This window comes from Paenarthrobacter sp. NPDC090522 (genome assembly GCF_044769225.1).
Lineage (GTDB): Bacteria > Actinomycetota > Actinomycetes > Actinomycetales > Micrococcaceae > Arthrobacter.
In genome coordinates this window covers 152,206-267,548 of sequence record NZ_JBIVXL010000003.1, presented here as the reverse complement: position 1 = coordinate 267,548, position 115,343 = coordinate 152,206, and the positions used below count along the sequence as shown (strand labels likewise).

Below are 115,343 nucleotides of genomic sequence, written 5' to 3'. Positions count from 1 at the left end.
TCTTGAGCGGCAGGGTCCAGATCATGGTCAGGGTGATGACGGCCATGGAAGCGAACGCGGTCATGCTCATCCGTGCCCCGCCCATGCGGTCGGCCATGCGGCCACCATACGGCCGGGCCAGGGAGCCGACCAACGGGCCCAGGAACGCGAGGGACAGTGCTACGGGACCCAGGTGGATGGAGGAGAACTCGGGGAAGTAGTCCTTGATCAGCTTGGGGAACACGCCGGCGAAGCCGATGAACGAGCCGAACGTACCAATGTAGAGGAAGGCCATGATCCACAGGTGCGGTTCCTTCAGCGCGGCCACCGAACCGGCAACATCCCCCTTGGCGCTGGTGAGGTTGTTCATGTACTTCCAGGCGCCGAAGGCCGCGATGAGGATGAGCGGGATCCAGATGAGGCCGGCCATGGGCAGGTTGACGGTTCCGGCAGCAAGCAACGTCACGGCGACGGGAACCACCAACTGCGCGACGGCGGCACCCAGGTTTCCGCCGGCAGCGTTCAGGCCCAGCGCCCAGCCCTTTTCGCGGGCGGGGTAGAAGAAGGTGATGTTTGCCATGGAGCTTGCGAAGTTGCCGCCGCCGAACCCTGCCAGGGCTGCGACGAGGAGCATCACTCCGAAGGGAGTTTCCGGGTTGGAGACGCAGATCGCCAGGCCGGAGGAGGGGATGAGCAGGAGCAGCGCCGAGACGATGGTCCAGTTCCGTCCGCCGAACTTGGGAACCATGAAGGTGTAGGGAATGCGGAGCGTGGCGCCCACCAGGCTGGGGATCGAGATGAGCCAGAAGATCTGGTTGGTGTCGAACGTGAAGCCGGCCGCCGGAAGCTGCACGACCACGATCGACCACAGCTGCCAGACGACGAATCCGAGGAACTCGGCGAAGATGGACCAGTACAGGTTGCGCTTGGCGATGGACCGGCCTTCGGCTTCCCACTGGCCCTTGTTCTCGGCGTCCCAGTTGGCGATCCAGCGGCCGGGGCGGTGTTCAAGGGTGGGGGCGGCGGTGGCAGTGGACTGGGCGGGAGCCAGTTCGTCTGCGGTGCGGTCAACAGTCACGGGAGTGCCTCCTTGGTGGGGGACGTTGTCCTTCAAAATTAGGTTTAGTGCATTTCGCGGACCGTCGCGGTTTGTAAACGTGCTGTGACATTTCCCTATCTGCGGCATCACGGACGCGTGAGACGATGGTGAGGTTGTGGTGCAGACCACAATGTGGGATTCTCCTGTTGGTCCACATGATGGACTTGGTTGTCCAGTCAATGGACTGTGGGAACTATTATTGAACTCTCGAATAATCCATCGCCGCCAAGGCTTTCGTGGCATCAGGCGGCGTGAACGAAAGCTGCTAACTACATGTCTTCCACTGCACCCTCCAGGGAAGGTGAGTCCACCAAGCCAGTGAACTCGCGGGGCCGGGTGATCTTCGCCAGCCTGATCGGTACCACGATCGAGTTCTACGACTTCTACGCCTACGCGACGGCGTCGGTCCTCGTCTTCCCGAAGCTCTTCTTCCCCGATGCCACCGACATCAACGCGCTGCTCAGTGCCTTTGCGATCTTCGGTGTAGCCTTCTTCGCACGCCCCATCGGCGCCGTGGTCTTCGGCCACTTCGGTGACAAGATCGGCCGCAAGGGAACCCTCGTGGCGTCCCTGCTGACCATGGGTATCGCCACGTTCCTCATTGGCCTGCTCCCCGAGGCCTCGCTGCCGGGCTGGGCCATCATGGCACCGGTCCTGCTGGTGGTTCTCCGCTTCTTCCAAGGCCTGGCGCTGGGCGGCGAGTGGAGCGGCGCGGCGCTCCTTGCCACCGAGAACGCGCCGGAGGGCAAGCGTGCCATTTACGGCACCTTCCCGCAATTGGGCGCCCCCATCGGCTTCATCATTGCCAACGTGATCTTCATCTGGATGAACGTTGCCCTGACCCCGGAGCAGTTCCTGGCCTGGGGCTGGCGCGTGCCGTTCCTCCTGAGTGCCGTCCTGGTGATCGTGGGACTCTACGTCCGCCTCAAGCTCGTCGAGAGCGCATCCTTCACCAAGGTGATCCAGCAGGACAAGATCCAGAAGCTGCCCTTGGGCGCCACCTTCAAAAACCACTGGCGCCCCGTGGTTGCCGGAACGTTCATCATGCTGGCCACCTACGTGCTGTTCTACATCATGACCACGTTCACCTTGTCCTACGGCACCAAGCCCACGCTGGCAGGTGCGCAGGCGGCTGCTGAGAAGGCCGGCAAACCCATGACGGCCGAGCAGATTGCAGCGTTCGTTCCCGGTCTGGGCATCTCCCGGTCCGACTTCCTGTGGATGCTGATCATTGGCGTCGTGTTCTTCGGAATCTTCACCGTGGTCTCCGGACCGCTCGCCGAAAAGTGGGGCCGCCGGAAGTTCCTGCTGGGCGTGACGGCCGGCATCTTCGTTTTCGGAGCGCTCTGGTTCACTATGTTCGGTCCCAGCCAGGCCGCCGCGATGGTCGGCCTGATCGTTGGCTTCACGCTCATGGGCCTTACCTTTGGTCCCATGGCGGCCATCCTGCCCGAACTGTTCCCGGCGAATGTCCGCTACACGGGCTCCGCCGTTGCGTACAACCTGTCGTCCATGATCGGTGCAGCCCCTGCCTCGTTCGTCGCGATCGCCCTGTGGTCCGCCGCCAACGGAAGCACTTGGCTGGTAGGCGTGTACATGGCGGTTGCCGCCGTGATCACCTTCATCGCGCTCTGGCTCACGCGCGAAACCAAGGACACGGACTACGAGAACAACGTCGCCTGACGCTTAAACGAGTACGACGTCGGCCCCGCACCAAACGGTGCGGGGCCGACGTCATTATGGGGTACGTGCCGTTAGTCCTCGATAGTCGCGATGACGGCGCCGGCGGCAACGGTCTCGCCTGCGGAGGCCGTCAGGCCGCGGACCGTACCGGACTTGTGGGCCGTGAGGGGTTGCTCCATCTTCATGGCTTCGAGCACCACGATCAGGTCGCCTTCGGCAACAACGTCGCCGTCGGCTGCTGCGATTTTGACGATGGTGCCCTGCATCGGCGAGGTCAGTGCGTTGCCTCCGGCAGCGGCTGCGGTAGCACCGGCGGAGCGGGAGCGCTTCTTCGACTTGCCTGACTTGGCGCCTGCACTGTTGGACGCAGCGGCAACACCGGCACCCAGGCCGGACGGCAGGACCACCTCAAGGCGCTTGCCGCCAACCTCGACGACGACGCGCTGGCGCTCACCGGCGTCGGAGGCGTCTGCTCCGGCGCCCGTGGGTGCCCAAGCGGGAATGTTGTTGACGAACTCGGTCTCGATCCAGCGGGTGTGGACCTTGAACGGGCCCTCTGCCGGTGCGAAGTCGGGGTCGGTGACCACGGCGAGGTCGAAGGGAATGACGGTGGGAATGCCTTCCACCACCATCTCCTCGAGGGCCCGACGGGAGCGCTGGAGGGCCTGCTCGCGGCTGGAGCCGGTGACGATGAGCTTGGACAGCATCGAGTCGAAGTTGCCGCTGATGATGTCGCCCTGCTCAACGCCGGAATCAACGCGGATGCCCGGGCCCGTGGGGTTCTTCAGCGTGCTGATGGTGCCCGGAGCCGGCATGAAGTTCCGGCCCGGGTCCTCGCCGGTGATGCGGAACTCGAAGGAGTGGCCCCGGACTTCGGGGTCGTCGTAGCCGAGGGCCTCGCCGCGGGCAATGCGGAACTGCTCGCGGACAAGGTCGATTCCGGTGACTTCCTCGGACACGCAGTGCTCCACCTGGAGACGGGTGTTGACCTCAAGGAAGGAAATGGTTCCGTCCTGGCCCACCAGGAATTCGCAGGTTCCGGCGCCCAGGTAGTTGGCTTCCTTAAGGATGGCTTTGGAGGACTCGTACAGACGCTTGATCTGCTCTTCGCTCAGGTAGGGGGCCGGAGCCTCTTCCACGAGCTTCTGGTTGCGGCGCTGCAGGGAGCAGTCGCGGGTGGAGACGACAACCACGTTGCCGTGGGCGTCGGCCAGGCACTGGGTTTCCACGTGGCGCGGGGAGTCAAGGAAGCGCTCGATGAAGCATTCGCCGCGTCCGAAGGCCGCAACGGCCTCACGGACGGCGGATTCGTAGAGTTCCGGGATCTCTTCCATGGTGCGGGCAACCTTGATGCCACGGCCACCGCCGCCGAAGGCAGCCTTGATGGCAACCGGGAGGCCGAATTCCTCGGCGAACTTCAGGATCTCGTCCGCGTCCTGGACGGGGTCGGCCGTGCCGGGAACCAGCGGGGCGCCAACCTTCTCGGCGATGTGGCGGGCCTGGACCTTGTCGCCCAGAGCGGAAATCGCCGCGGGGGAGGGGCCGATCCAGTTGATGCCGGCCTCGATCACTTTGGCGGCGAACTCGGCGTTCTCGGCCAGGAACCCGTAGCCGGGGTGGATGCCGTCAGCGCCGGACTGCTTGGCGACGTCGATGATCTTGTCCATCACCAGGTACGACTCCGCGGCCGTGTTGCCACCCAGTGCGTAGGCCTCGTCGGCGAGGCGGACGTGCAGGGCGTCGCGGTCCGGGTCTGCGTAGACGGCTACGGAGGCAATGCCTTCGTCCCGGGCGGCTCGGATGATGCGGACCGCGATTTCGCCGCGGTTGGCAATCAAGACCTTGGTAAGAGGGCTGGAAATGGGCTGCGCCGGGTTAGCTGACAAGTTGTTGACTCCTTCTGTCCTTCAGGGAGCCTAGCGCGATTGTGAGGGTTCCGCCCATATTGATGGGGGATTCCGTGTGTGAAGCGCTGTTCCTTTGTAGGGTTGCTACAAACTGGTCCCTTACGCCTGTGGTGCCCACAGTTCGGTGATGCCAACGTTCGCGTGGACCAGCAGATCGCGCAGGGTTGAGATGGAAAGACCGACGACGGCGTGCGGGTCACCGTCCACCTTGCGGATGAAGGCGCCGCCCAAGCCGTCGATGGTGAATGAGCCCGCGCAGTGGAGCGGTTCTCCGGTGGCTATGTAGGCGTCGATGTCGTCTTCGGACATCCGGGCGAAGTGCACTTCTGCGCTGGAGACGGCACCCAGTGTGGCGCCCGTGCCTTCGGCGGTCTCGTCGTCGTCCACGTCTGCTTGCGTGTCGCGGCAGTCCACCAACCAGTGGCCCGTGTGCAGCACGCCCTTCGAGCCGCTCATGCGGAGCATCCGTTCCTTCGCGACCTCGGCCGTGTACGGCTTGCCGTGCGACTCGCCGTCGAACTCGAATACGGAATCGCAGCCGATGACCAACGCTCCCTCAGACTCGGGAAGCGACGCGACAGCCTCGGCCTTGGCACGGGCCAGAAGGAGCGCTGTGTCGTGTGCGTCGGTCACTCCGTAGCGGGCCTGGACGGCGTCCTCGTCGACGTCCGAGACCAGGACGTCGTGCCGGATGCCCGCCTCCGTGAGGAGCTTGGTACGAGCAGGGGACTGGGAGGCGAGGATCAATCGAGTCACGCCTCCCAGCCTAATACGGACCCTCTCTCACCAAATCGCCCTTTTCGGTGGTCCCTCTCTCACCGATTCCCCCTTTTCGGGGATCCCTCTCTCACGTCGGCAGCCTAGGCTGGGCGAATGCTGCTTCTCGTAGATTTGGACAACACCTTGGTCGACAGGGCGTGAGCGTTCGATCAGTGGGCCAAAGAGTTTGTCCAACGCCTCGGACGTCCACGCCGCGACGCGGATTGGCTCATAGGGCAGACCGGGATGGATATGAGTCGAGGCTTTCCCTCGCAGGGCAGATGAAGATCAAGTTTGGGCTCAACCACGACATTGCGGCCTTTGTGCAGATTTTGCTCTTTGAGCATGTTGATCTCATGTCCATGGACGCCCGGAACCTACAAGCGCTCGAGGCTGCCCGGGAGGCAGGTTGGCGGGTCGGCATCGTAACGAACGGAGCCACTGCACAGCAAAGCCGGAAAATCGATCTTCTCGGGCTGGAAGAATACGCCGATGCAATCGTCATTTCTGAGGAGGTCGGTGTCAGCAAGCCAGAGCGGGAGATATTCCAGATAGCCGCCCAACGCCTGGATACCGACCTTGACGACGGCTGGATGGTCGGGGATCACCCCATAGCGGACATCTTGGGTGGCAGAAACGCAGGTTTGCGGACGGGTTGGGTTTCGCGTGGCACTCCCTGGTCCCGTGATGACGCCATCCCGACGGTTACCGGCCTAACCGCAGCTGACGTTATTGCTGAGGTCATGCGCCGAGCGTCGCGGTGAGAGAGGGTCCGCGGGCAGGGGCGGTTTGGTGAGAGAGCGTCCGGTGGGGAGGGGCGGTTTGGTGAGAGAGGGTCCGCGGGGAGGGGCGGTTTGGTGAGAGAGGGTCCGGTGGGGAGGGTGCATGAGGCGACGAACGCCCCCTTGCCGGCGCCCGTGGGGCAACCGGTGAGAGAGCGTTCGTCGGAAGGGGCGGTTTGGTGATAGAGGGTCAGTGGACGAGTTCGCCGGAACTTGCCGAGCTGCGGTCGGAGCGCTGTAACTTGGCGCCTTCCACATCCACGTCCGGCAGGATCCGCTGGAGCCACTTGGGCAGCCACCAGGCCTTCTCGCCGAGAAGGTACATGATGGCCGGCACGATCGTCATGCGGACAACGAACGCATCGATCAGTACGCCGAACGCCATCGCGAAGCCGAGCGGCCGGACCATGGTCAGGTGGCTGAAGATGAAGCCGGAGAACACGCTGACCATGATGATCGCGGCTGCGGTCACAACGGCGGCGGCGTGGCTGAAGCCGGTGCGGACTGCGTGCTTGGCGGATTCGCCGTGCATGAAGGACTCACGCATCCCCGAGGTAATGAACACCTGATAGTCCATCGCGAGCCCGAACAATACGCCGATCAGGATGATGGGCAGGAAGCTCAGGACAGCACCAGGGTTGGCGACGTCGAACACGCTTCCCAGCCAGCCCCACTGGTACACGGCCACCACGGCGCCGAAGGCGGCGGCGAGCGAGAGCAGGAACCCGCCTGTCGCCAGCAGCGGAACAACGATCGAGCGGAACACCAGGAGCAGCAGGATCAAGGACAGCCCGACGACGATCGCCAGGTAAGGCGGCAGGGCGGCGCCGAGTTTGGCCGAGACATCGATGTTGCCCGCGGTTTGCCCGGTCAAACCGATGGTCACACCGGTTTGATCGCGGATTTCCGTGCCCTTGTCGCGGAGTTCGGACACCACGTTTACTGTGCTGGCACTGGCCGGGCCTTCCTTCGGAATGACCTGGAACAGGGACGTGCGGCGGTCGTCGCTCAAGGCCACAGGAACCGCGGCGGTGACGTTTTCGACGCTGCGCAGCTTGTCGGCGACGTCGTACTGCTTGCCCTTGGCATCGTTTTCGCTGAGCCCGTCCGGGAATTCGGCCACCACGATGATGGGTCCGGTCATGCCTTCGCCAAAGCTGTTGCGCGTGAGGTCATAGGCCTTGAAGGCCTGCGAATCCACCGGTTCCGAGCCGCCGTCGGGCAGTGCCAAACGCAACTGGGAGGCCGGCAGCGCAAGCGCGCCCAGCAGCACGATGCTGGCAACCAGTGAAACCCATGGATGGCGGGTCACGAGGCCGCCCCAGCCGCGGTTGCTGCGCTTCTCTTCGAGGGCGCGATCGGCCGCCTCGTGGCCGGGTTCGGCGTTGTGTCGCGCGGCCTTGGCCCAGGCTCGCTTGGAAATCAGGCGACGGCCAATGAGCGAAAGGATTGCAGGCGTCAGGGTCAAAGCGACGACGACGGCGACGGCAACTGTCGCTGCGGCAGCAACACCCATGACGGCCAGGAACGGAAGTCCGGGAACAACGAGTGCGGCCAGCGCAATGATGACCGTCAGGCCTGCGAACAGTACGGCGTTGCCCGAGGTGCCTGTAGCGAGGGCCGCGGATTCTTCGCCATCCATGCCGGCGAGGAGTTGGCTGCGGTGCCGGTTGACGATGAAGAGGGAGTAGTCGATGCCCACAGCGAGGCCCAGCATGAGGGCCAGCATCGGCGAGATGGAACTCATGTCGATCACACCGGTCAGCGCAAACGTGCCCCCGACGCCTACTGCTACGCCGATCAACGCCATGATCAGGGGGAGGCCCGCGGCGATGAGCGTACCGAGCATGATGATCAGGACGGCGGCTGCTACGGCGACGCCGACGATTTCCGCGATGCCGAAGATCTGCGAGACGTCCTCGGTGATCTCCTTGCTGGCGTAGGCCGTGACGCCTGCGGACGAGACACCATGGACGATGTCCTGGACTTCCTTGCGGACGGCGGGATCCACTGCGTTGATGGAGGTCTTGAACTGGACCTGCGCGATCGCTGCCTTGTTGTCACTGGAGACGAACCGGAGGCCCTCGGACGCAGCGGCCTCCCGCTTGCCCAGCGCCAGCGTTTCGGCCCCGTCGGCAGCTTCCTTGGTCCCGGCGTCGAGCTTTTCCTTGCCTGCGGCCAGTTCGGCGCGCGAGGCACCAAGCTGAGCGTCGATCTGCGCGGGTGAAAGGCCCGAGGCGGCGAGTTGCTGCTCGGCAGCCGCAAGCTGTGCTTCCGTGGCTGTGATCTGGGCCCGGGAGGCGTCCAGTTGGGCCTGCCCGGCAGCTGCCTTCGCTTCGCCGTCAGCGATCCGGCTGGCGGCGGAGTCCAGCTGCTCCTGGGTGGTGAAGGGGTTCACCGTCCCCTGGACATCGGGCAGGGCCTTGAGCTTGTCCAAGGCAGCCGCGACGGCGTCTTTCTTGGCCTGGTCGAAGCCGGAGTCACCGGCGTCGAAGACCACGCTGGCTGAACCGCCGGACGACGCCGGAAGCGCTTCCTTCAGTTTGTCGGCCATCCGCTGGGTCTCGGTGCCCGGGATGGTGAAGTTGTTGGACATGGTGCCGTGGAAAGCAGCGGCCGATCCGCCCACGGCCACCAGAACGGCCAGCCACAGGGAGATGACCAGCCAGCGGCGGCGATACGAAAACTTGCCTAGACGGTAAAGGAGCGATGCCATGTCAGGACCGATCTGTGGAGGTTGGAACGGATGCTGTTTGAAGTGACGCTAACGACGACGGCGCGAAGCCGGCTCCGAGGAGCCCCATCGCATCGATGAGGTGCTGGCGGAGGATCGCCAGGGATGTGGGGGACAGGTCCGGTCCGCATTCGGCGAACCAGACGGTCATGGCGGCTTTGCCGCAGGAAATGACGGCTCCGGCCAAGGCATAGAGGTACAGCTCGCTGACATCCGGACCCAACCTGGAGCGGGCAGCATCGATGATTTGTCCGGTGCAGTGCTCCCACGCCTCGAGTTCGGAACGGGCCAGCGAGCGGTTGTCCTGGGTCAGGCTGAACAGTTCCGCCATGGGGGCGACGGACATGGGATCGGCCAGGGCCATGAGGGCTGCCTGGGCTGATTCGAGGATGGTTTCGTCGCTGGGCCGCAGCCTGAACTGCTCCAAGGCCCGGTCCATGAAGCCGTCGGCAACCGAAGACAGGGCTGCCTCGAGGCTTGGGAAGTAGTTGAAAAAAGTCCGACGGGAAACGCCGGCGCTCGCGGCGATGTCCTCGACGGTGAAGTTTCCAGGACCGTTGCTTCGCAACAGGTCGAGGGCGGCTGCCGCAATGGAGGCACGGGTAGCGGCCTTGTTGAGTTCGCGGCGCGAGGGAGCACTTGGCTCCGTGGTGGCCGACGGGTTGGTTGGGGTCACATACTTACACTAAGTGCAACTTTGCACTCTGCGCAATTTGATTCAAGGTTTGCGCAAATTGGCACGTCGCCGGGGCGCCCGCGACAGGTCTCGGAGACGCCTCGAAGCAGGGCGCGAATAATGTCAGACCCCTCTGGAAGAGTTGAGGCATGGACGGAAAAGAGGTGCTGCTAGCGGAGGTGGGGGACGTGCGGTCGCTTGCCTCGGGTAGTGGGCAGGAGACCTTCCGGGAGGCCCTCAATCGAGACGCTGTGACCCTGGCCGCGCTCCCGTCAGCGTCCGTCCGGAGCGCTGCAGGTCCGTCCGCTGCCGTCCGGAACGGCGCTGATCCTGCGACCGTTGCCACTCAGTTGATTGACCAACTGCGCATCCTGGAGGACATGAAGTCCGCGATTTCCGGCCTCCAAGCCAAAATCGCCGTAGCGTTCGATCACGCACAGCGCCAGGTCCAAGCTGAGCGGGGCGTTCCGGCATCGGAACGCGGCAAGGGGGTTGCTGCCCAGATTGCGTTGGCGCGGCGTGAATCGCCGAACCGCGGCTCACGGCTCTTGGGGCTCGCCAAAGCGCTGGTGACCGAGATGCCCCACACGATGGCCGCTTTGGATGCCGGCCAGCTCAACGAATGGCGCGCAACGCTGTTGGTCAAGGAAACTGCATGCTTGTCAGCCGAGGATCGCTGCGCTGTGGATGAAGAACTCGCCGCGGACATGGGAACCTTCGAAGGCGTCGGGGATCGTTCGATCATCGCTGCTGCCAAGGCTGCCGCATATCGGCGGGATCCTCGTTCAGTGACGCAACGAGCGGCGCGTGCGGCTTCGGAGCGGCATGTGGGCCTTCGGCCGGCGCCGGACACCATGGCTATCCTCACCGCTCTCCTTCCTGTCGCCCAAGGGGTAGCCGCCTACAAAGCCCTGACGGAGGCTGCTGACTCGGCTCGTTCGACGGGTGATGAACGTTCCCGCGGCCAAGTCATGGCGGACACCCTCGTCGAGAGACTCACGGGTACGCCGGGCGGCATTTCCAAGGTGGAAGTGCAGCTGGTCATGACGGACCGCACGCTGTTCCAAGGAGACAGTGAGCCCGCAAGGCTTGAAGGGTACGGAATAGTCCCGGGTGGTTGGGCAAGGGAGCTCGTGGGCAGGGCTGAGCAGGCGCGAGCGGAGGCCGGTGCGCCGGTGAGGCAGCCTGGGCAGGTGCCACCCGGGGAGTGTGGGCTGCCGCTGGTGGAGGCCGGCGCGCCGGTGAGGCATCCTGGGCAGGTGCCACCCGGGGAGTGTGGGCCGCCGCGGCCTTCTGAGGGGACGCATGAGTCGTTCGAGCGATGCAGACCACCGTCGGATCCGGCATTCGAGGTGTATCTACGCCGCCTCTTCACCGCCCCGGCCAACGGGGAACTCGTGGCCATGGATTCCAGGGCAAGGCTCTTTCCTGGCGGCATGAGGAGGTTCATCAAGGCGAGGGACGCTCTGTGTCGAACGCCTTACTGCGATGCGCCCATTCGGCACATCGACCACATCGTTCCGTGGCATGCCGGAGGCCCAACCACCCTGCGCAACGGCGCAGGGCTCTGCGAGCAGTGCAACCACACGAAGGAAAACCCCGGTTGGACAGCGAAGCCACCGACCGGTGGGCAGAGTGCGCACGACCCGGGCCTGCACACCCTGGAAGTGACCACGCCAACGGGCCACACCTACAGATCGAAGGCTCCGCCGCTGCCGGGGCATGGTCCTGCATTGAACCCGGCTGCCCGTCTGCCGGGTGGGCCGTAGCGCGAGGGCATCAGGCTTACGCAAGCCCCGTCCCTGCTCGCCAAAGCGCCGCGAATGAGAGGTGCCACGAGCATGGACGGGACCTGGTTTGCCGAGGTGGGGCTAGTACTGCGACTGACCCGGGAACTGCTGACCCGGCTGCTGCGCGCCCGGCTGCGACTGGCCGGGGAACTGCTGACCCGGCTGCTGCGCGCCCGGTTGCGTCGGGGGCGCCGGCTGGGAGGGGGCGGACTGCCCCGTGCCCTGCTGGGGCTGCTTGGTCAGGTAAATCGACTGGCCGGTAGCGCCGGGCTCACCTTCACCGAGGGGGAGGACATAGACGGCCGTTCCGTAGGCGCAGACTTCCGTCCAGTTGGTGCCCATTTCCGAGGTGTCGAAGCGCATAGCCACAATCGCGTTGGCACCACGCTGCTGTGCCTCGTTGACCATGCGCGCCATGACTTCCTGGCGGCTTTCATACAGGGCCCTGGTCATTTCGGGGAGCTCGCCTCCGCCCAGGGAACGGAAACCGGCGAGCATTTGCGATCCGATGTCGCGTGAACGGACGGTAAGGCCCATGACTTCGCCGAAGACGGCGTCAATGCGGTGGCCGGGAATCTCATTGGAAGTAACGATCAGCATGAACCTGAGCCTACTCAGTGTCCGGCCTTAAATGGCGCAATCCCTTGGGGAGAAGTCCCCAAGGGATTGCGCAAGGCTACCGGAACGAGGTTCCTAGCCCTTGGCGTCCGCCAGTTCGCGTTCGTCAGCCGCAGCGGCAGCGGTCTCGGCTGCGTACTCGTCGGAGAAGGCGGCACCGTTGCGCGGTGCGTTGTACAGCGACTCGTCCAGGATGCCCTGGCGCTTGGCCACGATCGCGGGGACCAGGGCCTGTCCGGCCACGTTGACGGCGGTGCGGCCCATGTCCAGGATGGGGTCGATCGCCAAGAGAAGGCCGACGCCGGCCAACGGCAGTCCCAGCGTGGAGAGCGTCAGCGTCAGCATGACGACGGCGCCGGTGGTGCCTGCCGTTGCTGCCGAACCGAGGACCGAAACCAGCACGATCAGCAGGTACTGACTGAAGTCCAGGTTGATGCCGAAGAACTGGGCCACGAAGATCGCAGCGACGGCAGGGTAGATCGCCGCGCAGCCGTCCATCTTGGTGGTGGCGCCCAGCGGCACGGCGAAGGATGCGTAACCGGAGGGAACGCCGAGGTTGCGCTCAGTGACGCGCTGCGTGAGCGGCAGCGTGCCGATGGAGGAGCGGGAAACGAAGGCGAGCTGCACGGCGGGCCAGACGCCGGAGAAGTACTGCTTGATGGAGAGTCCGTGCGTGCGGACCAGGATCGGGTACAGCACGAAGAGCACCAAGGCCAGCCCGATGTAGATGGCCACGGTGAACTTGCCGAGGGAGCCAATGGTGTCCCAGCCATAGATGGCCACGGCATTGCCGATCAGGCCGATGGTGCCGAGCGGAGCCACGCGGATGATCCACCACAGAACCTTCTGGATCACGGCCAGGGCGGAGGCGTTGAACGTCAGGAACGCTTCGGCCTGCTTGCCCACCTTGAGGGCGGCAACGCCAACGGCGATCGCCACCACCAGGATCTGGAGGACGTTGAAGTTCACAGAGGTGCTCACCGTGGTGGCTGTGTTGGCAGCTTCGGTGACCGTGGAGTTCGCGCCCAGGCCAAGGAAGTTCTTGGGGAACAGCCCGATCAGGAAGGCCCACCAGTCGCCGGTCTTGCCTGCGTATTCCGCCTTCTGCGTGATCCCGGTGGCCGCACCGGGCTGCAGGAGGACGCCCAGGCCGATACCGATCAGCACCGAGACGAGCGAGGTGATGGCGAACCAAAGCAGCGTGTTCCAGGCGAGGCGCGCAGCGTTGGACACTTGGCGCAGGTTCGCGATGGAACTCACTACGGCGGTGAAGATCAGGGGAACGACGGCGGTCTGCAGCAACGAGACGTAGCTGGAGCCGATCGTCGCGAGGGTAGCGCCGAGACCGTTGGGGGCGGTCTTGGTGCTGCCGGTGTACTTGGCAACCAGGCCAAGAACCAACCCGACGATGAGGGCGGCGATGATCTGGACGCCGAAGGAACTGGCCCATTTGGGGAGCCGGGAACCGGTCTTGCCGGTCGCGGGGGTGATGGTGTTTGAGGTGCTCACCGGAACACGGTAGGTGCTTCGCGAATAACATAGCGAACGGACGTTTAGAAATGTTACGTGCGTAAAAGTTATTCCGTGTTCGTTTGTGACGTTGCTCTCCGGCAGTCGGAAATATCAGCGCACCCATTGTCGCCGAGCGCACCCGTAACCACTGGTGCGCTCGGCGGGAGCGGGTGCGGACCCGGCGCCTGAGTGGTGCGCTCGGCGGGAGCAGGTGCGAACCCGGCGACTTATGCTCCCCGGCCGAAAGAGCGCTAGCCCAGCAACGCCCTTCGCAGCACGTCCAGGCCTACCGAACCAATGTTGAGTGCTTTGCTGTGGAAAGACTTGAGGTCGAAGCCGTCGCGGGTTTCGAGCTCGGCCCGGATCTGTTCCCACAACCGCTGGCCCACCTTGTAGGACGGCGCCTGTCCGGGCCAGCCGAGGTAACGGGTGAATTCGAACTGCAGTTGGCCCTCGCTGATGTCCAGGTTGGCCTTGAGGAAGTCGAAGCCCTTCTCCGGGGTCCAGGTGCCCGTGCCCCAACGTTCGGGGACGGGGAGCTCCAGGTGCACACCAATATCGAAGACCACGCGGGCCGCACGCATGCGCTGCCCGTCGAGCATTCCCATGTGGTCGCCGGGATCCTTGAGGTAGCCGAGTTCCAGCATGAGCTGTTCTGCGTAGAGCGCCCAGCCTTCACCGTGCCCTGAGACCCAGCAGACGTTGCGGCGCCAGTTGTTGAGCAATTCCCGCCGGTAGGTTGCCGTGGCCACCTGGAGGTGGTGGCCGGGAACGCCCTCGTGGAACACCGTGGTGGTCTCGGACCAGGTGGTGAAGGTGTCCTCACCGGCAGGAACGGACCACCACATGCGGCCCGGCCGGGAGAAGTCGTCGGAGGGCCCGGTGTAGTAGATGCCGCCCTCATCCGTCGGCGCGATCATGCATTCGAGCGTCCTCATGACGTCCGGGATCTCGAAGTGGACGTCGGCGAGCTCGGACACGGCCCGGTCGGAGAGCTCCTGCATCCAGGCTTTCAGGGCGTCGGTACCCTTGATCTGCCGCGCGGGATCGTTGTTGAGGATGCTCTTGGCTTCCTCGATTGAAGCGCCTGGCTTGATCTGGTCGGCCACCTTTTCCTGCTCGGCGATCAGGCGCTCAAGCTCCTGGACGCCCCAGGCGTAGGTTTCCTCAAGATCAACCGTCGCACCAAGGAAGGACCGTGAGGCCAGGGCGTACCGTTCCCGGCCCACAGCTTCCTTTTCAGGGGCGAGGGGGAGGAGTTCGTCCCGCAGGTAGGCCCCCAGGGCACCGTACGCTTCACGCGCTGCGGCAGTGCCGGCGTCGAGCTTTGCCTGGACGTCTGCCGGCAGCGGCGTACCGCCAGCCGAGGCATCGGCGGCGAGTTTGGCGAAGAAACCATCCGGGGCGGCATACCGGCCGGTCTGTTCGATGACGATGCGGACCTGGCGTGCCGCGGAGACCTTCCCGGAGGCTGCGCCGGCGCGCAAGGACGAGATGTAGCCATCAACTGCACCAGGAACGTTGGCTGCCCGGCCTGCGATGTGTCCCCACTGCTCCACCGTATCCGTGGGCATGAGGTCGAAGATGGCGCGGATGTCCTGGGCGGGCGACGCGATGTTGTTCAAGTCTGCGGCGTCCCACCCCGACTCGTGGATTTCCAGTTCCAGGCCGAGGCGTTCGCGCATGGCGTCGAGCGTGACGGCGTCCACGTCATCGCCCGGTTCAAGGCCGGCCAGGGCATCCAAGGCCAACTTTGCGGCCTCCGCGTGGGCTTCCGCCCCGGCGGGAGAGTAGTCCTGGTATTCCGTCTCGTGGCCAGGAAGCCCCAAGGTGGTGGCGAAGCTGGGATTGAGTTCGATCAGCTTTTCTGTGTACGCGTCAGCTACGGCATCGATGGCGGACTTGGCTCGTACGGGCGTGTTTGCAGTAGTCACCCGAAGAGCCTAACCGCCACCTTCGCCATGTGAAAGGGTTATTGAAAGCTTCAGCCGCGGCTTCGCCGCCACGCGCCGGGCCCCGGGGTGGGGTCCAGGCGCAACTGTTGGCGGCGCACCCAGTGGCGGACGTTCGGCTTGGCGGCCGGTTCCGGTGTCTGGGGTACTCCAACGGAAGCGACGACGGCGGCAAGGGCCGCAAGTTCTTCGGGCGTGGGATCTCCCTTGACCACGGAGAACATGGGGAGCACCGGCTCGTTGGCCGGTACCGGGTTCTGGGCCGCGCTCACAGGGGAATGTTCCCGTGCTTCTTGGTGGGCAGGCTGGCGCGCTTGTCCCGCAGGGCGCGCAGGCCCCGGATGATCTGCACGCGGGTATCGGACGGCGCGATCACGGCGTCAACGTAACCAAGCTCGGCGGCCTGGTAGGGGTTGAGCAGTTCTTCCTCGTAACCCTGGATGATCTCCGCGCGGCGGGCTTCCACGTCGCCGCCGGCCTCGGCAACCGCGGCGAGGTCGCGGCGGTAGAGGATGTTCACGGCGCCCTGGGCACCCATGACGCCGATCTGGGCGGTGGGCCAGGCGAGGTTGAGGTCCGCGCCGAGCTTCTTGGAGCCCATCACGATGTATGCGCCGCCGTAGGCCTTCCGGGTGATGACCGTGAGCTTGGGGACAGTGGCCTCTGCGTAGGCGTAAAGGAGTTTGGCGCCGCGGCGGATGATGCCCTGGAATTCCTGGTCCTTGCCCGGCAGGAAGCCCGGAACGTCCACCAGGGTGATGATGGGGATGTTGAAGGCGTCGCAGTGCCGGACAAAGCGGGCTGCCTTCTCGGACGCCGAGATGTCCAGCGTGCCGGCAAATTGCATGGGCTGGTTGGCCACGATGCCTACCGTGTGCCCTTCAACGCGGCCGTAGCCGATGATCACGTTGGGGGCGTAAAGGGCCTGCATTTCCAGGAAGTGTGCGTCATCGACGATCTGCTCGATGACCTTGCGCATGTCGTACGGCTGGTTGGCGGAATCGGGGATCAGGCCGTCCAAGGCGAGATCGTCCTCGTCGATGTCCAGTTCCTGGTCGTGTTCCACAACCGGGGCCTCAGACAGGTTGTTCGAGGGCAGGAAGTCCAGGAGTTCGCGGACAAACTCGATGGCGTCGGCTTCGTCGGACGCGAGGTACGTGGACGTACCCGTGGTGGCGTTGTGCTGGCGTGCGCCACCCAGGGTTTCCATGTCCACGTCTTCGCCGGTGACGGTCTTGATCACGTCCGGGCCGGTGATGAACATGTGGGAGGTCTTGTCCACCATCACCACGTAGTCGGTGAGGGCGGGGGAGTACGCGGCGCCACCGGCGCACGGACCCATGATGAGGGAGATCTGCGGGACGACGCCGGAGGCGTGGACGTTGTTGCGGAAGATGTCCGCGAACATGGCCAGGGAAGCAACGCCTTCCTGGATGCGGGCGCCGCCGCCGTCGTTGATGCCCACTACGGGGCAGCCGTTGCGGAGGGCGAATTCCTGCACCTTGACGATCTTCTCGCCGTTGACCTGGCTGAGGGAGCCGCCGTAGACGTTGAAGTCCTGGCTGTAGATGGCGATGAGGCGGCCGTCCACGGTGCCGTAGCCGGAGACCACGCCGTCGCCGAGGGGCTTCTTCTTCTCCATGCCGAAGGCCGTGGAGCGGTGGACGGCGAGGGCGTCGAACTCAACAAACGAGCCGGGATCAACCAGGAGGTCGATGCGTTCGCGTGCGGTGTTCTTGCCGCGTGCGTGCTGCTTCTCGATCGCTTCCGGGCCGGAAGGCTGCTCGGCACGTGCCTGGCGGTCGCGGAAGTCGGCGATCTTTCCCGCTGTCGTTGTCAGATCGTGGCTCATCAAGTGTCTCCGGCTCTGTAGCTGATATTCCTTGGCGCGGTCCATGTCCGGGAAAGCAACTGGTTAAGTAGCTTCCGTACAAAGAACAGGCCCTGTTGGCCAGTCTAGTGACGCCTTTGCCGCGAACCGCTGTAGAAACCCTACAATTTTCGGCGCCCTTGCCCGATGGGGCTCGCCGTGGCGGATGCGGAGGAGTGCCTTCATCTGCCAACCCGGACCACCCTAAGTTACCCGTGAGTAACATAACTGGGCTAGAGTGTCCCCATGACTCAGAGCAACGTTGCTTCGTCCCCTTACACCGCCCAGGGATCGCTCAAGGGCCGCACCATCATCATGTCCGGCGGGAGCCGCGGCATCGGCCTGGCCATCGCCACACGCGCTGCCCGCGATGGTGCCAACATCGTCCTTCTGGCCAAGACCGGCGAACCGCACCCCAAGCTTGAAGGGACCGTCTTCACCGCGGCCGAACAACTGGTCGCCGCAGGCGGCCAGGCCCTGCCCCTGGTGGGGGATGTCCGCAAGGACGAGGACGTCGCTGCGGCCGTGACTGCCGCCGTCGAGCGATTTGGCGGGATCGACGTCGTGATCAACAACGCCTCAGCGATTGACCTGTCCCGCACCGATGCCGTGGACATGAAGCGGTACGACCTCATGCAGGACATCAACGTCCGAGGAACCTTCCTGCTGTCCAAAATGGCGCTGCCTGCGCTGCGTGAATCGGAGCATGGCCACATCCTGACGCTGTCCCCGCCCCTGAACCTCGACCCCAAGTGGGCGGGCATGCACCTGGCGTACACCATGGCCAAGTACGGGATGAGCCTCACCACCCTGGGGCTCGCCGAGGAGTTGAAGGACGACGGCGTGCAGGTCAACTCCCTCTGGCCGTGCACCTTGATCGATACTGCCGCCATCCGGAACATGCCCGGTGGGCAGCAAATGGTGCAGGCCGCCCGGGGGCCGGAAATCATGGCGGACGCCGCCCACGCGATCCTGGCCGGGGCGGGCAACTACGGGACCGGCAACTTCCATACGGACGAAGAAGTCCTGCGTGCGGCTGGTGTGCGCGACTTCTCTCCGTACAGCCTCGGGGCGCCGGAAGACCGGCTGGTTCCGGACATCTTCCTCTAAGCGGATTCACACCTCCGGGGAGCGGTCCGGCGCCCGGTAACTGGATAGGATTCAGCTATGGACGCCGAACAGCCTGAAAGCCGCGAACCGAACGAGCCCCAGCTCCGCGCCGCCTTGGACCGCGAGGCGCTGTTGTCGCCCGATTTCCTTGCAGCGAGTGGCATTTCCCAGCTCAACATCGTGGAATCCACCGGATCAACCAACGCCGACCTGGTGCGCGCCGTGACGGTTGAGCCGAAGAAGTGGGCAGACCTGGCCGTGCTGACGGCCGAGCACCAGACAGCAGCGCGCGGGCGGCTCGACCGGCATTGGGAATCGCCCGAGCGCTCGGCGGTGTCGGTGTCCATGGTGCTCCGTCCGGTGACGGCCGAGGGCATGCCCGTTCCCACGCAGAGCTATTCCTGGCTGTCCCTGCTTGCCGCCGTTGCCTTGCGCGAAGCGCTCCAGCAGACCGCGGGAGTCACTGCGGAGATCAAGTGGCCCAACGACGTCCTGGTCAACGGAAGGAAAATCGCGGGCATCCTGGCGCAAATGACCCCTCTGGGCGACGGCTCGGTCCCGGCCGTGATCCTCGGCGTGGGACTCAACGTCACGCTGTCCGAGGACGAACTGCCCGTCCCCACGGCAACGTCGCTCGCCTTGGAAGGAACCACGACGACGGACCGCACCGCGCTGCTGAAGAGTTACCTTTCGAGTTTCGCCCGTCTCTACCGGAGCTTCTGCAACGCCGAAGGCGACCCCGCGGCCGGACTCGCCGGCGGACCCTCGCTGCACAAGCGGGTCGAATCGGCCATGGTCACGCTGGGCCGCGAAGTCCGGGCGCACCTGCCCGGCGACCATGAGCTGGTGGGCCACGCATCGCGCCTCGACGAGCACGGATCCCTGCTGGTGGTGGACCACGGAGGCCGTGAGCACGTGGTGACGGCCGGAGACGTGGTGCACCTGCGTGCCACAGAAAGCGGTTATGCGTAAGGAACTGCTTCCGGGGGAGCAGGTGCTGACCATCACGCGGCAGCAGCCGCGCGCCCTTTTCTTTCCGGTGCTGGTGCTCATCCTTCTTCCCGCCGTGGCCGGGTATGCGACTGCGTGGATTGCCAAGGGAAATCCGCAGCGCCTGGCACCCTTCATCACCAGCGCATGGACGCCGTGGCTGATGGGTGTTTGCTTGGGTCTCGCTGCCTTCGCGATCCTGGCCTACAGCGTCAAGCGTTTCCTGCGGTGGCGGTCCCTGCGCTACATCCTGACAAGCCGCCGCATCATTGCCAAGCACGGGATGCTGCGGCGAGGGGACTGGCAGGTTCCGTTGATGTCCGTCCGCAATGTAGGCATCCAGCAGAGCCTCCTCCAGCGGACCTTGCACTCGGGGAATATATCCTTGGATACCGGGCACTCCGGAATGACGATCCTCGCGGACGTTCCCGAAGTGGGGAAATTCCGTGGCTTCATCATCGATGCCTTGGAGGATCTGCCGAGGGACGGAGTCCTCGAAGGAGAAGTGCTGCCGGATTTTGAGGAATTGCCGTGGGAAGTGAGAGAAGGTGGAAGAGATGAGCGTTGAGGATCAGCAGTCCGGCGAGGACCTGGACCAGGAGTTCGACGCCGTACCCGAACCTTCAGTGGATGAAGACACGGAACCAGTACCCAGCCAGGCTGTGCCCACCGGGCCGCCGACCGGCGTGATGTCCGCGGAACGGCTCGCCATTAAGTCGCTGGAGGCCCGCCTGCTGGGCGGCGAACGCAAGCTCCGCCGTCGTGAAGTTGCTGCCGGTGCCGGTGTCTCCGTGCTGTCCGCCCGGAAACTGTGGCGCGCTTTGGGTTTCCCCAACTGGGGTGATGAGGACGTGGCCTTCACGGAACGGGACCAGGCCGCGTTGACGACCATCCTTGACCTGGTCCGCGCAGGTCTCCTGACTGAGGAAGCGGCCATCTCCGTGACCAGGTCCATCGGCCAAATGACGGACCGCATGGTGGTGTGGCAGGTCGAAGCCCTGGTGGAGGACATGGTCCAGGAGCAAGGGATCCCGGATGCCGTTGCCCGCAAGCAATTGGTGAACCAACTCCCCGCCTTGGTGGATTCCCTGGAGGAGATCCTGGTCTACTCCTACCGCCGTCAACTCAACGCCGGCGTGCAACGGCTGGCCGTCCGCGCCGAAGCGGGTCTCCAGGCCAGCGAGGAAGGCCGTGAAGGTGACGAAGACGATGCTCCGCTGCCCCTGGCCCGCGCCGTAGGCTTTGCCGACCTGGTGTCCTACACCAGTTTGTCGCGCCGCATGAACGAGAAGACGCTGGCGCAAATGGTGCAGCGCTTCGAAAACAAATGCGCCGAAATCATCTCGGTCGGTGGCGGACGCTTGGTCAAGACCGTGGGCGACGAAGTCCTGTATATCGCTGAAACGCCTGCTGCCGGTGCCGAGATTTCCCTGGCGCTGGCTCATGCGTTCACGGAGGACGAGATTCTTCCGCAGGCCCGCGTTTCCATGGTTTGGGGCCGCATCCTGTCCCGCCTCGGTGACATCTATGGACCCACGGTGAACCTGGCGGCGCGTTTGACCAGCTTGGCCCAGCCGGGAACGGTGCTGGTTGATGCCATGACGGCGGCTGCCTTGGGGCAGGACGAGCGCTTTGTGCTGGTCCCGCAGGCTTCGGAAAATGTGCGCGGCTTCGGTGAAATCCACCCCGTGATGCTGGCCCGCGGCCAAGGCAGGGGCCTGGTCCTCGACTAGTCCCCGGCCGGGCTGTCGATCGGCCGTGAACGGGCAGTTGTACCCATCACATCTTCGCTAATCGATGGATTAAACCGGTAGGCTGGGTGACTGTTCGCGTCAAGCCAGCCGCGCGAAGGGTGACGGCTGCCAATTTCACGGGGGATTGTTGATGGCACCGTCCATGAGGCCTGGCCGCCGGGCGCCCGGAAACAGCGCGGCAAAGCAGCGCCGCAACAGGGTCATCGGGGCAGCGTCGCTGGTGGTGGCCGTTGCTGTCGTTGTCACCGGCGCCATTCTCTACCCGGGGTTCAAAACCACCGAAGTGGACCTGAACGACGGCGGCGTGTGGGTGGTCAGCAAGGCCAACAACGCTGCCGGCCGCCTGAACTACCCGTCCAAGTCTCTGGACGGAGCGGTGGTCCCGGCCAGCGACGATTTCGACATCCTGCAGCAAGCGGGCGATATTTTCATCGACGACTCGCGCGGGGCAACCATCAACCCCGTCAGTGCCGCGAACATGCGGCTCGGCGGCGACCAGAAACTTCCGGGCTCCGCGAAGGTGAGCTTCGGCAGCAAAGTCCTGGCTGTCACGGACCCTTCCAAGGGCAAGGTGTGGGCGGTCTCTCCGACATCCGTCAGCGGATTCAGCGACGAATCCAAGCCGCTGATCGAACAATCCGCGGGAATCACCTCCATAGTTGGGGCTGACGACGCCATCCACACCCTGGACCCCAAAACCGGCAAGCTCACCACCACCACAGTGGATGGAGAAGGCAACGCGGTGGACTCCCGGGTCCGGACCGACGACGCCCTCAAAGCTGCCGGTGAGGTCCAGCTGACAGCCGTGGGGGACAAGGCAGTGGTGCTGAACCTGGCCAACGGAAACCTGGTCCTTCCGGGTGGCTCCACTGTTCACCTGGACGATGCCAAGGACGCCAAACTCCAGCAAGCCGGACCCGACGCGGACGCCGTGGCCATCGCTACCAAGAGTGCGTTGCTCCTGCAGCCCCTGGACGGTGGGACGGCCAAGACCGTCAAGCCCGATGGCCAGGGCATTCCTGCGGCGCCCGTCCGCATGGGCAGCTGCACCTACGCCGCCTGGTCCGGAGCCAACAAGTACCTTCGCGAGTGCGCCAACCAGGCTGACAGCCACCGCGCCGATGTACCCAAGGCGAGTGCATCGCCGTCGTACGTTTTCCGCGTGAACCGGGACCTGGTGGTCCTCAACGACGTCAACTCCGGCAACGTCTGGATGGTCAACCAGAACATGCAGCTGGTGAACAACTGGCTGGACGTGATTCCGCCCCAGCAGACCTCAGACGATGCAGACAAGGATTCCGCCGATGAGGTCCAGCAGACAGTACTTCCGGACCGCAGCAAGCCCAACACGCCTCCCGTGGCCAAACCGGACGCTTATGGCGTGCGCGCCGGAAAGACCACGTTGCTTCCCGTCCTGGACAACGACGCCGATTCCGACGGCGATGTCCTGACGGTCAGTGCCGGAGAACCGCTCAAGTCCGGCGCGTTGTCCGCGGTCTACGGTGGAACCGGCTTCCAGATCGCGGTCCCGGCCGGAACCACCGGTTCGGAATCGTTCAAGTACACGGTGGACGACGGCCGTGGCGGGACGGCGTCCGCGGAGGTGGACCTGCGGATTGTGCCGCCGGAAGAAAACAACGCTCCGCAGCCCAAACCCAACCGCAACACCACACTGGTGGTCCAATCGGGCAAGATCGCCAACCAGTACATCCTGACGGACTGGATGGATCCCGACGGCGATGACCTCTTTGCGGTCTCGGCCTCCAGCAGCGATCCCGCGGACCAGGTCCGGATCAGGCCCGATGGCTTGCTCACGTTCCAGGACTCCGGCGCGGGTCCGGGCCGGAAGACGATCAACGTGACCGTCTCGGATGGCTCACTGACCACCGAAGGCCAGATCAGCGTGGACGTCCGCGCTGCCGGGGCACTGCCGCCCATCGCGAACGCGGACCACGTGGTGGCCGTGGCCGGCCAGGACACCGTCATTGCGCCCCTGAAGAACGACACCGATCCGCAGGGCGGCACATTGCGGCTGGCCCAGGCACAGCCCGACGGCCAGTCCACTGCAGTGGTGGGACCGGACCAGCAGACCTTCACGTTCAATTCCACCGCAGTGGGCGCACACTACGTCACGTATATGGTCACCAACGGACCGGCGAGCGCCCAGCAACTGGTTCGCGTGGACGTGGTCTCCGGAAACAGCGACGGCGCGCCGGTAGCCGTTCGCGATATCGCCTTGCTGCCCAGCGGCGGGAGCACGGTTGTGGACGTCCTGGGCAATGACTCGGATCCTGCCGGCGGAGTGCTGGTAGTGCAGTCGGTTACGGCGGCCGATGGCCTTCCGGTCAGCGTGGCGGTCCTGGACCATTCGGTGGTGAAGATTACTGACATCCGGGCCGAGGGCCAGTTGTCGCTGAAGTACACGATTTCCAACGGGAAGTCCTCGGCCACCGGGGACATTTCCGTCCAAGTGGTCCCCGCACCCACCAAGCTGCAGGCTCCGCAGGCCAAGCCGGACGAAGTCACTGTCCGTGCCGGGGATGTGGTGACCATTCCCGTGCTGGAGAACGATACCGATCCCAACGGGGGCGATCTCACCCTGGACCCCGTCCTGGCGCAGCAGCCGGACGAAGCGGATGGGCGCATGTTCGTGGCAGGCAAAACGCTCCGGTTCATCGCCGGCGAAGAGGCCAAGACGGTCTATGCGATCTACAAAGTAAGCAATGCGTCCGGGCAGACGGATTCCCAGCAGGTGACCATCCGGATCCGCGCGCGCGACGATGCTGCGAACACCCGTCCTGAACCGAAGAACCTGACGGCGCGGGTGGTTGCCGGGATGACCGTGCGGGTTCCCGTTCCGCTGGACGGCATCGATGCCGACGGCGACTCGGTGCAGCTGATCGGGATCGACAAGGCACCCTCCCTTGGCACAGCCATCCTCCGGGACGGGTACCTCGAATACACGGCCGGTGGAAAGTCCGCCGGAACAGACACCTTCAGTTACCGGGTCCGGGACAGGATCGGGGCCGAGAACACCGGCACCGTGATCGTAGGAATCGCCCCCGCGGAAGCGGACAACCAGAAGCCGATCGCCGTGGACGACGTCATCGACGTCCGTCCCGGACGGCGCGTCGCCGTCGATGTGCTCAAGAACGACTCAGACCCCGACGGCGATCCCATCGCCTTGGTGCCCACGTTCGAGGCCAAGCCTGAGCTCCAGGTAGAGGCTGCCGCCGGCAAGGCTGTCCTGACGGCGCCTGGCGTGGCCGGGGTGGAAAGTGTCAGCTACCGGATCCAGGATGACAAGAAAGCCGAAGCCAGCGCCGTGATCCGTGTGCAGACCAGTGCCACTGCACCCCTGCACGCCCCCATTGCCGTGGACGACCACGTGACGCTCGCGGAAACGCTCGGCAAGAGCGCCGTGGATGTGCCGGTGCTGAAGAACGATTCCGATCCCGATGGCGTGGCCGAGGACCTGAAGATTTCCCTTCCGGACGGCAACCCGAACGCGCGGGTGGGAACGTCCGGCAACGTGGTGGTTACGTTGGCTCCCGTGGACCAGTTGATTCCCTATACCGTCACGGACATCGACGGACAGTCCGCGACTGCCGTCATGTGGATTCCCGGCCAGGGGCTGCAGTACCCGACGCTGGCCAAGACGGACGTGGTGGAGGTGACCGCCGGCAAGGAAGTGACGTTGTCCCTGGCGGACTACGTCAAGGTCCGGGAAGGTCGAAGCCCCCGGATCACCGTTGCGGACGCCATCAAAGTCCAAGGCGGCGACCCCCTGAATGTCATTGCCGGAAACGGCACGGCGCTCCGTTACGCAGCGCAGGCAGACTACGTGGGGCCAGGCTCCATAACCTTCGAAGTGACCGATGGTTCAGGGCCTGACGACTCCGAGGGCCTGAAATCGACACTGACCATCATCACCAAGGTGCTTCCTGACCCGAACGCCAACCATCCGCCAACATTCAGCGGAGCCTCCATGGACGCGCCCAAGGGCGATACCACCGAACTGGAACTGGGCAACCTTGCCAAAGACGTGGATGAGCAGGACCAGGGCAAGCTCAAGTTCGAGTTCGACGGCCAGCAGCCGGGCGGTTTCGACGCACGCATTGACGGCACTGTCCTGAAAGTCACTCCGGGTGGCTCCCTGAACCCGGGCGCCCGCGGCGTCCTTCCACTGCGCGTCACCGACGGGCGGTCCGAGCCCGTCAAGGCAGCCGTCACTGTCACGGTTGTGTCCTCCAACCGCCCCAAGCCGGTGGCCAATGACGACACCGTGGACAAGGCCGATGCCGGCAAGCCGCAAACGGTCAACGTGCTGGGCAACGACTTCAACCCGTTCAGCGAACCGCTCACGATCGTTTCGGCCGTGACCGAGACGGGTTCAACCGCCGGGCAACCGTCCATATCCGGAGACTCGATTTCCGTGACCCCGGCTCCCGGGTCCAAGGGCGTGCTGGTGGTCAGGTACACCATCAAGGACAAGACGGACGATCCTGGCCGGCAGGCCGTTGGCCGGGTCCGGATCACCGTCCGGGACAAACCTGACGCGCCATCGGCACCGACGGCAACCGACGTCCGGAGCCGCACTGCCGTGCTCAAGTGGGCGCCGCCGTCGGACAATGGCGCGCCGATTACCAAGTACACCGTCAAGTCGGCGGGCTTCCAGCAGGAATGCCCCACCACCACGTGTACGCTGACCGGGCTGACCAACAACGTCAAGTACGTCTTCACCGTGACCGCCACCAACGACGTAGGGGAGTCCCCAGCCTCGGTGGCATCGAACGAGATCAGGCCCGATGAGAAGCCTTCGCCGCCAGCGCCGCCCACGGTCAAAGCAGGCGACAAGGACCTGGCCATCACCTGGACCCCCGCCAAGACCGAGGGCTCGCCCGTGAAGCACTACAACCTGGAAATCTCGCCGCCCCCTGCCAACGGCATTGCGGTGATGAACGACGTGACCGGGCTCAGCTACACCTGGCCCGGCCTCACGAACGGCGTGAAGTACAAGGTGCGGGCCCAGGCAGTCAACGACCTCGGTCCCTCGGACTGGAGCCTGTACTCCGCCGAAGACCACCCGGCGGGCCTCCCCGGTGCCCCCGCGGCGCCGACTACCGCCGTCGTGTCTTCCGTTGGCTCCCAAAACCAGCTCCGGGCCAGTTGGACCGAGCCGGATATCAACGGCGACCCGATCAAGAACTACTACGTCACCATGAGCGGTGGCGGTGGGAGCCCGCAAACCCAGACGGTGGCTGGCAGCGTCCGCACCGCGACGTTTACCGCCAACAACTCCGAAACCGGGTACACGTTCACGGTCCAGGCCGAGAACAAGGCCGGGAAGGGCGGGGTCAGTGCCGCGTCCGCCCCGCGACGGGCCACCGGCAAGCTGGGAACCGTAGGCAACGTCAGCGCAACCCCGGCGAACACGGGGGGAGCGGGCGGACAAGTGACCATCAACTTCACTGTGCTCAACCAGGCCCAGCGCAACGGCTCGAGCGCCAGCGAGGTCAGCTACACTTACCGTGCCAGCACCGGACAATCCGGACCCATCCAGCCGGGACAGACCGTGGGTGGCTTCGCCAATGGACAGGCCAGCAACATCACAGTGACGGCGCAGTCCTCGGTGGCGCCGAGTTCGGATGCGAGTGCGCCGGCATCAGCCACTCCGTACGGGGCGCCGGGAACGCCGTCCGCGTCGGGTACGAACGGTGCCATGAATGATCCATCGGTAACCCTCAATTGGTCTTCGCCGTCCTCAGCAAGCAACGATGTCCGGACCACCAAGATCCGCATCAACGGCGGAGGATGGGAAACCGTGGCGGCCTCGGGCAGCAGGACCATCAACACCGGCGGCTATGAACAGACCCGGACCATTGATGTGCAAACGTTCAACTCCCTGGGCCAAGGTGGACCGGTGGCCAGCGCCAGCGCCAAGTCCGGCAAGAAGGGTGAATGGACCACCACCATGAACCCGGGTGCTGTGCAACGCTCGTGCAGCTACACCCTGGGTGGATCGAACTACGATCCGAACAAGTACACCTGTGACGGCAAGGGCGGCAACCAGCCTCCGTGGATGTACACCTCGGACCAAGGGCAAATCGTCGTCCGTTGTTACATCGACCAGACGGACGGCTGGGTAGGGATGCAGCGCTGGTGGCGGATCGAATCCGGTTCCTACCGCAACGTTGGACGCTACATCATTGCAGGTCACACGTACCTGGGCGATCCAGCAGGCCTCGGAGCACCCCGATGCTGACGCTGACCCCATGGTTGCAGAGCCAAGCCCCGCCGTTACGCCGGGTACTTGTACCCATCGCGCCGCCTGCTGCGAAGACAGTATGCTGTCAAAGCCAATGGAGAGCCCGGTATCGGGTTCCCATGGATGGCCGTGTGGCGTGTGGGATATTCTTAGGCACTGAAAATTCCGCCGCTGTATGGGGGTACTGCGGAATGTCTGGCTGCCGGCGCCTGCCGGTTGGCCTGGAAGCTGCTTCGCGCAACTTGAACACAAAGGGAATTTTGGGGCTGTGACTTCTTTCTTCGGCAAGGACTGGCTGAAAAAGCGTCGAAACAAGAAACTCGTCTCTGCCACAGCCGTGACCGCGGCCGGGGCAGTGCTTGTGGCGTTCGCCGTACTGTACCCGGGCTTCAAGACCACCGAGGTGGACCTGAACGACGGCGGCGTGTGGGTGGTGAGCAAGACCAAGAATGCGGTGGGCCGGTTGAACTACCCCAGCCGCGTCCTCGATGGTGCCGTGACGCCTGCGAGCACCACATTCGACGTCCTGCAGCATGACGGCAATGTCTTTGTGGACGACGAGTCCGGTTCCACCATCAACCAGGTGTCCGCAGCGAACCTGAAGCTCAGCGGCGACAAGCAGCTCCCGTCGTCGTCGCGGGTCAGCTATGGTTCCACCGTCCTCTCGGTGACCGACCCCGCCAAGGGCAAGGTGTGGGCGCTTTCGCCCTCCACCGTCAACGGCTTTGACGAAGAAGGCACCGAGCCGGTCCTCACCGGCTCCCAGGGCATGGTCTCGGCAGTAGGCCAGGACAACCGGATCTACACCGCGGATCCGGGCAAGGGCGAAATCACGGTGACCACCGTTGATGCCAACGGTGAGCGGACCACCTCGGACGTCACCAGAGTGGACGAACTGAAGGGCGCGGGGGACCTGCAACTCACGGTGGTGGGTGACAAACCGGTAGTCCTCGATGCAGGGTCCGGAAACCTCTTCCTGCCCGGCGGGCGGAAACTCAACCTGCAGGACGCCCGCGAAGCCAAGCTCCAGCAGAGCGGCGGGGACAGCGGCTTCGTGGCTATCTCCACGCGGAAGGCGCTGCTGAAGCAACCGCTGGACGGCTCGACGGCGGATACGGTCGCCGCCGGGGGCGAAGGCGTTCCGGCGGCTCCCGTGCAGGTGAACAAGTGCGTCCACGCTGCGTGGGCCGGTGCCAACAAGTACGTCCGTGACTGTGAAAACGACGCTGACGACAAGAAGAACGATGTCCCCAAGGCAAGTGCTTCGCCAAGTTACGTTTTCCGGGTCAACCGTGACCTGGTGGTCCTGAACGACGTCAACTCCGGCAGCGTGTGGCTGGTCAACCAGAACATGCAGTTGGTCAACAACTGGGACGACGTTGTCCCGCCGAAGAACCAGTCCAACGACCAGGACGAAGAATCCGCGGATAACAACACCATCAACGTCCTGCCGGACCGCACCAAGCCCAACAGGCCGCCGGAAACCAAGCCGGACGAGTTCGGCGTGCGTCCCGGCCGGACGTCCATCCTGAGCATCCTGGACAACGACTCGGACCCCGACGGCGACGTTCTCACCGCGGCAGTCGGCGCCAACGGTCCCAAGGCAGGCGCGCTGGAGAGCATCTACGGCGGCTCGGCCTTCCAGATCAAGGTTCCCGCGGAAGCGAAGCCGGGCACGGAGACCTTCGATTACAACGCCTCCGATGGCCGTGGGCTCTCCGCAGGCGGCAAGGTCACCTTGCGTGTGGTTGGACCGGAGGAAAACAAGCCGCCGTTCTTCAAGCGTGCCGAGCCCACCACCATGCTGGTGGAGCAGGGCAAATCGGTCAGCCAGAACATCCTCACCGACTGGATGGACCCCGACGGCGACGACCTGGTGCTGCTCGATGCCAAGGCAGACAATGACCAGGACCAGGTCAAGGTCCGCCGCGACGGCCTGCTCACCTACCAGGACGCAGGCGCCGCGCCGGGCAAGAAGAACGTGACGATTACCGTGTGGGACGGCAGGGCTACCACCACCGGCCGCGTGGTGGTCAACGTGCAGCCACCGGGCGCACTCGCTCCCGTGGTCAATGCCGACCACGTCACTGCAGTGGTGGGCCAGGACCTGGTGATATCGCCACTCAAGAACGACGTGGATCCCAACGGCGGTGCCTTGCGCGTGGCCCACGTGGAGGCGGCAGGCCAGGCCGAGCTGGGCGCCATCACCGATGGCGGCACCTTTACGTTCAAGAGCAACACTCCCGGTCCGGTGTACCTGACGTACATCGCCAGCAATGGCCCGCAAAGCAGCCAGGGCCTGATCCGCGTGGACGTGGAGTCCGGGAAGGATTCCGGCGCGCCGGTGGCGGTTCACGACGTCGCCTTGCTCCCGGTGGGCGGCAGTGTACTCGTGGATCCGCTCGCCAATGACTCCGATCCATCCGGTGGCGTCCTTGTGCTGCAGTCAGTGACGGTCCCGGACGGGTCCACAGCCTCGGTCAGCGTGATCGACCACAGCGTCCTGCGCGTCACGGACGTGCTGGGTTCCAAGGATCCGTTCGTCTTCAGCTACACCATGTCCAACGGCCGTTCCTCGGCCACCGGAACAGTGGGCGTCGTTCCGGTGCCGGCTCCCGCCGTCGTCGAAGCTCCCCAGCCGAAACCCGACGAAGTCAACGTGCGCGTCAACGACGTGGTCACCATTCCCGTGCTGGACAACGACACGCATCCGCAGGGCGAAGAGCTCAAGGTTGATCCGGTCCTGGCCCAGAACATCGTGGAGGAGGACGGCAAGGCGTTCGTGTCCGAGAACACGTTGCGCTTCATCGCAGGACCCACGCCCAAGACCGTGCGCGCCATCTACAACGCGGTTGACCCGCAAGGCCAGAAGAGCGCGGCGGCCGTGACCATCCACATCCTTCCGCTGGAAGGGGCGCAGAACTCGCGCCCGCAACCGCAGAACCTGACGGCCCGCGTGGTGGCCGGAGGAACGGTGCGGATTCCGGTACCGCTGGACGGCATCGATCCCGACGGCGACTCGGTGCAGCTCACCGGCATCGACAGCACCCCCACCATGGGAACCGCGACGGCGGGAAGCAACTTCATCGATTTCGTCGCCGCCGGTGACGGCGCGGGCACCGACTCGTTCCGTTACAAGGTGGTGGACCGCCAGGGCGCGGTCAACACAGGCACAGTGACCGTCGGTGTTGCGCCCCGGGGCGAAAACAACCAAAAGCCCGCCCCCGTGGATGATGAAGTGAAGGTCCGCCCGGGACGCCAGATCGCCGTTGACGCGACAGCCAACGACACCGATCCCGACGGCGACCCCATCCGGATCCTCACGGACAGCATCGAGGCTGACAAGTCCCTCGACGCCCACGTGAGCAAGACCAGTGGCCGCATCCTGGTCACCGCTCCGGCGGTGGAAGGAACAGTGAATGTCCGCTATTCCGTGGCCGATGACCGCGACGCGGTGGGGCAGGCGAGCATCAGGGTGATCGTGAAGAACGACATTCCGCTGCAGGCGCCGATTGCCCGTGACGACCGCGTCACGTCCGCCCAAACCCTGGGCAAGACGGCCGTGGACGTGCCCGTGCTCAAGAACGACGAGGACCCGGACGGCGTGGGGGAGAACCTCAAAGTCAGCACCGACATTCCCACCGCACGGCCAGGCTCCGAGGGCAACGTGATTGTCGAGCTCACTGAGCAGCCGCAGCTTGTGCCGTACACCGTTGAGGACGTCGACGGCCAGAAGTCCACGGCGATCATCTGGGTCCCCGGCGTTGGACAGCAGGTTCCCACGCTCGCCAAGGACGAGGTCATTGAACTCGTCTCCGGCCAGTCCGTCACGGTAAACCTCGCCGAGTGGGTCAAGGTCCGTGACGGGAAGTCGCCCCGGCTCACCCAGGCCGACCGCATCAAGCTGATCGGCGGGGACGGAAGCGATCCCATCGCCAACAACGGAACGGCCATCAAGTACACGGCTGGTGCCGAGTACGTTGGCCCCGGTTCCATCAGCTTCGAGGTCACCGACGGCAGCGGACCCGACGACCCCAACGGTTTGAAGGCCACGCTGAGTATCCGCACCAAGGTGCTGCCCGATCCGAACAAGAACAACCCGCCGGAACTCCTGGGCAGTGACGTCGAGGTGCCCAAGGGCGATTCGGCGAGCCTGGACCTGGGAAAGCTCACGTCCGATCCGGACACCGATGACGTGCAGAACATGGGCTACGAGCTGGTCGGTTCGGTGCCGGGAGGCTTCCGGGCCAGTGTGGACGGCAAGACCCTCAAGGTCTCCGCCGACGACTCCGTCCAGATCGGTCAAAGCGGCACGGTACAGGTCAAGGCCAAGGACCGCCGGGGACTGGAGGCGATCGCCAACTACAAGTTGACCCTCACGGCGTCCAACCGTCCCAAGCCGGTGGCCAACGACGACGTGGAACCGGACGCCCAGTCCGGAAAGCCCGTCACTGTCAACGTTCTGGCCAACGACTCCAACCCGTTCCCGGACACGGCCTTGAAGATCGTCTCCGCCGTTGTGGAAACCGGCCAAGGCACGGCCGAGCCCGGGGGCGACAGCGTCACCGTGACGCCGGCCGGCGGTTTCACCGGGACCATGGTGGTGGCGTACACCATTTCGGACAAGACCGGCGAGTTGTCGCGCTATGCCACGGCCCGTGTCCGCCTGACGGTGAAGGACAAGCCGGCAGCGCCCACCACCCCGCAGGCCCAAAGCGTGGGCGACCAGACAGCGCTGTTGACGTGGACTGCGCCCGCAGACAGGGGCTCACCCATCACCAAGTACACCGTGTACGGCGAGGGTGGCTTCAAGCAGGACTGCCCCGCGAACACTTGTACGCTGACGGGCCTGACCAACAACGTGAAGTACCACTTCGCGGTGACGGCAACCAACGCCATCAACGAGTCCGAAAGGTCGCCGGTCTCGGCCGAGGTCCGGCCGGACGTCAAGCCGGACACCCCGGTGGCGCCGTCGCTGAAGTTTGGCGACAAGCAACTGTCCGTGGCCTGGGTTCCGCCCGCCAGCAAGGGCTCCCCGGTCAAGTCCTACGACCTGGAGATTTCACCGGCACCCGCCGGACAGAACGCGCAGATCCAAAACCTCACCGGTTCCAGTTATGTCTGGAAGGGACTGACCAACGGCGTGGCCTACAAGGTCCGTGTACTGGCGAGGAATGACGCCAAGGAGCCTTCCGAGTGGAGCCCGTACTCTGCTGCCGAGACTCCTGCCGGAATTCCGGCGACGCCGTCCGCGCCCTCAGTCTCGGGGGCTGGATCGGTGGGCACCCAAAGCCAGTTGCGGGTCAGCTGGGCGGCACCGAACAACAACGGTGACGCGGTGTCCGCCTACACCTTGACCACCTACCGCGGCGGCGCCGTCGTCGGTTCCCAATCGGTGGCAGCGACGTCGCAGAACGTGACCGTTGCCAACTCCGAGGCGGACTACACCTTCACCGTCTCGGCAACCAACAAGGCAGGCGTCAGTGGAGTCAGCCAGCAGTCCGCTGCCATCCGCGCCGCGGGCAAGCCGGGGACCGTGGGCAGCGGCTCGGTAGTTGCCACCGGTACAAGCGGGCAGTTGCGCGTGACCTTCACGCCGCTGACGGCTGCCGAACGCAACGGTTCGCAGGACAACGAGATCACCTACCGCTGGCAGACGGCTTCGGGTTCCGGCCCGATCGGCCGCGGCGGTGGGGACATCGGTGGCCAGCCCAACGGCACCAACGTGGTGGTCAACATCATCGCGACGTCGGTCAAGAACAACCAGTCCGGCGACGCCAAGGCAATCGGTACCGGCAACCCGTACGGACCACCGAATGCACCGAACGTCAACGGCGGCAAGTCGGCCAAGGGCGACGGCCAGGTCCACTGGACCTGGAACAATCCGGCCACCAACGGCCGCCCGCTGGACCACTACGAGGTCAGCCTGGACGGCGGCGGCTGGACGGGTGTGGGCAAAGCCAACCGGTTCGATGCCGGAGGCGGAGGCTGGGACAAGCAGCACACCCTGCGGGTGCGTGCCGTGACGGTCGTTGCCGGTCCCGTAGGGAGTGCCAACGCCACCAGCGGCGACGATCCCACGCCACCGCCACCGCCGTCGTCGGAAATCCTGGTGCACAACAACACCTGCCCCGGAAAGCCGGGCCAAGCGGACACCTATAACCCGAGCGGACCGTCGTGCGGCGTTGGTTGGGTGTCCCGGTCAGAGGGCCGGCTGAACATCAACTGCACCAAGGACATCTACAACAACGGCACCCCCTGGTACCGCGTGACCGAAGGCAGCCACCCGGGCTGGTTCGTGAAGTCCACCACCGTGGACCTCTACGGCGCCCGGCCGGGCGGATGCTGATGCGCCCGGCACACCAACAACTTCATCCGAACACCCACACAATGAACAGGATCAACCGATGACCATGACAAACGAGCAGGCCGCGTGGTTTGCAGAGACGTTCGAAAAGCTCGTTGCCAACGTGGGCCAGGCCGTCCTGGGCAAGGAACACGTCATCCGGCTGACCTTCACGGCGATGCTGGCAGAAGGCCACGTGCTCTTCGAGGATGCCCCGGGAACCGGTAAGACCTCCTTGGCCCGTGCTTTGGCGGCAACGGTCCAGGGCTCGCACAACCGCATCCAGTTCACCCCCGACCTGCTGCCCTCGGACGTCACGGGTGTGACCATCTACGACCAGAAGACCCAGAAGTTCGAGTTCCACAAGGGCCCGGTCTTCAGCAACATCGTCCTGGCCGATGAAATCAACCGTGCTTCGCCGAAGACCCAGTCTGCGCTGCTCGAGGTCATGGAAGAGTCCCGCGTCACCGTGGACGGCACCACGTACGACGCCGGGCGGCCGTTCATGGTCCTGGCGACCCAGAACCCGATCGAGCAGGCAGGCACGTACCGCCTGCCGGAAGCACAGCTGGACCGCTTCCTGATCAAGACCTCCATTGGCTACCCGGACCATGCCTCCACCGTGCGGTTGCTGGGCGGCTCCAACCTCAAGGACCGTTCGCGGGACCTCTCGGCCATCATCACCACCCAGGCCGTTGCGGACATGGCCGACCTCGCGGCCACCACGCACGTGGACACCGCAGTGCTGGAGTACATTTCCCGGCTCTGCGAGGAAACCCGCAACGCTTCGGAGACCCGCCTGGGTGTTTCTGTCCGTGGCGCACTGGCCATGGTCCGCGCGGCAAAGGTCTGGGCTGCCGGCCAGGGACGGAACTTCGTCCTGCCGGACGATATCAAGGAACTGGCCCCCGTGGTGTGGACCCATCGACTGGTGATGGATCCGGAGGCGGAGTTCTCCGGTGCCACCCCCGAGGTGGTCCTCACGCGCGTCCTTGCGGACGTCGCCGCCCCGCAGCAACGCGCCAGCGCCTAAGCCTGCGCCAGTCACGGCTCACGCACGAACCACCCGCACCCCGGCACGAACAAAGGTCCACACATGTCCTCCAGCACACCCCTGAACAGGGCTGCTGATTCGCTCAAGCGCGCAACATCGGCGCTTGGCAGCAAGATTCGCTCCCTGGGCGGCTCCGGCAAGGGTACCGGCTCCGGTGCCGGCTCCGGCAACGGGTCCGGCGCCCGGCCGGGCGGCTCACGGCCAGGGAAGCCCGGCAAACTCCATCCCGCAGCCGTGTGGGCCGAAGCCGCAGGGACGCTGGGGGAGGTGCTGGCCCCCGCGTGGGCCACCGTGCGCCGGCTCTGGCTGCGCTTCGTGTGGCCCGTCCTGTCCGTGGTGAGCGTGCTCGGTTGGGTGGTGCTGGCCACGGCCATCGGCTTGTGGATTGCAGGGCAGTCCTGGGGCTGGCAGGAAGCCAAGTCCGCCTCCATGGTGGCATTCCTGTTGTTCGTGTTCGCCATCGTGTTCATTGTTGGCCGCTCGGCCTACGGCGTGGTGCTGGACCTTGCACGCACCCGCGTGGCCGTGGGTGACGATGCCGTGGGCAGCATTGCCGTGTCCAACGTGTCCACGCGCCCGCTGCTGCCGGCCACGCTGGAACTTCCCGTGGGTTCCAACACGGCCATCTTCCACTTGCCGCGCATGAAGCCCGCCCAAGTACACGAGGACTTGTTCACTATTCCCACCGCCCGCCGCGCCGTGATTGTTGTTGGCCCGGTGCGCTCCGTGCGGGCCGATCCACTGCACCTCCTCCGCCGCCGCGTGTTGTGGACCGAACCCGTGGATTTGTTCGTGCACCCGCGCACGGTTCCCCTCGGCGGATCGGCAGCGGGCTTCATCCGCGACCTTGAAGGCATGCCGACTACGGAGCTGTCCAGCGCGGACGTTTCCTTCCACGCCCTGCGCGACTACGTTCCCGGCGACGACCGCCGGCACATCCACTGGAAGACCACTGCCCGCACCAACAAGCTCATGGTCCGTCAGTTCGAGGAGACCCGCCGGGCGCACCTGGCCATTTCACTCTCGATCAACCTGGACGAATATGACTCCGAGGCAGAGTTCGAGATGGCCATTTCCGTGGCTGGCTCCATTGGGCGCCAGGCCATCCGCGAACAGCGCGAGCTGGATGTCATGACGCAAAAAGGCCCCCTCCGCTGCGAAACAGGCCGCAACCTGCTGGACGACATGACCAGGATCGTCGGAGCACCGATGCGGAAGACCGCCGTCGACCTCGCCCGGACCCTGGCCGACACGGTCCCGAACGCCTCCGTGGTGTTCTTCGTGGTGGGCAGCCAGGTGACGGCGACGCAACTCCGTTCGGCGGTTGCCTCTGTTCCGCCCGGAGTCCGCAGCCTCGCCGTTCGCGTCCAACCTGGCGCCGCGCCGTCGCGGGCCAACATCGCGGACCTGACAGTCCTCACCGTGGGAGACCTCGACGACCTCGCCATAGTTCTTCGAAAGGCGGCAGCATGAGCACCGCGCCGAATACCCGCAACCGCCAGCGGCGCGACGGCAGGCCGGATGCCCGCACGCGGAGGCGGGCGGCCAACAGCAGCGCCTCGATCTTCGCCGATGGGCGGCCCCTGTGGCATTTTGCCGTTGACTGCGGTGCCCTCGTGGCGTTGTTGTTCCTGGGCGTGCTGGGCTTCAGCCTGAGCTTCGGCGGGGATGCACGCTACCTGGTGGCCGGATTGGGCGGCATCCTGCTGGGCCTGGGCATCGCGGTGCTGAACGCGCACCTTCGGCTGGGCCTGCTGATCACCACAGCCATGGCCTTCGGCGCCTACATGCTGTTCGGCTCGGCCCTGGCAGTGCCGGACACCGCCGTGCTGGGATTCCTGCCGAGCCTGGATTCGCTGCGCACGCTGTTGCTGGGCATCGTGTTCTCGTGGAAGGACATGTTGACTGTTGGCGTGCCCGTGGGCACCGCGAACGGCATGCTCATTGTTCCGTTTCTGAGCCCGTTGCTGACGGCCCTGGCAGCGGGCCTGCTGGCCTGGCGCCTCAAGAGCCCGTACTGGCCGCTCCTGCCCGTGCTGGCCCTGTTTGTCACGGGCATTGCCTTCAGCACCAGTGCAAGCTTCCTCAACGTCGAGCGTGGTGTTTCCCTCACCATCATTTCGATCGTGTGGGCCACCTTCCGCCGGGACGTGTTGCGCCAGAGCAGCACCCGGATGGTCTCGGCCAACCGGCCGGATCACGACGCCGGTACGGCCCGCCGCGGCAGGCTCCGCCGCCTGGGGACTGCTGCAGCCGTGATCGCCGCCGCCGTCGGCATCACCGCGGTGGCCTCGCCGTTGGTCACCGCGAGCGATGACCGGAAGGTGCTGCGCAACACGATCGTTCCGCCGTTCGATCCCCGCGACTACATCACACCGCTGGCGAGCTTCCGCAACTTCGTGAAGGACCAGAAAGACGAGACGCTCTTCTCCGTCAAGGGCCTGCCCAAGGATGGCCGTGTCCGCCTGGCCGCGCTGGACTCCTTCAACGGCTTGAACTACACCATGGACCCCAACAGTTCGGGCAACTTCAGCAAGGTAGGCGATGCCCGTTCACTGAACACCCTCGCCGACACGGGCAGCCCGGTGGCCAGCACCAACTACACGCTGGACATCACCATCGAGGACTACCAGGGCTACTTCGTCCCCGGCGGACGGCACACCACGGGCCTGGGCTTCCTGCAGAATTCGGAGGCAGCTTCCGGGCTGTACTTCAACGCCGGAACGGACACCGCGGTGACCACCAAGGGCCTGGCCAAGGGTGATGAGTACACCGTCCAGGTTTCCGATCCCGGGATGCTGGAGCACGGGCAGCTCACCCAGTACGACTTTGCCAAGATCACGCTGCCCGACGCGCAGGAAGTCCCGCCGATCGTGGCCTCCCAGGCCAACGAACTCTCCGCCGACGCACCAACGGCGATCGACCGTGTCCGGCAGATCGAAGCGCACTTCCAGAAGAGCGGCGCCTTCAGCAACGGACTCGTTGCCGACGGACAGTTGCCCAGCCTGCCCGGGCACAGCGCTGCGCGCGTACGCAACCTGTTGTCTGCCAAGCAGATGCTCGGTGACGACGAGCAGTACTCGGTGGCCATGTCCTTGATGCTGCGCCACCTGGGTATCCCTTCGCGCGTGGTGATGGGCTTCTATCCTGACCCCAAGAGCCCGGAGAACGGCGCCGGCGATATCAACATCACCGGCAAGGACGTGCACGCCTGGGTGGAAGTCGCCTTCGACCGTGTTGGCTGGGTGGCCTTCGATCCCACCCCGCCCAAGGACAACGTCCCCATTCCGCCGGATCCCGAGACCAAGTCCAAGCCCAAGCCGCAGGTTCTCCAGCCGCCGCCCCCGCCGCAGGAGCCGGCGGACCTGCCGCCGGACTCCACACCGGACGCGCTTGATGCTGACGAGAAGAAGAACAACCCCTGGCTTTTCTGGGGTCCGCTGTTGGCTGCGATCGGTGTTGCGTTGATCCCGATCGGGATCCTCGCCTTGCCGCTGTTGCTGATTCTCCTGTTGAAGGCACGACGCCGGAAGGCCCGGTTCCGGGACGGTCACGCCGCCCAGCGCGTGGGCGGAGGCTGGAACGAAGTCTTGAGCCTGGCTACGGACATGGGTGCCTCGATCGACGGCAAGTCCACCCGGCGCGAATCGGCTTCGGTGATCGCGGAGGCCTTCCCGGTCACCGGAACCACCACCACGTTGTTGGCGCACCGGGCCGATGCTGCTGTCTTCGGCGCCGGCCAGCCCAGCGAAGCCGAGGTTAAGGAGTACTGGGAGATCGTGGATTCGTCACTGGACGGCATCACGGGAAGCGTGGGCTTCTGGAAGAGGCAGCAGGCCCGTTTCTCGCCCCGCTCCCTTCTCTCGGACGGCAGGGCTGCCCTCCGGCGCAGGGACCTGGAGGGGCGGGCTCCGAAGGACCCCGCAGCCAAGGGTCTCCGCGGCAGGCTCGGGTGGTTGTTCACGAAGGGCGGCAAGGGTGGGCAGTGAAGCCGAAGCATGCCCGGCTTGCCGCCACACGGTGCGTCCCGGTGCATCGTTCTGTACCTTCTGCGGCTCCCCGCTGAACAACCGTGGAGCCCGCAGGGACCGGAACGTCAACCACGCCCAGGCGGCTGCACAGGATCCCTTGACCCGGCAGGTCACGCCCGGTGCCGGTAGTATCTCGGTAGTGTCCGCGCCAGCCGGATCCGTTCAACCGTTCCCGGTACAGACGGGAGCCGGTGCCGGCGCAACGTCGAATCCAGGGGGAGGGACCACTTTGACGACGAAGCTTGAACTCGCGCCGGCGTCTGCCGGTAAACGCTTGGGTGCGGCCGTTTTGGACTGGCTGGCTCCTGTCGCTGTGCTTGCCACTACCTTCGCCATCGGCATCGCCGGCATCACCCAGACCCGCCGGAACGGCTTCATTGTCTACGACACCGGGCTGCTGGTCCTGTTGGGCAGCATCGGCCTGGGCTTCACTGTGGTCTACATGATGGTGCTGTTGGCCTTGGAAGCCAAGTCCGGCAACACCATCGGCAACCAGGTGATGGGCATCCGCAGTTCGGATGCTGACGGCTATGCGCCCGGAGCGGGTGCTGTCTTTGTCCGTGGCATCATCACCGGGGGAGTGCTGCTGCTCGGCAGCATAGCGGCCGGCGTGTTCTCCGGTCTGGGACTTATTGGGCTGATGTTGTTCATTGGCCTCCCGTTGATGGGCCTTGGCGTGGTGTGGGCCATCCTGGTGGTGGTCTCCAACGCCTGGGACAGCAACGGCAAGCTCCGGGGCTGGCATGACAAGGCAGCCAAATCGCTGGTGTTCGATGTCCACGCCGGCCGAAACCCCGTGGCGACGGGCGGCATCCAGGGACCTTACAGCTTCGCTCCCGTGGACCTGCCGCCTGTGCAGCCCGTGGCTTCGCCGGTACCCGGTTCGGCAACGGCATCCCAGGTCCCTGGAGCAAAGGCGGCCGCGGTGCCTGCCGCGGCGCCGCACGCTCCCGACGTCCAGCCTTCCCACGACCCCAACCAGTGGCGGCCCCCGGTGGCTCCGCGGCCCGGGAACGCAAGCCCCGGCGTCGTACCTCCACATGCCGCAAGCCCCACGGCTGTGCACCCCGATGATGACCTGGACCGGACCCAGATGCGGCCGGGTGCCGCACGCGTGGAGGCAGTATTGCGGATCCGCGTGGACGACGGGCAGGATGTCCAGCTCGGGGGCACCGTGCTCGTCGGCCGAAACCCCGCACCCCAGCCAGGAGAAGCCACCCAACAGCTGCTCCCGGTTTCCGATCCCGGCCGGTCGATCTCCAAGACCCATCTGCATTTGCGGGTGGACGGCGACGGCGTCTGGGTGACCGACCGCAACTCCACCAACGGCAGCGCGGTCACCACGCCTGACGGCATCCAGACCCGGTTGCATCCGGGCGAGGCCGTTTTTGTTCGACCCGGTTCCACCGTTCACTTCGGGGACCGTTCCTTCCACCTAGGACAAGCATGAACTCACAGCCGGCGAGCCCGGATGCCGACGCCCTTGCCGCCCCCAGTGGCCCCAGTTTCCAGCTGAGCTACGGCTACGGGACGGACCGCGGCCTGCGGCGCGAATTGAACGAGGATTCGTTCATCGCCTCCGATCCCGTCTTCGCAGTGGCGGATGGCATGGGCGGCCACGAGGCCGGGGAGATCGCCAGCGGCATGTGCGTCCGCACCCTGGGCAGCGCTCCGGAACTGGCTACCGGCACCCGTTCGGCGACGGCCGGGGAACTCCAAGCGTGCCTGCTCAAGGCAGATGCGGCCATCCGCAACGCGACCGGTGGCCGGGCCGGGACCACGTTGTCCGGCGTGGTGGTGGTGGAGCAGATGGGCGTGCCCTACTGGCTGGTCATGAACATTGGCGACTCCAGGACCTACCTGCTCAGCCAAGGCGGCTTCTCGCAGGTCAGCGTTGACCACTCGGAGGTCCAGGAGCTGGTGGATTCCGGAGACATCACCCCGGAACAGGCCTCGATCCACCCGCGCCGCCACGTCGTCACCCGAGCCTTGGGTACCGGCGACGAGACCGAGGCAGACTTCTGGCTCTTGCCCATCCAGGAGGGTGACCGCGTGATGGTCTGCTCCGACGGGCTCAACGGAGAGCTCGGCGATGACCACATGTTCCGTGTCCTCAGCACTGTGGCGCACCCCCAGGATGCCGTGGATGCCTTGATCCAGGCAGCGCTCCGCAGCGGCGGCCGGGACAACGTCACGGTGATCGTGGTTGACGCCAAGAACGTGCTGAACGACGCCGGCATTGCCACCACCGCTCCGCGCCCGGAGGTGGAATCCGAGGTGGAGGAAGACACCCTCCCGCGCGCTTGGGTGAACGGTACGGAAGAGCACGGCACCGATGCCGTTGACGCCGGCCCGGAGACCGAGGCCGGTGCAGATGCCAAGCAGTAACAGGCCGATGGTTGCCCGCTACGGCCAGGGTGACTGGTTTGGCGTGGTGCGCCAGGGAACCGTGGTCCTGCTGGGGCCGGACACCCCGGCATCGCTGATCGAAGCGGTGTGGAGTGTGCTGGCGTCCGCGCCGGAAGCCCACGAAGTCCTCCACGAAGTCACCGATGCCTTTGGTGTCTCCCTGAGCCGGATTCCGCCGTTCGGAATCATCGACGCCAAGGACGGTTTGCGGGTGTTCCTCCGCGGCGACCTTGAACTCACGGTCCAGTCCACCGGGACGCCGTCCGGCGCCGGCTCCGGCGGCGAACAGGTCAGCGGCAGGGATGTCACCACGTGGACGGAGCGGCGGTTCAGCTCCGCTGACGCCTACAGCCTGCGGATCGTTTCAAGCACGACGGCGGGTGCCAGCCTGCCGCTGTTGGACGGCTCAACCCTGCCTTTACTTGAAGGTGTAGTGCGCTTGTCCGGCGTGGATGTTGTGCTCACGGACGGGGTGGCCCTTGAAGCGCCGGTACAGCCGGCCGCGGGAGTCACGGCCACAGCGGTGGGGGTCCCGGGCGAGGCCAAGGCGGCTGAAGCGGCGGCCGGGATTCCGAATCAGCCTGGCTCCGAGGCACCGGATTCTCCGGCACCGGTATCCGATGAGACGGTTCTCGGTTACCCCGACGCCGATCTTGGCTTGACCATTGCGCCGCACGCGCTGGCCTTTGGGCAGGGCGAAGAAGACGCGGTGGAAGAGGAGAGCTCGGTGGCACGTGGCGACAGCGCTGGACGCCGTGAAGGATCCGCCCACGGCGGGCCTGCCAGTGAGACGTCGGCAGAAGACGGATCCGGCGAGCCCACACACGAACCGGAAGTAGCCTCGGGTGGCGCGGCGGATACGCCCTCGGCAGTGGTTGAAGGGCTGGAACAGGGAAGTGGCCCGGGTGAGGTGGCAGGCTCGGATCAGGCGGGCGGCTCTGATCAGCCCGGTGGCCCCGAACTTTCGGATGACTCTGATCAGCCCGGTGGCCCCGAACTTCCGGACTCCAACCAGTCCGGACCAGACAAGCCTGCCAACTCCGGCTCCGAGCCCGACGTCTCCGAAGATTCCACCGGAGTTCCCGTGCACACCAGCACCACGGATCCGCTGCTTCCCACCTTGGAAACAACCACCAACTATGACCATTTGTGGGACAAGACGGTGATGCGGAACATCGAGGATGCTGCCGTACGGATCGCGGACGATTCCGATGAGCACGATGTCCCCGCGCCCCCGGCACCCAAGACCACGGATCTAGTTGAGCAGGCCCCGACAGTGGGGGAGCAGGCAGCGGGGGAGCCTGCAGCGAACGGGGGCTCCGGCGTCGTGCCTTCGCCTGCCGCTCCAGCTGGGCCTGCCGCCGCTCCTGCGGAACCGGCGGCCGCCCCCCTCGGCGTGCCCGCTTTGATCGACTCCGTTCCGTGGCTGCGCAGCAGCACCGGAGCGTCGGCGCCGCAGGGTGGGCCCGAAGCACCCGGCCTTGCGGGTCCGCCGGCGGCTGTCCCCGCTTCGCCAGCGCCGCCGGCCCAGTCCATGCCGGAGCACGATCCTGACCATGACGGCCAGACGATCATGAAGAGCAGCGTGGCAGACGACCTTCCCACAGCGGCGACTGCTCCGGACCAAGCCAACGCGCCCGCCGGCAACGGTCCGAGCGTTTTGGCACGAGTGTGCTCCCAAGGCCATGCCAATCCACCTACCTACCCGCAGTGTGCGGCGTGTGGAGTGGCCTTGTCCGGCGACGCGGTGCAGGTTCCCCGGCCGCGGCTGGGCAGGATGCGGTTGTCCACCGGCGAGCTGATTGACCTTGACCAGTCGCTCATCATCGGCCGCCAGCCCTCGGTCTCCCGGGTGCAGGGCGGCACCATGCCGCGGCTCGTCCAAGTTGAGAGCCCTGGCGGGGATATTTCACGCTCCCACGTCGAGGTGCGGCTGGAAGGCTGGCACGTCATGCTCTGCGACCTTAAGGCAACCAACGGCACCGTCCTGATCAGGGAAGGCCAGGCCCCGCGCCGCCTTGCCCAAAACGAGATGGCCATCCTGCTGGACGGCGACATCGCCGAACTGGGTGACAACATTTCATTGCGTTTCGAGGAGATTCTTTGAGTTCCAAGAGGCCCCCCGCGCCGCCTCCCCCCATCCCGGGGTTCAAGTACATCAGCCTGCTCGGCTCCGGTGGTTTCTCCGACGTCTTCCTGTATGAGCAGGACAGGCCGCGCCGTAAAGTTGCCGTCAAAGTGCTGCTTTCCGACCTGAAGACCGAGGGCGCGCGCCGCCGCTTCGAGTCCGAGGCGAACCTGATGGCGCAACTGTCCTCGCACCCGTACATCGTGACCATCTTCGAAGCGGAGATCACCGAGAACGGGCACTCGTACCTCGCCATGGAGTACTGCTCCCGGCCGAGCCTGGATGTCCGGTACCGTCGCCAACGGTTCAGCGTGGACGAGGTCCTGGCCGTCGGCATCCAGGTGGCCTCCGCCGTCGAGACCGCCCACCGGGCCGGCATTGTCCACCGTGACATCAAGCCAGCCAACATCCTGGTCACGGACTACAACCGGCCCGCCCTGACGGACTTTGGCATTTCGGGAACCATCGGTACGGACAGTGATGACGACGCCGGTATGTCCATCCCGTGGTCGCCCCCCGAACAGTTCCGCGGCGGTGCCGTGGATGGTGTTCCCGTGGACATCTGGGCTTTGGGCGCCACGCTCTACACCCTCTTGGCAGGCCGTTCCCCGTTCGTCCTTCCGGGCCAGGACAACTCGCAGCGCGAGCTGATTTCACGGATCACCAACTCGCCCGTGCCGCGGCTGGGTCGGGCCGATGTGCCCGAATCGCTGGAGCTGGTCCTTGCCACGGCCATGGCCAAGTCTCCGGACTCGCGCTACTCCTCGGCCCATGCTTTCGCGCTGGCCCTGCAACGCATCCAGGCTGAACTGAACCTCTCGGTCACGCCGTTCGAGGTCCTCGCCGAACCTGGGCACGGTGATGAGCAGCATCCGGATGACAATGTGGAGGAGACCCGCGTCCGGAGCATCGCTTCGATCGATCCCGATGCCTCGGGAACCGCAACCACCGGCTCGGCTCCCACGTTCCCGGCCCGGACATTCCCTTCCACGATGCCCGGAACCAGTCCGCAGACCACGCGTCCTGGGGCAGCCCGGCAGCAGCCAGCCCAGCCGCAGCCGGCCCAGGCTCCGCAGCTGCCGCCGGCCCAGACGTACCCGCCGCAGTTCCAGATGCCGGATGCCAGATCCATCCGGCCTGCCGAGACGGAACCTGAGACGGCGGAATCCACTGTCCTTCGGGGCTGGCAACCGGCGTCGGACAACCTCGATGCAACCGTCAACCGTTCGGCGCCTGGCGCCGCGCCTGCGGCGGAAGAGGCGTCGCAAGCCGATCACGGCAAACGTAACCTTTGGCTTGCCGTTACCGGCGGCGCGGTCCTGGTTGTCGCCGTCGTGGTTGGCGTGGTGCTGGGCGGTTCGGCGCAGCCCAAGGTGGCACCGACGGAATCGGCGAGCAAGCCACCGGCGGATCCTTTGGGAGACGGGAACGTTCCTGATGTCGCGGGACTCAGCGCGGCACGGGACACCAAGGATCCGAACATTGTGGTCTTCTCCTGGAAAAACCCCCAGCCAGGGAAGGACGACTCCTATAAATGGCGGACCAAATCGGCCAAGGCAGATGGTGCGTACCAAACCACGGGCATCGAGAAGGCTTTTGTCTCGGGCTTCAGTGAGTTGCCCATCTGCGTCCAGGTCATCATTGTCCGCTCCGACGGTTCCGCTTCGCCCGGTGGTCCTGACTCCATTGCGTGCCTGGAGAAATAACAGGCCATGAAAGACACACACTGCCCAGCGAGGAGGCACAGATCATGGGGGATCTAGCAATAGATTTCTGTGGGGAATGGTACGAACCGTCTGATGAGGACGTCTTTGACATTGGCCGCGAAGGCGACCTCGAAGTGGACGATAACCCTTACCTGCACCGGCGTTTCCTGCAGATTGCCCGGTACGACGGCATCTGGTGGCTCAGCAACGTGGGCAGCATGCTGTCCGCCACCATCGCCGACGGCTCCGGCGGCATGCAGGCCTGGCTTGCACCCGGTGCCCGGATTCCGCTGGTTTTCAGCCACACCAACGTCATTTTCACGGCCGGACCCACCACCTACGAATTCGCCGTGCATTTGAAGACGCCCTCGTTCCGGCACGAAGCCCGGGACGAGGACCAAGCCGGCGACACCACCATTGGTCCCGTGGTGTTCACGGACTCGCAGAAGGCCCTGATTGTTGCCCTGGCCGAGCCCATGCTCCGCCGTGAAGGAACCGGGTTCAGTGCCATCCCGTCCTCGGCCGAGGCTGCCAAGCGGCTCGGCTGGGCCTTGACCCGGTTCAACCGGAAGCTGGACAACGTGTGCGACAAGCTGGACCGCGTGGGCGTCGTGGGCCTGCGTGGGGGAGCGGGCAAACTCGCCACCAACCGCCGCGCGCGCTTGGTGGAGCACGCCGTGACCTCCCACCTGGTGACCGCCGCAGACCTGTACCTCCTGGAAACCGAGACTGGAGTCGACGAAGGATGAAGTTCCGCCTGACCTTGCGGCGAGACCCCGCGGAAGCCAAGGATCTCGCCGTCACGGTGGACGGCCGCGCCACGGTGGCCGATATTGCCACAGAACTCTGGGCAGCGGACCCCGCACGGAAGGGGACCGAACCGCCGTCGAACCTGTCCATCAGCGTGGACGAAGCGTTCGTGGGCGGGGGGCTCTCCGGCCAGATCCTCAAGCCTGCCGATAACCTGCTGGAGTCCGGATTGCGGCCCGGCTCGCGTGTGTCGCTTGCCCAAGTGAGCGAACAGTTCGCCTCGAACGGGCACGGCCCGGACCGCGGACCCGCTGCGGCCACCTTGCGCGTTATGGCAGGGCCCGACGTCGGACGCGAATTTTCGCTGCCGTTCGGCACCAGCTACATCGGCCGGGACCGGGACGCCGACATCCGGCTGAGCGATCCGCTGACGTCCAAGCGCCACGCGCGGATCACCGTGGGCGAAACGGTGGAAATCGTTGACACCAATTCGGCCAACGGCCTCCTGATGGATGGCCTGCCCGTCACCCGGGCAACGCTGGAATCCTCGGATACCGTCACCCTGGGCGACACCACCGTGGGTGTGGTTTCGCTCTCCCGCAACCACTCGGGCGGGCCGACGTCGCCGCTGGTGGATTTCAACCGCTCGCCGCGCGTGGTGCCGAGGTTCGAATCTCCCAAGCGCGTTCCGCCCGCGGGCCCCAAGCGCCCCGAGCACCAGCCGTTCCCGTACATCATGCTCATCACCCCGCTCCTGATGGGTGGTGTCCTGTTTGCCTTGACGCAGAACCTGCTCTCGGTGATTTTCATGGCCATGATGCCGCTGTTCGTCGTGGGCCATTACGTGGACCACAAGATGCAGGGCAAGAAGCAGGCCAAGGAGGGCCACAAGCAGTTCAAGGCCGCCATGCTGGCCTTCCGCGAGGACATCGACCGGCAGCAGAACATCGAGCGCGCCGTCCGGCTGCAGGAGGCGCCCTCAGTCAGCGACACCGTGGATGCGATCTACAAGCTGGGACCGCTGCTCTGGACCAACCGGCCTGAACACCAGCACTTCCTGGGCGTGCGGTTCGGCCTGGGGTCCGCGCCGTCCCGCATCCAGTTCGACGAGCCCGGTGCCAACGAGACCGAACCCAGATACATGCGGGAAATCCAGGAGTGCCTGCAGCAAGTCCGTGTCATCGAAGGCGTGCCCATCGTGTCCCAACTGCGGACCTCGGGATCCTTTGGCGTGGCGGGCGACCGCAGTGTGGTGGACGACGTGGCCCGGGGCATGGTGCTCCAGTTGGTGGGCCTCCATTCGCCGGCGGAACTGGTTGTCACGGCGATGACGTCCCCGCGCTCACGTGAGCGCTGGGACTGGCTGCAGTGGCTGCCGCATGTCGGTTCCGGCCACAGCCCGCTGTCCGGCGACCACCTCGCCGCCGGCCCGGCGGCCGGGTCCACGCTGCTGTCCCGCCTCGAAGACCTCGTGGAACAGCGCGAAGCACAGGCCAAGGAACCCGGGCAGCAGCCCAGGCCAGGGCTCAAGGACGAGCACGAGGACACTCCGGGGCCGGTAGTCCCCGCAGTGCTGGTGGTGGTGGAAGACGACGCCCCCGTGGACCGCGGACGCCTCACCCGGCTCGTGGAACGCGGCCCGGATTACGGGGTCCACGTCATGTGGGTGGCAGCCAACGTGCAGTCCCTGCCGGCCGCCTGCCGCGATTTCCTCTCCGTGGACGGCGACCACGGCACCACCACGGGACAGGTCCGGCTGGGCCGCCACACCTACCCCGTGAGCTGTGAAAGCCTCGACGCCGGACTGGCCACCCAGCTCGCCCGGATGATGTCGCCCCTGGTGGACGTCGGCAATCCGCTCGAGGACGATTCCGACCTGCCCCGCGCGGTGTCCTACGCTGCGCTGATCGGCAAGGAATTCATGGACAACCCGCAGTCGGTGGCCGAACGGTGGCGGGAGAACAACTCCGTGCACGCCAGTGCCGTGCCCAACCGTAAGGACAATGGCAGCCTGCGTGCCCTGGTGGGGTCCAAGGGTGTGGAGCCGTTCTACCTCGACCTCAAGAACGAAGGCCCCCACGCGCTGGTTGGTGGAACCACCGGTGCCGGCAAGTCCGAATTCCTGCAGTCCTGGGTGATGGGCATGGCCGCCGCGTACAGCCCGGACAGGGTCAGTTTCCTGTTCGTCGACTACAAAGGTGGAGCTGCCTTCGCGGACTGCCTGCACCTGCCCCACACGGTTGGCCTGGTAACCGACCTTTCGCCGCACCTGGTACGCCGGGCGCTGACCTCGCTCCGCGCCGAACTGCACTACCGCGAACGCCTGTTGAACCGGAAGAAGGCCAAGGACCTCCTTGCCCTGCAGCGCGAAGCGGACCCCGAGGCACCTCCGTACTTGATCATCATCGTGGACGAATTCGCGGCCCTGGCCACCGAAGTTCCGGAGTTCGTGGACGGCGTGGTGGACGTCGCCGCCCGTGGCCGTTCCCTTGGCCTGCACCTGATCCTGGCCACCCAGCGTCCTGCCGGCGTCATCAAGGACAACCTCCGGGCCAACACCAACCTTCGCGTGGCACTCCGCATGGCCGATGAAGTGGACGCCGTGGACATCCTGGGAGTTCCCACCGCAGCCTACTTCGATCCCTCCATTCCCGGCCGTGGCGCTGCCAAGACCGGGCCGGGGCGGATCCAGGGTTTCCAGACCGGCTACGCCGGCGGCTGGACCACGGACAAACCGCAGCGGCCGCGCATCGACATCGTGGAAATGGCCTTTGGCTCAGGACCGTCGTGGGAACCGCCGCCAGCCACGGACATCGTGGAAGATCCGGCCGGTCCCAACGACATTGCCCGGATGACGGCCAACATCATCAGGGCCGCGGACGTGCTGGAGATCGAGCCGCCCCGCAAGCCGTGGCTCAACGAACTCGCCACCACCTACGACTTCTCCAAGCTGCCCAATCCCCGTACGGACGAGCGGCTGTTGTTGGGCGTCGCCGACGATCCTGCCCACCAGGACCAACCCACGGTGTTCTACGAACCGGACCGCGACGGCAATATGGCGGTCTACGGGACCGGTGGCGCCGGCAAGTCGGCCGCGCTGCGGGGCATCGCGATCGCCGCTGCTGTGACTCCCCGCGGCGGTCCCGTCCATGTGTACGGGATCGACTGCGGCTCCTCCGGCCTGAAGATGCTGGATGGCCTGCCGCACGTGGGCGAGATCATCAACGGCGACGACGTGGAAAGGGTGGGCCGCCTCCTCCGCTGGCTCAAGGACATCGCCGATGACCGGGCCACCCGCTTTGCCGAGGTCCGCGCCTCCACCATCGTGGAGTACCGGGAGTTGGCCAACCGACCCGACGAAAAGCGGCTCTTCATCCTCGTGGACGGCATGTCCTCCTTCCGGGAGGGCTACGAGTACAGCAACCTGTCCGCACTGTGGGACATCTTCCTCCAATTGGCCACCGACGGCCGTCCCCTGGGCATCCACCTGGTTGTTGCCGGTGACCGCCCCAACTCCGTTCCGGCGTCGCTCCTTGCCTCCATCCAGAAGCGTCTGGTCCTGAGGCTGAGCTCCGAAGACGACTACATGACCCTCGATGTTCCCAAGGACGTCCTCAACGCGGCTTCGCCTCCCGGGCGCGGTCTTTTGGACGGCCTGGAAGTCCAGCTCGCCGTCCTGGGCGGAAACTCCAACCTGGCCCTCCAGGCCCGCGAGGTATCCAAGCTCAGCCAGGCCATGGTCCGCCAGGGCCTGGACCACGCGCCACAGATCCAGCGCCTGCCCGAACTCGTGGACCTGGACATCCTCCCGGTGGGCTCTGCCGACAACCCGGTGATCGGCGTCGACGACGAGACCCTCGGCTCTGCTGCCATCGCCGCCAAGGGCCCGTTGTTGTTGGCCGGTCCTCCGGGCTCCGGACGCACCGTCGCCCTGGTCACGCTGGCCTACGCCTTGCGGCGCTCGAACCCGCGCACGGACTTGATCTACATCGGTTCGCGCCGCTCGGCCGTGGCGTCCCTGAACATCTGGAGCCGGTCCCTGGTTGGTCCCGATGAAGTCTCGGACGTGGTGGACGACCTCGTGGACAAGGCCGCGGACAACCCCGGCACCATGGCGATCTTCATCGAAGGCCTGACCGAGTTCACGGACACGCTGGCCGAGTCCGGGGTGGGACGTCTTGTCACTGCGGCCATCAAGGCCGACCAGTGGGTTGTGGGCGAGTCCGAAACCTCTACGTGGTCGCAGGCATGGTCGCTGGCCCAACCCTTCAAATCGGGTCGGCGAGGACTGCTGCTCAACCCGGGCGACGTGGAAGGCGACAGCCTCCTCAACACCTCCCTTGGGCGCATCGGCAAGGACTTCATTCCGGGCCGCGGCTACATCGTGGGACGAGGCAAGGTACGGAAGCTGCAGGTGGCGATGCCCCCGGAGAACCGCGGCTAGGATTTGCATCTGCACGGCCTCGTGTAGGAGGATGCCGAAAACATTCGCCTTTCCGGATCGCCTCAAGCGCCCCAACGCCCAAGCGAGGTCATGCTCCATGCAACGCACCGTTCTCCATACCGTGATGCCCTCCGGCCTGCGACGCCGGGTACCTGCCGTCCTGGCGGGTATCCTGCTCGCCGCAGGTGCGTGGGTGCTGCCGCAAACGGCCGCCCACGCGGCGCCGTGCGTTCCGGCGACTGCCGGTTCGTGTCCGTCCTTGGCCGCGCCAACGGAACCGACGCCAACCCAGCCGGGCTTGGCGCCGGAGACGGGCAAGACGAAGCCCACGCCCCGGCCTGCGCCCACGCGTGTCCGTGAGACCCAACAGCCGGCTCCTGCTCCAGCGGCGCCGGCACCCGCGGTGCAGGCACCTCAACCTGCGGTAGTCCAAGCACCGGCAACGGTTGAGCCCGAGGCGACCCAACCGCCGTCGGCCGCTCCTGAAGCGAGCACGACGGCGGCAGCCCCGGCTACCGCTTCGGCTACCCCTTCCGCGAGCCCCAGCCCGTCGACGTCCTCCAACTGGGACACGCCCATCGACAAGGGCAAGGAAACGCAGGCTGCCGTGCTGGCCAACGCGAGCTACAACGGCCCGAACCTGATGGGCCTGTTCGGGATCCTCGGCGGTGTGCTGCTGGTGGGCCTGGGCGGCCTGGCCTTTGCCCTGTGGAGCAAGAACCGCCTGTCCTCGCACTGAGCGCGGGCACATATTGTCACTGCCTTTTGGCAAGATAGACCCTGTGAGCACTCCAGAGAATCCAGATCGGGTCGAAACCACCTCCAGGGCCGCCGCGGCCATCGTCGCTGAGGAGGTGGCGCCGCCGTCGGAGAATCTCCGGGACGAATACCAGGAATTGGCGGACCTGGTCCGGAAATACCGCTACGCCTATTACCAGGAAGACGCACCGACGGTTTCGGACGCCGAGTACGACGTCCTGTACCGGCGCCTGGAGGAAATGGAAGCGCTCCACCCGGAGTTGGTTTCCAACGATTCACCCACCCAGGAAGTCGGCGGCGAAGTATCCGCCGCCTTCGCCGCGGTGGAGCACTTGCAGCGCATGTACAGCCTTGACGACGTGTTCTCCCTCGAGGAGTTGGAGGCCTGGGTCCGCAAGGCCGAGGCGTCAGTGGCGAAGCTGGGCGACCGCGTGCCGTCGATTGCCTGGCTGACCGAGCTTAAGATCGATGGCTTGGCCGTGAACCTGCTGTACAGGGACGGCAAGCTGGTCCGCGCTGCCACGCGCGGGGACGGAACCACGGGTGAGGACATCACCCACAACGTGCTCACCATCAAGGAGATCCCGCGGCAGCTGAGCGGTTCGGGCTGTCCGTCCGAGGTGGAGATCCGCGGTGAGGTGTTCATTCCCTCCAAGGCCTTCGTCGAATTCAACGAGGCCCTGGTCGCAGCCGGCAAGGCCCCTCTGGCCAACCCCCGCAACGCCGCCGCCGGTTCCCTCCGGCAGAAGGATCCGGCTGAAACGGCCAAGCGCCCACTGAGCATGTTCGTCCACGGCATCGGTGCCCGGGAGGGGTTGGATGCCACCAGCCAATCGGAGACGTACAGGCTGCTGGGCGAATGGGGACTGCCCGTGAGCCCCTACTCAAAAGTCCTGGACACCTATGAAGGCGTGCTGGAGTTCATTGCGGACTACGGTGAGAAGCGCCACAGCCTTCTTCACGAGATCGATGGCATCGTGGTCAAGATCGACGATTTCGCCACGCAGCGTGCCCTTGGCTACACGTCCCGCGTGCCCAGGTGGGCAGCGGCCTACAAGTACCCGCCGGAGGAAGTGCACACCAAGCTCCTGGACATCATGGTGAACGTTGGCCGGACGGGCCGCGTGACGCCGTTCGGGCTCATGGAGCCGGTCAAGGTTGCAGGCTCCACTGTCGGCATGGCCACGTTGCACAACCAGGACGTCGTGAAGGCCAAGGGCGTCATGATCGGCGACATCGTGATCCTCCGGAAGGCCGGCGACGTGATCCCCGAGATCGTCGGTCCGGTCCTGGCCCTGCGCGACAAGCAGGATCCGCCCGTCCGCGAGTTCGTGATGCCCACTGAATGCCCCTCCTGCGGAACACCGTTGGCGCCCTCGAAGGAAGGCGACGTGGATATCCGGTGCCCCAACGGAAAGTCCTGCCCGTCCCAGTTGCGTGAGCGCGTGTTCCACGTAGCCAGCCGCGGCGCCTTCGACATCGAAGCGCTGGGGTGGGAAGCCGCGATCGCCCTGACCCAGCCCGCCGAGCCGGAAATCCCGCCGCTCACCAGCGAGGCTGCCCTGTTCAGCCTGACCCGGGAAGACCTGGCCAGCGTGCTGATCCGCCGGGAAAAGAAGTCCAAAGGCGTGGCCACAGGCCAGTACGAGTTGGTGCCGTACTTCTACACCAAGGCAACGGCCAAGACTCCTTCCAAGCCGACGGCCACCACGGAGAAGCTCTTCGCGGAATTGGAGAAGGCGAAGAAGCAGCCGCTGTGGCGGGTGCTGGTGGCGCTGTCCATCCGCCACGTTGGCCCCACGGCGTCGCGCGCACTGGCAACGAATTTCGGCAGCATGGACGCCATCAGGAATGCCACCGAAGAACAGCTCGCCCACGTTGACGGAGTAGGGCCCACTATCGCGGCCGCCCTTACGGAGTGGTTCGCCGTGGATTGGCACAACGAGATCGTGGAGAGCTGGGCCGCCGCGGGTGTCCGCATGGAGGACGAACGGGACACCGCCACTCCACGTACTCTGGAAGGCCTCACCATTGTGGTCACGGGATCGCTGCCTAACTTCAGCCGCGACGAGGCCAAGGAAGCCATCATCATCCGGGGTGGCAAGGCCGCAGGCTCCGTTTCCAAGAACACGAGCTACCTCGTGGCCGGCGAGGCCGCCGGAACCAAGCTGGACAAGGCAGAACAGCTGGGTATCCCCGTGCTGGACGAGGACGGCTTCCGTGAGCTGCTGGCCAACGGACCCGCCGAGCCAGACACCCAGGAAGGCGAAGACGAAGCTTCCGTGCAGACCGAGGAGGAGGCCGAATGACGCCGCAATCCGTCGATGTCCTGGAACTTCTGGAGGCGGCCAAGACAGCGGCCGCGGCCGGAGCTGCCGTGCTCGCCCAACGTTCCGTCACGGGCAGCGGCGGCGATGGCCTGGGCATGTCCAACAAGGGCGAGGCCGGAGACTGGGTTACCGAGTTTGACGTCGCCGCGGAGAATGCCGTGCGCAGGGCCATCAATGAGGCCCGCCCGAACGACACCGTGACCGGCGAAGAACACGGCACCACCCGCCCGGAGGAGGCTTCCGGATACCGCTGGTCGATCGACCCGCTGGATGGCACCACCAACTTCATCCGCAACATCGCCTATTACGCCACGTCGGTGGCCGTCGCGGATGCCGACGGCGTGTGGCTGGCCGGCGTCGTGCACGCACCTGCTCTGGGACGCATCTACTCGGCGGCCCGCGGCCACGGCGCGTGGCTGGAGGTGGCGGGGGAGTCCACACGGCTGGCCGGTCCCGTCCCGGGGCGGAAGGGCCTGATCCTGGCCACAGGATTCAGCTACGATCCCGCCACTCGCGCCAGCCAGGCCGAAGGGCTGGTGGGGCTCATGGACAGCTTCGCGGACATTCGAAGGCTCGGCTCCGCAGCGCTTGACCTTTGCTTCGTGGCGGACGGCACAGTTGACGCCTTTGGCGAGCGTGGCCTGAACGAGCACGACTTCGCCGCCGGCGCCCTGATTGCGGAGGAAGCGGGGTGCTGGGTTCGCAGGCCTCGCCTGCAGAGCCCGCTCGACGGCGGTCCAAGCACCGAGGACCGGCTGGCGGCGTGGATGTGTGCCGGGACATTGGAGTTGTCCGGCACGTTCCCGCTGTGATGAACCGATGATCAGAACCCTCGCCATCGCGAACTACCGTTCCATCCGGGACCTGACCATGGAACTCCATGGCCTGGATGTGGTGACGGGGGCCAACGGCAGCGGGAAGTCCTCGCTCTATAGGGCGCTGCGCCTGCTGGCCGAGTGCGCCGGCGGGGACTCGGGCAATGTGGTGGGTTCCCTGGCCCGCGATGGTGGACTGGCGTCCACGCTGTGGGCGGGCCCCGAAACCATCAGCGAGGCCATGAGGCGTGGAGAAGTGCCGGTCCAGGGCACCGTCCGGAAGGATGTCGTCAACCTGAAACTGGGCTATTCGGGGGATGACTTCGGGTACCTGGTGGACCTCGGCATCCCGGTGCCCGGCGGTGCGGGATTCGATGAAGAGACCGGCAGGCCCCGGCCCACGGTGTTCAGCCGCGATCCCGAGATCAAGCGGGAGCAGATCTTCTCGGGACCGGTGGCGCGGCCTGGCTCGTTGCTGGTGGACCGCAAAGGCGGCCTGGCCAGGTTGCGGGGCGCGGATGGCAACTGGGCCGAACTGTCCCGGCGCCTGGACACGTTCCAGAGCATGCTGACTGAGGTCTCGGACCTGGACAGGGCTCCCGAAGTCCTCAGGGTCCGGGATTCGGTGCGCTCCTGGCGTTTCTACGACCATTTCCGGACCGATGCTGAGGCGCCGGCCAGGCAGGCGCAGTTGGGGACCCGTACACCCGTACTGCACCACAGCGGGAAAGATCTGGCGGCGGCCCTGCAGACCCTCCGGGAGGTGGGCTTCGAGCGGCAGCTGGATGCCGCCGTCGCCCACGCCTTCCCGGGGAGCCGGCTCAGTGTCGCGGTCAGCGAGGAAGGCCGGTTCAGTGTTGAGCTGAAACAGCCAGGGATGCTCAGGCCCATGAAGGCGGCGGAACTCTCTGATGGCACTCTCCGCTTCCTGCTGCTGACGGCGGCCCTCCTGACACCGCGTCCGCCGGAGCTCATGGTGCTCAACGAACCCGAAACCAGCCTCCACGTGGACCTGATGCCGGCACTGGCAGGACTGATCGTCCAAGCCAGTGCCAGCAGCCAGGTCATTGTGGTGACCCACTCGCAGCCCTTGCTTGACGCCCTGCGGGAGAGCGGCGCCGCGCAGGAGCACGAGCTTTACAAGGACCTCGGGGAGACCCGGATCAGGGGACTGGGGTCGCTGGAGGGTCCCCTGTGGAGCTGGCCCAAGCGCTAGAAGGCAGACCCGATGGAGGTCAGTTCGCGTGCCTCGGCGTCCGCGAATCGGTTCTCCGGCCGTGCCAGTCCGTAGTGGCCGCGCAGCGTCGACGCAGTGTACTCGGTCCGGAATAGCCCACGCTGCTGGAGGATGGGAACCACTTGGTCCACGAAGACTTCCAGTCCGGAGGGCAGCACCGGCGGCATGATGTTGAAGCCGTCGGCGGCACCGGCGTCGAACCAGTCCTGGATGGCGTCCGCAACCTGTTCAGGCGTGCCGGAGAAGGTACGGTGCCCACGGCCTCCGCCAAGGCGCCCGATGAGCTGGCGGACCGTGAGCTGCTCGCGCCGGGCCAGCTCCACGATCAAGGTGTAGCGGCTCTTGGCTCCCTCGATCTCGTCTTCGGAGGGGAGGTCGGCGGGCAACTGGCGGTCCAGCGGGAGATCCTCGGGCGAGAGGCGCAGGGTCTTGGCCAGTTGTTCCCGGGCGTACTCGGGCTTGATCAGCTCGTCCAGTTCGCGCTCCAGCTTGAGGGCCTCGGCCTCGGTGGAACCGATCACCGGAACAATGCCAGGGAGGATCTTGATGCCTTCGGGATTCCTTCCGGTCGCCGCGGTCCTGGCCTTGAGATCCGCGTAGAACCCCTGCGCGTCGGCCAGGGTCTGGTGGGCGGTGAAAACGGCTTCGGCGTACTGCGCAGCGAGCTTCTTGCCGTCGTTGGAGGACCCGGCCTGCACGATCAACGGGTGGCCCTGCGGCGACCGCGGGACGTTGAGCGGTCCGCGGACCCGGAAGTGTTTGCCCACGTGTTCAATGGCACGGATCTTGGTGGAATCTCCCCACACGCCCTCCTCTTTGTCGGCCAGCACGGCGTCGTCTTCCCAGCTGTCCCAGAGTTTCTGCGCAACCTCAAGGAATTCAGCGGCACGCTCGTAGCGGACGGCGTGGGCGGGCTGGTCGTCAACCCCAAAGTTGCGGGCGGCATCCGGACCGGCCGTCGTCACGACGTTCCACCCCGCACGTCCGCCGCTGACCCAGTCCACCGAAGCGAAGCGGCGGGCGAGGTTGAAGGGCTCGTTATAGGTGGTGGAGGCCGTGGCTATCAGGCCGATCTTCTGCGTTGCTGCTGCGATGGCCGTGAGCAGGACAGTGGGTTCCAGCTTGCCGACGGGGCGCCTGCCCACTTCGCCGAAGAGCACGGGTGAGTCGGCGAAGAAGATGGAGTCCAGCTTGCCCCGTTCGGCGGTCCGGGCCAGGTGCTGGTAGTGCTCGATCCTGGTGGAGGAGAAGGGATCGCTTTCCGGGAGCCGCCAGGACGCTTCGTGGTGGCCGGTGCTCATGAGGAAGGCGTTGAGGTGGAGTTGGCGTGGCGGGGTAGTCATGGTGGTTTCCTTTGCGGGTTGGGATTCAGGCGGCGGCTGTGACGCCGAGGGCGCCCAGCAGTTCGGTTCGGAGGGTGGAATGTTCGACGGCGGTGCCGGCCTCGCGGGAACCGGTGACTCGTTCGAGGGCCACCCGGCCGTCCTGGAGCACGATGACCCGATCGGCCAAAGCGATGGCCTCGTCCACGTCATGGGTCACCAGCAGCACGGCTGGTCGGTGGGCGGCTACGAGCTCTTTGAGTAAGGCATGCATCTTCAATCGGGTGAGTGCGTCCAAGGCTCCGAAGGGTTCATCGGCCAACAGCAGCCGGGGTTCCCGCACCAAGGAGCGGGCCAGGGCCACGCGCTGCTGCTCGCCGCCGGACAACTCATGGGGCCACGCCTTCTCCCGTCCGGCGAGCCCCACTTCGGCGAGTGCGCGGCGGCCGCGGACATCGGCGTCGTGATCCTTCAAGCCCAAGGTGACGTTGCCAAGGACGGTGTCCCAGGGCAGCAGCCGCGAATCCTGGAACACCACGGACACCTGTTCGGGAACCTGGACGACGCCGCTTCCGCGGACGTCCCGGTCCAGCCCGGCGAGGGCCCGGAGCAGCGTGCTCTTGCCGCAACCGCTGGGTCCCAGGAGCGCCACGAATTCGCCGGGAGCAATGTCCAGGTCGACGCCGTTGAGGACGCCCTTCGGCCCGAAGCTGCGGATGAGGTTGTGGACGGAAACCTCCTGGATTGGAGGGGCCGCGGGGCTCAGCCGGCCAGTGTTCGCTGCCATGACAAGGCCTTTCGTTCCAGAAGCCGGACGGCTGCGTCTGAGAGGAGTCCGAGGATGCCGTAGACAGCCAGTCCCAGGACGATGATGTTGGTTTGGCCGTAGGTGCGGGCGAGCTCCATCATGTAGCCGATGCCGCTGGTGGAATTGATCTGCTCCACCACCACCAGGGACACCCAGGCGCCGGTGACCGCGAAGCGCAGGCCCAGGAAGAAGCCGGGAAGCGCCCCAGGCAGGACCACCCTGCGCAGGAACCCTGCCCGGCTGAGTCCCACGGTTTGGGCCAGTTCGACGTACCGGAGGTCGATGCCGCGCAGTCCAGCGTGGGTCTGCAGGTAGATCGGGACGAACACGCCAAGGGTGATGGTGAGGACCTTCATGGTTTCGTCGATGCCGAACCAGAGGATCAGCAGCGGAATGAGCGCCAGGCCGGGAATGGCGCGCTTGATCTGCACGGGACCGTCGATCAGTGATTCACCCACCCGGCTGAGTCCGGCCACCAACGCCAGCACTGCGCCCACGACGATTCCGAAGAACAAGCCGAGCCCGGCCCGCTGTGCCGAGATGGCGAGGTGTTCCTGGAGGCGGCCGTCGGCAATGAGTTCACCGGCAGTGCCCACTACGGTCCACGGTTCGGAGAGGATCCGCGGATCCAACAGGCCTGTGGCCGAGGCGACCACCCAGAGCAGGACCAACGCTGCCGGTCCCACGAGTCCGGCGAAGCGGCGCCGCGGACCGGGGCCAAGCCGGCGGGTGCCCGGCCTGATGTCAGGCCGGCCGGCAAGCGCCGGGTCCAGATGAGGCGCGACGACGGGACCAGGCCGGGTGCCGTCGTCGGGCGTTGCGGTGGTGCGGAAGGAAGAACGGCGGGCAGCAGCCGTGGTGGTCATGCGGTACCTCCCTCGGCTGCGTACGCGGTTCCGCCGATGGCCTCGAAACGAAGGTCGTAGAGTTTGGCGGCGTCCAGCTGGGGTTTCTTCTGTTCGCCGGCCAACAGGTCGATGGTCTGCTGGTGGCGGGCGATGGCCTCGGACCAGGACGTGGGCAACTCGCGCACTCCGGCCGAGTCGATCAGGTACTGGCCGTCTTCCGCGGAGAGGCCCTGGTTCTTCACGTAGTACCCCTCCAGCCATTCCTTGGGGTGGTCCTGGATCCAGCGCTGGGCCTGGCCCCACAGCCCCACGTATTCGGCGAGTGCTGCAGCTTTGGCCGGGTCGTCCAGGACCTTGGCGGGGGAGTAAAGGTGCCCTGGGTCGTCGCGGAGTCCGTGCCGGAGCGTCGTTCCGCCGTCGGCGCCGTACTTGGCCAGGTAGCGCTTGATCTGGACTCCGCCCAGCGGCGCGGCGTCCACCTGCTTGCTGGAGAGGGCTGTGGAGTAGGCGTCTCCGGTGCTGGGCAGTTCAACGAGTTTCACGTCGCTTTGCTGCAACCCGGCTTTCTCCAGCACCCGGAGCACCAAGGCACCCTGGGCCTGCCCCGGGCTGTAGGCGATCTTCTTCCCACGCAGCCCTTGCAGGTCCGTGATTCCGGCGCCGGGCGCGATGCCCAGTTCGTAGAGCGGGTGGTTGACTGCGTCCTGGCGGAACACGCTGGCGATGATGCGGACGTCCAGGCCGGTCCACGTGGCATGGATGGGCGGGATGTCGGCTACCGAACCGACGTCCAGCGCATTGGCGCGGAAGGCTTCGGTAGTGGCCGGGCCTCCGGAGATATTGGCGAACTTCACGGGAAAGCTGAGCTTCTTGTCCAGGCCGGACAATTCCAGGGCTACCTGGACGGTGGGATCGCCAACCACCAGGGTTGTCCCTGCCGGCACGGTCGTTGCCAGCGGCGTGGTGACCTGGGCTGCCTGGGTGGCTTGGGTGCCTGTGGTAGCCGTGGCATTGCAGGCCGTGACGAAGGCGATGGCGGGGACGGCGAGGAGGCCACCGAGGACCTGGCGTCGGTTGGGGTGTTTTTGGGCGCGGGGAAACGCGGATGACATGGAAGGCCTTTCAGGTGCGGGGGGTCTGCCAGGCCCGGCCGGTAGGGGACCTCGGGCGGCAGCGGTGCAGAGCGCTTAGGGCTGAAGGCAGGGCGGACAGCAGGAGTGCGCCGGCGTCATGTTGAAGTGGGCCTGGAGCATCGTTCCTCCTGTTCGTTTTCCGGGGATGCTGCGGTTGATCCGTGTGGCAACTCAAGCACGGCCTGAATGCCCCGCGCCAGCCTTGTGAAACAGCCCGCAACGGCAGGAAATCCGGCTTCACTGACCGCAATGCAACTCAACCCGGGGCCACGCGGAGCAACACAAAACGCCGGATAAGACTGATAGTTCGGTCACGGAAACGGCCGTTTCGCACAATGCAACTCCCGGTTACCCCTACCATTGACAGGTGCTTTCGCCGATTACCGTCCGCCCCGCCCTGCCCGAAGACTACGACGCCGTTGCCCGGATCACGCTGGACTCTTACGTCACAGCGGGCTACTACGGCAGCGCCGACCACCCCTACCTGTTGGAACTGCAGAACGTAGCGGGCCGGGCGAAGCACGCCGACATCCTGGTGGCCGAGCGCGACGGCCGGATCATCGGATCGGTCACGGCCGCCCCGGCCGGTGGCGGGTTCTCGGACATCGGCTTGGAAGGCGAGCTGGAACTGCGGACCCTCGTGGTGGACCCGGCAGTCCAGCGTTCAGGTGCCGGGCGCGCCCTGGTGCAGGCCGTCGTCGAGCAGGCCCAGGCGACCGAAGGCATCGACGCCGTGTGCCTGACCACCGGCGCCACGTGGGAGAGCGCCAACGCGTTGTACCAGCGGACCGGTTTTGACCGTGCGCCCGAGCGGGACTGGTTCGTTCCGGGGACCGACATAAAGCTGTTCGTTTACAGGCTTGGGCTGCAGCAGCCCTAAAGTTTTCCTCGGAATCCCGGCAACAGGCCGGGAAGCGACAGGAAAGGCGCGGCATGCGCAAGACATTCGGCTCGGGCTCGGTCTGGGAACAGACCCTCGGCTACTCCCGTGCGGTCCAGGTGGACAACACCCTCTTCATTTCGGCGACAGCTGCCTCCGGGCCCGACGGCATCGTTGGCGATGACTTCTACTCGCAGACCAAGTACATCCTGGAAAAGCTCGGCGCTGTCCTCGAAGAAGCCGGCTTCTCGTACGAGGACGTGGTGCAGTCCAAGCTGTACCTGACGGACATCAGCAAGTGGGAAGATGCCGGCCGTGCGCATGGCGAAGTCTTCGGCGAGATCCGTCCCACCCTCTCCCTGGTGCACGTGCTGCCGTTCCTCGATCCGCAGATGCTCGTGGAGATCGAGCTCGTGGCGCAGAAGTCCGCGTAGGCACCCAACTGAGTCGCACTTGTGCGCGTTTTGACGCATCAAAACGCGCACAAGTGCGACCTACTTGGGCTAGCCCGGGATGCCGTAGCGGTGTTCCGGGCGGCCCGTGGTTCCGTAGCGCAGTTGGATTTCGACGGCGCCATCGTCCGCGAGCGAGGACAGGTACCTTTGCGCTGTGGCCCGGGAGACGCCCACCCGGTCCGCGACTTCCGCTGCGGAGTACTGCTCACCCGCCACCAGCGACTCCAGTACGGCCGCTTCGGTCGCCGATCGCGGCTTGGCCGACGGCGTCACGTCGCCGGGGATGAGCGCCCGCTTGGCCCTTTCGATGCTGCCCTGGTCCACACTGGGTTGCTGGCCCAGGATACGGCGGTACCGCGCATAGGACCTGAGCTGCTGTGACAGGGACTCGGCAGTGAAGGGCTTCAACAGATAGCCGAGCGCGCCGCGGCGGAACGCTACCCTGATGGACTGGGCATCGGAGGCCGCGGTCAGCATCACTGCGTCAACATCGAGTTGGCCCAACAGGTCCAGTCCCGAGCCGTCGGGCAGGTAGACGTCCAGCAGCACCAGGTCCGGCCGCAGGCTGTGGATGGCCTGCAGCGCCTGGGACACGGAGCCTGCGGGGGCCAGGGCCATGAAACCCGCCACGGAATCGACGTAGGCCGCGTGCAGCCTGGCCACGTGGAAGTCATCATCCACGATCAGCACCCTCAAGTCCTCAGCCACTGCTGTCCTTCCTCTCGTCTGCCTGTTCGCCCGCCACGTCCATCACACCCGGTCCGTCCATCACGCCGAGTACGTCCATCACGCCGGGTACGGACGCCATGAAAACCGCGCCGGGACCTCCCGTGCTGCCGGCTTCGAGCACCCGGACGTCACCACCCCGGCGCCGGGCAAGTTGGCGTACCAAAGCCAGGCCCAGGCCCTGGCCGGCGCCCGGACGCGCCGGATGGTCCGCCGTCGTAAATCCTTCCGCGAACACGTCCTCCGGTTCGATACTGCCCAAACCGTCGCCCGAGTCTCCCACCACGATGTGGAGGGTGCCGCCGTCGCTCGCTGAATCGTCCAGGAGTTCAACCTCCACCCAGCGTTCCGTCGCTGAGCCGGCGACGGCGGCGTTCACGGCGTTGTCAATCAGGTTGCCCAGGACAGTGGTGACGTCCTGGGGGTCGGCCACATGGCCGCGGACCAGGGTTTCGGGGCCGATGCGCAACGCCACGCCGCGCTCGGACGCCTCCACGCTCTTGGCGCCCACGAATGCCTGCAAGTACGTGTCCTGAAGCAGTTCGCCCTGCTCCACCGGGAACTTCAGTGGGCCGGTGGCCGAGATCCGGGCCAGGTATTCCTTGGCTTGCTCGTGCTGTCCGATGCTCATGAAGCCCGCGATGGTGTGGAGTTGGTTGGCGAATTCATGGCGCTGGGCGCGGAGGGCCGTTGACATGGTTCCCACGGCGTCGAGCTGGCGGGTCAATTGCTGGAGCTCGGTACGGTCACGGAGCATGACCACCCAGCCGAGGTCCTCCTTGCGGTGCCAGGCCTTGCGCGCGCTGGCCACCAGCACGCGCCCGCCGGCCACCACTTCCACGGCCTCCGCGTCCTGGGCTGCCGGACGGGTGAGCTTTTTGAGCTGCTCCGGCACCGGAGCGGTGGCCCAGTCCTGGCCTGTGGCATCGGGAACGTCCAGGAGCCGGGAAGCTGCCGCGTTGAACACCGAGATCCGGCCGTCGGCGGCAATGCCGATCACGCCGTCGTCCACGCCCTGCAGGACTGCCACCTGGTCGTGGACCAAGGTGCTGATTTCTTCCGGTTCCAGTCCGAGGGTGAGCCGCTGCAACCGGTGGCGGAGCAGGAACGAGGCCAGGACGCCGGCCAGCAGGGCACCACCCGCCGTCAGGGCAATGGGCACGATGTCCCGGGCCAGGCTTTGGCTCAGGGATTCCATGGAGTAGCCCACGCTCACCTCGCCCACGATCGCACCGTTGGACGTACCGGCACCCTCGGGAGTCCCCGGCGCGTAGATCGGCACCTTCGCGCCGGCGGACGGGCCGAGTGTTCCTGTGTTGCGGGTGGTGATTTCCTGGCCGCCCAAGGCAACTGACGGATCCGTGCTCACCCGCTCGCCCAGCCTGGCCGTCTCGGGGTGGGCCAGCCGCAATCCGGTTTCGTCGGTGATCACCACGAACAGGGCGCCGGTCCGGATCCGGGCGGCTTCGGCGGCCTCCTGCAGGGGACCGGCAGCGAGTACCGCCGGGGGAGGGGTGCCTTCTTCCTTGCTGATTTCCTGGACGTCGGATCTGACATCGGGATCAGCTGCCACAGTCCGGGCCAGGGTCAGCGCCTGGTTCTCGGCTTCCGTGCCGATGCGGTCGTAGACCAGCCAGGCGTGGACGGCTCCGCTGAGGAGAACCACCAGGAGTACGACGCCGAGCTGGAGGAGGAGTGTCTGGGTGGAGAAGCGCATACTGATCCGGCTGTTGCGGGGCACCTTCACTCCTTTCCTCCTGTTCCATTGAATCACTGAGCACAATGCGCAAAACGTTCGCAACGAGCAGTATTCCCATCAATGCCCACAAACCTCACTGCGTGACGGAGGCCACCCTACGGTTTGTAGTGCGCATCACACCGAAGTGTTGCCATCACAGTAGTAAGGAGCCGGCCGTGCTGGTTTTGCTTGGATTCGCAATGATTGCGGTATTCATGGTCCTGATCATGACCAAAAAACTGACGCCAGTCCTGGCGCTGATCATCGTCCCCACCATCTTCGGCCTTTTCGCCGGAGCCGGGCTCGGCATCGGACCCATGGTCATGGATTCGATGAAGTCCATGACGTCCACGGCCGCGCTCCTCATGTTCGCGATCATCTACTTCGGCCTCATGATCGACGTCGGACTCTTCGACCCCCTGGTGAAGTTCATCCTGCGCAAGCTCGGCAATGACCCCGCCAAGGTGGTCCTCGGCACGGCGATCCTCGCCGCCGCCGTTTCCCTCGACGGTGACGGTTCCACCACGTTCATCCTCACCACGGCCGCGATGCTTCCGGTCTACCTGCGCCTCAAGATGAGCCCCGTCGTCCTCACCTGTGTGGCCGGCCTGGCCAACGGCACCATGAACATCCTGCCGTGGGGCGGCCCCACAGCCCGCGCCGCAACGGCCCTGCACCTGGACGTCAACGACGTCTTCGTCCCGATGGTCCCGTCCCTGATTGTTGGCCTGATCGTCGTCCTGGTCTTCTCCTGGCTGCTCGGCCTGCAGGAGCGCAACCGCCTCCGCGCTACCGCTCCGGAGATCTGGGGCGAGGTCGCCGATCCGGCTGACGCGTTCGACGGCGGTAACGGCCGCGGCGGCGCTGTTGCGGCCGGTTCGGGCTCAGGTTCGGGCAAGGGCAGCTCCCGCTTTGGCCGCACCGGCTCAACCCAGACGGCGGGTAAGCCGGGCACCGGCGGAGGCTCCGGCGTCGTGGTCCTGGAACGCACCGAAGAACTGGTTGACGAGCACGACACCGCCATGGCGGACACCGCACTGGATCCCAACCGCTCCACGCTGCGCCCCAAGCTGTTCTGGTTCAACCTGGCCCTGACCGTCGCGGTGATGGTGACCCTGGTAGCCAACATCATCCCGCTGCCGTTCGTCTTCATAGTGGGCTCGGCCGTTGCACTCCTGGTGAACTTTCCCAAGGTCAAGGACCAGGGCGCCCAGTTGATCGCCCATGCACCGTCCATCGTGGCAGTGGTCAGCATGGTGATGGCAGCCGCAGTCCTCACGGGTGTGCTGAATGGCACCGGCATGGTCAAGGCCATGTCCGAGTGGCTCGTCCAGATCATTCCCGCGGACATGGGACCGTTCATGGCAGTGATCACCGGCGTGCTCAGCATCCCCATGACGTTCTTCATGAGCAACGATGCCTTCTACTTCGGCGTCCTTCCCGTCCTTAGCGAGACCGCCGCACACTACGGTGTTGGCGCCGCGGACATGGCCCGCGCTTCCATCACCGGCCAGCCGTTCCACCTGCAGAGCCCCTTGGTCCCGGCCATCCTCCTGCTGGTCTCCCTGGCCAAGGTGGACCTGGGCGACCACCACAAGAAGGTCCTGTGGCGCACCGCGGTCATCTCGCTGGTGATGCTGGCCGTCGGTGTCCTGACGGGAGCCATCGGCATCGGCTAACGTTCCGCCGTTACCGCAAATGATCAGCCTGCCGGGTTCGTCGCCTGGCAGGTCTGGTCATTTGCTGTTTGTGCAGCAATGTTCCCCTGGGCCGGTGCTGGGGTGGGTTTGTCGCCTGACGCAAAGTCCTCGCCCGCGTAGACCTGGACGCCCTGGATGGCCGAGGCAGGCTGGATGCTGCTTGCCGGCAAACCGAACATCGCGGCGACGTCTGCTGCCACATCCTCGAAACCGGACTGGTAGTAGACCACGGTGGTGGGTACCGCTTGGGCCTCGAGCTTGGTGATCTGGGTGAAGCCGGCCGTCGTGAGCGTTTCCGCGATGGCGTTGCTGCGGCCTGCCACGTTGGTGCCGTTGGCCACCGAGACCGGTTGGAGGGACTTGTCATAGGCAGGCGTGGCGGGCGCCGTGGACTGGTCGGCCTGCGCCGGGGCACCCTTGCTGAGGTCCGCGCTGTTCTGCAGGGCCGAGAAGAGGTTTCCTGCCGCGGGTTCGTCCAAGGACAGCCGGTTGGGATCAGAGGGCGCCGGAACCGTAGGGACGGTGATGAAATTGACCTTCGCAGGGTCGATGTTCTTGAGCCGGTCCGCGATGGTCAGCAAGGATGGAACCGAAGCCAAACCTTTGTCCACGGTCAGGTTCTTGGTCATGGTGTCTGCGATATCCAGCACCTTCTGCGGGTTGCTGAGGGTTCCCTCGGACTTGAGCTTGCGGGTCAGCGAACCGAGGAATGCCTGCTGGGCCTGGATGCGGCCCAGGTCCCCGCCATCGGCGAAGGCATGCCGGGTCCGGAGGAAAGCCAGCGCCTGGTCGCCCTGCACCTGCGAGGTTCCCTCCGGGAGCTTAAGGCCGGAATCGGGATCGTTGACGGCCGAGTTGACGCACACATCCACGCCACCAACCGTGGTGGAGAGTTCTTTGACCGCGTTGAAGTCGGCCATCATGAAGTGGTCTACCTCGAGTCCTGTCAGTTTGCTCACCGTGTCCACGGCGCAACCGATGCCGGCCTCGGCCATGGCGCTGTTGATCATCACGCCCTCGCGTGCGGCGTGCTGCTGCTTGGTTTCCTGGTCCGTGCATTCCGGGACGTCCACCAGCAGGTCCCTCGGGAAGCTGATGACGTTGACATTCTGGTTGTCCGCTGAAATGTCCACCAGCATCATGACGTCCGACTGCCCATAGCCGGAGGATTGGTCGGCCGTGCCGTACTGGCTGTTCTTGCCGCTGCGGGTATCGCTGCCCAGGACCAGGATCTGGAGCCGGTCCTTCCGGTCGTCCACGGCGCCTTCGGTCCGGGTGCCACCCGCGCCCAGGGAACCGGTGGAGATGTTCGATTGCAGGCGCCAGAGCCAGTAACCGCCGAAGCACAGGACGCCCACCAGCACTGCGGCAACCACCAGGATGCCCACCCTGAGCCAACGGCGACGCTTGCGCGTCGGCGAGCCCAGGCTGCCTTCGGCGAGGCTTCCTTGGCCTGGGTAAAGCGTGGGTTCTGAGGGGTTGTGGTCAGGGATATTGTGGCGACCTTGCACGTCGCGGGCCTTTCCTCGGGGTAAGAAGCTGTCCATGGTACGCACCGAAACTGGGAACTTCCCGAGTCAGGGTCCTTGCCTGCGGGCAGGCCTGCCCCCATCCGCACGGCTGCTGACGGCCGTTGACGGCTGCACGGCAGGTGAAGGGCAGCCCGGCCAAGTAGACTGGTCCGGAAAACCATTTGAACTTTGCAGGGGAGATCCATGGCTGCGATCAACCGTGACGACGTCGCGCATCTTGCGCGTCTGGCTCACATTGAAATGAGTGCCGAAGAGCTGGACAGGATGGCCGGCGAGCTTGCCGTCATTGTGGATTCGGTGAAGTCCGTCAGCGAAGCCGCCGGGGATGACGTCCCGGCCACGTCCCACCCCATTCCGTTGACCAACGTGTTCCGCGAGGACGTTGTGGGCCACACGTTCACGGCCGAGCAGGCATTGTCCGGCGCCCCTGACGCTGCCGAGGACCGTTTCAAGGTTCCGGCAATTTTGGATGAGGACTAACACCATGACTGAACTGAAGAACGAACTCATCCACCACTCCGCTGCCGATCTCGCCGCCAAGCTGGCCGCCCGCGAGGTATCCGCCGTCGAGGTTACCCAGGCGCACCTTGACCGGATCGCCGACGTCGACGGCCAGGTCAACGCGTTCCTGCACGTGAACACGGAAGAAGCCTTGACTGTCGCAGCCGAGGTTGACGCCGCGCGGAATGCGGGCGAAGAGCTCCACGCGCTCGCCGGCGTACCCATCGCGGTTAAGGACCTGATCGTCACCATCGGCCAGCCGACCACCGCCGGCTCCAAGATCCTCGAAGGGTGGCACAGCCCCTACGACGCGACGGTCATCAAGAAGCTCCGCGCCGCGAAGATGCCCATCCTGGGCAAGACCAACCTTGACGAGTTCGCCATGGGTTCGTCCACGGAGCACTCGGCGTTCGGTCCCACGCGCAACCCGTGGGACCTGGACCGCATCCCCGGCGGTTCCGGCGGTGGCTCCGCTGCCGCCGTCGCAGCTTTCGAAGCTCCGCTGGCCCTCGGTACGGACACCGGCGGCTCCATCCGCCAGCCCGGTGCCGTCACGGGAACGGTGGGCGTGAAGCCCACCTACGGTGCCGTGTCCCGTTATGGTGCCATCGCGATGGCGTCGTCGCTGGACCAGATCGGCCCCGTGTCCCGGACCGTCCTTGACTCCGCGCTGCTGCAGGAAGTCATTGGCGGACACGATCCCTTCGACTCCACGTCCCTGACTGATCCCTTCACCAACCTGGTTGCCGCCGCCCGCCTGGGCAACGTTGCCGGGCTCAAGATCGGCATTATCAAGGAACTGCACGGCGAGGGCTACCAAGCCGGGGTCGAGAACCGCTTCAACGAGTCCCTTGAGATCCTCAAGGACGCCGGTGCGGAAATCGTGGAGGTTTCCTGCCCCAACCTCAAGTACGCCCTGGGCGCCTACTACCTGATCATGCCGTCCGAGGTGTCCAGCAACCTGGCCAAGTTCGACGGCGTCCGGTACGGCTTGCGGGTCCTCCCCAAGGACGGCCCCATGACCATCGAACGTGTCATGGCCGCAACCCGCGCCGCCGGTTTCGGCGACGAAGCCAAGCGCCGCATCATCCTGGGCACCTACGCCCTGAGCGCCGGGTACTACGACGCCTACTACGGCTCGGCCCAGAAGGTCCGTACGCTGATCCAGCGCGACTTCGACGCCGCCTTCGCGCAGGCCGATGTCCTGATCTCGCCCACCGCGCCTACCACGGCGTTCAAGTTGGGGGAGAAGCTGGACGATCCGCTGGCCATGTACCTCAACGACGTCGCCACGATTCCCGCCAACCTCGCCGGCATCCCGGGCCTGTCCCTTCCCGGCGGCCTGGCAGACGAGGACGGCCTTCCCGTGGGCATCCAGCTCCTGGCGCCTGCCCGCGAAGACGCCCGCCTGTACCGCGTCGGCGCCGTCCTCGAGTCCATCCTTGAAGAGAAGTGGGGCGGCCCGATGCTCGCACAGGCACCTGTCTTGGGTTCTGCTTCCACCACCGCCGGAGGTTCCAACTAATGTCCGTCGACGCAACCCTGAGCTTCGAAGAAGCCATGGAGAAGTACGATCCCGTCCTGGGGTTCGAGGTCCATGTGGAGCTCAACACCAAGACCAAGATGTTCTCCTCGGCTCCGAACGTCTTCGGCGACGAGCCCAACACCAACGTCAACGAGGTTGACCTGGGCATGCCCGGCGTTCTTCCCGTGGTCAACAAGACGGCCGTGGAGTCCTCCATCAAGATCGGCTTGGCCTTGAACTGCAAGATCGCCGAGTCCTGCCGCTTCGCCCGGAAGAACTACTTCTACCCGGACACCCCCAAGAACTTCCAGACCTCCCAGTACGACGAGCCGATCGCCTACGACGGCTACCTGGACATCGAGCTGGAAGACGGCACGGTTTTCCGCGTTGAGATCGAGCGCGCGCACATGGAAGAGGACGCCGGCAAGCTGACCCACATGGGTGGCGCCGCGGGCCGCATCCAGGGTGCCGACTACTCACTGGTGGACTACAACCGTTCCGGCGTTCCGCTGGTGGAAATCGTCACCAAGCCGATCGAGGGGGCGGGCAGCCGGGCACCGGAACTGGCCAAGGCGTATGTTGCGGCGATCCGTGAAATCGTGAAGAACCTGGGCGTTTCCGATGCCCGCATGGAACGCGGAAATGTCCGCTGCGACGCAAACGTCTCCCTTCGTCCGCACGGGCAGGAGCGCTTCGGCATCCGGTCCGAGACCAAGAACGTGAACTCGTTGCGCGCCGTGGAGCACGCAGTCCGCTACGAGATCCAGCGCCATGCAGCCGTTTTGGATTCCGGTAACCCGATTGTCCAGGAAACGCGCCACTGGCACGAGGACACCCGTTCCACGACGTCCGGGCGGCCCAAGTCCGACGCCGACGATTACCGCTACTTCCCTGAACCGGACCTGGTTCCCGTGGTTGCCTCGCGTGAATGGGTTGAGGAGCTGCGCGCCACCTTGCCCGAGCCGCCCGCGGAGCGCCGCAAGCGCCTCAAGGAAGCCTGGGGCTATTCGGACCTCGAGTTCCGCGACGTGGTGAACGCCGGCGTCATGGACTCCATTGAGGAGACTGTTGCTGCCGGTGCCAGCGCAGATGTCGCCCGTAAGTGGTGGATGGGTGAGGTTGTTGGCCGTGCCAAGACCGCCGAAGTCGACCCCGCCGAACTCGGTGTCACGCCGGAGCTGATCGTCGAGCTCAACAAGTTGGTTGAAGGCGGCAAGATCAACAACAAGATGGCCTCCCAGGTCCTGGACGGCGTCCTCGCCGGTGAAGGAACCCCGGAGGAGATCATCCAGAAGCGCGGCCTCGCGGTGGTTTCCGACGACGGCCCGCTCCTGGAAGCCATCGATGCCGCCCTGGCTGCCCAGCCGGACGTTGCGGAGAAGATCCGCGGCGGCAAGGTCCAGGCCATCGGTGCCATTGTCGGCGGCGTCATGAAGGCCACGCGTGGCCAGGCCGACGCCGGACGTGTCCGCGAACTGATCCTCGAGAAGCTCGGGGTACAGGGCTAGGAACGCCTCCATAAGAAGCAGGCCGCAGACTTTGTCTGCGGCCTGCTTTTTTAGAGCGCCACGGTCCTGAAGCCAAGGTTTGCACTGGCCGAATCCGGCGTGTTCGAACTGCGCGCCGCCAACCGGTAGCGGTTGCAGTAGGAGTCGTGGCATAGGTAGGAGCCGCCGCGCATCACGCGTCCCCTCCCCACCGTGGGTCCCTGCGGATCCTGCACCGTGCCGTTGGCCAGGCATGTTGCGTAGTACTTGGGCAGGAACCAGTCGCTGCACCACTCCCACACGTTGCCGCTGGTCTGGTACAAACCGTAGCCGTTCGGGGCGAACCAACGGGCGGGTGCGGTGGTCAGGAAGCCGTCCTCCACGTCATTGCGCACGGGGAATTGACCCTGCCAGATGTTGCAGTTGTGGCGGGATTCCCCTTCGCCGGAGCTATGGAGCCCGTTGCCCCACGGGTAGCGCAGGCCTTCCTCTCCGCCACGGGCCGCGTACTCCCATTCGGCTTCAGTAGGGAGCCGTCGGCCGGCCCAGGCGCAGTAGGCCAGGGCATCGTTGTAGGAAACGTGGGTCACCGGGTGGTCGGGAATTTCGCTCCAGTGGGAGAGCGGTCCTGCCGGGTGGGCCCAGTTGGCGCCGCGGACGTTGAGCCACCACGGGACGTTGGTGACCCGGTTGAGGATGTCCTTCGGCTCTACCTGGACCGCCAGGTGGAAGACGGGCGAGGTTCCGAAGCTTTCCGATTCGGTCCGGTAGCCGGTGGCATCGACGAAAGCCGCAAACTCCTGGTTCGTGACGGTAGTGGCGCTGATGAGGAAGGCCCCGACTCCCACTTCATGTACGGGAGACTCGCCGTCGTCCGCATAGCCTTCGTTGAAGGGGTCGCCCATGGCGAACGTCCCGGCCGGGACGGTGACATCGTTGGAACCGGCCTGCGCGGCCGCACGTTCGGGTGTGGGACCTTGGGCGGAACGCACGACGCCGGTCGGCGGCGTGGGGTGTCCGTCCGCCGCGCGCTGTGGCGGCGTTAGCCCCGGCGTCGAACCTTCCCGGGCGGTTCCGCCCGGACTGCAGCATCCTGCCATTCCCGCTCTTTCCTCACGTGCGAAGCCGTTCGTCGTGTTCGCCCCTCTTCCATCTTACTGGCGCTCTTTGTCCCTCAAAATGATGAAAACTGATTTCTAGGCGCAGTTTCAATCATGATCTTGCAAATGCGGTACGAGTCACTTATGGTTTGTTAAACGGTTAACGAACGTGGCTTGAATCACACTCGGCACTTGAGGAGACAGCATGAACTCGACAACGGAACAGGCTCCGGCATTGCCCGAAGCCAGCCGTGTCCCGGCTCGGGAGGGCGCCAAAGCGCCGGTGTCCGGCTCCCGGAAAGGCAAGGGCACCAAGCCGCCCAGCCAGAGCTTCCGCTCGCGCTTGAAGCGGGACAAGCAGATGCTCCTGATGATGGTTCCGGGCATCGCCTTCCTGTTGCTCTTCTTCTACATCCCCATCCTGGGCAACGTCATCGCCTTCCAGGACTACCAGCCCTACCTGGGCATCGGGGACAGCCTCTGGGTGGGCTGGCAGAACTTCGTGGACCTCTTCGCCAACCCGGACTTCATCCACGCGTTCTGGAACACGCTGTACCTGGCGGCCTGGCAGTTGGTGTTCCTGTTCCCGGTTCCGCTGGTCCTGGCCCTGATCGTCGATTCCCTGATCAGCACCAGGGTCCGGCAGGTCTTCCAGAGCATTGCCTACCTGCCCCACTTCCTTTCCTGGGTCCTGGTGATCGCCTTCTTCCAGCAGATGCTGGGCGGTGCCGGCTTCGTGAACAACCTGCTCCGGGACTGGGGCATGGATCCCATCCCGTTCATGACCAACTCCGAGACATTCCCTGTGCTGGTGGTGGTCCAGATGATCTGGAAGGACGCCGGCTGGGCCATGATCATCTTCCTCGCCGCCTTGGCGAGCATCGACGCTTCGCTCTATGAGGCGGCAGCGGCGGACGGTGCCGGACGGTGGCGCCGCATGTGGCACATCACCCTGCCCGGCCTGCGTCCCGTGATCGTCCTGCTCCTGATCCTGCGCATCGGCGACATCCTCTCGGTGGGCTTCGAGCAATTCATCCTGCAGCGCGACGCCGTGGGCGCAGGGGCCGCGGAAGTCCTGGACACGTTCACCTATTACACCGGCGTTGTGGGTGGCGGCTGGAGTTCGGGTGCCGCTGCGGGCTTGGCCAAGGGCGTGGTCAGCATGCTGCTGATCTATGGCGCGAACAAGTTGGCACACCGCTTTGGCGAAGACGGAATCTTTGCTCGAAAGGTCGGCTAGCCCCAGCGGCGGCCGAACAAGGAGAACCCCCATGGCAACAACACTTTTCACCCGCAAACCGCGCGAGCTGAGCTACAACCCCAAGCGTCCGGTCTGGAAGGAACGCCCTTCCGCGCTCTACCAGACCGTCAAGTCGGTGGTCCTGGTGGCCTTCAGCCTGTCCATCCTGGCCCCCATCCTGCTGGTGGTCTCGACGTCCCTCGCGGACAACGAACAGCTGGTCAAGGCCGGCGGCTTTGTCCTCTGGCCGGAACGTCCCACGCTGGAGGCCTACGCCACCATCTTCAAAGGCCCCATGGTGCTGCAATCCCTGGGTGTGAGCGCCCTGATTACCGTGGTTGGCACCATCCTGGCCCTCTTCGTCACCATCACCATGGCCTACGCCACCAGCCGCTCGGTCCTGTTTGGCCGCCCCGTGGTACTCGCAGTCCTATTTACCCTGCTGTTTGCCCCGGGCCTGATCCCGTCGTTCCTCATGATCCGCCAACTCGGCCTGCTGGACTCGTTGTGGTCGCTGATCCTGCCGGGCATTTTCGGTGCCTTCAACTTCGTGGTGATGCGGTCCTTCTTCATGAACATTCCCGGCGAACTGATCGAGAGCGCCAGGATCGACGGCGCCAATGACTGGCAGATCCTCTGGCGGATCGTCATGCCCTTGTCCAAGGCAGTGATCGCCGTGGTGGGCCTGTTCTACGCAGTCGGCTTCTGGAACTCGTTCTTCAACGCACTGCTGTACATCAACGACCACGGCAAGTGGCCCATCCAGCTGCTGCTGAGGAACTTCGTGGTGCAGGGGAGCGGTGCCGCCGACCAACTGGGCATCACCACCACCCCGCCGCCGCAGTCCATCCAGATGGCCGTGGTTGTCGTGGCCCTGGTTCCCATCCTCATGGTCTACCCCTTCCTGCAGAAGCACTTCGCCAAGGGCGTCATCACGGGCGCCGTCAAGGGCTAGGCCACCAAAAATCCCACGCGTCAGAAACCAACAAAGATCACCAGAAAGGGTTATGCCATGAAGAGCACTACCTCAGGACAGGCTGGATTCAGCCGCCGCGGCTTCCTTGGCCTCGCCGGCCTGGCCGTGACCGCCGTCGGCCTGTCCGCCTGCGGTGGCGGCGGAGCTTCCGGGGGTGGGGGCGCCGCTGCCTCCGCCACGGTCAAGCTGCCCACCTACAAGGAGTTCACGGGCGTGACGCCGGACATCGCCGGCAACGCCCAGGGCCTGCAGGCCGGATACTTCAAACTGCCCAACGCCGTGCAGTCCGTGAAGACCCCGCCGCTCAAGGGCAAGGTCACCGGCCTCACGGAAACCTTCGACACCATGAGCCCGGGCCTGAAGGACAACCCGTTCTGGCAGCGCCTCAACGCCAAGCTCGGCGGGGACCTCGAGCTGCAGATTGCCGAAGACATCGGAGACGGCTACCCGGCCAAGTTCGCCACCGTCCTTGCCAGCAACGACCTCCCGGACATGATGTGGGTACCGCCAAACCAGGGCATCCCCAACGTGGGCCCCATGCTGGAGGCCAAATTCCAGGACCTCACGCCGTACCTCTCCGGCGACGCCGTGCTCGAGTACCCCAACCTGGCCGCACTGAAGCCGGATTCCTGGAAGACCGCCGTCGTGAACGGCAAGATCTGGGGCGCTCCCATCCCGAGCACCCCGTTCGGCCAGGTGTACCTGGGCAACCACGACATGTGGGCGCAGGTGGGTGGCTTCGAAGCGTCCAGCGCCGACGAGTTCCTGGACAAGGCCAAGGAACTGACGCGTCCCGGCGAGCAGAAGTACGCCCTGGAACCGGCCTATATCAATGCCCTGCACATGGTCACCGAATGGTTCGGCGCCCCGAACAGCTGGGCCGTCAACAAGGACCGCACGCTGACCCACCTGTATGAAACCGACGAATACATGGCGGGCGTCGAGTTCACGGCCAAGATGTTCGCCGCCGGCGTGTTCTACCCGGATTCCAAGGCCACGGACATCCGCAACCGCGTGGCCAACGGCAGCGTTGCCGCGCAGGTGGTGGTGGGCCCGCACGATATCCGCAGCTACCGTTCACTGAGCCGTACCGCGAAGTTCGACATCCTCATTCCGTTCAGCGCCGACGGCAAGGTCAAGCCGACGTACGACATGGGCTACGGCACGGTGGGCTTCACGCCGTTCAAAAAGGCCGAGGAAGGCAAGATCCGCGAGCTGCTCGCCCTGATCGATTACCTCTCGGCGCCCTTTGGAACCGTGGAGTACATGCAGAAGAACTTCGGCGAACTGGGCCAGGACTACACGATCGACGGCAGCGGCAACCCGGTCCGCACGGATACGGGCACCATCAACGCGCCCGGCCTCGTCTCCGCCCTGAACATCATGGCCAGCCCGGAGAACGTCATCTTCAACCCCGGCTTCGACGATGACACGCGCTACGTCAGCGAGCAGGAGAAGAAGCTCCTGGAACTCGCCTGGCGCAACCCCACCAACGGTTCCTACTCGGACACCAACGCCAAGGTGGGCGCCAAGAGCACCAAGCAACTCAGGGACAAGGTGGTGGACATCATTACCGGCCGCGCCAAGATCGACGAGCTCAAGGACGCGGTGAAGCGCTGGAAGAGCGAGGGCGGCGACAAGATGCGCGACGAGTACCAGGCATCGTTGGACCCCAACGCGCCAGTGTTCCGGAGCTAGCGGCTTCCCGGGCAGGCCCGGCTTGACGGGCTAGCCTCGACACCACGGACACGGACATCACATCAACACCAGGGGGAACCATGGCAAAAACAAGCAGTACCGGCGTCAGGCCCACCATCCGCATGGTGGCCGAACTCGCCGGGGTCTCCACAGCCACGGTTTCCTATGTGATGTCCGGTCGCCGCGGTGACGGCGGGCCTGGCGTTTCGGATCCGACGGCGGAGAAGGTCAAGGCGGCCGCGGAGCGGCTCGGATACCGGCCCAACCAGGCCGCGCGCGCCATTCGCACCGGACGGACCAACACCGTAATCCTGTCGCTGACCATGCTTTCGGATCCGTGGTCCCTGTCCGTCATCGAGGCGGTCCAGCGGGCCGCGGAACCCCTGGGCATCACGCCGATGATCCTGGGCGACGCCGACTGGGTGAAAGTGCTCGGTACCCACAACGCGGACGCGGTCTTCGTGGATGCCGTCCGCGAAGACCAGACTGCGGCGCTCCGGAAACTGGCCGGGCACGGAACCACGTTGGTGGTCTTCAACGAAGCGCTGGAACCGGAGGGTTTCGACGTGATCCGTTCCATCGCGGAGCCGGGCTGCCGGATGGCCGTGGAGCACCTCCTCCACGGACACCGGCGGATCGCTTGCCTGACTCCGGCCACGGCTGCCGGAACGTCCGGTGGCAGCCGCTACCGGGCGTACTCGGAGGCCTTGGCCGCCGCAGGGATCGACGAACGGGACGACTACGTGGGGCTCTTCGACGGAACCACGTCCGGAGCCTTTGCCGCCACGACCAAGCTCCTGGGACTTCCGGACCGGCCCACGGCGATCTACGCCACCACGGATTTCGCGGCCGTGAGCGCCATCAACGCCGCCCAACGCCTTGGCCTGGCCGTCGGTCAGGATGTGGACATCATCGGTGTGGGCAACACCGTGGAGGGCGAACGCATGTCGCCGTCGCTCAGCACCGTGGGTCCCGTGGACTTCTTTGACAAGCTCGCCAGGCTGCTCCTGCAGCGGGCCACGGGCGCCGGTGATGCGCCGACGGTCCTGGATTTCCCCTGGCACCTCTTCGTGCGGGAATCGGCACCACACCGCAGTGCCGCAACAAGACTTAATTAGGAATCAGCAGAAGGAATGTGCACACCATGGAAAAGGATTTGAAGGTCGGCATCGTGGGTTTCGGCCTGCGTTCGGGGTTGTGGAAGCACGCCCACAAGCCCGGCCAGGGGTCTGTCGTCACGATCGTCTGTGACCTCAGCGAACGGGGACGGGCGGATGCCGCCGAGCGCATCCCCTCGGCACGGATCACGGACGACCTTGAGGAGTTGCTGGCCAGCGGCCTGGACGCGGTACTGGTGCTGACCCCGGACAACCAGCACGCCGCCGTCGCCATCCGTACCCTGAAAGCCGGGATCCCCACGTTCTGCGAGAAGCCGCTGGACGTCACGCTCGAGGCCGCGGACCTGATCCTCAAGACCGCTTATGAAACAGGCACCCGGCTGTACGTCGGCCACAACATGCGCCACATGCCCGTGGTGGTCCAGATGCGCCAACTCATCGAGCAAGGAACCATCGGTGAGGTCAAAGCCGTGTGGTGCCGCCACTTCGTGGGACACGGCGGCGACTACTACTTCAAGGACTGGCATGCGCAGCGGGCCAACGTCACGTCCCTGCTGCTCCAAAAAGGCGCGCACGACATCGACGTGATCCACTGGCTGGCCGGCGGCTACACGAAGCGGGTTGCCGCCGTCGGCGACCTCGCGGTTTACGGCGACGTGCCCAACCGCAGCGACAACACCGGCAAGCGCATGGGCGACTGGTTCTCCCTTGATAACTGGCCGCCCACTGAGCAGAAGGACCTCGCGGAGGTGATCGACGTCGAGGACATTTCCATGATGAACATGGTGCTGGACAACGGCGTCCTGGCCTCCTACCAGCAGTGCCACTTCACGCCGGACTACTGGCGGAACTACACGATCATCGGTACCAAGGGCAGGATCGAGAACTTCGGCGACGGGCCGGGGGAGACCATCAACGTCTGGACGTCGCGCACCTCCGGCCGGGGCGAGCCGGACCAGGTCATCACCATCCAGGATGGCGAAGGCGGCCACGGGGGCGCGGATCCGCGGCTGATTGAGGAGTTCCTGCGGTTCGCTTCGGAGGGCGGCCGGACGCAGACCAGTCCCATCGCGGCCCGGCAGGCAGTGGTCGCGGGCATCCTGGCCGCAGAATCACTGCGCGCGGACGGGTCCGCCCGGGAAGTCCCGGAGTTGCCCGCGGAGTTGGTGGAGTACTTCGACGCCGGCCAGCCCGCCTTGGTCCGCGACTAGCCCAACTGGGTCGCAGTTAAGCGCGTTTTGACCAGTGAAAACGCGCACAATTGCGACCTACTTGGGTGCGGAAAGCCCGGTCATGACGGTTTGAAGTGACTCGCAAACCGTCATGACCGATTTCCGTTTAAGCGTCTCCGGCCGGGCCAGGATGTCGATCTTGCGCACCGAGTTCACTCCGGACAGTGGCCGCAGCACCACGCCGGCATCCAGCACCCGCCGCGCCGTGAACCTCGGCAGCAGCCCGATCGCCCCGCCCGCCGAAACGAGCGCCGCCACGGTGGAGTAGTCGTTAATGCGGTGCAGCACTTCGGCCGGCCGCCCACTCACAGCAACGACGGCGGCCAGCACGTCCGCGGGAGAGTAGCCATCGCGGCTGGTCACCCAGGGTTCATCCACGACGTCGGACGGCTCCAGTTCGCGGTGTGCTGCCAGCGGGTGGTCCGCGGGCAAGGCAATGTCCAGGGGTTCATCCGCGAGCGGGATCACCGCCACCTTGTCCTCGGGCCACGGGGGACTGTTATCCATGCGGTGCGCCAGGACAAGGTCGTAACGCGCAACCAACCCCGGGAAATCCTCCTGGGCCACATCCTCGTCGGACAGGCGCAACCGTGGCGACATCCCGCCGTCGGACGCTTTTCCCGAAGCCAGCAGCGCGGCGAGCGGTGCGAACAGTGCCTGCCCGGCGCTGTGGAACGCGCTGACACTCACGGGCGCGTCGGGAGCATCGTGGTAGGCGCCGATGGCCGCGCGGGCATCGGCCATGGCGTTCACGACGGCGGCACCCGCCTCGGCGAGCACGCGGCCGGCATCGGTGAGCACCAAGGCGCGGCCTTCCTTGCGGGTAAGCGGCACATCCACCGACTTCTGGAGCAACGCAAGCTGCTGGGAAACGGCCGACGGGGTGACCATGAGGGTCTCGGCTACTGCCTTGACGCTGCCCAGGTCCCCGAGCTCCCGGAGCATCTGCAATTGGTGGATTTCCATTAGCAAATCCTAAATCGTTGATTGAGAAGAATCTAGTTGTGCTAAATCGTTGGCGGGCTTTCAATGGAAGTCAGCAGCAGCGAAGCAGCACCAAGCCAGTGAGGAATTCCATGAAGGCTCTCTACAAATCCGGACCACACGCCGGGTTCGAACTCGTCGACCGTCCCGAGCCCGAGGCGGGCCCGTCGGACGTCAAGATCCGTGTCATGACCACCGGCATCTGCGGTACGGACCTCCACATCCAGAGCTGGGATGCGTGGGCGCAAAGCATCATCGAAGCACCCCTCATTGCCGGACACGAGTTCTACGGCGAAGTGGTGGAAATCGGCGAGGACGTCCGTGACGTCAAGGTGGGGGACAGGGTCTCCGGAGAGGGCCATGTTGTCTGCGGGATCTGCCGCAACTGCCGGGCCGGACGCCGCCAGATGTGCATCCACACAGTCTCCGTGGGCGTGCAGCGCGATGGTGCGTTTGCTGAGTTCGTGGTCATTCCCGAAACGAATGTCTGGGTGCACCATGACGAGTCCGTCACCCCGGAACTCGGCGCCATCTTTGACCCCTTCGGCAACGCCGTGCACACTGCGTTGAGCTTCCCCCTGGTGGGCGAGGACGTCCTGATTACGGGTGCCGGTCCGATCGGGCTGATGGCCATCGCCGTTGCCCGTCACGCCGGTGCACGCAAGATCGCCATCACCGATGTCTCTGAACCACGGCTCGAACTTGCCCGGCAGATGGGCGTGGACCTGGCCGTGGACGTGTCCAAGATGCGCGTCCGCGAGGCGCAGCAGGCACTCGGCATGCGCGAAGGGTTCGACATCGGCTTGGAAATGTCGGGACACCCGACGGCGCTGCCTGAGATGATCGACAACATGAACCACGGCGGACGCATCGCCATGCTCGGCCTGCCCAGCCAGTCCATCGACATCGACTGGGGCAAGGTGGTCACGCACATGCTCACGCTCAAGGGCATCTACGGCCGCGAGATGTTCGAGACCTGGTACGCCATGAGCGCCATGCTCTCTTCCAACCCCGCGCTGCACCGCAGCATTTCCGCCGTCGTCACGGACAAGTTGCCCGCCACTGAGTGGGAAAAGGGCTTCGAGATCGCCCGCAACGGCGTGGGCGGCAAAGTGGTCCTCGACTGGACTGAACTCTAAGAATCCTCAGGAGCAGATCAATGTACTCAGCCATCAAAGACCAACTGCAGGGCGAACTGGAAGAGATCCGCAGCGCCGGACTCTTCAAGACCGAACGCCACATCGACTCACCCCAGGCCAGCCACATCGCCGCGGGCCAACTCGGCCAACCCGCCAACAAGGTCCTGAACTTCTGCGCCAACAACTACCTGGGCCTGGCCGACCACCCGGACATCATCGCCGCCGCCAAGTCCGCCATGGACGAGCGCGGCTTCGGCATGGCCTCCGTGCGCTTCATTTGCGGCACCCAGGACCTGCACCTGGAACTCGAAGCCCGCGTTACGGAGTTCCTGGGGACCGAGGACACCATCCTCTTCTCCAGCTGCTTCGACGCCAACGGTGGTGTGTTCGAGTCCCTCTTCGGCCCGGACGATGCCATCATCTCCGACTCCCTCAACCACGCCTCCATCATCGACGGCATCCGTTTGAGCAAGGCCAAGCGCTTCCGCTACGCCAACCAGGACATGGCAGACCTGGAAGCCAAGCTCGTGGAGGCGTCCGGTTCGCGGCGCAAGATCATCGTCACGGATGGTGTCTTCTCCATGGACGGCTACCTGGCGCCCCTCGAGGCGATCTGCGACCTCGCTGAGAAGCACGACGCTCTGGTGATGGTGGACGACTCCCACGCTGTCGGGTTCATGGGATCCACCGGCGCCGGTACCCCTGAGCACGCCGGGGTCTCGGACCGGGTGGACATCTACACGGGAACCTTCGGCAAGGCCCTTGGCGGCGCCTCCGGTGGTTACGTTTCCGGCCGTGGCGAGATCGTGGCCATGCTGCGCCAGAAGGCCCGTCCGTACCTGTTCTCCAACTCCCTCGCACCGGCCATTGTTGCGGCCACGATCAAGGCCTTGGAACTCGTGCAGGGATCGGGCGAGCTGCGCACCCGCCTGTTCGAGAATGCTGCGCTGTTCCGCCGCCGGATGAGCGAGGAAGGCTTCGAACTGCTCGACGGCGAACACGCCATCATCCCGGTCATGTTCGGTGACGCCGTGGTTGCGGCGCGTATCGCCGACGAGATGCTCGGCCATGGCGTTTTCGTCACCGCGTTCAGCTACCCCGTAGTGCCCAAGGGCGCGGCCCGCATCCGCGTACAGCTTTCCGCCGCGCACAGCACGGACGACGTCGAAGCTTGCGTCCAGGCGTTCGTCAAGAGCCGCGCCGCAGTCGCCTAACCCAACCCTCTCTCACCGACCACCCCCTTTTTGGGGACGTTCTCTCACCGAATGCCCCCTTTTCCGGGACGCTCTCTCACCGAATGCCCCTGTTTTGGGGACGTTCTCTCACCGATTGCCCCTGTTTTGGGGACGTTCTCTCACCGCGTTGCCCTCTATCGGCGCCCCGTTCTTTCCCCCGGAAAAGAGTGAGAGAGGGTTTGGTGGATGGGGTGATTCGGTGAGAGAGGGTTTGGTGGATGGGGTGATTCGGTGAGAGAGGGTTTGGTGGATGGGGTGATTCGGTGAGAGAGGGTCTGGAAGGATGGGGGCATGGCTTCGAAGTATGACGTGGTAATCGTTGGCGGCGGGATCGCCGGGCTGTCCCTGGCATCGGCCCTCGCAGGGAAGTGTTCCGTTGCGTTGGTGGAGGCGGAGCAATCCTTGGCCTTCCATACCTCCTCAAGGTCGGCGCGCCAACTGATCCCCAGTTACGGCCCTCCGGTGGTGCAGGAACTGACCATCCGGACGCTCGAACTCATGAAGGCCCGCGACGAAAACCTGCCGGAGCCGGTCCTGACCCCGCGCGGATTCATGCTGGTGGGGGACGAAGCAACGGTCAAGGCCGAGGCAAGCGGCAACATGCACAGCATCACCCATGCCGAAGCCCTGGACCTGTGCCCCGCCCTGAAGCCGGACTCGTTCACGGCAGCCGGACTGGACAGTGGCTCATACGGTTGCAATGCACCGCTGCTGTTGGAAGACCACCGCAAGCGTGCCGAAGCAGCTGGCACGGACATCATCACCGGAGCCAGGGTTCACTCGGCGCAGCGCATCGGAAGTGGCTGGGAGGTGGGCGCAGGGACGGAAGGCTTCCAGTCCGCCGTCGTGGTTAATGCTGCAGGCGCGTGGGCTGACGAGCTGGCTGTCATCAGCGGAGTCGAGAAACTCGGCCTGCAGCCGTTCCGCCGGACGGCGGCGATCGTGAACGTGGAAAACCCGCTCGCTCCCCAAACCCCCATGGTGTGCGCGGCCGACGATTCCTTCTACTTTCGGCCCGAAGGCAACCAGGTGCTGATTTCGCCGTCGGAACACGTGCCGAGCGGCGCCGAAGACGCCAAACCGTACGCCGGCGACGTGGATAAGCTCATAGCCAACCTCAATGCCGTTACCACCCTCGGCATCCAGTCCGTGGACCGCTCCTGGACCGGCCTGCGGACAGAAGCCGCCGACGGCGTACCCGTGGTTGGTTTCGACGCCGAGGCCCCAGGTTTCTTCTGGCTGGCCGGGCAGGGCGGGTACGGTTTCCAAACCTCATCGGCCATTGCCGAGCTCGCCGCGGCCCTCATTTTGGGAAACGTCCAGCCCGAGAGTCCGGAATCCCGGACAGCGGAGCAACTGGCAGCAGTCCGTTGGTCCATCCGGCGCTGAACAATAGGGACATGACCGGAACCACACTCATCACCAATATCGGTGAACTGATGACCCAGGACCTGGAGCACCGGGTCCTGAAGGACGCCGCAATCGTGCTGGAAGGGGAGCGGATTTCCTGGATCGGTTCCAGTGCCGAAGCCCCGGCAGCGGACCACCAGATCGACGCCGAAGGCCGCGCCGTCCTGCCGGGCTGGGTGGACTCGCACTCCCACCTGGTCTTCGCCGGCGACCGCACCGCCGAATTCGAGGCCCGCATGGCCGGCCAAAGCTACAGCGCGGGCGGAATCGGCGTAACCACCAACGCCACACGCAGCGTAGGCGATGACGAACTCAGCGCACTGGTCAGCGCCCGGGTGCAGGAAGCCGTCTCGCAGGGCACCACCTACCTGGAGAGCAAGACGGGCTACGGGCTGGACGTACAGAACGAGGCCCGGAGCGCCCGTATTGCCGCCGAACTCGTGGACGAAGTCACCTACCTCGGAGCCCACCTGGTACCGTCCGGATCGGATGCTGAGGAGTACACGGACCTGGTCTGCGGCGAGATGCTCGACGCCGTCCTGCCCTACGTCCGCTGGGCTGATGTGTTCTGCGAAACCGGTGCCTTCACCGAGGCGCAGTCCCGGCGGGTCCTCCAGGCTGCCCGCGAGGCTGGACTGGGGTTGCGCGTGCACGGCAACCAGTTGGGCGAAGGACCGGGCGTGGCCTTGGCAGTGGAGTTCGGTGCCGCCAGCGTGGACCACGTGAATTACCTTTCGGAAGATGACATCCGGGCGCTCGCGGGTACGTGGACGGGCTGGGATGCCGCCACCGGTACCGGCTCCAGGGGCACCGTCGCCACGTGCCTCCCGGCCTGCGACCTCTCCACGCGCCAGCCGCTGGCCCCCGGCAGGGAACTGATCGACGCCGGCGTGCAGATCGCGTTGGCGGCCAACTGCAACCCGGGTACCTCCTTCACGAGTTCCATGGCGTTTTGCGTCACGACGGCGGTCCTCCAGATGCGCTTGAGCGTCCACGAAGCCGTCCGGGCGGCGACGTACGGCGGCGCCTTGGCGTTGGGCCGGGAATCCGGGAACGACGTCGACGGCGAACGGGCGGTGGGCTCGCTCGCCGTCGGTCATCGCGCGGACCTGCACATGCTCAAGGCGCCGTCGGCGACGCACCTTGCCTACCGGCCGGGTATCCCGCTGACGCATTCGGTGTGGCGGGCCGGCCGGCAGGCTGTCTAGGAGCGGGGCAACAGCCTAGGAACAGGTGAACTTCGCGTCCGCCCAGTCGGCGTGGTCGTTGCCGTTGCCGTCACCGGAATCGTTGGCGACAAGTTCCACGTACTGTGCTCCCGCGATGTCCGCCGTCAAAGGCAGGGGAGCACTCGTGGCCCCGAGGACCGGGGTTGTCACCTTCGCTGTTCCATCGGCAACCACGGAGAATTTCACGCTGCCCCGGGTCGCTTGCGCGTCGTCGATCCCCACGGTTGCCGTGAAGGCGCTGCAACGGCCGCCCAGGAAGTAGCGGATGGCGCTGTTGGCATGCGCCCCGAGTCCCTTGGAGTAGACGGTGCCATTGAGCGTCAGCGGTGTGCCGTCACCAGCTCCGGTACCTCCGTTGGACAGGTCCTTCTCCACCGGCCCCCAACCGTTGGTTGCACTCACCCAGGGGTGGTCGCTGGCGTAGACGGTGGCCTGCGGCGGCTTGGGGAGGGTACGAACGGACGACGTAGTGCTGATCGTCCGCGTACCAACCGGGTCCGAGGTTGTGGAGTACGTGGCTGTTGCCTTCAGGGGATAGTCGCCGTCCGCCGAGGCCGGTGCGGTGATCTTCCACGTGGTGGTGAGGCTGCCACGCGTAGGCACACTTGGCGCGGTTGCCGGAGTGGCGGGCGTCGCGGTCCATCCTTCGGGCAGTTCCAACGAAACCGACAGATCCTTGATGGCAGCGGGCTCATCCGAGACGAAGGTGGTGACGAAGTCCTGGGCCTTCGCTTGCTGGATCACGTCGCCCTGAAGCGAGCCCGTGAGCTGGGCGCAGGCCGGTACTGCGGAGGATTCGCCGAGGTCTTCCACCAGGAGGTTGTCCAAGGTGACGTCCGATCCGTTGGCGCCGCCGGTACGCTGCAGACCCACAAAATAGTCCCCGCAGAAGCCGGTATCGAACACCTGCTCAAAGCGGTTGGTGCTGGTCTTGGCGTCGATTGGCTGGCTTCCCGTCACCGCAGGTCCGGCCGCCGAATCGTATCCCGACACCCAGGCGTATTGCCCGGCCTTGGAGTTCTGGTAGTCGAACGAGACCTTGTACTTGTGACCGGCCTTGAACGGAACGGTTGCCTCCGTGGTGCGGTACACCAGGCCGGGTCCTCCGCTGGGTGCAAGGTTCTCGTCGTGGGCAATCAAGGACCATTGGCCGTCCAGTACTTCGTCGATCACGTTGGTGTGCCAGCCCTTCTGGGTGAAGGGTTCGTGGCGCTCGGTGATGTGCGTCCGGGGGTCGGTGGAGCCTCCGGCGTTGCCTTTCACGAACGGTCCCCAACCTTGGTCAACGTTTTCGAAGTCTTCGCTGAGCACGCCGGTGGTGGCCACCCGGGCGGTCTTCACCGTCCGGAAGTCATCGACGCGCACTGTGGCGTCGCCGTCGTCCGCTTTCAGGGTGATGGTCGCCTTGGTGTTGTTGCGCGGCACGTCCACCAGGACCCGGAGGCGCTGGAACGAGGTGCCGTGTTTTTCGTCCCCTGCCACGAAGTTCTCGGCGTTGGAGGAGTCGATCGTGACGCGCTCGGTTTTCCCGTCGACCGTGACGGAGAGGGTGGTGGGCCGGGTTTTGCCCGGCTGGATTTCCACCCAGGCGCTGACGGACTGGGTTCCGGCGTCGAGCTTTACTTCCTGGCCGATCGACGACGGCGATGCGCCCAGTTGCGCGAAGCGGCGGCCCTTGTCGTCGCGTACCTGGGTGACGGAGCCGGTGGGGTTCCAGGTCGTCAGGTCGGAGCCGTTGAAGCCGGGATCGGCAAAGACGGTCCCTGAACCGAAGTCGGCTTTTTTGGGAAGTGCGTTGCTCTTGGTTGTGAGGACGTAGGGCTGTTTGGCGTCGGCTGTGACAGTGACCTGGCCGTTGGACACGGGAACGTCGGCAACCTTCACCCGGCCGTTGTCCGTGAGTTTGAACAATTCCAGGGACTTGGCCTTGGCGAAATCCTTGGTCAGCGTCCACGTGGTGGAACCGCCGGCGGGGTTGTAGTGGTAGAGCTTGTCCAGGGTGTTGTTCTCCTTGGAGGACCAGGGGAGCAGGTAGGTGCCCCCGGTCAGCACTGACGCGCCGCCTACGGTGATGTTGCGGGCTTCGGCGGTATTGCCCGTCACGGAAACATTGTCTGCGAGGTCGATCCGGTCAGCGGTCCACTTGGTGATGGGGTGGTGCTGCAGGAACTTGGCGGGCAGGTTGGCCGTCCAGATGTTCTCGCTGAAGGCATTGAAGTCGTTCTGGCCCGTCCAGCCTTCGAACTCTACGATGTGGCTCACGCCAAGTTTGGGATCGGGGTTCCACACATCCGACTGGCTGTTGTTGATGAACCGGAGGATCTGGGAGTTGATGCCCTTGTTGGTGGAGCCGCCGTATTTCTCATCGTTGGCCCAGTGGGACCAGGTGTTGTTCCTGGACAGGTGGTCCGCCCATTCGGACCCGACGCGGAAGCCGTTCTTGACGAGCTCCTGCTGGAGGCGCTCGGCGAGCCAGCCGTACTCGTAGTAGACGTCCACGTAGACGAAGTCCAGGTTCTTGTCCGTGGCCTCGCGCAGTTCCTTGATGCGCTGGGCGAGCTTGCCGGACGTAATGTCCTGCCGTTGGTTGATGTAGTACGACTGGTCCAGCCAGTTCCAGCCAAGCGCCTTGTCTGCCCGGAGAAGATCCTCGCTGAAGGACTTCGCTTCCGGGTAGATCTCGGTGGCGTTGATGTGGACCCCGAAGCTGGCGTTCCAGTCCTTGCCTTCCTTGGCCAGCGTGTTCAGGTCCTCCAGGCCTCCGGCGCGGGTGTTGAAGTTGTTCCCGTAATCGGTGTTGGCGGAATCGTGCCCTTCGCTGGTGTAGCCCTTGAGCATGGCCACCTGGCCCAACCCGTCAGTGGCCAGGGAGATCCGTTTGACGTCGTCGAGGGTGCGCAGGAAGGGGTGGGTGGCCTGTGAGGCGAAGTTGAAAGGGATATGGGTGATCACGTTGTCCGGGGTCTGATCGCCCTTGTTGGCGCTGACCTGGATGGACCGCATGGCGATGGCGGCGTCCTGCCAGTCCACGGCGCCGTCTGCGTTGGCGTCGGTGGTGATGGCCACGCGGGTCCACGGCAGTTCTTCCGTGGCGCCTGATCCTTCAGCGCGGTAAAGCCATTGGCCGCTGGAGATGCCCAGGGAGACTCCGCCCGCACCGTCGGAGACCGCCTGGCGCCAGAACCGGCCGCGGTCCTTGGCTCCGGGTCCTGAGGAGCTGTCATAGAGGGCATTGGATTCCAGCGCTGCTCCGAGGGTGGCGGTATTGGCAAGCGCATAGGCCGAGCTCTTCGCCGCTGGATCCAAGGGGGTGGACGCTGTGACAGGGGTAAATTCGTCCCCCGTTACTGCTCTGTCAACGGACAGGTTGGCCGTTGAGACCTGCGCGCCGGGCTGCGTGGAATTCACCGATACGAGGTTCAGGCGGGGGAGTTGCAGTGTCCTGACCACGTGATCAGGGGAGTCCTTGATTCCCGTGATGTTGAAGGACACCACGTTTTTCTTGACGGAAAGGCGTGCCGTGATGGTGGCGTTGCCGAACCCGGGAACCGTCAGCACGTAATCCATGGCCTCCTTGCCGGAGGTGGTGGAGGTGCCTGTGGCCTCGTATTCGGTGCCGTTGATGGTGATGGTGTGCAGCCGGGCCCGGGAGCCGTCCAGCGAGGCTTTACGGGTGGTATCGGTGTAGCTGAAGACCTGGGGGAAAGAGGTGGACACTTCCACGTTGAGCTGGCCGGACCTCAGGGTGGCGGCGCCGGGGCTTGCGGCTTCGGACGAGGGAGCCGCGGTGGCGGGCGGGAGGGCGAGGAAGCCGAGCGAGGAGGAAGCGACGACACAGGCCAAACTCAGCGAGGCGATGCGTCTGGGGGATGACAAGCCGGGCATAGTGCTCCTTCTTGATTATTCCGAGCGAGTAACAATCATCTTCTTGCGGACTCGACAAGCCTGATGCATTGGACAGAAGTTGACAAGAGTTAACGGAATATTCGTGTTTTCGCACAAGTTCTCACATGATTGCTCGCTTGATCGAAGCGGCGTCGAGGATGAGCAAAAGTCGTCAGTCACCGCTGCCTGTGATCCTTGTGAGATTGAAATTGATCGTTTAGTGTTTCTATAGATCAAAAAACGTCATTGCTTGAGCGGGAGTGGAACACACGATGAGCAACAACACCCTGGGTGCCTTCATGGAAGAGGAACTCGAATCACAGCCCGCCGTCTGGCAGCGCGCGGTGGAGCAGGCAAGCGCGGAAAACCTTCTCCCGGCGGATGGCCAGCGGATCGCCGTCATTGGTTGCGGCACCTCCTGGTTCATGGCCCAAAGCTACGCAGCGGCCCGCGAATCTGCAGGTAAAGGCGTCACGGATGCGTTCGCTGCCTCCGAAGCCTTCCTGAACCACAACAGCACCGGGCGCAGGTACGACGCCGTTGTAGCGATCACCCGTTCCGGCACCACCACCGAGGTACTGGAGATCCTGGCCGCGCTCAAGGGCATTGTTCCTACCGTCGCGATCATTGGAGACACGTCGTCGCCCATCGTGGACCTGGCCGATGCCGTCATCGGATTGCCCTACGCCGATGAGCGCTCCGTGGTCCAGACCCGCTTCGCTACCACCGCACTGGTGTACCTGCTGGGCAGCCTGGGCATCGACCTAACCACCGCCATCGCGGACGCTCGCAGCGCCGTCACCGCACCGGTAGAGCAGGAACTCCTGGACGCCGAACAATTCACCTTCCTCGGAACCGGCTGGACCGTAGGCCTGGCCCACGAAGCAGGCCTGAAAATGCGTGAGGCAGTCCAAGGCTGGACCGAGTCCTACCCGGCCATGGAATACCGCCACGGACCGATCTCCATCGCGGCCCCCGGCCGTGTTACCTGGCTTTTCGGCAACCAGCCCGACGGCCTGGACCAGGACATGGCCGTGACCGGAGCCCTCTACATCCACACGGACAAGCACCCGCTCGCCGAACTCGCCCGGGTCCATAAGGTCACCTTGGAGCGCGCCCGCGTGCGCGGATTGAATCCCGATTTGCCGCGCAACCTGACGCGCTCAGTCATCCTCGACGCGTCCGCCTAGGCCACTGCCATGGTTCTCGGAACCGCGCCCACGGCCGTTTTGGCTTTCGACGTCGGCGGCACCGACATCAAGGCCGGCATAGTCGACACCTCCGGAAGCGTCCTGGGCATGCGCCGCGTCCCCACCCCCTTGGACCGTACCCACCCCGGGGAAGCAGTCCTGGACCGGTTGGCGGCCCTCGCGGACGAACTCTCGGCCGAGTTCCCGGAGGTGCCTGCGAAAGCAGCGGGAATCATCGTCCCCGGCATCGTTGACTCCACGGAAGGTGTGGGCGTGTACTCGGCCAACCTCGGCTGGCGGGACTTCCCTTTCACTGCCGAAGCCGAAAAACGGCTGGGCCTACCCGTCGCCTTCGATCACGACGTCCGCTCGGCAGCGGCAGTGGAACACCGTTTCGGGGCATCCCGCCAATTCAGCGAAGTAGTGGTCATGGTGGTCGGCACCGGGATCGCTGCCGCCGTGTTTTCCGGAGGCAAGGCCGTCACGGCCGGAGGATTTGCCGGGGAGTTGGGCCACGCCCAGGTGCCCGACCCGGACCAAAGACCACACCGCTCCACCATCCTCGAAGCGGTGGGCTCCGCAGGAGCCGTCACCAAGCGCTACAACGCGCAGTCCCCGGAACCCGTGGACGGCGCCAGGGAAGTGCTGGTCCGGGCCCGTGCGGGCGAACCCCGCGCGGCCCGGATCTGGCAGGATGCCGTCGACGCGCTGGCGTTCACCATCTGCCAGTGCGTCAACATCCTCGGCACCGAAGCAGTAGTGATTGGCGGTGGCCTGGCCGAAGCAGGGGATGAACTGCTGGAGCCGCTGCGCCGAAAGATTGACCAGACCCTGGATTTCCAGCGCCGTCCCCGCCTGCTCAAAGCACAGCTCGGCCAGGACGCAGGCCTCCTCGGCGCCGCCCTCAACGCACGGGCCCTCCTGGAACGGAGCGCGTTGGATCGCACCCTTGTGGGAGGCGCGCCGTGAACCGCATCGTCACCGTGACGCCCAACCCCGCGATCGACATGACCTACACAGTCCACGGCATCACCGAGGGCGCAAGCCACAGGGTACCCACACCGTTGAGCCGGGCAGGTGGGAAAGGACTCAACGTAGCCCGGGTGGCCCATCAGACCGGCCACCCGGTCCTCGCTATCGCCCCCACAGGTGGTGCCGCCGGCCAGACCCTGGCCGCCGAACTGTGGACCAGCGGTGTGCCGCACACCCTGGTCAATGTGGCCGCGGAAACCCGGCGAAGCATCGCGCTCGTGGACACCGTTTCCGGCGAGACCTCCATTTTCAACGAGGAAGGCCAGCCCCTCCTTCCCGACGATTGGCGCTCGCTGGCTGCCGCCGTCGTGAAGGCCGTGCAAGGCGGTGACGGCCAGGGCGGGGCCAGCGTGCTGGTTGGGTCCGGCAGCCTGCCGCCGGGCGCGCCGGCGGACTTTTATCCCTCGCTGGTGCAGCTGGCGCACGACGCCGGGATCCCGGCCATCATCGACACGTCCGGTCCCGCGATCATCGCCGCAGCCCGCGCAGGCGCGGACGTGCTGAAACCGAACCATCACGAACTCGCCGAGGCCACGGGGGAGCCAAGCGTTGAAGCTGCGGCGCTCTCGCTCATCGCCTTGGGCGCGCGCACTGTGCTGGTGAGCGCCGGGGCTGACGGCATGCTGGCCTTCGACCACGCCGCCCCCGGCGGCTACTGGAGTGCCCGGTTGCCGGCGCCGTTGAGTGGGAACCCCACAGGGGCGGGCGACGCCGGTGTGGCGGCTGCCGCCGTCGCCCTCGCCGAAGGCAGGACGGAGCCACGTGACATCCTCCGGCGCGCCACCGCCTGGTCCGCTGCGGCGGTCCTCATGCCGGCCGCAGGCGAAATCTCGCCGCGCTACAAGGAACTCGAAGAACAACTGATCGTGACATGGAAGGAGACCCGGTGACCCTGGTCAACACGCGGGAGCTCATGGAGAAAGCCGCGGCCAACGGCACAGGCCAGGGCGCCTTCAACGTCATCCACGTGGAAACAGCCGAAGGCCTCGTGGCCGGAGCCGAAGCCGCCGGCGTGCCCCTGATCCTGCAGATCTCCGAGAACTGTGCCAATTACCACGGGGGGCTCGAACCGATCGGCCTGGCCACCCTGGCGATTGCCCGGGACGCCAACGTTCCGGTCGCCGTCCACCTGGACCACGCCGAGTCCGAAGACCTCGCACTCGCTGCAGTGGACCTCGGCTTCGGCTCCGTCATGTACGACGGCGCCCACTTGCCCTACGACTGGAACGTGGAAGTCACGCGGCGGGTAGCCCGCTACGCCCACGACCGGGGCGTCTACGTGGAAGCCGAACTCGGCAAGGTCGGCGGCAAGGACGGGGCACACGCGCCGGGCGTCCGGACGGACCCGGGGGAAGCTGCTGCCTTCACGGAAGCAACCGGCGTGGACGCGCTCGCTGTCGCCGTCGGGTCGTCACATGCCATGACCGAGCGGAGTGCCGAACTGGACCTGCACCTCATCACCCGGCTGAAATCCGCGGTGGGAAAACCGCTGGTCCTTCACGGTTCCTCCGGCGTCACAGACGAGATGCTCGTAGCTGCGATCGGGGCGGGTATGACTAAGATCAACGTATCCACACATTTGAACGGGTTCTTCACCCGCGCCGTCCGTGAGTACCTCGATGCCTACCCTGCAGTGGTGGATTCCCGGAAGTACCTCAAGGCCGGCCGGGACGCCCTGGTGCTGGAATCTGCACGTATGCTGACGCTGTTCGCCAAAGCGAAATAGCTGGACCGACGCGAAAGGCTTGTCATGACCCGCACCGATCGGCTGACCGCCATCCTGGACCTCCTGGCCGAATCCGGCCACGTGGAAGTCGAGGACATCGTGACGCGGCTTGGCGTGTCTCCGGCAACGGCCAGGCGCGACCTGGACAGCCTTGCCAAGCAGCGCCTGCTCAGCCGGACCCGCGGTGGCGCCACCACTGGATCGGTGGCCTACGATCTCCCCGGCCGTTACAACCGTGACGACCATGCAGAGGCCAAACAGGACATTGCCTTGGCGGCGTCCGCGCTGATCCGCCCCGGAGCGGTGATCGGCCTCAGCGGCGGGACCACCAACACGGCTCTTGCCCAGTTGCTGTCCACCCGTGAGGACCTGAACGCACCCTCCAACCGGCCCACGCTCACGGTGGTCACCAACGCCATCAACATCGCCTCGCAGTTGGCCGTGCGTCCGAACATCAAGATCATGGTCACCGGTGGCATCCTGAATCCCCGTTCCTACGAACTCGTGGGCCCCTACACGGACGTCATCATGCAGAAGGTGGCGCTGGACATTGCGTTCATCGGCGTCAACGGCGTGGACCCCGACCTTGGCCCCACCATCACCGATGAAGGCGAGGCCATGGTGAACACCGTCATGGCGCGGCGGGCCACCGAGTCCTACGTGGTTGCCGATTCCTCGAAGGTAGGCCGCCGCTCGTTCGCCGCGATGGCCGGCTACGAATTCCGGCACCTCATTACCGATGCCGGGATCTCGCCGGAGCACAGGGCCGCCTTTGAATCCAAGGGCACGGAAGTGATCGTGGCTCCGGCGGGGGTCACGGCGTAGGCGTCAGAACAGCATCGGGGGAGCGTCCAGCACGGAGTCGTCCACGTTCCGTGGCACCCACTGGCTGAAGGGTTCATCAAGGACGTACAGCTCGTCGTCTGTCCTGACCAGGGTCCGCAGTTCAGCGTTCCCGGGGTTGTTCAAGGATTCGAAGTACTCGACGGTCCAGTGGAACCAGCGCATGCAGAAGAGCCGCATGGTCAACCCGTGCGTCACCAGCAGCGTGTTGGGCGCGTACGTTGGTTTCTCCCAATGCCGGTACAGGGTTTCCATGAAGGACGAGACGCGGTCGTAGACATCCGAGCCGGACTCGCCCTCCCGGAACCGGTAGAAGAAGTGGCCGTACAGGTTGCGGAGTTCCTTTTGGTCCTCAATGTCCCCGGCGATCTGGAAATTGGCCCAGTCCTGTTCCCGGAGCCGGGGTTCCTCGATGACGCGTTCCACCAGCGGACCAAGGTTCAGTGCTTCCAGGGTCTGGTAGGCGCGCAGGTAGGGGGAAACGTAAACGCAGACCTGCTCTCCGTCGAGCTTGCGGCGAAGCTGCTCTCCGGCGATCCGGGCCTCTTCCACGCCCTTTGCCGTCAGAGGGATCCTGTAGTCGGGCACGCGGTTGTAGATGGAGGTGTCGGCATTGGCAGCGGACTGGCCATGCCTGATCATGAAGATTCTGCCGGGGGCGCTCATCCCACCAAGCATAGGGCTGGCCTTCCCGGCAAAGTGGCAGGAACTACGGGCAAGATAGGAACATGCTCCTAGCCTCCCGCCGTCGCCTGCGCGCAGAAGTCCTCATTGTGCTGGGCCTCTCCCTGGGCCAGTCCGCCGTCTATTCGGTGGTGCAACTCCTGGACAAGCTGACCCGCGCCCCCTTGTCGGAGGCTACGTCCACCCTCAACAGGTCCCAAAGCACGCGCGAATACTTCGACCTCACGTACCAGTTGCTGGACATCCTGTTCGCGCTGGTACCGGTAGTCCTGGTGTTCTATTTCCTGTCCCTGCACGTCACCGGAGGATCAGCAGGTGGGTCGGCGTTCGCCCGCCTTGGCTTCAACTTCGCCCGGCCCGGCAAGGACTCTCTCCAGGGCCTGGGCCTCGCCGCCGCGATCGGCATACCGTCCTTGGGCCTGTACGCAGTGGGGCGGGCGCTGGGCATCACCACGGCAATCCTGCCCAGTGGATTGGACGCCTACTGGTGGACCGTCCCGGTGCTCATCCTCTCGGCCATACGCCACGCGATCGTTGAAGAAGTGATCGTGGTGGGCTACCTGCTGGACCGGTTCGGAAAGTTCGGCTGGAGCACGCCGCTGGCGATCCTCGTCAGTGCTGTCCTGCGCGGAAGCTACCACCTGTACCAAGGTTTCGGGCCCTTCATCGGAAACGTGGTGATGGGCTTGGTGTTCGCCTGGCTCTACACCAGGACCAAACGGGTCATGCCACTGGTGATAGCGCACGCCCTGTTGGACATTGTGGCATTCGTTGGCTTCAGCCTGTTCGGCAAGGCAGTAGGCCTCGGCTAGCAGGCCCCAACTGGGTCGCATTTGTGCGCGTTTTGAGCGCTCTAAACGCGCACAAGTGCGACCCAGTTGGGAGTTAAAGGTATTCGGCCGCCATCCGCAGGTGACGCCATTGGCACCCGCTGATAGCGGCCGAAGTTTCTTGCAGGGGCGTCAGATGGTGACGGCGCCCGAGGTGGTTTCGAAGGTCACGGACATGATCCCGGGCGTGCCGTGCGGAGCCATCCACTGGACAGCGACGTCCTCGAGCGGCTTTTCCACGGGCTCGCCCAGCCATTCGGTGACACGTTCCGCCGAGCCCGCAATGGTCAGGCTGGACATCTTGACGTCACTTTCATAGACCTTGGAGGGATGCAGGCCGGGATCGCCTTCCCACTTGAGCAGGTACGGCACCTGGGGATCGGCGATCAAGCCGAGGATGCCGATCTGCTGCCAAACGAGTTCCCGGCCGTCGGGGAACTTGCGGTTGCCGGGAACTGCGGAACGGCCAAGGCGTTCTTCGAACGGAGCGAGGTCGTCAACGGCGACGCACCAGCCCATCCAACCGCCGCCGGCTGCCGAGCGTGCCCGGACTGCCTGGCCGAAGGGTGCCTTATCCGAAGCGGGGTGGTCGAGGACCTCCACCACTTCAAGGTATTTGTTGTCCGCAAGGGGAATGATCATGTTCCGGGTACCGAAGCGCGGGTGCACTCCGCCCCGGACTGCGTCCACTCCCAATGCCGCGGAAATTCGTTCTGTCGTGGCCAGAAGGCCATCTCGTTCACAAGCGTAAGAGACGTGATCCATGCGCATGGCTTCATCTTGGCACTTTGTGATTCGGGTCTCAGCTAAGTCAAGCCTAACCAAGGTGGGATGTTATTGGAGGGCGGTGCCGGGCCTCATGGCGGGACGCCGGAATGACGCCCGAAGACCGAAAAATACTGTCTTCGTCACAAACCTGTGCATTGTCGCGGGGCCTTCCTAGACTGGCCGCAGTTCGAAGCATTCACAATCCACCGAACCCATGCGCCACGAAGAGGAGAACGCAATGTCCCAAGGATGGTCTTTCGAAACCCGCCAAATCCACGCAGGCCAGGAACCCGATTCCGCCACCGGTGCCCGCTCGCTTCCGATTTACCAGACCACGTCCTTTGTGTTCCCGAGCGCCGAGAGTGCCGCCAACCGCTTCGCCCTGGCCGAGCTTGCCCCGATCTACACCCGTATCGGCAACCCCACCCAGGATGCCGTGGAGCAGCGGATAGCCAGCCTCGAGGGTGGCCTGGGCGCCCTGCTCCTCAGCTCCGGGCAGGCCGCGGAAACCTTCGCGATCCTCAACGTCGCCGAAGCCGGCGACCACGTGGTGGCCAGCCCCAGCCTCTACGGCGGAACCTACAACCTGCTGGCCCACACCCTGAAGAAGTTCGGGATCTCCGTGACCTTCGTCGAGGACCCGGACAACCTCGAGCAGTGGCGCAACGCCGTGCAGCCGAACACCAAGCTGTTCTTCGGCGAGGTTGTCTCCAACCCGCGCCAGGACGTCCTGGACATTGAGGGCATTGCCAAGGTTGCCCACGAAGCGGGCGTCCCCCTGATCGTGGACAACACGCTGTCCACCCCGTACCTGATCCGTCCCATCGAATGGGGCGCCGACATCGTGGTCCACTCGGCCACCAAATACCTGGGTGGCCACGGTGCGGCGATTGCCGGCGTCATTGTGGACTCCGGAAACTTCGACTTCGGCAAGGACCCGGAGCGCTTCCCAAATTTCAACACCCCGGATCCCAGCTACAACGGCCTGGTCTATGCCCGCGACCTCGGCAAGGACGGCGCGCTCGGGGCCAACCTTTCCTACATCCTCAAGGCCCGCGTCCAGTTGCTGCGCGACCTTGGCTCCGCGGTTTCTCCGTTCAACGCGTTCCTCATCGCCCAAGGCCTGGAAACCCTGAGCCTGCGCGTGGAGCGTCACGTCGCGAACGCCACCACAGTGGCCGAATGGCTGGAAGCCCATGACGACGTCGAATCCGTCGCCTTCGCGGGGCTGCCGTCCAGCCCCTGGTTTGAGCGTGGGCGCAAGTACGGCCCCCGCGGTACCGGTGCCGTTGTCGCGTTCACCATCAAGGGCGGCGTGGAGGCGGGCAAGCGGTTCGTGGACGCCTTGGAGCTGCACTCGCACGTGGCCAACATCGGCGATGTCCGGTCCCTGGTGATCCACCCGGCCTCCACCACCCACAGCCAGTTGACCGTAGAGCAGCAGGCTGTAGCCGGCGTTACTCCGGGACTGGTCCGTCTCGCGGTGGGCATTGAGCACGCAGATGACATCATCGCCGACCTTGAGGCGGGATTCCGCGCGGCCAAGGGCGCCTGACGCCGGATCTGCCGTGAAATACGGTGGCGCCACCCGGCCGACGATTATTCGCCGGGCGGCGCTGCCGGGTGCTCGTTCATGAACGAAGATGCTCCAAACCGTCACACAGCTGTCACATTCTTCGCCAGAACGGCTGTGTTCTTCCTAGACTCTTACGTATTAGGTCATGAGTGCCAGTGACAGCCCCGGCTTGCTGGCCGGCAACCCTCCTCCGCGGTGGGGTGCCCCGGGTGAAGACCTGGCCTGCCGCATGAAAGGCGGTGGGCAAGCGCGAGGTTAGGTGTCAAAGGAATGACCATTACTGCTACAGCCCTTCCCACATCCGAGGAAGCAGACGGAACCCTCAAGTACGCCCACGTGGGCCCGCTGGAACTCGAAGCCGGCGGCTTCCTTCCCGATGTGGTGTTGGCCTACGAAACATGGGGCCAGCTGAACGCCGATGCCTCAAACGCCGTGCTGGTGGAGCATGCCCTGACCGGTAGTACCCACGTCGCCCGCGGCGCCACCGATGAAGACGGATGGTGGGAGCAACTGGTAGGGCCAGGTGCCACGATCGATACCGACAGGTTCTTCGTCATTTCGATCAACATCGTGGGTGGTTGTAACGGCAGCACCGGGCCGTCGTCAGCGGCTCCGGACGGAAAACCGTGGGGTTCCCGGTTCCCGCTGGTCACCCTCCGTGACACCACCGAGGCTGAGTCCCGTCTGGCCGATGCCTTGGGAATCCGCGCCTGGCACTCCGTACTGGGCGGTTCCATGGGAGGTGCCCGTGCGCTCGAATGGGCTGTGACTTTCCCGGAGCGGGTCAAGCGCTGTGCGGTGGTGTCCGTGGGTGCCTACAGCACCGCAGAACAAATCGCCTTCGCGCAGTCGCAGACGCTCGCCATCCGCCAGGACCCCAACTTCAACGACGGCGACTACTACCAGGGTGCCGCGCCGGAGGCCGGCCTCGCCCTGGCCCGGAGGATCGCCCACATCACCTACCGCTCCGCCTTGGAATTGGATGTCCGTTTCGGCCGCGAACCGCAGCACCAGGAAACCCCGCTCGCCGCAGCCATCCTGGGGAAGCGCGGCCGGTACCAGGTGGAAAGCTACCTCGACCACCAAGGCACCAAGCTGGTGCGGCGCTTTGACGCCAACAGCTACATCGCCATCACCGAGGCCCTGATGAGCCACGACGTCACGCGAGGACGGGGTACTTTGCAGGAGGCCCTGGGCCGCACGACTGCCGAGTTCTTTATTGCCGCCGTGGACACGGACCGGCTCTATTTTCCGGCCCAGTCCAAGGAACTCGCCGACGCGTTGCCGGGTGACGTTCCGGTGCATGTGATCGAGGCTCCCATCGGCCACGACGGCTTCCTCACTGAGATCGGGCAACTCTCGGCGCAGTTGCGGGAGTCCTTCTTCGCCTGAGCCGGGCACCGGGCAAGCTGTCCAACAGGCATTGCCGTCAGGCCAGCCTGGCTTCCATGCCCAGGAACCTGCCATAACGGTCCACTTCGGCTTCCAGTGCCCGCTGGACGGCGGGCGTGGCGGGCTGGTTCAGGCGGACATCGAGTTCACAGGTTCCACCGGCGAATGCGTGGCGCCACCAGCCGGCCAGCCTGCCATCCAGCAGGACTACGTGCATGGGGCCGCCGTTTTCCGGGAAGTAGGGTGCCACCCCGCCGAGGTAGTGCCGGGACTGCGAGTAGCCCATGACGTACTCGTCGTAGCACTGGATGAGGTCAACGCGGGGGAGTGCGGCGTCCGGATCTGAGCCGACCTCCCGGGCGGCCCCGGTCCGCTCCAACCCGGCAACATCATCCGCTGCCAGGTGGAAGTCCAGCCCGTCGAGCGGAAGCGAGGCCAAGGCCCCAGGGGCGACGTCGGCGGCTACCTCGAGCCCACGCTTCACGTCCTTCATGGTCAGGCCGGACCACGCCGAGCAATCCTTGACCGTGGCCGGTCCACGGCTGGTGAAGTACCGCAAGGCCAACTGGCCCAAAGCCTGGTCCCGTTCATCGGCGTCCAAAGCGTCAGGTCCAGGCTCGGGTACCCGTTCCCCGAACAGCGCGTACGTCTGCTTGAGGGCACCCCCGGCCGAGCGGATAGGTTTGCCGCTGACCAGGATCCGGCTGATTTCCGCATGCATAAGGTGGTACACGAAGCCGAGTCCCTTGCCCGGGAACCCCGCGTCCTCCAGGACCGCGGAGAGTTCCTCGCGGGTCTTATGGGCGCCACCCGCAACGGCTTCGGCGAGGAGGCCGGAGCTTCGGGCGGCCGAGGCGGCATCGACCCCCGTCTGCCGGTACATGCCTTTGTTTCCCTGATGCAGCCGTTCCCCGGACAGGCCCATCAACCAGCCGAGGTCGTCGCGGTGCACAAAGTGCCAAGTGGGCCGGAGGATGTGGGTCCGCAGGATGGTGCCGTCTGCCACGAGTTGCTCCACATCCGCAGCGGAAGCTTCGGGAGTCCGCTGGGCCAGGGACCAGCGCGCGTAGGGAAACTCCTGGGCTTGGACAGCGAGGAGGTTGCGGACTGCTTCTGATGCCGTCGGAGCCAACGGAGCGCGGAGGTGCTGGCGGCTCAGTCGGAGGCGAACGACGTCGTCTGGCTCCAAGGCGACCACGCCTAGCCGCGCGGCAATCCGGTGGCGTTGGGCCCGAAGACGGGTCCCGGCGTCGGACGTTTTGGCGTGATGCCGTCGCCGGAGGACTGGTGCCGCAGGCGGCGGATCACCCAGGGGACAAAGTATTCGCGCGCCCACACGAGGTCCGAAGAGCGGGCTTCCCGCCAGGTCCGGGGCGGGAGGGGCTTGGGGACGAGGGGTTCGAGCGTGTGCTGGACGTTCAACGCCTCCAGCACCATCATCGCGATGGTGTGGTGGCCGAGGGGCGAGAAATGCAGGCGGTCCTCGTCCCACATCTGCGTGTCGGCGAGCTGCCGCAAGGACCACATGTCCGCGACGATGGCGTCGTGCCGGGCGGCGACGGTCCGCAGGTTCTCGTTGTAGATGGCCACCTTGCCGCGGATCCGGCTGAGCACTGAAGAAGCTGTGTCCGGGCCGTTGAACAGGACCACCGTTGCCCCGCCCGAGCTCAGTTCCTGGACGGCTGCGTCCAGCTTCTCGGCCAGGAGGTCAGGATCGCCACCAGGCCGGATGAGGTCGTTGCCGCCTGCTGATATGGACACGAGGTCCGGTTGAAGTTCCAAGCACGGGCCAACCTGCTCGTCCACGATCTGCTGCAGCAAGCGGCCGCGGATGGCCAGGTTGGCGTACGCGAAATCGTCGTGGCCGCGGCCGAGCTCTTCGGCCACCCGGTCCGCCCAGCCACGGAAGCCTCCGGGGTTCTGCGGCTCGGGGTCGCCAATGCCCTCGGTGAAGGAATCTCCCAGCGCTACGTAGCGGCTCCAAGGATGCGTTTGGATTCCATCGCCTGGCGTCACCAATGAACTCATTCTTCCTATCCTGCCTTGTGGACTCGTGCCTGCGAACCTACGCCACCGTAGGTTGTTACCCATGGGTAACTGCAAGAATAGACCCATGACTGAAGCCGTTGCATTCCCCGCGCCCGTTGTCCTGTGGTCCCATGACGAAACCGAAAGGGCGGGAAAGCCGCTCCTGGTCTTGCTCCACGGCTACGGATCCAACGAGGACGACCTCTTCAGCCTCGCCGGAGTCCTTCCCGAAGGCTTCGTGGTGGCCTCCCTGCGCGCCCCCATGCCCATGGGCCCGGGCTTCACGTGGTTCCCGCTCACGGCGTCCATCGACTACTCGCTCGATGCCGTGAAGCTGGCGGCCGGGTACGCGCTGGAGTGGCTGGACACCGTCAAAGCCAACCACTCCTCGGTGACGCTGCTGGGCTTCTCCATGGGCATGGCCATGGCAACCACCATGCTCCGGTACCGGCCCGCGGACTTTGCTGCCGTCGTCGGGCTTTCAGGCTTCGTGATCGACGCCGGTGCTGACGCCGCCTTCCGCGACGCCGAACTGGACGGTTCCGTGCCGTTCTTCTGGGGCCGCGACCAGCAGGATCCCGTCATTACCCAGGACAAGATCGAGTACACCATGGGCTGGGTGCGCAAGCACGTGGACCTCACCAAGGTGCTCTACACGGGCATGTGGCACGGCATCAACCAGCAGGAGATCGGGCACGTGGGCGAATTCCTCACCCACAAGGTCCTCAGCTAGGAAGCAGCGATCCGGACCGTCTGGCCGTTGACGGTTACGGTATCGCCGGCGTGGAGTTGGCGGCCGCGGCGTTCTTCGATGTCGTCATTGACCTTGACCAGGCCGTTCTTGATGAGCTCCGTGGCTTCCACGCCGTCCTCAACGAGGTTGGCGAGCTTCAGCAGTTGGCCGAGGCGGATCATGTCGTCGCGGATGGGGATTTCGTCGATTTCGGGGTTGCTCATACAGCAATGATGCCTGAAGTAGTGTGGTGACAGTGCCGCACCCTACCCGCCGTTCCAGCCTTCCGCTTGCCCTTGGCCTGCCCCTCGCCGTCCTGACGGGGCTGGTGCTCCCGGTCCAGGGACGCATCAATGGAGCGTTGGCTGGCACCCTGGACGACGGCATCGCCGCCGCGGTAGTGAGCTTCACCACGGGCCTGGTGGTGATCGCCGCGATTTCCTTGGCCACCCCCAAAGGCAGGGCGGGGCTGGCGAGGATTGTTCCTGCGGTCCGTTCGCGCAGCTTTCCGCCGTTCTACGTCATGGCCGGTGCCGTAGGAGCCTTCTTCGTCTTCGCCCAATCATTCACCGTGGGCCTCCTTGGTGTGGCGCTGTTCACGGTGGCGTCCGTGACGGGTCAAACGCTCAGTGGCCTGCTGGTGGACCGGCTGGGCATTGCCCCAGGCGGCAAACGGTCCCTTACCGGGCTGCGGGTCCTGGGCAGCGTGCTCACCGTTGCGGCCGTGGCGTGGGCGGTTTCGCCGCACTTTGGCGGCCCGTCCGACGTCGGAACGCTCCTTTTGCCGGTTCTCCTGCCGCTCCTGGCGGGATTCCTGATGAGCTTCCAGCAGGCCATGAATGGAACAGCCACGGTGCACTACGGCACACCGCTGGCAACCACCTTGGTCAACTTCCTGGCCGGTTCGGTGGTGCTGTGGATCGCCTGGCTGGTCAAGGTTGCGGTTGCCGGGGCCGGAAATCCCTTGCCCGCGCACTGGTGGTTCTACCTTGGCGGCCCGCTGGGTTGCGTGGCGATCGGCCTCGCGGCGCTGCTGGTCCGCAGCCTCGGCGTCCTGGTCACGGGGCTGGGCATGATTGCCGGCCAGTTGGTGGGTTCGTTGGTGCTCGACGTCGTGATCCCCACGTCCGGTACGGTGGTCGCCTTGCCCACGGTGCTGGGTACGTTGCTGACGCTCGCGGCCATCATTGTGGCCACGCTCCCATGGCCCAAAGGATCCTTTGCCGGAAGGTCGGCCGCCAAAGGCCGGTAGGCTAGGACACGCAGCTTCCTGCACAGTTCAAACCACCGCGGACCGCACCCAGCGGCCCTGTAGAAATATGGAGTACCCATGGCAGCAAAATCCGTCCTCGACCAGGTCATTTCCCTCTCCAAGCGGAGGGGATTCGTGTTCCAGGCCGGTGAAATCTATGGTGGCTCCCGCTCCGCGTGGGACTATGGCCCCCTCGGCGCGGAACTGAAGGAAAACATCAAGCGCCAGTGGTGGCAGAGCATGGTCCGCGGCCGCGAAGACGTGGTTGGCCTGGACTCCTCCGTGATCCTGCCCCGCCAGGTATGGGAGGCTTCCGGCCACGTGGAGGTTTTCTCCGATCCCCTGGTGGAGTGCCTTTCCTGCCACAAGCGCTACCGCGCGGACCACCTTGAGGAAGAGTACGAGGAGAAGAAGGGCCGTCCTGCCGAGAACGGCCTGGCGGACATCGCTTGCGCCAACTGCGGCACCCGCGGCCAGTGGACCGAACCTCAGGAATTCTCCGGCCTCCTCAAGACCTTCCTCGGCCCCGTCGCCAGCGAAGAAGGCCTGCATTACCTGCGCCCCGAGACCGCGCAGGGCATCTTCGTGAACTTCAACAATGTGCTCACCACGTCCCGGAAGAAGCCGCCGTTCGGCATCGGCCAGATCGGCAAGTCCTTCCGCAACGAGATCACGCCCGGAAACTTCATTTTCCGTACCCGTGAGTTCGAGCAGATGGAGATGGAATTCTTCGTCGAGCCCGGCACGGACGAAGAGTGGCACCAGTACTGGATGAAGGAACGGATGGCCTGGTACACGGGCCTTGGCATCCGCGAAGAGAACCTCCGCTTCTTCGAGCACCCGTTGGAGAAGCTGAGCCACTACTCCAAGGGCACCACGGACATCGAATACCGCTTCGGCTTCCAGGGCTCCGAATGGGGCGAGCTTGAGGGCATCGCCAACCGCACCGACTTCGACCTCTCCACCCACGCCAAGGCCTCCGGCACGGACCTGAGCTACTTTAATCAGGCAACCAACGAGCGCTACACCCCGTTCGTGATCGAACCCGCAGCCGGCCTGACGCGTTCCTTCATGGCGTTCCTCATCGACTCCTACACCGAGGATGAGGCCCCCAACGCCAAGGGCGGTGTGGATGTCCGTACGGTCCTGAAGCTGGATCCGCGCCTGGCCCCGGTCAAGGCTGCCGTACTTCCGCTGAGCCGCAACGAGGACCTGTCCCCGAAGGCCAAGGCCCTTGGCGCCCAGCTGCGCAAGAACTGGAACGTCGACTTCGACGACGCCGGCGCAATCGGCCGCCGCTACCGCCGCCAGGACGAGATCGGTACGCCCTTCTGCATCACCGTGGACTTCGACACCCTCGAGGACCAGGCCGTCACCATCCGTGAGCGCGACACCATGAGCCAGGAACGCGTCTCCCTGGACAAGGTGGAAGCGTACCTGGCGGCCCGTCTGATCGGCGCCTAGGCGTGGCATTGGAATACCGCGAATGGAAGGAAGGCGACGACCTCGCCCTCCTGGAGATCTGGGGCGACCCGGAGACCCTCCCTGCGGAGCAGTTCCGTGCTGCCTTGGCGCCTTCCGGCAACCAGCCGTGGCGCCGGTGCATCGTGGCCGAGGACGTGGTGGACGGTGTCCGCATCCCCGTGGCGGCCGGTGTGGTCCACGAGGCCTCCCTCCATCCTGAGCGTCTGTGGGCCTACATCGAGGTGGCCAAGGATCATCGCCGCAGTGGAATCGGTGCCACCCTCCTGGCCATGCTCCGCGCGGAAGCCGGGAACGCGCCGTCGGGCGTTTCCGCGCTGCGCAGCAAGGTGGAGCCGGGCACGCCCGGGGCCGCCTTCGCTGAGGCGGCAGGGCTGGGACCCATCCAGCGTTCCCAGTTGGTGGTAGTGGACCCCGAGCCACTGAAGCTGCCGAGGTTCGGAGACGGCTCCGAGGAAGCCGCCGCCGAGCGTGTGGAGGACCTGGCCACCGGGTCTGTGGAACTGAGCGACGTCGTGGGCCGCTACTACTCTGCCGTGCACCACTGGGACAGCCCGGGGGAGCTCAGCATCGCCACGGTGCAGCGTCTCTTCCTGCATGACCTCACAGGGGCCCACGGTGCGATTGTCCTGCGCGCACCCAAGGCCAGTGCTTTCGGTGAGGGCGTGCCGGCATCCAGGAAGGGCAAGATCCAGGCGTTCGCCATCAGCTACGCCCAGGGCAACACCGGGGAGCCCTCCGACGTCTTCCTGGGGCACGATCCCCAGTTGGCGCCGGATGACGCAGAAACCGCCGTGCGGGACCTGCTGGCCCTCATCGCCTACCAGCACCCGGTGCTCCTGGAAGTCGATGAGTCCATGGCCGCCTTGCGTGGTGTCCTGAAGCCGCTGCTGGGGTCAGGCAAGGCGCACGTACGCGGCGCGGACACCCTTATTGTGAGCGATTGAGCGGTTACCGCTCGGATTGCGGATCCCGCCGGCACCACGATTTCGTGGCGCCGGCGGGATCCGCTGTTTAACGGCCGGCAGCGGGCAAGCAAAAGATGCTTGACGCCGCCACCGCGCAGGAGTAGGCATGACGACGTAAACCCCCACGCCGCCGTAGCTGGAGGGAAACGGCGTGGGAACATCCCGGTCTCACATTTCTTATTGGTGGTAAACCATGAATGGAATAGCCCTTGACGGGCTGCGGGAACAGTTGCGCGGCCAACTCATCACTCCGGAAGATCCCGAGTACGATTCCGCGCGGTCCGTTTTCAACGCGATGGTGGACAAGCGTCCGGCGGGTATTGTCCGCGTCGCGCAAGTGGCAGATGTCATTGCCGGCGTGAACTTCGCACGGGACAACGGCATGCCGCTCGCCATCCGTGGCGGCGGGCACAGCGCCCCCGGGTTCGGGACCTGGGATGACGCCCTGGTGCTGGACTTCGTGAACCGCACGGGTGTCCGCGTGGATCCGGAGGCCGGAACGGCGAGGGCGGAGGCGGGAACCACGTGGGCGGACTTCAACCACGCCACCCACGCGTTCGGCCTTGCGACCACGGGCGGCATCGTGGGCTCCACAGGGGTGGCCGGCCTGACCCTGGGCGGTGGCATCGGCTATCTGGCCAGGAAGTTCGGCTTGTCCTGCGACAACCTGGTGTCCGCGGATGTGGTGACCGCCGATGGCTCGTTCGTGGTGGCCAGCGAGGACCGCAACGAGGATTTGTTCTGGGCCCTGCGAGGTGGCGGGGGAAACTTCGGCGTGGTGACCTCCTTTGAATTCACGCTCCATCCAGTGGACATGGTCCATGCCGGGATCGTCATTTACGGAGCCGAGCACACGGACACCGTGGCGCATTTCTATCGCGACTACATCGCCACGGCCCCAGAGGAATTCGGTGCCTTCCTGGGCTTCCACCCAGGCCCGCCTGTGCCTTTCCTCCCGGAGGAATGGCATGGAAAACCCGTCTGCGTGGTGGTGGGCATGTGGACCGGGGACGCCGCCGAGGGGCCATCGCGGTGGCAGCCGTTCCTGGACGCCGCCCCCGTGGCGGGATCCATGGTGGGACCCATGCCCTACCCGGCGCTGAACGTGGCCTTCGACGGACTGAACCAGAAAGGCATGCAGGGCTACTGGAAGGCCAACTTCCTCCGCGAACTCAATGACGGTGCCATCGGGGCGCACGCCACCTTCGGCTCCACGGTGACCAGCGTCAACACCTCCGTCCACGTCTACCCGATCGACGGGGCCGTCTCCAGGGTGGGAGTCCAGGACACAGCCTTCGCCAACAGGGACATGAAGTTCTCTCCGGTGATCGCAACCCAGTGGGTCGACCCGGCGGACAATGACGCCAACATCGCGTGGGCGCGCAACTACGCCGAGGCTTTGGCACTCCATTCCGAGCGTGGCGGGTACATCAACTTCATGGACTCCGAGGACCAGCAGCGCGTCAGCGAGAACTATGGGCCCAACTGGGACAGGCTGGTGCAGATCAAGGGAAAGTACGATCCCGGCAACCTCTTCCACGTGAACCAGAACATCAAACCTGCCTGAGGCCGGGATAGCGCCGGGGGCGTCGAGTGACCGTGGCTTGGCCGCGTAGGGTTGAGGCATGAGGTTTAGCTGCTGATGGGCCACGGCCACTCCCACGCCGACAGTTCCGAGCCGACTCCTGAAGCCATCGCATCACGCAAGCGGGCCAACTGGCTCCTGGCCGGCGTGCTGGTTCCGCTGGGTGTCCTGACTATCGTTGCCATGATGCTCATGTGGCCTTCCGGCAGCCGCGAAGGGATTTCGTTCGCGAGCCCCTACCAGGCCGCCCCGGGCGTCACGTTCGATACCGGCAAGATCCAGAGGGTGGTGCAGGAAAGCTGCACCCAAACCGGCCAGGCGGATTCCAGCCAATCCGGAAGCACGCCTGCCGGTTCCGAGTGCACTTTCGCGTTCACCGAGCCGGACAAGGGTGGCGAACCCGTCAAGGTAGTCATCAACCCGGACGTCGCCAAGTCCCATGGCGTGGACGTGGGTGACTCCATCCGCTACCTCAACCTCTCCGGTGTCCAGGGGGCAGCGGCAGGCAGCGGCTCGCCGTCGTACGTGTTTGTCGACTTCGTGCGGAACGTTCCCATCGCGCTGCTGGCCGTGCTCTACGCGGTAGTGGTCATCGCCGTGGCGCGGTGGCGTGGCTTCCGGGCCCTCCTTGGTTTGGTGGGAGCCTACGCGGTCCTGGTCAGCTTCATCCTGCCCGGCCTGGTGGAAGGCAAGCCCCCGCTGCTCCTGGCGTTGGTGGGTTCCACGGTGATCATGATCGGGGTGCTCTACTTCGCGCACGGCTTCTCGGCCCGGACGTCCACGGCATTGCTCGGAACAATTTTCGGGCTGGGCATCACGGCGCTGCTGGCCGCCTGGGCCACTGACGCAGCCAACCTCGCCGGCGTCGGCAACCACGACGCCGCCACCCTGATCAATATGTCGGACAAGATCTCCATTTCCGGCATCATCCTGTGCGGCCTCATCATCTCCGGGCTGGGCGTCCTGAACGACGTCACCATCACGCAGTCTTCGGCAGTGTGGGAACTGTACGAACTGGCGCCCAACACCAGCGCCCGCAAGCTTTTCACGTCGGCCATGCGGATCGGCCGGGACCACATCGCCTCCACGGTCTACACCATCGCCTTCGCCTACGCGGGCGCCGCGCTGCCCATCCTCATCATCGTGATGCTCTACGACCGTCCCCTGGCCGAAGCCTTGACCAGCGCCGAATTGTCCGAGGAAGTCATCCGGACCCTGGTTGGTTCCATCGGCCTGGTCCTCGCCATTCCCGTCACAACGTTCATCGCAGTGCTGGTGGTCAAGGCCACGGGCCTGAAGCGTGGGGACGGATCCTCCGCCGTAGGCCTGGACGATGTTGCCGATGCCGGCGCGCTCGCGGCCGCTGCCGCCGTCGTGGGTTCCGAACGGGACCACGCGAACGACGCCGGCCACCGCACCGGGACTGCGGGGCAGGCCCGGCCGGGGAGCCGGCGGGCCAGGCGCGAAGCCGAACGTGGCACCGACGAATAGCCCATGACATTTGTCATCGCTGACTGGTGACACCCGGTAGAAGTGCAGGAGCTTGTTCGCGGCTTGACTGGGTAGTGACACAAAACCACTGCCAGGGAGAGCGATGACAACCGCAGGCGTACCGGCCGTCCAAGCCGCCGGACTTCATAAGAGCTTCGGAAAGGTCCACGCCGTCCGCGGCCTGGACCTGACCGTGCAGCAGGGAGAGGTTGTTGCCTTCCTGGGTCCGAACGGGGCGGGAAAGACCACCACCATCGACATGATCCTCGGGCTCAGCACCCCGGACCAGGGCGACGTCTCCATCTTCGGCCACACGCCGCGGGGCGCCATTGCCAGGGGACAGGTGGCCGCCGTCATGCAGACCGGTGGACTCCTCCGGGACATCAGCGTCCGCGAAACGGTGCAACTGACGGCCGCAATGTTCGAGTCGTCGCGGCCGGTGGACGAGGTCCTCTCCCGGGCAGGCATCCTGGACATCGCCGATCGCCGCGTGGAGAAGTGCTCGGGTGGCCAGCAACAACGGCTGCGCTTCGCGATGGCCTTGGTCTCCGATCCCGGCCTCCTCATCCTCGACGAACCCACCACCGGTATGGATGTGGCCGGCCGCCGCGACTTCTGGTCCGCCATCCGGGCCGACGCCACGAAGGGGCGAACGGTCATTTTCGCCACCCACTACCTCGAAGAAGCAGACGCCTACGCGGACCGGATTGTCCTGGTCCGGCAGGGAACCGTGGTGGCCGACGGAACGGCCGCCCAGATCAAGAACCTCGCGTCCGGCCGCACGGTCAAGGCGTCCCTGCCGGTGGAGGACCAGTCGCTGCTGGCCGCCTTGCCGCCCAGTGATGCCGTGGAGTTCGACGGCGGCCGCGTCACCGTCCGCACGTCCGACTCCGACTCCGTGGTCCGCTACCTGCTCAACAACACCCGGGCCCACGACCTCGAAGTGGTGGCCAACAACCTCGAAGAGGCCTTCGTGGCCCTGACCGGCGATGAGCCGTCCAGCGAGACAGTCCGCACTTTCGAAGGAGACCGGGCATGAGCCAGGCGACAGCCATCCAGGACCGTAAGCCCTCGGCCGGGGGAGTCAACGGCACGTTTCTCTGGATAGAAATCAAGCGGATGCTCAGGAACCGCCGGACCGTGATTTTCACAGTGCTGATGCCGGCGATCTTCTTCTTCATCTTTGGCCTGTCCAACAAGAACCAACTGTTGCCCAATGGCCACAGCTACGGCCAGTACATCCTCATCAGCCTCACCGTGTATGCGGCCATGACCGCCGCCACGGGTGCGGGGAGCCAGGTTGCGGTGGAACGTGCTCAGGGCTGGAGCAGGCAGCTTCGCCTGACCCCGCTGCTGCCCGGCGCCTACATCGCCGTCAAGGCTGCCGCGGCCTTGACCCTTTCGCTGGTGGCTGTCATCGCCCAGTTCGTTATTGGGGCGATCGCCGGCGTGACCATGGACGTACAGACGTGGCTCACCGCGGGCATCGTCGCATGGCTCGGCTCCTTGGTCTTCGCGGCGTTGGGCTTGTTTGTTGGTTACCTCATGCCGAGCCAGAACGTCATGCAGATCCTCGGCCCGGCCCTGGCGATCCTGGCCATGTTGGGCGGGCTCTTCATGCCCATCGAGGTCATGGGGGACACCTTTGGCCAGATCGCCAAGTTCACTCCGGCGTACGGAATCGGCCAACTGGCAAGGAGCCCCATCACGGGCGACTTCGATCTGATGTGGATCGTGAACGTCCTGGTCTGGCTGGCGATCTTTGTGGGCGGGGCAGCCATAACCTTCCGGCGCGACACGAACCGGGTCTGAGCGCCACGGTCTTGGCTAGGCTGGGAGTCATGAAAACCCAGGCCTTCGGCGAGATGTTCCGCGGGCCCGGTCCGCGCCGTTGGTTCCTTGGTGCCGGGCTCTCGGTGCTGCTGTGGGCGTGGCCCACGTGGAATCTCGTGTGGTCCGTGGATGAGCCGTTGGTGTGGAAACTTGCGGCCTCGGCTTCATTGGTCGCTTTCTTCCTCGCCTATGCCTTCCTGCCGATGTTCGGCTGGCGGAGATCCGCGCGCACTGGCTTGGCCACCGCCGGCATCCTGCTGGCACTGGATGCCCTGGTGATCCTCTTCCTGGGGCGGGAGGCCTTGTGGACCTGGCCTTTCCTGGCCTGCGCCATCGCCATGACTGTCCTGCCGCCGCGCGTGGATTTTGCCCTGATCGTGTTCCTGGCCGCAGTATCGCTCACCGTCGAATTGTCGGACGGGAACCCGGAGCAGGCGTTCTTCCAACCGGCATTGATCCTGTCCTTGGGCCTCATGATGACCTCGTTCGCCAGGCTGATCCGGCAGACCGTGGAACTCCGTGCCGCACAAACAGGCCTGGCCGACGCTGCGGTGGCCGCTGAACGGAGCCGGGTGGCCCGGGACATGCACGACATCCTGGGGCACTCCCTGACTGTCATCGCCGTGAAGGCCGAGCTCGCGGGCCGGATGCTCGAGGCTCCCTCCGGCGCCGACCGCGCAGCGAAGGAAATTGCCGAGGTCCAGGACCTCGCCCGCGGCGCCCTGGCCGACGTCCGTGCAACGGTTGCCGGCTACCGCGGGGTCAACGTCCTCGCGGAACTGGCCGTCGCCAGGACGGCACTGGAATCGGCGGGAATCGACGCCGAGCTCCCGGCCACCTCGGAGGAAGTTCCCGCGGGGCGCCGCGAGTTGTTTGGCTGGGTCCTGCGCGAGGGCGTCACCAACGTGGTGCGCCATTCGGGCGCCGGACGCTGCCGGGTGCGCTTGTCGTCGTCCACTGTCCTGGTGGAGGACGACGGCGTGGGGCCGGGTCTGGGGAATGGCATGGGGAGCGGCTTGGCCGGAATTCGGGAAAGAGTGGAAGCCGCCGGGGGTACGCTCAGCATCGGTTCCAGCGAGCTCGGAGGATTCAGATTGGCGGTACAGGTATGACCATCCGTTTGGTGATTGCCGATGACCAGGCTTTGGTCCGCGGAGCCCTTGCAGCCCTGCTGGGGCTGGAGCACGACATTGAGGTGGTAGCCGAACTGGGCGACGGCACGGGCGTGGCAGCAGCAGTGGTGGAACACGCAGCGGACGTGGCCATGCTCGATGTCGAAATGCCGGGCCTCGACGGCATCAGCGCGGCAGCCGAGGTCCGTCAAGCCGCCCCCAACTGCCGGGTCCTCATGGTCACCACCTTCGGCCGGCCGGGGTACCTCAAGCTGGCCATGCGCGCCGGGGCTTCCGGCTTCGTGGTGAAGGACACCCCAGCCAGGCAACTCGCCGAGGCCGTGCGGCGCGTCCACCAGGGCCTCCGGGTGGTGGATCCGGCGCTCGCCGCCGAGTCATTGACATCGGGGGACAGCCCGTTGACCGAACGTGAGACTGAGGTGCTCAGGGCAGCGTCCGACGGCGGCACAGTAGCCGATATTGCCAAGGCAGCGGTGCTGTCCGAGGGAACAGTCAGGAACTACTTGTCCTCCGCCATGGCCAAGACGGGCGGCCGGACCCGGGCGGAAGCAGTGCGGATTGCCGCGGGGAACGGGTGGTTGCTCTAGCGTTTCGTCGAGGCAGGCGGCCGATTTGCCCCGATTTGCAACAATGGATGGGTGACTGTAGTAGCAACACCTCCCACTCCCAGGCTTGAGCTCCCGCCTTTGCAGCTCGGCGACATCACCGTGGACACTCCCGTGATCCTGGCCCCCATGGCGGGCATCACCAACTCCGCTTTCCGCCGACTCTGCCGCGAATACGGTGGCGGACTCTACGTGGCGGAAATGGTCACCTCGCGTGCCCTGGTGGAACGGACCCCGGAGTCCCTGCGGATCATCTCGCACGACGACGACGAGAAAGTCCGCTCAGTGCAGCTCTACGGAGTGGACCCGGTGACGGTGGGTGCGGCCGTCCGCATGCTCGTGGAAGAAGACCGCGCGGACCACATCGACCTCAACTTCGGCTGCCCCGTCCCCAAGGTCACCCGTCGTGGTGGTGGCTCGGCACTGCCGTGGAAAATCGACCTCTTCACCTCGATTGTCCAGACCGCCGTCAAGGAAGCGTCCAAAGGCGGCATTCCGCTGACCATCAAGATGCGCAAGGGCATCGATGAAGACCACCTGACGTACCTCGACGCCGGCCGGATCGCCCGCGATTCCGGTGTGGCCGCCGTCGCGCTCCACGGACGCACCGCGGCGCAGTTCTACTCCGGCCAAGCGGACTGGTCCTCCATTGCGCGCTTGCGCGAAGCCCTGCCGGACATTCCGGTCCTGGGCAACGGGGACATCTGGTCTGCCGAGGATGCTGTCCGCATGGTCCGGGAGACCGGCGTCGACGGTGTTGTGGTGGGCCGCGGCTGCCAAGGACGCCCCTGGCTGTTCGGCGACCTGCAGGCCGCCTTCGAGGGCAGCGATGAGCGGCACCGTCCGGGCCTGCGCGAAGTGGCCGACGGGGTGTACCGCCATGCCGAACTCATGGTGGAGACTTTCGGGAACGACGAGTACAAGGCCCTCCGCGAAATCCGCAAACACATGGCCTGGTACTTCAAGGGTTACGTGGTTGGCGGAGAACTCCGGGCCAAGTTGGCCACCGTCCCCACGCTTGAGGTGCTCCGGGAGCTGTTGGCCGAGCTGGACCTGGAACTGCCGTATCCGGGGGTGGATTCCGAAGGCCCACGAGGCCGCGCAGGATCTCCCAAGCGGCCCGCTTTGCCGAAGGACTGGCTGGACAGCCGCCAGCTCAACGCTCAACAAAGCGCCGACATCGCGGCAGCCGAGCTGGACGTTTCGGGCGGCTAGCTCCCAGCGTGCAAGACTGGCTCAAGAGGCACCAGAGGACGGCGCACGAAGGAGGCAGAAACCCATGGGAACCGAAGCAACGATCGGCCGTGCCGGAACTGCGCACGAATATGCGCAGGCGATCCCCGGTTACTCCGAAGCGGACTCCGCCCGTTGGGTCGAAGAACCGCGCAAGAACACGTACCGCTCGGACTTTGAGCGCGACCGTGCCCGCGTGCTGCACTCCTCGGCCCTGCGCCGCCTTGGTGCCAAGACCCAGGTGGTGGCACCGGACACCGACGACTTCGTCAGGACCCGGCTGACCCACAGCCTCGAGGTAGCGCAGGTTGGCCGCGAGCTTGGCCGGTCCCTGGGTTGTGACCCGGACGTGGTGGATACCGCCTGCCTCAGCCACGACCTCGGACACCCGCCGTTCGGCCACAACGGCGAATCGGCGCTGAACGAGGTAGCCCATGCCATTGGCGGCTTCGAAGGCAATGCCCAAACCCTGCGCCTGCTGACCAGGCTCGAACCCAAGGTCCTCACCGAGGACGGGCGGCCCGCCGGACTCAACCTCACGCGGGCCAGCCTGGACGCTGCTTCCAAGTACCCGTGGTCGGCCCTGGACGCCCCGGTGATCCATGGGCACCGCACCAGCAAGTTCGGCGCCTATGAGGACGATCTCCCGGTGTTCGAATGGCTCCGCGAAGGCGCCCCGGGCAACCGGTCCTGCATCGAAGCGCAGGTCATGGACCTTGCGGATGACATCTCCTACTCCGTCCACGACGTGGAAGACGCGATCGTCGCCGGGCACTTCCAGCTCAAGTGGATGGAGAACCCGGACCACAGGGCACGCGTGGTGGGCTACACCAAGCAGTGGTATCTGCCGCACAACGAACCAGCCGAGATCGACGCTGCCCTGGCCAGGCTTGAAGCCACCAAGGTGTGGGTCCGCGAGGCCGACGGCAGCCGGAAGTCCATGGCGGCGCTCAAGGACATGACCAGCCAGCTGATTGGCCGCTTCTGCCAGAGCGCCATGGAAACCACCCGCTCACACTTCGGCCCCTCCAACCTGACCCGCTATGGTGCCGAGCTCATGGTGCCCGAGGAAACGGTCACGGAAATCGCTGTCCTCAAAGGCCTGGCCACCACCTTCGTCATTTCCACGGACCACCGCCAGCCGGTCTATGAGCGCCAGCGCGAAGTCCTGCACGCCCTGGTGGGAGTGCTCAATGCCACCGGCGACCGGCATCTGGAGCCGATGTTCGCTGCGGACTGGCGTGCCGCCGTCGACGATGGCGCCCGCCTGCGCGTGGTGATCGACCAGGTGGCCTCGCTGACTGACGGTTCGGCCCTGGCGATGTACGAGCGTTTGGTGGGGAGCCTGCCGTCGCTGTGGTAGTTTTCCGCCCATCCTGCCGGACTAGGATGGTCTAGTGGCTGGCCTGATCAAACGTGAAGACATCGATGAAGTACGCCAGCGCACGGACATCAAGGAAGTCGTGGACGGCTACGTCACCCTCCGCAGCGCCGGACTCGGCAGCTTCAAGGGCCTGTGCCCCTTCCACGACGAGCGCTCGCCCTCCTTTACCGTCCGTCCCCAAGTAGGCAGGTACCACTGCTTCGGCTGCGGCGAAGACGGGGACGCGATCTCCTTCATCCAGAAGATGGACCACAGCTCCTTCCACGAAGCCGTGGAAAAACTCGCTGCCCGGATCGGCTATGAGCTCCGCTATGAGGACGGCGGTACCGGACCCAGCCGCGAGGAAGTGGGCAAGCGTCAGCGCCTGTTGGATGCGCACAAGATCGCCGACGAGTTTTTCCGTGCCCAGCTCCTGACACCGGGGGCCGCGGAGGGCCGCAACTTCCTGGACGGCCGTGGCTTCGACCGCGCCGCTGCCGAGCATTTCGGAGTTGGCTACGCGCCGCAGGGCTGGGACTCACTCCTCAAGCACCTGCGGGGACGTGGGTTCACCGACGCGGAGTTGAAACTGACAGGCATGTTTTCTGAAGGCAACCGTGGAATCTACGACCGTTTCCGCGGCAGGCTCATCTGGCCTATTCGGGACATCGCAGGGGACACCATCGGCTTCGGTGCCCGCAAGCTCTTCGAGGACGACCAAGGTCCCAAGTACCTCAACACCCCCGAAACCACGCTTTATAAGAAGTCCCAGGTCCTTTACGGAATCGACCTCGCCAAGCGGAACATCGCCAAGGACCGCCAGCTCGTGGTGGTGGAGGGGTACACCGACGTCATGGCCTGCCACCTGGCAGGAGTCACGACGGCGGTGGCCACTTGCGGTACTGCCTTCGGTACCGAACACATCAAGATTGCCCGCCGCCTGCTCTCCGACGACGGCACCGGGGGAGAGGTAGTCTTCACCTTCGACGGCGACGCCGCCGGTCAAAAAGCCGCCTTGCGGGCCTTCGAGGAAGACCAGCGGTTCGTGGCCCAGACCTACGTCGCCGTGGAGCCCACCGGCGCAGATCCGTGCGATCTTCGCCAACTCAAAGGCGACCCGGCCGTGCGCGAACTCATCGCCAGCCGCAAGCCGCTCTTTGAGTTCGCCATCCGGGCCTCGCTGCGCAAGCACAACCTGGACACCGTGGAGGGCCGCGTCGCTGCTCTCCGGGAAGCTGCGCCGGTGGTGGCGCAGATCAGGGACTCAGGAATCCGTCCGGCCTATACGCGCGAACTCGCGGGATGGCTCGGCATGCCCATCGAGGAAGTCAGCCGGTATGTCGGGGCGGCGGCCAAACGGGCAGCCTCCGGCACAGCCACGGCGGGTCCGGCGGAGCAACAGACGGCGGCAGCACCGCCGTCGAACGGTCCGGCGTTCACCCGTCCCGACCCCCGCGACCCCGTTGCGGGGATGGAGCGGCAGGCCTTGGAAGTGGTGCTGCAGGAGCCGGGAGTCCTGGGCGAGGGAAACTGGGAGCGTTTCGAGGCCTCCTACTTTGCCACTCCGGCGTACGCGGCGCTCCATGCGGCCATCAGGGCGACGGGAGTAGCCCAGGCGGCCGATCCCGTGGCCTGGGTGGAGAAGGTCCGCCAAGAGGTTCCCGAGCCGTTGCGGCCCTTGGTGTCAGAGCTGGCGGTGACTCCCTTGCCGGCGAGCACACCCGAGGCAATGCAGCGGTATTGCCGGGACATCCTCGCCCGGCTGTTCGAGCTGCAGATCACCCGCATCAAGGCCGACAAGATGGGCCAGCTGCAACGCCTGGATGCCGCAGCCCATCCCGAGGAATTCCAGCGGTTGAACCGCGAGCTGATGCAGCTGGAAATGGAGCGCCGGGCACTGCGGGCTGAGGCCTGAGGCTCGATTTCGCTTTTCGGCTGAGCCCTGTTAAGCTAATTACCGCTTCAATCCTCCGTAGCTCAATTGGCAGAGCATTCGACTGTTAATCGAAGGGTTACTGGTTCAAGTCCAGTCGGAGGAGCGCACACATACCCCCGTTTCGGATCTCCGGAACGGGGGTATTTTTATACCCCCAGGGGGTATTCCGAGTCGATTTCGCTTTTCGGCTGAGCCCTGTTAAGCTAATTACCGCTTCAATCCTCCGTAGCTCAATTGGCAGAGCATTCGACTGTTAATCGAAGGGTT

Annotated in this window: 83 protein-coding genes, 1 tRNA gene and 1 riboswitch (1 of these 85 running past the window's edge); of the genes, 59 read left to right on the top strand and 25 right to left on the bottom strand. The window is 65.3% G+C overall.

The features are described 5' to 3' along the window. Positions 1-1,057: the 5' portion of an MFS transporter gene (locus tag ACIQT2_RS05085; protein ID WP_402944164.1), read on the bottom strand. It extends 356 nt beyond the left edge of the window; the window shows 1,057 of its 1,413 coding nt (coding positions 1-1,057); it begins with the start codon at positions 1,055-1,057; its stop codon lies beyond the left edge, outside the window. 294 nt (positions 1,058-1,351) lie between these two features. Between ACIQT2_RS05085 and ACIQT2_RS05080 the strand changes: the two genes are divergently transcribed. Then, on the top strand, positions 1,352-2,761 hold the full coding sequence (locus ACIQT2_RS05080; protein ID WP_402944162.1) for an MFS transporter: 1,410 nt from the start codon (positions 1,352-1,354) through the stop codon (positions 2,759-2,761). A gap of 71 nt (positions 2,762-2,832) precedes the next feature. Here ACIQT2_RS05080 and ACIQT2_RS05075 read toward each other — a convergent pair whose 3' ends face one another. Together ACIQT2_RS05075 and ACIQT2_RS05070 are read right to left on the bottom strand one after the other, a co-directional pair. Next, entirely contained in the window at positions 2,833-4,647 is a 1,815-nt protein-coding gene (locus ACIQT2_RS05075) for an acetyl/propionyl/methylcrotonyl-CoA carboxylase subunit alpha (protein ID WP_400331082.1), read from the bottom strand. A gap of 120 nt (positions 4,648-4,767) precedes the next feature. After that, positions 4,768-5,424, bottom strand: a complete 657-nt coding sequence (locus tag ACIQT2_RS05070) for a Maf family protein (RefSeq protein WP_402944159.1) — start codon at positions 5,422-5,424, stop codon at positions 4,768-4,770. Positions 5,425-5,708: 284 nt separating this feature from the next. On the opposite strand from ACIQT2_RS05070, the gene ACIQT2_RS05065 reads away from it, so the two are divergent. After that, positions 5,709-6,191 carry an HAD family hydrolase gene (locus ACIQT2_RS05065; protein WP_402944156.1) on the top strand — a complete coding sequence of 161 codons (483 nt, stop codon included), beginning with the start codon at positions 5,709-5,711 and terminating at the stop codon, positions 6,189-6,191. A 208-nt stretch (positions 6,192-6,399) separates the two neighbouring features. On the opposite strand, the gene ACIQT2_RS05060 is transcribed toward ACIQT2_RS05065, so the two are convergent. Together ACIQT2_RS05060 and ACIQT2_RS05055 are read right to left on the bottom strand one after the other, a co-directional pair. Further along, positions 6,400-8,925 (bottom strand): MMPL family transporter, encoded by a 2,526-nt coding sequence (locus tag ACIQT2_RS05060; protein WP_402944154.1) that lies wholly within the window; start codon positions 8,923-8,925, stop codon positions 6,400-6,402. A gap of 1 nt (position 8,926) precedes the next feature. Next, entirely contained in the window at positions 8,927-9,619 is a 693-nt protein-coding gene (locus ACIQT2_RS05055; protein WP_402944152.1) for a TetR family transcriptional regulator, read from the bottom strand. A gap of 380 nt (positions 9,620-9,999) precedes the next feature. Between ACIQT2_RS05055 and ACIQT2_RS05050 the strand changes: the two genes are divergently transcribed. After that, a complete protein-coding gene (locus ACIQT2_RS05050; protein WP_402944375.1) occupies positions 10,000-11,388 on the top strand; it encodes a DUF222 domain-containing protein in 1,389 nt (462 codons plus the stop codon). Positions 11,389-11,490: 102 nt separating this feature from the next. Here ACIQT2_RS05050 and ACIQT2_RS05045 read toward each other — a convergent pair whose 3' ends face one another. From ACIQT2_RS05045 to ACIQT2_RS05025, 5 genes are all read right to left on the bottom strand, one after another. Continuing rightward, the gene (locus ACIQT2_RS05045; protein ID WP_402944149.1) at positions 11,491-12,009 is read right to left on the bottom strand and encodes a YbjQ family protein; all 519 of its coding nucleotides are present in this window, start codon (positions 12,007-12,009) and stop codon (positions 11,491-11,493) included. 93 nt (positions 12,010-12,102) lie between these two features. Next, entirely contained in the window at positions 12,103-13,536 is a 1,434-nt protein-coding gene (locus ACIQT2_RS05040; protein WP_400331101.1) for a dicarboxylate/amino acid:cation symporter, read from the bottom strand. Between the two features lie 254 nt (positions 13,537-13,790). Further along, positions 13,791-15,473, bottom strand: coding sequence for a DUF885 domain-containing protein (locus ACIQT2_RS05035; RefSeq protein ID WP_402944145.1), 1,683 nt, complete (start codon positions 15,471-15,473; stop codon positions 13,791-13,793). A gap of 50 nt (positions 15,474-15,523) precedes the next feature. Then, positions 15,524-15,715, bottom strand: coding sequence for an acyl-CoA carboxylase epsilon subunit (locus ACIQT2_RS05030; protein WP_387434159.1), 192 nt, complete (start codon positions 15,713-15,715; stop codon positions 15,524-15,526). 44 nt (positions 15,716-15,759) lie between these two features. After that, a complete protein-coding gene (locus ACIQT2_RS05025) occupies positions 15,760-17,343 on the bottom strand; it encodes an acyl-CoA carboxylase subunit beta (protein WP_402944142.1) in 1,584 nt (527 codons plus the stop codon). Positions 17,344-17,607: 264 nt separating this feature from the next. On the opposite strand from ACIQT2_RS05025, the gene ACIQT2_RS05020 reads away from it, so the two are divergent. The 19 genes from ACIQT2_RS05020 to ACIQT2_RS04930 all read left to right on the top strand — a co-directional run bounded on the left by ACIQT2_RS05020 (position 17,608) and on the right by ACIQT2_RS04930 (position 55,471). Next, positions 17,608-18,471 carry an SDR family oxidoreductase gene (locus ACIQT2_RS05020; RefSeq protein WP_400331109.1) on the top strand — a complete coding sequence of 288 codons (864 nt, stop codon included), beginning with the start codon at positions 17,608-17,610 and terminating at the stop codon, positions 18,469-18,471. A gap of 57 nt (positions 18,472-18,528) precedes the next feature. Next, on the top strand, positions 18,529-19,443 hold the full coding sequence (locus ACIQT2_RS05015) for a biotin--[acetyl-CoA-carboxylase] ligase (RefSeq protein ID WP_400331112.1): 915 nt from the start codon (positions 18,529-18,531) through the stop codon (positions 19,441-19,443). Further along, positions 19,436-20,029, top strand: coding sequence for a PH domain-containing protein (locus ACIQT2_RS05010; RefSeq protein WP_400331114.1), 594 nt, complete (start codon positions 19,436-19,438; stop codon positions 20,027-20,029). The genes ACIQT2_RS05015 and ACIQT2_RS05010 overlap by 8 nt, the downstream gene beginning before the upstream one ends. Further along, positions 20,019-21,194, top strand: coding sequence for an adenylate/guanylate cyclase domain-containing protein (locus ACIQT2_RS05005; protein WP_400331117.1), 1,176 nt, complete (start codon positions 20,019-20,021; stop codon positions 21,192-21,194). Before ACIQT2_RS05010 ends, ACIQT2_RS05005 begins: the two co-directional genes overlap by 11 nt. 151 nt (positions 21,195-21,345) lie before the next feature. Then, on the top strand, positions 21,346-27,480 hold the full coding sequence (locus ACIQT2_RS05000; protein WP_402944137.1) for an Ig-like domain-containing protein: 6,135 nt from the start codon (positions 21,346-21,348) through the stop codon (positions 27,478-27,480). Positions 27,481-27,658: 178 nt separating this feature from the next. Beyond that, entirely contained in the window at positions 27,659-33,832 is a 6,174-nt protein-coding gene (locus ACIQT2_RS04995) for an Ig-like domain-containing protein (protein WP_402944135.1), read from the top strand. 58 nt (positions 33,833-33,890) lie between these two features. After that, positions 33,891-34,862, top strand: a complete 972-nt coding sequence (locus ACIQT2_RS04990) for an AAA family ATPase (RefSeq protein WP_400331126.1) — start codon at positions 33,891-33,893, stop codon at positions 34,860-34,862. Positions 34,863-34,925: 63 nt separating this feature from the next. Continuing rightward, positions 34,926-36,356, top strand: coding sequence for a DUF58 domain-containing protein (locus ACIQT2_RS04985; RefSeq protein ID WP_402944132.1), 1,431 nt, complete (start codon positions 34,926-34,928; stop codon positions 36,354-36,356). Further along, positions 36,353-38,872, top strand: a complete 2,520-nt coding sequence (locus ACIQT2_RS04980; RefSeq protein WP_402944131.1) for a transglutaminase family protein — start codon at positions 36,353-36,355, stop codon at positions 38,870-38,872. Before ACIQT2_RS04985 ends, ACIQT2_RS04980 begins: the two co-directional genes overlap by 4 nt. After that, the gene (locus ACIQT2_RS04975; RefSeq protein ID WP_402944129.1) at positions 38,862-40,364 is read left to right on the top strand and encodes an RDD family protein; all 1,503 of its coding nucleotides are present in this window, start codon (positions 38,862-38,864) and stop codon (positions 40,362-40,364) included. Before ACIQT2_RS04980 ends, ACIQT2_RS04975 begins: the two co-directional genes overlap by 11 nt. Further along, the gene (locus ACIQT2_RS04970; RefSeq protein ID WP_400331138.1) at positions 40,361-41,302 is read left to right on the top strand and encodes a PP2C family protein-serine/threonine phosphatase; all 942 of its coding nucleotides are present in this window, start codon (positions 40,361-40,363) and stop codon (positions 41,300-41,302) included. The genes ACIQT2_RS04975 and ACIQT2_RS04970 overlap by 4 nt, the downstream gene beginning before the upstream one ends. After that, positions 41,289-43,430 (top strand): hypothetical protein, encoded by a 2,142-nt coding sequence (locus ACIQT2_RS04965; protein WP_402944126.1) that lies wholly within the window; start codon positions 41,289-41,291, stop codon positions 43,428-43,430. Before ACIQT2_RS04970 ends, ACIQT2_RS04965 begins: the two co-directional genes overlap by 14 nt. After that, the gene (locus ACIQT2_RS04960; protein ID WP_402944124.1) at positions 43,427-45,157 is read left to right on the top strand and encodes a serine/threonine-protein kinase; all 1,731 of its coding nucleotides are present in this window, start codon (positions 43,427-43,429) and stop codon (positions 45,155-45,157) included. The genes ACIQT2_RS04965 and ACIQT2_RS04960 overlap by 4 nt, the downstream gene beginning before the upstream one ends. 44 nt (positions 45,158-45,201) lie before the next feature. Further along, positions 45,202-45,906 (top strand): hypothetical protein, encoded by a 705-nt coding sequence (locus ACIQT2_RS04955; RefSeq protein WP_397325788.1) that lies wholly within the window; start codon positions 45,202-45,204, stop codon positions 45,904-45,906. After that, a complete protein-coding gene (locus ACIQT2_RS04950) occupies positions 45,903-50,351 on the top strand; it encodes an FtsK/SpoIIIE domain-containing protein (RefSeq protein WP_402944122.1) in 4,449 nt (1,482 codons plus the stop codon). Before ACIQT2_RS04955 ends, ACIQT2_RS04950 begins: the two co-directional genes overlap by 4 nt. A 97-nt stretch (positions 50,352-50,448) precedes the next feature. Further along, positions 50,449-51,090, top strand: a complete 642-nt coding sequence (locus ACIQT2_RS04945; protein WP_400331149.1) for a hypothetical protein — start codon at positions 50,449-50,451, stop codon at positions 51,088-51,090. Between the two features lie 43 nt (positions 51,091-51,133). Beyond that, on the top strand, positions 51,134-53,419 hold the full coding sequence (ligA, locus tag ACIQT2_RS04940; protein ID WP_402944120.1) for an NAD-dependent DNA ligase LigA: 2,286 nt from the start codon (positions 51,134-51,136) through the stop codon (positions 53,417-53,419). After that, positions 53,416-54,252 carry an inositol monophosphatase family protein gene (locus ACIQT2_RS04935; RefSeq protein ID WP_402944119.1) on the top strand — a complete coding sequence of 279 codons (837 nt, stop codon included), beginning with the start codon at positions 53,416-53,418 and terminating at the stop codon, positions 54,250-54,252. The genes ligA and ACIQT2_RS04935 overlap by 4 nt, the downstream gene beginning before the upstream one ends. A gap of 7 nt (positions 54,253-54,259) precedes the next feature. Continuing rightward, positions 54,260-55,471, top strand: coding sequence for an AAA family ATPase (locus ACIQT2_RS04930; RefSeq protein ID WP_402944117.1), 1,212 nt, complete (start codon positions 54,260-54,262; stop codon positions 55,469-55,471). Here the strand turns inward: ACIQT2_RS04930 and ACIQT2_RS04925 are convergent. From ACIQT2_RS04925 to ACIQT2_RS04910, 4 genes are read right to left on the bottom strand one after another with little or no spacing between them, the layout of a single operon-like run. Continuing rightward, entirely contained in the window at positions 55,468-56,835 is a 1,368-nt protein-coding gene (locus ACIQT2_RS04925; protein WP_402944115.1) for an LLM class flavin-dependent oxidoreductase, read from the bottom strand. The genes ACIQT2_RS04930 and ACIQT2_RS04925 overlap by 4 nt on opposite strands. Before the next feature lie 25 nt (positions 56,836-56,860). After that, positions 56,861-57,601: an ABC transporter ATP-binding protein gene (locus tag ACIQT2_RS04920; protein WP_402944113.1), complete on the bottom strand. Its 741-nt coding sequence runs from the start codon at positions 57,599-57,601 to the stop codon at positions 56,861-56,863. Further along, positions 57,577-58,488 (bottom strand): ABC transporter permease, encoded by a 912-nt coding sequence (locus ACIQT2_RS04915; RefSeq protein WP_400331165.1) that lies wholly within the window; start codon positions 58,486-58,488, stop codon positions 57,577-57,579. The genes ACIQT2_RS04920 and ACIQT2_RS04915 overlap by 25 nt, the downstream gene beginning before the upstream one ends. Next, positions 58,485-59,582 carry an ABC transporter substrate-binding protein gene (locus ACIQT2_RS04910; protein ID WP_402944111.1) on the bottom strand — a complete coding sequence of 366 codons (1,098 nt, stop codon included), beginning with the start codon at positions 59,580-59,582 and terminating at the stop codon, positions 58,485-58,487. Before ACIQT2_RS04910 ends, ACIQT2_RS04915 begins: the two co-directional genes overlap by 4 nt. Before the next feature lie 388 nt (positions 59,583-59,970). On the opposite strand from ACIQT2_RS04910, the gene ACIQT2_RS04905 reads away from it, so the two are divergent. Further along, a complete protein-coding gene (locus ACIQT2_RS04905) occupies positions 59,971-60,483 on the top strand; it encodes a GNAT family N-acetyltransferase (RefSeq protein ID WP_400272170.1) in 513 nt (170 codons plus the stop codon). A 53-nt stretch (positions 60,484-60,536) separates the two neighbouring features. Next, the gene (locus ACIQT2_RS04900) at positions 60,537-60,917 is read left to right on the top strand and encodes a RidA family protein (protein WP_400331171.1); all 381 of its coding nucleotides are present in this window, start codon (positions 60,537-60,539) and stop codon (positions 60,915-60,917) included. Between the two features lie 69 nt (positions 60,918-60,986). Here the strand turns inward: ACIQT2_RS04900 and ACIQT2_RS04895 are convergent, their stop codons facing one another. Both ACIQT2_RS04895 and ACIQT2_RS04890 read right to left on the bottom strand, forming a co-directional pair. Then, positions 60,987-61,646, bottom strand: coding sequence for a response regulator (locus ACIQT2_RS04895; RefSeq protein ID WP_400272172.1), 660 nt, complete (start codon positions 61,644-61,646; stop codon positions 60,987-60,989). Beyond that, positions 61,639-63,381 carry an ATP-binding protein gene (locus ACIQT2_RS04890; protein ID WP_402944371.1) on the bottom strand — a complete coding sequence of 581 codons (1,743 nt, stop codon included), beginning with the start codon at positions 63,379-63,381 and terminating at the stop codon, positions 61,639-61,641. The genes ACIQT2_RS04895 and ACIQT2_RS04890 overlap by 8 nt, the downstream gene beginning before the upstream one ends. Positions 63,382-63,578: 197 nt before the next feature. Here ACIQT2_RS04890 and ACIQT2_RS04885 point away from each other — a divergent pair, with 197 nt between their 5' ends. After that, positions 63,579-65,081, top strand: a complete 1,503-nt coding sequence (locus ACIQT2_RS04885; protein ID WP_402944108.1) for a CitMHS family transporter — start codon at positions 63,579-63,581, stop codon at positions 65,079-65,081. A 23-nt stretch (positions 65,082-65,104) separates the two neighbouring features. Here the strand turns inward: ACIQT2_RS04885 and ACIQT2_RS04880 are convergent, their stop codons facing one another. Beyond that, positions 65,105-66,613 carry an LCP family protein gene (locus ACIQT2_RS04880; RefSeq protein WP_402944106.1) on the bottom strand — a complete coding sequence of 503 codons (1,509 nt, stop codon included), beginning with the start codon at positions 66,611-66,613 and terminating at the stop codon, positions 65,105-65,107. 204 nt (positions 66,614-66,817) lie between these two features. On the opposite strand from ACIQT2_RS04880, the gene gatC reads away from it, so the two are divergent. The 3 genes from gatC to gatB are packed head-to-tail and all read left to right on the top strand — an operon-like array spanning position 66,818 to position 70,168. Next, positions 66,818-67,114, top strand: a complete 297-nt coding sequence (gene gatC / locus ACIQT2_RS04875) for an Asp-tRNA(Asn)/Glu-tRNA(Gln) amidotransferase subunit GatC (RefSeq protein WP_397325772.1) — start codon at positions 66,818-66,820, stop codon at positions 67,112-67,114. A gap of 4 nt (positions 67,115-67,118) precedes the next feature. After that, positions 67,119-68,660, top strand: coding sequence for an Asp-tRNA(Asn)/Glu-tRNA(Gln) amidotransferase subunit GatA (gene gatA, locus ACIQT2_RS04870; protein ID WP_402944104.1), 1,542 nt, complete (start codon positions 67,119-67,121; stop codon positions 68,658-68,660). Further along, positions 68,660-70,168: an Asp-tRNA(Asn)/Glu-tRNA(Gln) amidotransferase subunit GatB gene (gatB, locus tag ACIQT2_RS04865; protein WP_402944102.1), complete on the top strand. Its 1,509-nt coding sequence runs from the start codon at positions 68,660-68,662 to the stop codon at positions 70,166-70,168. The genes gatA and gatB overlap by 1 nt, the downstream gene beginning before the upstream one ends. 50 nt (positions 70,169-70,218) lie before the next feature. Here the strand turns inward: gatB and ACIQT2_RS04860 are convergent, their stop codons facing one another. Next, the gene (locus ACIQT2_RS04860; RefSeq protein WP_402944100.1) at positions 70,219-71,247 is read right to left on the bottom strand and encodes a formylglycine-generating enzyme family protein; all 1,029 of its coding nucleotides are present in this window, start codon (positions 71,245-71,247) and stop codon (positions 70,219-70,221) included. Between the two features lie 205 nt (positions 71,248-71,452). Between ACIQT2_RS04860 and ACIQT2_RS04855 the strand changes: the two genes are divergently transcribed. The 5 genes from ACIQT2_RS04855 (at position 71,453) to ACIQT2_RS04835 (ending at position 77,490) form a co-directional block, all read left to right on the top strand. Beyond that, positions 71,453-72,487 carry an ABC transporter permease gene (locus tag ACIQT2_RS04855; protein WP_400272180.1) on the top strand — a complete coding sequence of 345 codons (1,035 nt, stop codon included), beginning with the start codon at positions 71,453-71,455 and terminating at the stop codon, positions 72,485-72,487. 31 nt (positions 72,488-72,518) lie between these two features. Continuing rightward, positions 72,519-73,442 carry a carbohydrate ABC transporter permease gene (locus ACIQT2_RS04850; protein WP_402944097.1) on the top strand — a complete coding sequence of 308 codons (924 nt, stop codon included), beginning with the start codon at positions 72,519-72,521 and terminating at the stop codon, positions 73,440-73,442. Positions 73,443-73,499: 57 nt separating this feature from the next. Further along, positions 73,500-75,161: a sugar ABC transporter substrate-binding protein gene (locus ACIQT2_RS04845; protein WP_402944096.1), complete on the top strand. Its 1,662-nt coding sequence runs from the start codon at positions 73,500-73,502 to the stop codon at positions 75,159-75,161. Positions 75,162-75,241: 80 nt separating this feature from the next. Beyond that, complete coding sequence (locus tag ACIQT2_RS04840) at positions 75,242-76,279, top strand: LacI family DNA-binding transcriptional regulator (RefSeq protein ID WP_402944094.1); 1,038 nt, start codon at positions 75,242-75,244, stop codon at positions 76,277-76,279. A 17-nt stretch (positions 76,280-76,296) separates the two neighbouring features. Continuing rightward, positions 76,297-77,490 (top strand): Gfo/Idh/MocA family protein, encoded by a 1,194-nt coding sequence (locus ACIQT2_RS04835; RefSeq protein WP_402944092.1) that lies wholly within the window; start codon positions 76,297-76,299, stop codon positions 77,488-77,490. 57 nt (positions 77,491-77,547) lie between these two features. Here the strand turns inward: ACIQT2_RS04835 and ACIQT2_RS04830 are convergent, their stop codons facing one another. Then, positions 77,548-78,477: a LysR family transcriptional regulator gene (locus ACIQT2_RS04830; RefSeq protein WP_402944090.1), complete on the bottom strand. Its 930-nt coding sequence runs from the start codon at positions 78,475-78,477 to the stop codon at positions 77,548-77,550. Between the two features lie 110 nt (positions 78,478-78,587). Here ACIQT2_RS04830 and tdh point away from each other — a divergent pair, with 110 nt between their 5' ends. The 4 genes from tdh to hutI all read left to right on the top strand — a co-directional run bounded on the left by tdh (position 78,588) and on the right by hutI (position 83,487). Next, a complete protein-coding gene (gene tdh, locus ACIQT2_RS04825) occupies positions 78,588-79,634 on the top strand; it encodes an L-threonine 3-dehydrogenase (protein WP_402944088.1) in 1,047 nt (348 codons plus the stop codon). 20 nt (positions 79,635-79,654) lie between these two features. Beyond that, complete coding sequence (locus ACIQT2_RS04820) at positions 79,655-80,848, top strand: glycine C-acetyltransferase (RefSeq protein ID WP_402944086.1); 1,194 nt, start codon at positions 79,655-79,657, stop codon at positions 80,846-80,848. Between the two features lie 312 nt (positions 80,849-81,160). Beyond that, positions 81,161-82,258 carry an NAD(P)/FAD-dependent oxidoreductase gene (locus ACIQT2_RS04815; protein ID WP_400331203.1) on the top strand — a complete coding sequence of 366 codons (1,098 nt, stop codon included), beginning with the start codon at positions 81,161-81,163 and terminating at the stop codon, positions 82,256-82,258. A gap of 11 nt (positions 82,259-82,269) precedes the next feature. Continuing rightward, positions 82,270-83,487, top strand: coding sequence for an imidazolonepropionase (hutI, locus tag ACIQT2_RS04810; RefSeq protein WP_402944083.1), 1,218 nt, complete (start codon positions 82,270-82,272; stop codon positions 83,485-83,487). Positions 83,488-83,502: 15 nt separating this feature from the next. Here the strand turns inward: hutI and ACIQT2_RS04805 are convergent, their stop codons facing one another. Continuing rightward, complete coding sequence (locus ACIQT2_RS04805; protein WP_402944081.1) at positions 83,503-87,393, bottom strand: endo-alpha-N-acetylgalactosaminidase family protein; 3,891 nt, start codon at positions 87,391-87,393, stop codon at positions 83,503-83,505. A gap of 272 nt (positions 87,394-87,665) precedes the next feature. Between ACIQT2_RS04805 and ACIQT2_RS04800 the strand changes: the two genes are divergently transcribed. The 5 genes from ACIQT2_RS04800 to ACIQT2_RS04780 are packed head-to-tail and all read left to right on the top strand — an operon-like array spanning position 87,666 to position 92,166. Further along, the gene (locus tag ACIQT2_RS04800) at positions 87,666-88,583 is read left to right on the top strand and encodes an SIS domain-containing protein (RefSeq protein WP_402944079.1); all 918 of its coding nucleotides are present in this window, start codon (positions 87,666-87,668) and stop codon (positions 88,581-88,583) included. 9 nt (positions 88,584-88,592) lie between these two features. Beyond that, a complete protein-coding gene (locus tag ACIQT2_RS04795) occupies positions 88,593-89,552 on the top strand; it encodes an ROK family protein (protein WP_402944077.1) in 960 nt (319 codons plus the stop codon). Then, positions 89,549-90,505 carry a 1-phosphofructokinase family hexose kinase gene (locus tag ACIQT2_RS04790; protein WP_402944075.1) on the top strand — a complete coding sequence of 319 codons (957 nt, stop codon included), beginning with the start codon at positions 89,549-89,551 and terminating at the stop codon, positions 90,503-90,505. Before ACIQT2_RS04795 ends, ACIQT2_RS04790 begins: the two co-directional genes overlap by 4 nt. Then, a complete protein-coding gene (locus tag ACIQT2_RS04785) occupies positions 90,487-91,341 on the top strand; it encodes a class II fructose-bisphosphate aldolase (protein ID WP_402944073.1) in 855 nt (284 codons plus the stop codon). Before ACIQT2_RS04790 ends, ACIQT2_RS04785 begins: the two co-directional genes overlap by 19 nt. Before the next feature lie 24 nt (positions 91,342-91,365). Beyond that, a complete protein-coding gene (locus ACIQT2_RS04780) occupies positions 91,366-92,166 on the top strand; it encodes a DeoR/GlpR family DNA-binding transcription regulator (RefSeq protein ID WP_402944071.1) in 801 nt (266 codons plus the stop codon). A gap of 3 nt (positions 92,167-92,169) precedes the next feature. On the opposite strand, the gene ACIQT2_RS04775 is transcribed toward ACIQT2_RS04780, so the two are convergent. Next, positions 92,170-92,850 (bottom strand): histidine phosphatase family protein, encoded by a 681-nt coding sequence (locus ACIQT2_RS04775; protein ID WP_402944069.1) that lies wholly within the window; start codon positions 92,848-92,850, stop codon positions 92,170-92,172. A gap of 62 nt (positions 92,851-92,912) precedes the next feature. Here ACIQT2_RS04775 and ACIQT2_RS04770 point away from each other — a divergent pair, with 62 nt between their 5' ends. Next, complete coding sequence (locus ACIQT2_RS04770; protein ID WP_402944066.1) at positions 92,913-93,680, top strand: CPBP family intramembrane glutamic endopeptidase; 768 nt, start codon at positions 92,913-92,915, stop codon at positions 93,678-93,680. Positions 93,681-93,830: 150 nt separating this feature from the next. Here the strand turns inward: ACIQT2_RS04770 and ACIQT2_RS04765 are convergent, their stop codons facing one another. Further along, entirely contained in the window at positions 93,831-94,469 is a 639-nt protein-coding gene (locus tag ACIQT2_RS04765; protein WP_397323870.1) for a VOC family protein, read from the bottom strand. 211 nt (positions 94,470-94,680) lie between these two features. Here ACIQT2_RS04765 and ACIQT2_RS04760 point away from each other — a divergent pair, with 211 nt between their 5' ends. Beyond that, on the top strand, positions 94,681-96,021 hold the full coding sequence (locus ACIQT2_RS04760) for a bifunctional o-acetylhomoserine/o-acetylserine sulfhydrylase (RefSeq protein ID WP_402944062.1): 1,341 nt from the start codon (positions 94,681-94,683) through the stop codon (positions 96,019-96,021). 162 nt (positions 96,022-96,183) lie between these two features. After that, positions 96,184-96,298, top strand: a riboswitch (SAM riboswitch). A gap of 14 nt (positions 96,299-96,312) precedes the next feature. Next, entirely contained in the window at positions 96,313-97,434 is a 1,122-nt protein-coding gene (locus ACIQT2_RS04755; protein ID WP_402944060.1) for a homoserine O-acetyltransferase, read from the top strand. Positions 97,435-97,471: 37 nt separating this feature from the next. On the opposite strand, the gene ACIQT2_RS04750 is transcribed toward ACIQT2_RS04755, so the two are convergent. Both ACIQT2_RS04750 and ACIQT2_RS04745 read right to left on the bottom strand, forming a co-directional pair. After that, on the bottom strand, positions 97,472-98,632 hold the full coding sequence (locus tag ACIQT2_RS04750; RefSeq protein ID WP_402944058.1) for a winged helix DNA-binding domain-containing protein: 1,161 nt from the start codon (positions 98,630-98,632) through the stop codon (positions 97,472-97,474). Positions 98,633-98,634: 2 nt separating this feature from the next. After that, complete coding sequence (locus ACIQT2_RS04745) at positions 98,635-99,462, bottom strand: SGNH/GDSL hydrolase family protein (protein WP_400331235.1); 828 nt, start codon at positions 99,460-99,462, stop codon at positions 98,635-98,637. A gap of 85 nt (positions 99,463-99,547) precedes the next feature. On the opposite strand from ACIQT2_RS04745, the gene ACIQT2_RS04740 reads away from it, so the two are divergent. Then, positions 99,548-100,195, top strand: coding sequence for an alpha/beta hydrolase (locus tag ACIQT2_RS04740; RefSeq protein ID WP_402944055.1), 648 nt, complete (start codon positions 99,548-99,550; stop codon positions 100,193-100,195). Here the strand turns inward: ACIQT2_RS04740 and ACIQT2_RS04735 are convergent. Further along, the gene (locus ACIQT2_RS04735; RefSeq protein ID WP_400271402.1) at positions 100,192-100,419 is read right to left on the bottom strand and encodes an RNA-binding S4 domain-containing protein; all 228 of its coding nucleotides are present in this window, start codon (positions 100,417-100,419) and stop codon (positions 100,192-100,194) included. The genes ACIQT2_RS04740 and ACIQT2_RS04735 overlap by 4 nt on opposite strands. A gap of 23 nt (positions 100,420-100,442) precedes the next feature. Between ACIQT2_RS04735 and ACIQT2_RS04730 the strand changes: the two genes are divergently transcribed. The 13 genes from ACIQT2_RS04730 (at position 100,443) to ACIQT2_RS04670 (ending at position 115,179) form a co-directional block, all read left to right on the top strand. Continuing rightward, on the top strand, positions 100,443-101,447 hold the full coding sequence (locus ACIQT2_RS04730; RefSeq protein WP_402944051.1) for a DMT family transporter: 1,005 nt from the start codon (positions 100,443-100,445) through the stop codon (positions 101,445-101,447). Between the two features lie 78 nt (positions 101,448-101,525). After that, complete coding sequence (locus tag ACIQT2_RS04725; RefSeq protein ID WP_402944048.1) at positions 101,526-102,911, top strand: glycine--tRNA ligase; 1,386 nt, start codon at positions 101,526-101,528, stop codon at positions 102,909-102,911. A gap of 2 nt (positions 102,912-102,913) precedes the next feature. Next, positions 102,914-103,876, top strand: coding sequence for a GNAT family N-acetyltransferase (locus ACIQT2_RS04720; RefSeq protein WP_402944046.1), 963 nt, complete (start codon positions 102,914-102,916; stop codon positions 103,874-103,876). A gap of 214 nt (positions 103,877-104,090) precedes the next feature. Then, positions 104,091-105,464, top strand: coding sequence for an FAD-binding oxidoreductase (locus tag ACIQT2_RS04715; RefSeq protein ID WP_402944043.1), 1,374 nt, complete (start codon positions 104,091-104,093; stop codon positions 105,462-105,464). A 75-nt stretch (positions 105,465-105,539) separates the two neighbouring features. After that, the gene (locus ACIQT2_RS04710) at positions 105,540-106,973 is read left to right on the top strand and encodes a YibE/F family protein (protein WP_402944040.1); all 1,434 of its coding nucleotides are present in this window, start codon (positions 105,540-105,542) and stop codon (positions 106,971-106,973) included. Positions 106,974-107,076: 103 nt separating this feature from the next. Further along, a complete protein-coding gene (locus tag ACIQT2_RS04705; RefSeq protein ID WP_400331254.1) occupies positions 107,077-108,012 on the top strand; it encodes an ABC transporter ATP-binding protein in 936 nt (311 codons plus the stop codon). Then, entirely contained in the window at positions 108,009-108,785 is a 777-nt protein-coding gene (locus tag ACIQT2_RS04700; RefSeq protein WP_402944037.1) for an ABC transporter permease, read from the top strand. The genes ACIQT2_RS04705 and ACIQT2_RS04700 overlap by 4 nt, the downstream gene beginning before the upstream one ends. Positions 108,786-108,814: 29 nt before the next feature. After that, entirely contained in the window at positions 108,815-109,918 is a 1,104-nt protein-coding gene (locus tag ACIQT2_RS04695) for a sensor histidine kinase (RefSeq protein WP_402944034.1), read from the top strand. Next, complete coding sequence (locus ACIQT2_RS04690; RefSeq protein ID WP_400331263.1) at positions 109,915-110,526, top strand: DNA-binding response regulator; 612 nt, start codon at positions 109,915-109,917, stop codon at positions 110,524-110,526. Before ACIQT2_RS04695 ends, ACIQT2_RS04690 begins: the two co-directional genes overlap by 4 nt. 51 nt (positions 110,527-110,577) lie before the next feature. Beyond that, positions 110,578-111,759 carry a tRNA dihydrouridine synthase DusB gene (gene dusB / locus ACIQT2_RS04685; RefSeq protein WP_402944030.1) on the top strand — a complete coding sequence of 394 codons (1,182 nt, stop codon included), beginning with the start codon at positions 110,578-110,580 and terminating at the stop codon, positions 111,757-111,759. Between the two features lie 64 nt (positions 111,760-111,823). Beyond that, the gene (locus ACIQT2_RS04680; RefSeq protein WP_402944027.1) at positions 111,824-113,140 is read left to right on the top strand and encodes a deoxyguanosinetriphosphate triphosphohydrolase; all 1,317 of its coding nucleotides are present in this window, start codon (positions 111,824-111,826) and stop codon (positions 113,138-113,140) included. A gap of 34 nt (positions 113,141-113,174) precedes the next feature. Next, entirely contained in the window at positions 113,175-115,055 is a 1,881-nt protein-coding gene (gene dnaG, locus ACIQT2_RS04675; RefSeq protein ID WP_402944025.1) for a DNA primase, read from the top strand. A gap of 51 nt (positions 115,056-115,106) precedes the next feature. Further along, positions 115,107-115,179: transfer RNA gene (locus tag ACIQT2_RS04670), tRNA-Asn, on the top strand. Positions 115,180-115,343: the final 164 nt, after the last annotated feature.

Bases quoted from the DNA above. Each gene is read 5' to 3' on its own strand.
- ACIQT2_RS05080 (WP_402944162.1), top strand. From the start codon at position 1,352: ATGTCTTCCACTGCACCCTCCAGGGAAGGTGAGTCCACCAAGCCAGTG.
- ACIQT2_RS05065 (WP_402944156.1), top strand. From the start codon at position 5,709: ATGAAGATCAAGTTTGGGCTCAACCACGACATTGCGGCCTTTGTGCAG.
- ACIQT2_RS05060 (WP_402944154.1), bottom strand. From the start codon at position 8,925: ATGGCATCGCTCCTTTACCGTCTAGGCAAGTTTTCGTATCGCCGCCGC.
- ACIQT2_RS05050 (WP_402944375.1), top strand. From the start codon at position 10,000: ATGAAGTCCGCGATTTCCGGCCTCCAAGCCAAAATCGCCGTAGCGTTC.
- ACIQT2_RS05045 (WP_402944149.1), bottom strand. From the start codon at position 12,009: ATGCTGATCGTTACTTCCAATGAGATTCCCGGCCACCGCATTGACGCC.
- ACIQT2_RS05030 (WP_387434159.1), bottom strand. From the start codon at position 15,715: ATGTTCTCCGTGGTCAAGGGAGATCCCACGCCCGAAGAACTTGCGGCC.
- ACIQT2_RS05025 (WP_402944142.1), bottom strand. From the start codon at position 17,343: ATGAGCCACGATCTGACAACGACAGCGGGAAAGATCGCCGACTTCCGC.
- ACIQT2_RS05020 (WP_400331109.1), top strand. From the start codon at position 17,608: ATGACTCAGAGCAACGTTGCTTCGTCCCCTTACACCGCCCAGGGATCG.
- ACIQT2_RS05015 (WP_400331112.1), top strand. From the start codon at position 18,529: ATGGACGCCGAACAGCCTGAAAGCCGCGAACCGAACGAGCCCCAGCTC.
- ACIQT2_RS05010 (WP_400331114.1), top strand. From the start codon at position 19,436: ATGCGTAAGGAACTGCTTCCGGGGGAGCAGGTGCTGACCATCACGCGG.
- ACIQT2_RS05005 (WP_400331117.1), top strand. From the start codon at position 20,019: ATGAGCGTTGAGGATCAGCAGTCCGGCGAGGACCTGGACCAGGAGTTC.
- ACIQT2_RS05000 (WP_402944137.1), top strand. From the start codon at position 21,346: ATGGCACCGTCCATGAGGCCTGGCCGCCGGGCGCCCGGAAACAGCGCG.
- ACIQT2_RS04995 (WP_402944135.1), top strand. From the start codon at position 27,659: ATGGGGGTACTGCGGAATGTCTGGCTGCCGGCGCCTGCCGGTTGGCCT.
- ACIQT2_RS04990 (WP_400331126.1), top strand. From the start codon at position 33,891: ATGACCATGACAAACGAGCAGGCCGCGTGGTTTGCAGAGACGTTCGAA.
- ACIQT2_RS04985 (WP_402944132.1), top strand. From the start codon at position 34,926: ATGTCCTCCAGCACACCCCTGAACAGGGCTGCTGATTCGCTCAAGCGC.
- ACIQT2_RS04980 (WP_402944131.1), top strand. From the start codon at position 36,353: ATGAGCACCGCGCCGAATACCCGCAACCGCCAGCGGCGCGACGGCAGG.
- ACIQT2_RS04970 (WP_400331138.1), top strand. From the start codon at position 40,361: ATGAACTCACAGCCGGCGAGCCCGGATGCCGACGCCCTTGCCGCCCCC.
- ACIQT2_RS04965 (WP_402944126.1), top strand. From the start codon at position 41,289: ATGCCAAGCAGTAACAGGCCGATGGTTGCCCGCTACGGCCAGGGTGAC.
- ACIQT2_RS04955 (WP_397325788.1), top strand. From the start codon at position 45,202: ATGGGGGATCTAGCAATAGATTTCTGTGGGGAATGGTACGAACCGTCT.
- ACIQT2_RS04950 (WP_402944122.1), top strand. From the start codon at position 45,903: ATGAAGTTCCGCCTGACCTTGCGGCGAGACCCCGCGGAAGCCAAGGAT.
- ACIQT2_RS04945 (WP_400331149.1), top strand. From the start codon at position 50,449: ATGCAACGCACCGTTCTCCATACCGTGATGCCCTCCGGCCTGCGACGC.
- ACIQT2_RS04935 (WP_402944119.1), top strand. From the start codon at position 53,416: ATGACGCCGCAATCCGTCGATGTCCTGGAACTTCTGGAGGCGGCCAAG.
- ACIQT2_RS04930 (WP_402944117.1), top strand. From the start codon at position 54,260: ATGATCAGAACCCTCGCCATCGCGAACTACCGTTCCATCCGGGACCTG.
- ACIQT2_RS04925 (WP_402944115.1), bottom strand. From the start codon at position 56,835: ATGACTACCCCGCCACGCCAACTCCACCTCAACGCCTTCCTCATGAGC.
- ACIQT2_RS04920 (WP_402944113.1), bottom strand. From the start codon at position 57,601: ATGGCAGCGAACACTGGCCGGCTGAGCCCCGCGGCCCCTCCAATCCAG.
- ACIQT2_RS04915 (WP_400331165.1), bottom strand. From the start codon at position 58,488: ATGACCACCACGGCTGCTGCCCGCCGTTCTTCCTTCCGCACCACCGCA.
- ACIQT2_RS04910 (WP_402944111.1), bottom strand. From the start codon at position 59,582: ATGTCATCCGCGTTTCCCCGCGCCCAAAAACACCCCAACCGACGCCAG.
- ACIQT2_RS04900 (WP_400331171.1), top strand. From the start codon at position 60,537: ATGCGCAAGACATTCGGCTCGGGCTCGGTCTGGGAACAGACCCTCGGC.
- ACIQT2_RS04890 (WP_402944371.1), bottom strand. From the start codon at position 63,381: ATGCGCTTCTCCACCCAGACACTCCTCCTCCAGCTCGGCGTCGTACTC.
- gatC (WP_397325772.1), top strand. From the start codon at position 66,818: ATGGCTGCGATCAACCGTGACGACGTCGCGCATCTTGCGCGTCTGGCT.
- gatA (WP_402944104.1), top strand. From the start codon at position 67,119: ATGACTGAACTGAAGAACGAACTCATCCACCACTCCGCTGCCGATCTC.
- gatB (WP_402944102.1), top strand. From the start codon at position 68,660: ATGTCCGTCGACGCAACCCTGAGCTTCGAAGAAGCCATGGAGAAGTAC.
- ACIQT2_RS04860 (WP_402944100.1), bottom strand. From the start codon at position 71,247: ATGGCAGGATGCTGCAGTCCGGGCGGAACCGCCCGGGAAGGTTCGACG.
- ACIQT2_RS04855 (WP_400272180.1), top strand. From the start codon at position 71,453: ATGAACTCGACAACGGAACAGGCTCCGGCATTGCCCGAAGCCAGCCGT.
- ACIQT2_RS04850 (WP_402944097.1), top strand. From the start codon at position 72,519: ATGGCAACAACACTTTTCACCCGCAAACCGCGCGAGCTGAGCTACAAC.
- ACIQT2_RS04845 (WP_402944096.1), top strand. From the start codon at position 73,500: ATGAAGAGCACTACCTCAGGACAGGCTGGATTCAGCCGCCGCGGCTTC.
- ACIQT2_RS04840 (WP_402944094.1), top strand. From the start codon at position 75,242: ATGGCAAAAACAAGCAGTACCGGCGTCAGGCCCACCATCCGCATGGTG.
- ACIQT2_RS04830 (WP_402944090.1), bottom strand. From the start codon at position 78,477: ATGGAAATCCACCAATTGCAGATGCTCCGGGAGCTCGGGGACCTGGGC.
- tdh (WP_402944088.1), top strand. From the start codon at position 78,588: ATGAAGGCTCTCTACAAATCCGGACCACACGCCGGGTTCGAACTCGTC.
- ACIQT2_RS04820 (WP_402944086.1), top strand. From the start codon at position 79,655: ATGTACTCAGCCATCAAAGACCAACTGCAGGGCGAACTGGAAGAGATC.
- ACIQT2_RS04815 (WP_400331203.1), top strand. From the start codon at position 81,161: ATGGCTTCGAAGTATGACGTGGTAATCGTTGGCGGCGGGATCGCCGGG.
- hutI (WP_402944083.1), top strand. From the start codon at position 82,270: ATGACCGGAACCACACTCATCACCAATATCGGTGAACTGATGACCCAG.
- ACIQT2_RS04805 (WP_402944081.1), bottom strand. From the start codon at position 87,393: ATGCCCGGCTTGTCATCCCCCAGACGCATCGCCTCGCTGAGTTTGGCC.
- ACIQT2_RS04800 (WP_402944079.1), top strand. From the start codon at position 87,666: ATGAGCAACAACACCCTGGGTGCCTTCATGGAAGAGGAACTCGAATCA.
- ACIQT2_RS04795 (WP_402944077.1), top strand. From the start codon at position 88,593: ATGGTTCTCGGAACCGCGCCCACGGCCGTTTTGGCTTTCGACGTCGGC.
- ACIQT2_RS04785 (WP_402944073.1), top strand. From the start codon at position 90,487: ATGGAAGGAGACCCGGTGACCCTGGTCAACACGCGGGAGCTCATGGAG.
- ACIQT2_RS04780 (WP_402944071.1), top strand. From the start codon at position 91,366: ATGACCCGCACCGATCGGCTGACCGCCATCCTGGACCTCCTGGCCGAA.
- ACIQT2_RS04775 (WP_402944069.1), bottom strand. From the start codon at position 92,850: ATGAGCGCCCCCGGCAGAATCTTCATGATCAGGCATGGCCAGTCCGCT.
- ACIQT2_RS04770 (WP_402944066.1), top strand. From the start codon at position 92,913: ATGCTCCTAGCCTCCCGCCGTCGCCTGCGCGCAGAAGTCCTCATTGTG.
- ACIQT2_RS04765 (WP_397323870.1), bottom strand. From the start codon at position 94,469: ATGCGCATGGATCACGTCTCTTACGCTTGTGAACGAGATGGCCTTCTG.
- ACIQT2_RS04760 (WP_402944062.1), top strand. From the start codon at position 94,681: ATGCGCCACGAAGAGGAGAACGCAATGTCCCAAGGATGGTCTTTCGAA.
- ACIQT2_RS04755 (WP_402944060.1), top strand. From the start codon at position 96,313: ATGACCATTACTGCTACAGCCCTTCCCACATCCGAGGAAGCAGACGGA.
- ACIQT2_RS04745 (WP_400331235.1), bottom strand. From the start codon at position 99,462: ATGAGTTCATTGGTGACGCCAGGCGATGGAATCCAAACGCATCCTTGG.
- ACIQT2_RS04740 (WP_402944055.1), top strand. From the start codon at position 99,548: ATGACTGAAGCCGTTGCATTCCCCGCGCCCGTTGTCCTGTGGTCCCAT.
- ACIQT2_RS04735 (WP_400271402.1), bottom strand. From the start codon at position 100,419: ATGAGCAACCCCGAAATCGACGAAATCCCCATCCGCGACGACATGATC.
- ACIQT2_RS04725 (WP_402944048.1), top strand. From the start codon at position 101,526: ATGGCAGCAAAATCCGTCCTCGACCAGGTCATTTCCCTCTCCAAGCGG.
- ACIQT2_RS04715 (WP_402944043.1), top strand. From the start codon at position 104,091: ATGAATGGAATAGCCCTTGACGGGCTGCGGGAACAGTTGCGCGGCCAA.
- ACIQT2_RS04710 (WP_402944040.1), top strand. From the start codon at position 105,540: ATGGGCCACGGCCACTCCCACGCCGACAGTTCCGAGCCGACTCCTGAA.
- ACIQT2_RS04705 (WP_400331254.1), top strand. From the start codon at position 107,077: ATGACAACCGCAGGCGTACCGGCCGTCCAAGCCGCCGGACTTCATAAG.
- ACIQT2_RS04700 (WP_402944037.1), top strand. From the start codon at position 108,009: ATGAGCCAGGCGACAGCCATCCAGGACCGTAAGCCCTCGGCCGGGGGA.
- ACIQT2_RS04695 (WP_402944034.1), top strand. From the start codon at position 108,815: ATGAAAACCCAGGCCTTCGGCGAGATGTTCCGCGGGCCCGGTCCGCGC.
- ACIQT2_RS04690 (WP_400331263.1), top strand. From the start codon at position 109,915: ATGACCATCCGTTTGGTGATTGCCGATGACCAGGCTTTGGTCCGCGGA.
- ACIQT2_RS04680 (WP_402944027.1), top strand. From the start codon at position 111,824: ATGGGAACCGAAGCAACGATCGGCCGTGCCGGAACTGCGCACGAATAT.